The 115,343-nt window shown below is 35.3% G+C and carries 106 protein-coding genes, 4 tRNA genes, 1 rRNA gene, 1 pseudogene and 1 riboswitch (1 of these 113 running past the window's edge); of the genes and pseudogenes, 75 read left to right on the plus strand and 37 right to left on the minus strand.

Translation table 11 applies throughout. The annotated features are described in order from the left end of the window. The 7 genes from AC3WTI_RS18795 to dnaA form a co-directional block, all read right to left on the minus strand. A 16S ribosomal RNA gene (locus AC3WTI_RS18795) occupies positions 1–269 on the minus strand; the annotation flags it as partial. Positions 270–512: 243 nt separating this feature from the next. After that, entirely contained in the window at positions 513–2,984 is a 2,472-nt protein-coding gene (gene gyrA / locus AC3WTI_RS18800; protein ID WP_087959063.1) for a DNA gyrase subunit A, read from the minus strand. An 88-nt stretch (positions 2,985–3,072) separates the two neighbouring features. Further along, positions 3,073–4,995 (minus strand): DNA topoisomerase (ATP-hydrolyzing) subunit B, encoded by a 1,923-nt coding sequence (gene gyrB / locus AC3WTI_RS18805; RefSeq protein ID WP_087959064.1) that lies wholly within the window; start codon positions 4,993–4,995, stop codon positions 3,073–3,075. 38 nt (positions 4,996–5,033) lie between these two features. Continuing rightward, positions 5,034–6,161: a DNA replication/repair protein RecF gene (gene recF, locus AC3WTI_RS18810; protein WP_048527915.1), complete on the minus strand. Its 1,128-nt coding sequence runs from the start codon at positions 6,159–6,161 to the stop codon at positions 5,034–5,036. Positions 6,162–6,173: 12 nt separating this feature from the next. Beyond that, a complete protein-coding gene (gene yaaA / locus AC3WTI_RS18815) occupies positions 6,174–6,386 on the minus strand; it encodes a S4 domain-containing protein YaaA (RefSeq protein ID WP_000821366.1) in 213 nt (70 codons plus the stop codon). A 127-nt stretch (positions 6,387–6,513) separates the two neighbouring features. Continuing rightward, positions 6,514–7,653 carry a DNA polymerase III subunit beta gene (gene dnaN, locus AC3WTI_RS18820; RefSeq protein WP_087959065.1) on the minus strand — a complete coding sequence of 380 codons (1,140 nt, stop codon included), beginning with the start codon at positions 7,651–7,653 and terminating at the stop codon, positions 6,514–6,516. A gap of 179 nt (positions 7,654–7,832) precedes the next feature. Next, on the minus strand, positions 7,833–9,173 hold the full coding sequence (dnaA, locus tag AC3WTI_RS18825) for a chromosomal replication initiator protein DnaA (protein ID WP_087959066.1): 1,341 nt from the start codon (positions 9,171–9,173) through the stop codon (positions 7,833–7,835). A 565-nt stretch (positions 9,174–9,738) separates the two neighbouring features. On the opposite strand from dnaA, the gene rpmH reads away from it, so the two are divergent. The 10 genes from rpmH to spo0J all read left to right on the plus strand — a co-directional run bounded on the left by rpmH (position 9,739) and on the right by spo0J (position 18,784). Continuing rightward, a complete protein-coding gene (gene rpmH, locus AC3WTI_RS18830; protein ID WP_000831901.1) occupies positions 9,739–9,873 on the plus strand; it encodes a 50S ribosomal protein L34 in 135 nt (44 codons plus the stop codon). A 76-nt stretch (positions 9,874–9,949) separates the two neighbouring features. Next, complete coding sequence (rnpA, locus tag AC3WTI_RS18835) at positions 9,950–10,297, plus strand: ribonuclease P protein component (RefSeq protein WP_048527918.1); 348 nt, start codon at positions 9,950–9,952, stop codon at positions 10,295–10,297. A 52-nt stretch (positions 10,298–10,349) separates the two neighbouring features. After that, positions 10,350–11,117: a YidC family membrane integrase SpoIIIJ gene (gene spoIIIJ, locus AC3WTI_RS18840; protein WP_087959067.1), complete on the plus strand. Its 768-nt coding sequence runs from the start codon at positions 10,350–10,352 to the stop codon at positions 11,115–11,117. Beyond that, complete coding sequence (gene jag, locus AC3WTI_RS18845; RefSeq protein WP_087959068.1) at positions 11,114–11,731, plus strand: RNA-binding cell elongation regulator Jag/EloR; 618 nt, start codon at positions 11,114–11,116, stop codon at positions 11,729–11,731. Before spoIIIJ ends, jag begins: the two co-directional genes overlap by 4 nt. 226 nt (positions 11,732–11,957) lie before the next feature. Continuing rightward, entirely contained in the window at positions 11,958–13,334 is a 1,377-nt protein-coding gene (mnmE, locus tag AC3WTI_RS18850) for a tRNA uridine-5-carboxymethylaminomethyl(34) synthesis GTPase MnmE (protein ID WP_087959069.1), read from the plus strand. Positions 13,335–13,380: 46 nt separating this feature from the next. After that, on the plus strand, positions 13,381–15,270 hold the full coding sequence (gene mnmG / locus AC3WTI_RS18855; protein ID WP_097841581.1) for a tRNA uridine-5-carboxymethylaminomethyl(34) synthesis enzyme MnmG: 1,890 nt from the start codon (positions 13,381–13,383) through the stop codon (positions 15,268–15,270). A 21-nt stretch (positions 15,271–15,291) separates the two neighbouring features. After that, entirely contained in the window at positions 15,292–16,011 is a 720-nt protein-coding gene (gene rsmG / locus AC3WTI_RS18860) for a 16S rRNA (guanine(527)-N(7))-methyltransferase RsmG (protein WP_001019622.1), read from the plus strand. A 105-nt stretch (positions 16,012–16,116) separates the two neighbouring features. Beyond that, positions 16,117–16,989 (plus strand): nucleoid occlusion protein, encoded by an 873-nt coding sequence (gene noc, locus AC3WTI_RS18865; protein WP_071758540.1) that lies wholly within the window; start codon positions 16,117–16,119, stop codon positions 16,987–16,989. 189 nt (positions 16,990–17,178) lie between these two features. Continuing rightward, the gene (gene soj, locus AC3WTI_RS18870) at positions 17,179–17,940 is read left to right on the plus strand and encodes a sporulation initiation inhibitor protein Soj (protein WP_097841582.1); all 762 of its coding nucleotides are present in this window, start codon (positions 17,179–17,181) and stop codon (positions 17,938–17,940) included. Beyond that, positions 17,933–18,784: a stage 0 sporulation protein Spo0J gene (gene spo0J, locus AC3WTI_RS18875; protein WP_087959071.1), complete on the plus strand. Its 852-nt coding sequence runs from the start codon at positions 17,933–17,935 to the stop codon at positions 18,782–18,784. The genes soj and spo0J overlap by 8 nt, the downstream gene beginning before the upstream one ends. 20 nt (positions 18,785–18,804) lie before the next feature. Here spo0J and yyaC read toward each other — a convergent pair whose 3' ends face one another. Continuing rightward, positions 18,805–19,401: a spore protease YyaC gene (yyaC, locus tag AC3WTI_RS18880; protein ID WP_001020731.1), complete on the minus strand. Its 597-nt coding sequence runs from the start codon at positions 19,399–19,401 to the stop codon at positions 18,805–18,807. A 259-nt stretch (positions 19,402–19,660) separates the two neighbouring features. Between yyaC and AC3WTI_RS18885 the strand changes: the two genes are divergently transcribed. The 24 genes from AC3WTI_RS18885 to AC3WTI_RS19000 all read left to right on the plus strand — a co-directional run bounded on the left by AC3WTI_RS18885 (position 19,661) and on the right by AC3WTI_RS19000 (position 39,134). Then, complete coding sequence (locus AC3WTI_RS18885) at positions 19,661–20,542, plus strand: mechanosensitive ion channel family protein (RefSeq protein ID WP_087959072.1); 882 nt, start codon at positions 19,661–19,663, stop codon at positions 20,540–20,542. A gap of 20 nt (positions 20,543–20,562) precedes the next feature. Then, positions 20,563–20,760 carry a DUF951 domain-containing protein gene (locus tag AC3WTI_RS18890; protein WP_000436051.1) on the plus strand — a complete coding sequence of 66 codons (198 nt, stop codon included), beginning with the start codon at positions 20,563–20,565 and terminating at the stop codon, positions 20,758–20,760. Positions 20,761–20,875: 115 nt separating this feature from the next. Further along, positions 20,876–21,976, plus strand: coding sequence for a redox-regulated ATPase YchF (ychF, locus tag AC3WTI_RS18895; RefSeq protein ID WP_087959073.1), 1,101 nt, complete (start codon positions 20,876–20,878; stop codon positions 21,974–21,976). Positions 21,977–22,167: 191 nt separating this feature from the next. Beyond that, positions 22,168–22,458, plus strand: a complete 291-nt coding sequence (gene rpsF, locus AC3WTI_RS18900; RefSeq protein ID WP_001233781.1) for a 30S ribosomal protein S6 — start codon at positions 22,168–22,170, stop codon at positions 22,456–22,458. Positions 22,459–22,484: 26 nt separating this feature from the next. Next, a complete protein-coding gene (gene ssb, locus AC3WTI_RS18905; protein ID WP_000981963.1) occupies positions 22,485–23,006 on the plus strand; it encodes a single-stranded DNA-binding protein in 522 nt (173 codons plus the stop codon). Positions 23,007–23,051: 45 nt separating this feature from the next. After that, positions 23,052–23,285: a 30S ribosomal protein S18 gene (rpsR, locus tag AC3WTI_RS18910; RefSeq protein ID WP_000918873.1), complete on the plus strand. Its 234-nt coding sequence runs from the start codon at positions 23,052–23,054 to the stop codon at positions 23,283–23,285. 80 nt (positions 23,286–23,365) lie between these two features. Then, on the plus strand, positions 23,366–24,301 hold the full coding sequence (locus AC3WTI_RS18915) for a YybS family protein (protein WP_142286708.1): 936 nt from the start codon (positions 23,366–23,368) through the stop codon (positions 24,299–24,301). Positions 24,302–24,379: 78 nt separating this feature from the next. Further along, a complete protein-coding gene (locus AC3WTI_RS18920; protein ID WP_087959075.1) occupies positions 24,380–26,353 on the plus strand; it encodes a DHH family phosphoesterase in 1,974 nt (657 codons plus the stop codon). After that, positions 26,350–26,796: a 50S ribosomal protein L9 gene (gene rplI / locus AC3WTI_RS18925; protein ID WP_000864235.1), complete on the plus strand. Its 447-nt coding sequence runs from the start codon at positions 26,350–26,352 to the stop codon at positions 26,794–26,796. The genes AC3WTI_RS18920 and rplI overlap by 4 nt, the downstream gene beginning before the upstream one ends. 27 nt (positions 26,797–26,823) lie before the next feature. Then, positions 26,824–28,185 carry a replicative DNA helicase gene (dnaB, locus tag AC3WTI_RS18930; RefSeq protein WP_001286244.1) on the plus strand — a complete coding sequence of 454 codons (1,362 nt, stop codon included), beginning with the start codon at positions 26,824–26,826 and terminating at the stop codon, positions 28,183–28,185. A 216-nt stretch (positions 28,186–28,401) separates the two neighbouring features. Then, complete coding sequence (locus AC3WTI_RS18935; RefSeq protein ID WP_001977509.1) at positions 28,402–29,691, plus strand: adenylosuccinate synthase; 1,290 nt, start codon at positions 28,402–28,404, stop codon at positions 29,689–29,691. 141 nt (positions 29,692–29,832) lie between these two features. Beyond that, positions 29,833–29,908: transfer RNA gene (locus AC3WTI_RS18940), tRNA-Lys, on the plus strand. Positions 29,909–29,921: 13 nt separating this feature from the next. Then, a tRNA-Glu gene (locus AC3WTI_RS18945) sits at positions 29,922–29,993 on the plus strand. A gap of 24 nt (positions 29,994–30,017) precedes the next feature. Beyond that, positions 30,018–30,093, plus strand: a tRNA-Asp gene (locus AC3WTI_RS18950). A gap of 41 nt (positions 30,094–30,134) precedes the next feature. Next, positions 30,135–30,207 (plus strand) — tRNA-Phe (locus tag AC3WTI_RS18955). A 433-nt stretch (positions 30,208–30,640) separates the two neighbouring features. Next, complete coding sequence (walR, locus tag AC3WTI_RS18960) at positions 30,641–31,348, plus strand: cell wall metabolism DNA-binding response regulator WalR (RefSeq protein ID WP_000971865.1); 708 nt, start codon at positions 30,641–30,643, stop codon at positions 31,346–31,348. Positions 31,349–31,351: 3 nt separating this feature from the next. Next, a complete protein-coding gene (gene walK, locus AC3WTI_RS18965) occupies positions 31,352–33,193 on the plus strand; it encodes a cell wall metabolism sensor histidine kinase WalK (RefSeq protein WP_087959076.1) in 1,842 nt (613 codons plus the stop codon). Then, positions 33,190–34,506 carry a YycH family regulatory protein gene (locus AC3WTI_RS18970; RefSeq protein WP_097841583.1) on the plus strand — a complete coding sequence of 439 codons (1,317 nt, stop codon included), beginning with the start codon at positions 33,190–33,192 and terminating at the stop codon, positions 34,504–34,506. Before walK ends, AC3WTI_RS18970 begins: the two co-directional genes overlap by 4 nt. After that, positions 34,487–35,329, plus strand: coding sequence for a two-component system regulatory protein YycI (locus AC3WTI_RS18975; RefSeq protein ID WP_087959078.1), 843 nt, complete (start codon positions 34,487–34,489; stop codon positions 35,327–35,329). The genes AC3WTI_RS18970 and AC3WTI_RS18975 overlap by 20 nt, the downstream gene beginning before the upstream one ends. Next, positions 35,313–36,107 carry an MBL fold metallo-hydrolase gene (locus AC3WTI_RS18980; protein ID WP_000522836.1) on the plus strand — a complete coding sequence of 265 codons (795 nt, stop codon included), beginning with the start codon at positions 35,313–35,315 and terminating at the stop codon, positions 36,105–36,107. The genes AC3WTI_RS18975 and AC3WTI_RS18980 overlap by 17 nt, the downstream gene beginning before the upstream one ends. A 63-nt stretch (positions 36,108–36,170) precedes the next feature. Then, positions 36,171–37,346 carry a S1C family serine protease gene (locus tag AC3WTI_RS18985; RefSeq protein WP_087959079.1) on the plus strand — a complete coding sequence of 392 codons (1,176 nt, stop codon included), beginning with the start codon at positions 36,171–36,173 and terminating at the stop codon, positions 37,344–37,346. 53 nt (positions 37,347–37,399) lie between these two features. Continuing rightward, on the plus strand, positions 37,400–37,585 hold the full coding sequence (locus AC3WTI_RS18990; RefSeq protein WP_001052827.1) for a CxxH/CxxC protein: 186 nt from the start codon (positions 37,400–37,402) through the stop codon (positions 37,583–37,585). Between the two features lie 59 nt (positions 37,586–37,644). Continuing rightward, positions 37,645–38,124, plus strand: a complete 480-nt coding sequence (gene rlmH / locus AC3WTI_RS18995; RefSeq protein ID WP_001027003.1) for a 23S rRNA (pseudouridine(1915)-N(3))-methyltransferase RlmH — start codon at positions 37,645–37,647, stop codon at positions 38,122–38,124. Positions 38,125–38,255: 131 nt separating this feature from the next. Continuing rightward, a complete protein-coding gene (locus tag AC3WTI_RS19000) occupies positions 38,256–39,134 on the plus strand; it encodes a radical SAM/SPASM domain-containing protein (RefSeq protein WP_087959080.1) in 879 nt (292 codons plus the stop codon). Positions 39,135–39,323: 189 nt separating this feature from the next. Here the strand turns inward: AC3WTI_RS19000 and pepF are convergent, their stop codons facing one another. Both pepF and guaC read right to left on the minus strand, forming a co-directional pair. Beyond that, on the minus strand, positions 39,324–41,141 hold the full coding sequence (pepF, locus tag AC3WTI_RS19005) for an oligoendopeptidase F (RefSeq protein WP_097841584.1): 1,818 nt from the start codon (positions 41,139–41,141) through the stop codon (positions 39,324–39,326). A 137-nt stretch (positions 41,142–41,278) separates the two neighbouring features. Continuing rightward, positions 41,279–42,262 carry a GMP reductase gene (guaC, locus tag AC3WTI_RS19010; RefSeq protein WP_097841585.1) on the minus strand — a complete coding sequence of 328 codons (984 nt, stop codon included), beginning with the start codon at positions 42,260–42,262 and terminating at the stop codon, positions 41,279–41,281. Positions 42,263–42,503: 241 nt separating this feature from the next. On the opposite strand from guaC, the gene AC3WTI_RS19015 reads away from it, so the two are divergent. Beyond that, complete coding sequence (locus AC3WTI_RS19015) at positions 42,504–43,535, plus strand: acyltransferase (protein WP_087959082.1); 1,032 nt, start codon at positions 42,504–42,506, stop codon at positions 43,533–43,535. Between the two features lie 186 nt (positions 43,536–43,721). Further along, on the plus strand, positions 43,722–45,167 hold the full coding sequence (dbpA, locus tag AC3WTI_RS19020) for an ATP-dependent RNA helicase DbpA (RefSeq protein ID WP_097841586.1): 1,446 nt from the start codon (positions 43,722–43,724) through the stop codon (positions 45,165–45,167). Between the two features lie 37 nt (positions 45,168–45,204). Here dbpA and AC3WTI_RS19025 read toward each other — a convergent pair whose 3' ends face one another. Beyond that, complete coding sequence (locus AC3WTI_RS19025; protein WP_087959084.1) at positions 45,205–45,765, minus strand: DUF1836 domain-containing protein; 561 nt, start codon at positions 45,763–45,765, stop codon at positions 45,205–45,207. A gap of 164 nt (positions 45,766–45,929) precedes the next feature. On the opposite strand from AC3WTI_RS19025, the gene trhA reads away from it, so the two are divergent. Beyond that, the gene (gene trhA, locus AC3WTI_RS19030) at positions 45,930–46,577 is read left to right on the plus strand and encodes a PAQR family membrane homeostasis protein TrhA (protein ID WP_097841587.1); all 648 of its coding nucleotides are present in this window, start codon (positions 45,930–45,932) and stop codon (positions 46,575–46,577) included. Between the two features lie 224 nt (positions 46,578–46,801). Continuing rightward, a complete protein-coding gene (galE, locus tag AC3WTI_RS19035; RefSeq protein WP_087959086.1) occupies positions 46,802–47,818 on the plus strand; it encodes a UDP-glucose 4-epimerase GalE in 1,017 nt (338 codons plus the stop codon). Between the two features lie 120 nt (positions 47,819–47,938). Here galE and AC3WTI_RS19040 read toward each other — a convergent pair whose 3' ends face one another. Continuing rightward, positions 47,939–48,340, minus strand: a complete 402-nt coding sequence (locus AC3WTI_RS19040; protein WP_087959087.1) for a hypothetical protein — start codon at positions 48,338–48,340, stop codon at positions 47,939–47,941. Positions 48,341–48,766: 426 nt separating this feature from the next. Between AC3WTI_RS19040 and AC3WTI_RS19045 the strand changes: the two genes are divergently transcribed. Both AC3WTI_RS19045 and AC3WTI_RS19050 read left to right on the plus strand, forming a co-directional pair. Then, positions 48,767–49,357 carry an AmiS/UreI family transporter gene (locus AC3WTI_RS19045; RefSeq protein ID WP_087959088.1) on the plus strand — a complete coding sequence of 197 codons (591 nt, stop codon included), beginning with the start codon at positions 48,767–48,769 and terminating at the stop codon, positions 49,355–49,357. Positions 49,358–49,461: 104 nt separating this feature from the next. Next, positions 49,462–50,343: an NAD-dependent epimerase/dehydratase family protein gene (locus AC3WTI_RS19050; RefSeq protein WP_087959460.1), complete on the plus strand. Its 882-nt coding sequence runs from the start codon at positions 49,462–49,464 to the stop codon at positions 50,341–50,343. An 88-nt stretch (positions 50,344–50,431) separates the two neighbouring features. Here AC3WTI_RS19050 and sodA read toward each other — a convergent pair whose 3' ends face one another. After that, positions 50,432–51,058 (minus strand): superoxide dismutase [Mn], encoded by a 627-nt coding sequence (gene sodA / locus AC3WTI_RS19055; protein WP_087959089.1) that lies wholly within the window; start codon positions 51,056–51,058, stop codon positions 50,432–50,434. 216 nt (positions 51,059–51,274) lie between these two features. On the opposite strand from sodA, the gene AC3WTI_RS19060 reads away from it, so the two are divergent. Then, a complete protein-coding gene (locus AC3WTI_RS19060) occupies positions 51,275–52,345 on the plus strand; it encodes a nitric oxide synthase oxygenase (RefSeq protein WP_253621699.1) in 1,071 nt (356 codons plus the stop codon). A 363-nt stretch (positions 52,346–52,708) separates the two neighbouring features. Then, positions 52,709–54,277, plus strand: coding sequence for a BCCT family transporter (locus tag AC3WTI_RS19065; RefSeq protein WP_097841588.1), 1,569 nt, complete (start codon positions 52,709–52,711; stop codon positions 54,275–54,277). A 216-nt stretch (positions 54,278–54,493) separates the two neighbouring features. Here the strand turns inward: AC3WTI_RS19065 and AC3WTI_RS19070 are convergent, their stop codons facing one another. Beyond that, the gene (locus AC3WTI_RS19070; protein WP_097841589.1) at positions 54,494–55,792 is read right to left on the minus strand and encodes an MFS transporter; all 1,299 of its coding nucleotides are present in this window, start codon (positions 55,790–55,792) and stop codon (positions 54,494–54,496) included. Between the two features lie 328 nt (positions 55,793–56,120). Here AC3WTI_RS19070 and lytS point away from each other — a divergent pair, with 328 nt between their 5' ends. The 6 genes from lytS to msrB all read left to right on the plus strand — a co-directional run bounded on the left by lytS (position 56,121) and on the right by msrB (position 62,332). Beyond that, entirely contained in the window at positions 56,121–57,890 is a 1,770-nt protein-coding gene (lytS, locus tag AC3WTI_RS19075) for a two-component system sensor histidine kinase LytS (protein WP_087959093.1), read from the plus strand. Then, positions 57,868–58,608: a LytR/AlgR family response regulator transcription factor gene (locus AC3WTI_RS19080; protein WP_087959094.1), complete on the plus strand. Its 741-nt coding sequence runs from the start codon at positions 57,868–57,870 to the stop codon at positions 58,606–58,608. Before lytS ends, AC3WTI_RS19080 begins: the two co-directional genes overlap by 23 nt. A gap of 134 nt (positions 58,609–58,742) precedes the next feature. Then, on the plus strand, positions 58,743–59,174 hold the full coding sequence (gene lrgA, locus AC3WTI_RS19085) for an antiholin-like murein hydrolase modulator LrgA (protein ID WP_087959095.1): 432 nt from the start codon (positions 58,743–58,745) through the stop codon (positions 59,172–59,174). A 36-nt stretch (positions 59,175–59,210) separates the two neighbouring features. Next, complete coding sequence (lrgB, locus tag AC3WTI_RS19090) at positions 59,211–59,903, plus strand: antiholin-like protein LrgB (RefSeq protein WP_000168869.1); 693 nt, start codon at positions 59,211–59,213, stop codon at positions 59,901–59,903. 327 nt (positions 59,904–60,230) lie between these two features. After that, positions 60,231–61,265 carry an AI-2E family transporter gene (locus AC3WTI_RS19095; RefSeq protein ID WP_087959096.1) on the plus strand — a complete coding sequence of 345 codons (1,035 nt, stop codon included), beginning with the start codon at positions 60,231–60,233 and terminating at the stop codon, positions 61,263–61,265. Positions 61,266–61,366: 101 nt separating this feature from the next. Continuing rightward, entirely contained in the window at positions 61,367–62,332 is a 966-nt protein-coding gene (msrB, locus tag AC3WTI_RS19100) for a peptide-methionine (R)-S-oxide reductase MsrB (RefSeq protein ID WP_097841590.1), read from the plus strand. Positions 62,333–62,359: 27 nt separating this feature from the next. On the opposite strand, the gene AC3WTI_RS19105 is transcribed toward msrB, so the two are convergent. Beyond that, positions 62,360–65,476 carry an efflux RND transporter permease subunit gene (locus AC3WTI_RS19105; RefSeq protein ID WP_097841591.1) on the minus strand — a complete coding sequence of 1,039 codons (3,117 nt, stop codon included), beginning with the start codon at positions 65,474–65,476 and terminating at the stop codon, positions 62,360–62,362. Positions 65,477–65,667: 191 nt separating this feature from the next. Here AC3WTI_RS19105 and AC3WTI_RS19110 point away from each other — a divergent pair, with 191 nt between their 5' ends. Beyond that, positions 65,668–66,540 (plus strand): TetR/AcrR family transcriptional regulator, encoded by an 873-nt coding sequence (locus AC3WTI_RS19110; RefSeq protein WP_087959099.1) that lies wholly within the window; start codon positions 65,668–65,670, stop codon positions 66,538–66,540. Positions 66,541–66,570: 30 nt separating this feature from the next. Here the strand turns inward: AC3WTI_RS19110 and AC3WTI_RS19115 are convergent, their stop codons facing one another. Then, positions 66,571–67,542, minus strand: coding sequence for a glycosyltransferase family 2 protein (locus tag AC3WTI_RS19115; protein ID WP_087959100.1), 972 nt, complete (start codon positions 67,540–67,542; stop codon positions 66,571–66,573). 27 nt (positions 67,543–67,569) lie between these two features. Continuing rightward, entirely contained in the window at positions 67,570–67,953 is a 384-nt protein-coding gene (locus AC3WTI_RS19120; RefSeq protein ID WP_087959101.1) for a GtrA family protein, read from the minus strand. 302 nt (positions 67,954–68,255) lie between these two features. On the opposite strand from AC3WTI_RS19120, the gene AC3WTI_RS19125 reads away from it, so the two are divergent. Next, entirely contained in the window at positions 68,256–69,695 is a 1,440-nt protein-coding gene (locus AC3WTI_RS19125) for a glycosyltransferase family protein (RefSeq protein ID WP_087959102.1), read from the plus strand. Between the two features lie 59 nt (positions 69,696–69,754). On the opposite strand, the gene AC3WTI_RS19130 is transcribed toward AC3WTI_RS19125, so the two are convergent. The 5 genes from AC3WTI_RS19130 to AC3WTI_RS19150 all read right to left on the minus strand — a co-directional run bounded on the left by AC3WTI_RS19130 (position 69,755) and on the right by AC3WTI_RS19150 (position 76,256). Then, positions 69,755–71,212 carry an ArnT family glycosyltransferase gene (locus AC3WTI_RS19130; protein ID WP_142305894.1) on the minus strand — a complete coding sequence of 486 codons (1,458 nt, stop codon included), beginning with the start codon at positions 71,210–71,212 and terminating at the stop codon, positions 69,755–69,757. A 91-nt stretch (positions 71,213–71,303) separates the two neighbouring features. Beyond that, a complete protein-coding gene (locus AC3WTI_RS19135; protein ID WP_087959103.1) occupies positions 71,304–72,857 on the minus strand; it encodes an ABC-F family ATP-binding cassette domain-containing protein in 1,554 nt (517 codons plus the stop codon). Between the two features lie 196 nt (positions 72,858–73,053). Continuing rightward, the gene (locus tag AC3WTI_RS19140; protein ID WP_097841592.1) at positions 73,054–73,875 is read right to left on the minus strand and encodes a glycosyltransferase family 2 protein; all 822 of its coding nucleotides are present in this window, start codon (positions 73,873–73,875) and stop codon (positions 73,054–73,056) included. Positions 73,876–73,903: 28 nt separating this feature from the next. Then, positions 73,904–75,358 carry an oligosaccharide flippase family protein gene (locus tag AC3WTI_RS19145; protein WP_097841593.1) on the minus strand — a complete coding sequence of 485 codons (1,455 nt, stop codon included), beginning with the start codon at positions 75,356–75,358 and terminating at the stop codon, positions 73,904–73,906. A gap of 385 nt (positions 75,359–75,743) precedes the next feature. Next, positions 75,744–76,256 carry an acyl-CoA thioesterase gene (locus AC3WTI_RS19150; protein ID WP_000412132.1) on the minus strand — a complete coding sequence of 171 codons (513 nt, stop codon included), beginning with the start codon at positions 76,254–76,256 and terminating at the stop codon, positions 75,744–75,746. A gap of 313 nt (positions 76,257–76,569) precedes the next feature. Between AC3WTI_RS19150 and AC3WTI_RS19155 the strand changes: the two genes are divergently transcribed. Next, entirely contained in the window at positions 76,570–77,883 is a 1,314-nt protein-coding gene (locus AC3WTI_RS19155) for an ArnT family glycosyltransferase (RefSeq protein WP_097841594.1), read from the plus strand. 89 nt (positions 77,884–77,972) lie between these two features. Here AC3WTI_RS19155 and AC3WTI_RS19160 read toward each other — a convergent pair whose 3' ends face one another. The 3 genes and pseudogenes from AC3WTI_RS19160 to AC3WTI_RS19170 form a co-directional block, all read right to left on the minus strand. Continuing rightward, entirely contained in the window at positions 77,973–78,713 is a 741-nt protein-coding gene (locus AC3WTI_RS19160; protein ID WP_373408319.1) for a methyl-accepting chemotaxis protein, read from the minus strand. A gap of 63 nt (positions 78,714–78,776) precedes the next feature. Further along, a pseudogene (locus AC3WTI_RS19165) lies at positions 78,777–79,274 on the minus strand (protoglobin family protein); the annotation flags it as partial. Between the two features lie 130 nt (positions 79,275–79,404). Continuing rightward, positions 79,405–80,037: a trimeric intracellular cation channel family protein gene (locus tag AC3WTI_RS19170; protein ID WP_087959107.1), complete on the minus strand. Its 633-nt coding sequence runs from the start codon at positions 80,035–80,037 to the stop codon at positions 79,405–79,407. A 271-nt stretch (positions 80,038–80,308) separates the two neighbouring features. Here AC3WTI_RS19170 and AC3WTI_RS19175 point away from each other — a divergent pair, with 271 nt between their 5' ends. From AC3WTI_RS19175 to AC3WTI_RS19210, 8 genes are all read left to right on the plus strand, one after another. After that, positions 80,309–81,709, plus strand: a complete 1,401-nt coding sequence (locus AC3WTI_RS19175) for an O-antigen ligase family protein (RefSeq protein ID WP_087959108.1) — start codon at positions 80,309–80,311, stop codon at positions 81,707–81,709. 78 nt (positions 81,710–81,787) lie between these two features. Continuing rightward, positions 81,788–82,888 carry a glycosyltransferase family 4 protein gene (locus tag AC3WTI_RS19180; RefSeq protein ID WP_087959109.1) on the plus strand — a complete coding sequence of 367 codons (1,101 nt, stop codon included), beginning with the start codon at positions 81,788–81,790 and terminating at the stop codon, positions 82,886–82,888. A gap of 15 nt (positions 82,889–82,903) precedes the next feature. Beyond that, positions 82,904–83,644, plus strand: a complete 741-nt coding sequence (locus tag AC3WTI_RS19185) for a WecB/TagA/CpsF family glycosyltransferase (RefSeq protein ID WP_087959110.1) — start codon at positions 82,904–82,906, stop codon at positions 83,642–83,644. 281 nt (positions 83,645–83,925) lie between these two features. After that, positions 83,926–85,125, plus strand: a complete 1,200-nt coding sequence (locus AC3WTI_RS19190; RefSeq protein WP_087959111.1) for an MFS transporter — start codon at positions 83,926–83,928, stop codon at positions 85,123–85,125. A 202-nt stretch (positions 85,126–85,327) separates the two neighbouring features. Beyond that, positions 85,328–86,044, plus strand: a complete 717-nt coding sequence (locus tag AC3WTI_RS19195) for a LytR/AlgR family response regulator transcription factor (protein ID WP_087959112.1) — start codon at positions 85,328–85,330, stop codon at positions 86,042–86,044. A gap of 121 nt (positions 86,045–86,165) precedes the next feature. Next, on the plus strand, positions 86,166–88,241 hold the full coding sequence (gene cstA / locus AC3WTI_RS19200) for a carbon starvation protein CstA (protein ID WP_087959113.1): 2,076 nt from the start codon (positions 86,166–86,168) through the stop codon (positions 88,239–88,241). Beyond that, positions 88,234–88,437 (plus strand): YbdD/YjiX family protein, encoded by a 204-nt coding sequence (locus AC3WTI_RS19205; RefSeq protein ID WP_016085393.1) that lies wholly within the window; start codon positions 88,234–88,236, stop codon positions 88,435–88,437. The genes cstA and AC3WTI_RS19205 overlap by 8 nt, the downstream gene beginning before the upstream one ends. A gap of 150 nt (positions 88,438–88,587) precedes the next feature. Beyond that, entirely contained in the window at positions 88,588–89,643 is a 1,056-nt protein-coding gene (locus tag AC3WTI_RS19210; RefSeq protein ID WP_098904133.1) for a GGDEF domain-containing protein, read from the plus strand. Between the two features lie 80 nt (positions 89,644–89,723). Here the strand turns inward: AC3WTI_RS19210 and pdxK are convergent, their stop codons facing one another. Beyond that, on the minus strand, positions 89,724–90,548 hold the full coding sequence (gene pdxK / locus AC3WTI_RS19215; protein ID WP_087959116.1) for a pyridoxine/pyridoxal/pyridoxamine kinase: 825 nt from the start codon (positions 90,546–90,548) through the stop codon (positions 89,724–89,726). A 133-nt stretch (positions 90,549–90,681) separates the two neighbouring features. Here pdxK and AC3WTI_RS19220 point away from each other — a divergent pair, with 133 nt between their 5' ends. From AC3WTI_RS19220 to AC3WTI_RS19230, 3 genes are all read left to right on the plus strand, one after another. Beyond that, positions 90,682–92,253, plus strand: a complete 1,572-nt coding sequence (locus tag AC3WTI_RS19220) for a GAF domain-containing sensor histidine kinase (RefSeq protein ID WP_087959117.1) — start codon at positions 90,682–90,684, stop codon at positions 92,251–92,253. A gap of 20 nt (positions 92,254–92,273) precedes the next feature. Then, positions 92,274–92,921 (plus strand): response regulator, encoded by a 648-nt coding sequence (locus tag AC3WTI_RS19225; protein ID WP_087959118.1) that lies wholly within the window; start codon positions 92,274–92,276, stop codon positions 92,919–92,921. A 192-nt stretch (positions 92,922–93,113) separates the two neighbouring features. Then, on the plus strand, positions 93,114–93,740 hold the full coding sequence (locus tag AC3WTI_RS19230) for an FMN-dependent NADH-azoreductase (RefSeq protein WP_087959119.1): 627 nt from the start codon (positions 93,114–93,116) through the stop codon (positions 93,738–93,740). Between the two features lie 62 nt (positions 93,741–93,802). Here the strand turns inward: AC3WTI_RS19230 and AC3WTI_RS19235 are convergent, their stop codons facing one another. Beyond that, a complete protein-coding gene (locus AC3WTI_RS19235; protein WP_087959120.1) occupies positions 93,803–94,474 on the minus strand; it encodes a transcriptional regulator YeiL in 672 nt (223 codons plus the stop codon). A gap of 106 nt (positions 94,475–94,580) precedes the next feature. On the opposite strand from AC3WTI_RS19235, the gene AC3WTI_RS19240 reads away from it, so the two are divergent. Beyond that, entirely contained in the window at positions 94,581–95,276 is a 696-nt protein-coding gene (locus tag AC3WTI_RS19240; protein ID WP_144488453.1) for a YjjG family noncanonical pyrimidine nucleotidase, read from the plus strand. 41 nt (positions 95,277–95,317) lie between these two features. On the opposite strand, the gene AC3WTI_RS19245 is transcribed toward AC3WTI_RS19240, so the two are convergent. Beyond that, the gene (locus AC3WTI_RS19245) at positions 95,318–96,550 is read right to left on the minus strand and encodes a chloride channel protein (protein ID WP_087959122.1); all 1,233 of its coding nucleotides are present in this window, start codon (positions 96,548–96,550) and stop codon (positions 95,318–95,320) included. 313 nt (positions 96,551–96,863) lie between these two features. After that, positions 96,864–96,969: riboswitch (SAM riboswitch) on the plus strand. A 93-nt stretch (positions 96,970–97,062) separates the two neighbouring features. On the opposite strand from AC3WTI_RS19245, the gene AC3WTI_RS19250 reads away from it, so the two are divergent. The 3 genes from AC3WTI_RS19250 (at position 97,063) to AC3WTI_RS19260 (ending at position 100,687) form a co-directional block, all read left to right on the plus strand. Continuing rightward, positions 97,063–98,361 (plus strand): bifunctional O-acetylhomoserine aminocarboxypropyltransferase/cysteine synthase, encoded by a 1,299-nt coding sequence (locus AC3WTI_RS19250; protein ID WP_144488452.1) that lies wholly within the window; start codon positions 97,063–97,065, stop codon positions 98,359–98,361. Next, positions 98,345–99,250 (plus strand): homoserine O-acetyltransferase MetA, encoded by a 906-nt coding sequence (gene metA / locus AC3WTI_RS19255; protein WP_144488451.1) that lies wholly within the window; start codon positions 98,345–98,347, stop codon positions 99,248–99,250. Before AC3WTI_RS19250 ends, metA begins: the two co-directional genes overlap by 17 nt. Before the next feature lie 141 nt (positions 99,251–99,391). Then, a complete protein-coding gene (locus tag AC3WTI_RS19260; RefSeq protein ID WP_087959125.1) occupies positions 99,392–100,687 on the plus strand; it encodes a homoserine dehydrogenase in 1,296 nt (431 codons plus the stop codon). Between the two features lie 30 nt (positions 100,688–100,717). On the opposite strand, the gene AC3WTI_RS19265 is transcribed toward AC3WTI_RS19260, so the two are convergent. Then, positions 100,718–101,344 (minus strand): YczE/YyaS/YitT family protein, encoded by a 627-nt coding sequence (locus AC3WTI_RS19265; protein WP_087959126.1) that lies wholly within the window; start codon positions 101,342–101,344, stop codon positions 100,718–100,720. Positions 101,345–101,442: 98 nt separating this feature from the next. Here AC3WTI_RS19265 and AC3WTI_RS19270 point away from each other — a divergent pair, with 98 nt between their 5' ends. From AC3WTI_RS19270 to AC3WTI_RS19290, 5 genes are read left to right on the plus strand one after another with little or no spacing between them, the layout of a single operon-like run. After that, positions 101,443–102,420: a LacI family DNA-binding transcriptional regulator gene (locus tag AC3WTI_RS19270; RefSeq protein WP_144488449.1), complete on the plus strand. Its 978-nt coding sequence runs from the start codon at positions 101,443–101,445 to the stop codon at positions 102,418–102,420. Positions 102,421–102,430: 10 nt separating this feature from the next. Then, entirely contained in the window at positions 102,431–103,312 is an 882-nt protein-coding gene (locus AC3WTI_RS19275) for an SGNH/GDSL hydrolase family protein (protein WP_142286711.1), read from the plus strand. Beyond that, on the plus strand, positions 103,309–104,226 hold the full coding sequence (locus AC3WTI_RS19280) for an ABC transporter ATP-binding protein (RefSeq protein ID WP_098904129.1): 918 nt from the start codon (positions 103,309–103,311) through the stop codon (positions 104,224–104,226). The genes AC3WTI_RS19275 and AC3WTI_RS19280 overlap by 4 nt, the downstream gene beginning before the upstream one ends. Continuing rightward, positions 104,219–105,211: a DUF2705 family protein gene (locus AC3WTI_RS19285; protein WP_087959130.1), complete on the plus strand. Its 993-nt coding sequence runs from the start codon at positions 104,219–104,221 to the stop codon at positions 105,209–105,211. The genes AC3WTI_RS19280 and AC3WTI_RS19285 overlap by 8 nt, the downstream gene beginning before the upstream one ends. A 19-nt stretch (positions 105,212–105,230) precedes the next feature. After that, the gene (locus AC3WTI_RS19290; RefSeq protein ID WP_098904128.1) at positions 105,231–105,908 is read left to right on the plus strand and encodes a uracil-DNA glycosylase; all 678 of its coding nucleotides are present in this window, start codon (positions 105,231–105,233) and stop codon (positions 105,906–105,908) included. Positions 105,909–105,946: 38 nt separating this feature from the next. On the opposite strand, the gene AC3WTI_RS19295 is transcribed toward AC3WTI_RS19290, so the two are convergent. The 3 genes from AC3WTI_RS19295 to AC3WTI_RS19305 all read right to left on the minus strand — a co-directional run bounded on the left by AC3WTI_RS19295 (position 105,947) and on the right by AC3WTI_RS19305 (position 108,791). After that, a complete protein-coding gene (locus AC3WTI_RS19295) occupies positions 105,947–106,240 on the minus strand; it encodes a DUF3817 domain-containing protein (RefSeq protein WP_000953389.1) in 294 nt (97 codons plus the stop codon). A 209-nt stretch (positions 106,241–106,449) separates the two neighbouring features. Next, the gene (locus tag AC3WTI_RS19300) at positions 106,450–107,271 is read right to left on the minus strand and encodes a Cof-type HAD-IIB family hydrolase (protein WP_144488448.1); all 822 of its coding nucleotides are present in this window, start codon (positions 107,269–107,271) and stop codon (positions 106,450–106,452) included. Between the two features lie 236 nt (positions 107,272–107,507). Then, positions 107,508–108,791: a purine/pyrimidine permease gene (locus AC3WTI_RS19305; protein ID WP_144488447.1), complete on the minus strand. Its 1,284-nt coding sequence runs from the start codon at positions 108,789–108,791 to the stop codon at positions 107,508–107,510. A gap of 95 nt (positions 108,792–108,886) precedes the next feature. On the opposite strand from AC3WTI_RS19305, the gene AC3WTI_RS19310 reads away from it, so the two are divergent. The 3 genes from AC3WTI_RS19310 (at position 108,887) to AC3WTI_RS19320 (ending at position 110,603) form a co-directional block, all read left to right on the plus strand. Next, positions 108,887–109,879, plus strand: a complete 993-nt coding sequence (locus AC3WTI_RS19310) for a potassium channel family protein (RefSeq protein ID WP_142286713.1) — start codon at positions 108,887–108,889, stop codon at positions 109,877–109,879. 6 nt (positions 109,880–109,885) lie between these two features. Further along, positions 109,886–110,170 carry a YwdI family protein gene (locus tag AC3WTI_RS19315; protein ID WP_087959135.1) on the plus strand — a complete coding sequence of 95 codons (285 nt, stop codon included), beginning with the start codon at positions 109,886–109,888 and terminating at the stop codon, positions 110,168–110,170. 64 nt (positions 110,171–110,234) lie between these two features. Further along, positions 110,235–110,603: a DUF423 domain-containing protein gene (locus AC3WTI_RS19320; RefSeq protein WP_087959136.1), complete on the plus strand. Its 369-nt coding sequence runs from the start codon at positions 110,235–110,237 to the stop codon at positions 110,601–110,603. Between the two features lie 30 nt (positions 110,604–110,633). On the opposite strand, the gene gerQ is transcribed toward AC3WTI_RS19320, so the two are convergent. From gerQ to hemQ, 4 genes are all read right to left on the minus strand, one after another. Continuing rightward, positions 110,634–111,077 carry a spore coat protein GerQ gene (gerQ, locus tag AC3WTI_RS19325; protein ID WP_087959137.1) on the minus strand — a complete coding sequence of 148 codons (444 nt, stop codon included), beginning with the start codon at positions 111,075–111,077 and terminating at the stop codon, positions 110,634–110,636. Positions 111,078–111,104: 27 nt separating this feature from the next. After that, the gene (cwlJ, locus tag AC3WTI_RS19330) at positions 111,105–111,527 is read right to left on the minus strand and encodes a cell wall hydrolase CwlJ (RefSeq protein WP_000538160.1); all 423 of its coding nucleotides are present in this window, start codon (positions 111,525–111,527) and stop codon (positions 111,105–111,107) included. Positions 111,528–111,699: 172 nt separating this feature from the next. Then, on the minus strand, positions 111,700–112,971 hold the full coding sequence (locus tag AC3WTI_RS19335) for a serine hydrolase (protein WP_087959138.1): 1,272 nt from the start codon (positions 112,969–112,971) through the stop codon (positions 111,700–111,702). Between the two features lie 203 nt (positions 112,972–113,174). Then, positions 113,175–113,918 carry a hydrogen peroxide-dependent heme synthase gene (gene hemQ / locus AC3WTI_RS19340; RefSeq protein WP_001287595.1) on the minus strand — a complete coding sequence of 248 codons (744 nt, stop codon included), beginning with the start codon at positions 113,916–113,918 and terminating at the stop codon, positions 113,175–113,177. A gap of 280 nt (positions 113,919–114,198) precedes the next feature. Here hemQ and pta point away from each other — a divergent pair, with 280 nt between their 5' ends. After that, positions 114,199–115,170 carry a phosphate acetyltransferase gene (pta, locus tag AC3WTI_RS19345; protein WP_000067215.1) on the plus strand — a complete coding sequence of 324 codons (972 nt, stop codon included), beginning with the start codon at positions 114,199–114,201 and terminating at the stop codon, positions 115,168–115,170. A gap of 48 nt (positions 115,171–115,218) precedes the next feature. Here pta and lipL read toward each other — a convergent pair whose 3' ends face one another. Then, on the minus strand, positions 115,219–115,343 hold the 3' portion of the coding sequence (lipL, locus tag AC3WTI_RS19350) for an octanoyl-[GcvH]:protein N-octanoyltransferase (RefSeq protein WP_087959139.1). 721 nt of this gene lie beyond the right edge of the window; only the last 125 of its 846 coding nucleotides appear in the window; the start codon falls outside the window, past its right edge; its stop codon occupies positions 115,219–115,221.

The raw sequence follows: 115,343 nt of genomic DNA on the forward strand, positions 1-115,343 counted from the left end.
ACCTCACCAACTAGCTAATGCGACGCGGGTCCATCCATAAGTGACAGCCGAAGCCGCCTTTCAATTTCGAACCATGCAGTTCAAAATGTTATCCGGTATTAGCCCCGGTTTCCCGGAGTTATCCCAGTCTTATGGGCAGGTTACCCACGTGTTACTCACCCGTCCGCCGCTAACTTCATAAGAGCAAGCTCTTAATCCATTCGCTCGACTTGCATGTATTAGGCACGCCGCCAGCGTTCATCCTGAGCCAGGATCAAACTCTCCAATAAAGTTAGTTTGTCTAGCATCTAAAAATAAAAATTGACGTTTCACGTTGTTTGTTTCGTTCAGTTTTCAAAGTTCAACATCGCGTTTCAGCGACTTTTATAATATATCATAGTATATTATTTTCGTCAACAAGTTTTTTTCGATAACTTGTATCTCTCATTTGCTGACTCTGCCTATTATATAGACTTTCTCTTCCCTATGCAAGTATTATTATAAAAAAATAAAGAGGGGAAATATCCCCCCTCTTATTCTTCTGAAGAAACCTCTTCGTTCGTTTCTTCCTCATCATCTTTTTGTGCTTTTGCTACTGTCGCTACCTCTTGCTCATCCTCTAATCGAATTAGACGAACACCTTGTGTATTACGTCCCATTTGAGAGATTTGATCAACTGGCATACGAATAATAACACCTGCTGCTGTAATTAACATGATATCTTCTTCACCTGTTACAGATTTAACAGCTACTAATTTACCGTTTTTATCTGTAATATTACAAGTCTTCAGACCTTTACCACCACGGCTTTGTAAGCGATATTCATCAATCGGTGTACGTTTTCCGTAACCATTCTTCGTTACAATTAAAACATTTACATCCTCTTCGACAATTTCCATACCTACAACTTGATCTTCGTCGCCTAATGTAATTGCTTTTACACCAGCCGCATTACGTCCCATAGAACGCACATCTTGCTCGTTAAAGCGAATTAGCATACCGTTGCTTGTTCCTACAATAATATCTTTATCACCAGATGTTAAACGTACAGATATTACTTCATCCTCTTCACGAAGAGAGATTGCAATTAAACCGTTTGTACGTATATTTGCAAATGATGAAAGTGGCGTTCTCTTAGAGATACCTTGTTTTGTTGTGAAGAATAAGAATTCATCGTCACCAAATTCACGAATTGGAATAATGGCGTTAATCCATTCACCCTTATCTACGCCTAATAGGTTAATAATAGGTATACCTTTTGCTGTACGACTATACTCTGGGATTTCATATCCTTTCGTACGGTATACTTTACCCTTATTAGTGAAGAATAGAATGTGATCATGTGTAGAAGTAGTTAATAAATGCTCTACGAAATCATCATCATTTGTGCCCATTCCTTGTACACCACGTCCACCACGGTTCTGTGTTTTGTACGTAGAAGCTGGTAACCTCTTAATATAACCATTATGAGTTAACGTAATAGCGATGTTTTGTTCTGGAATCAAGTCTTCATCTTCAATAGACTCCATTCCACCAATTGTAATTTCTGTGCGTCTCTTATCATTGAAGCGCTCTTTTACTTCAGTTAATTCTTCACGAATAATCTCAAGAACCTTTTCTTCATCCGCTAAGATTGCTTTTAATTCAGCAATTAACTTCATTAATTCTTGATATTCTTGTTCAATTTTTTCGCGTTCTAGTCCTGTTAAGCGTTGCAGACGCATATCTAAAATAGCTTGCGCTTGTTTTTCACTTAAGCCGAAACGTTCCATTAAACCTTGCTTGGCAATTTCCGCTGTTTTCGAACTACGAATTAGCGTAATAACTTCATCAAGATGGTCTAAAGCAATTCGTAACCCTTCTAAAATATGAGCACGTGCTTCTGCTTTTTCTAGTTCATACGCAGTACGTCTACGAATTACTACCTTTTGATGTTCCAAGTAATGATATAAATTTTGTTTTAAGTTCAGTACTTGCGGCTCTCCGTTTACAAGAGACAGCATATTAATACCGAAACTTGTTTGAAGTGCTGTATGTTTATATAAATTATTTAATAGTACATTAGCATTGGCATCACGACGTACTTCCATAACAATACGCATACCATTTCGATCTGATTCATCACGTAAATCTGTAATACCTTCAATTTTCTTATCACGAACTAATTCTGCGATCTTTTCAATTAATCGCGCCTTATTCACTTGATAAGGTAGTTCCGTTACGATAATAGATTGTTTGCCATTTGACTTCTCTTCAATTTCAACTTTAGCGCGAAGTATAATAGAACCGCGTCCTGTTTCATACGCCCTACGAATACCACTTCTTCCTAAAATTAAACCTGCTGTTGGGAAATCTGGTCCTGGAATGCACTCCATTAATTCTGCAATAGTAATATCAGGATTATGACTTAATGCCAATACACCATCAATTACTTCGCCAAGTTGATGCGGCGGAATATTCGTTGCCATACCAACCGCAATTCCTGTCGTACCGTTTACTAGTAAGTTAGGGAAACGCGCTGGCAATACAATCGGCTCTCTTTCAGAACCATCATAGTTATCTTGATAATCAATTGTATTTTTTGAAATATCACGTATTAATTCCATAGAAATCTTAGACATTCTTGCTTCTGTATAACGCATTGCTGCCGCAGAATCTCCATCAACAGATCCAAAGTTACCATGCCCATCAACAAGCATATAACGCTGACTGAAATCTTGGGCCATACGTACCATCGTTTCATAAACAGCTGAATCACCATGCGGGTGATACTTACCAATTACTTCACCGACAATACGTGCTGATTTTTTATACGCTTTATCAGCCGTAATTCCTAAATCATTCATCGCATATAGAACCCTACGATGCACGGGTTTTAATCCATCACGAACATCTGGTAATGCACGAGACACGATAACACTCATTGCGTAATCTAAAAATGAGGTACGCATTTCATGGCTAATATTAATTTCTCGAATTCGTGCTTGTTGTTGATTGTCTGACATCAACGAGCACCTCCTCTTACATTTCCGTTACACATACATTGATTTATATGTAGAAGACAGGAATACTCAGATTCCTGTCATTACTCATTTAAATATCAAGGTTTTTCACGTATTTTGCATTTTCTTGGATAAAGTTACGACGTGGCTCTACTTTATCCCCCATTAAAATTTCAAATGTTTCATCTGCTTCAATTGCATCTTGAAGAGAAACTTGAAGTAATGAACGTACTTCTGGGTCCATTGTTGTCTCCCAAAGCTGAGTTGGATTCATTTCTCCTAGACCTTTATAACGCTGGATTCCAGGTTTAGGTTGTGCTGGTAATTCGGCTAAGATTTTTTCAAGTTCTTTCTCGTTGTAAGCATATTGGATTTTTTTACCTTGTTGTACTTTAAACAGCGGTGGCTGTGCAATATAGATATAACCATGCTCGATAATTTGGCGCATATAACGATAGAAGAACGTTAATAATAGGGTACGAATATGCGCACCATCTACGTCGGCATCCGTCATAATAATAACTTTATGATAACGAGCTTTCTCAATATCAAAATCTCCGCCAATGTTTGTACCAATTGCAGTAATAATTGTACGCACTTCATCGTTAGATAAGATTTTATCTAATCTTGCTTTTTCAACGTTAATAATTTTACCTTTTAGCGGTAAAATGGCCTGGAAATGACGGTCACGCCCTTGCTTTGCTGATCCGCCGGCAGAGTCACCCTCTACAATATAAATTTCGCTAATTGCTGGATCTTTTGAAGAGCAATCTGCTAATTTACCAGGTAAACTTGAAACTTCTAACGCGCTCTTTCGGCGTGTTAATTCACGCGCTTTTTTCGCTGCAACACGTGCACGTGCTGCCATCGTACCTTTTTCCACAATTTTTCGTGCAACGTTTGGATTTTCTAGTAAGAACTTTTCAAATGCCTCTGAAAATACAGACTCTGTAATCGTTCTCGCTTCACTATTCCCAAGTTTCGTCTTCGTTTGTCCTTCAAATTGTGGATTTGGATGTTTAATTGATACAATTGCAGTTAAACCTTCACGAACATCCTCACCAGTTAAATTACTGTCTGCATCTTTTAAAATACTATTTTTACGACCATAATCGTTAATCACACGAGTTAAAGCTGTTTTAAACCCTACTTCATGTGTTCCACCTTCATACGTATGAATGTTATTCGTAAATGAGTAAATGTTATTTGTATATCCTTCGTTATACTGTAAGGAAACCTCAACTTGAATACCATCTTTTGACCCTTCTACATATACAGGTTCTTCATGGATCGGTTGTTTTGAGCGGTTTAAATGCTCAACATATGATTTAATTCCACCTTCGTAATGGAATTCTTTCTTTTGCTTATGTTCACGTTTATCTTCAATTGTTAATTTAATATTACGATTTAAAAATGCTAATTCACGCATACGAGTTGCTAGCGTATCAAATTCGTATACTGTTGTTTCCTGAAAAATTTCTGGATCTGGTTTAAATCGAGTTATTGTTCCTGTTTGATCTGTGTCACCAATGACTTTTAAATCCTCAACCGGAATACCTCTTTCGTATTTCTGGTAATGAATTTTACCTTCACGATGTACAAATACCTCTAGTTCTGTTGATAGAGCATTTACTACAGATGCCCCAACACCGTGCAAACCACCAGAAACTTTATAACCGCCGCCGCCAAATTTACCACCAGCATGAAGAACGGTCATAATAACTTCTACAGCAGGACGTCCCATTTTTTCTTGTATACCAACTGGAATACCACGTCCGTTATCTGTTACACGAATACTATTATCTTCTTCGATACTAACATTAATCTCATCACAATACCCCGCAAGTGCTTCATCAATACTATTATCGACGATTTCCCATACAAGATGGTGAAGTCCTTTTCCACTTGTAGATCCAATATACATACCAGGGCGTTTTCGAACTGCTTCAAGTCCTTCAAGTACCTGTATCTGACTTTCATCATATGAATTTTCTTCCATTTGCTTTTGTTCCATTGACACAAAGATCACCTACTTTTCCATTTAAACAGGGATTACGCCCTATCTATTTCACAATCTACCGTGCCGTTCGTTACATGAATTGTTTTCGCTTCTTTTAATGTTTCGTGTTCAATTCCGTCGACACTCGTCGTTGTCACAAATGTTTGCACTTTTCCTTGAATTGTATTTAACAGATGCGATTGACGATAATCATCTAATTCTGATAATACATCATCTAATAAAAGAATCGGATATTCCTTAACTTCTGAGTAAATCAATTCAATTTCAGCTAATTTTAGGGACAGTGCGGTCGTTCGTTGTTGTCCTTGGGAACCAAAGACTTGAACATTTTTACTATTAACGAAGAATTGTAAATCATCACGATGAGGACCAATTAAAGTCGTACCACGGAAAATTTCACGTTGTTTCACAGATTGAAAACTTTCATAGTATACTTCTTTTATTTTCGACAAATCCATTGATTCTGATACATCTACACTTGGTTTATAGACAATTTCTAATTCTTCTAATCCACGGCTTATACCGCGATGAATTGGAGCTGCCCATTCCTGTAGTAAATGCAAAAACTCAAATCGTTTTTGCAATATTTTTGCACCATGCTCAATAAGTTGAAGTGTAAATACATCCAACATCGTTTCCTCATTCTTACTATTCCCTTGCATCTTTTTCAGCAAGTGATTTCGTTGCGTGAGCACTTTTTGATATTGACTCAATTCATACAAATAGACCGGAGCTATTTGGCCTAATTCCATATCTAAAAAGCGTCTTCTTACTTGAGGGCTTCCTTTTACAAGATTTAAATCTTCTGGGGCAAACATGACAACATTCATCACGCCAATATATTGACTCAATTTTTGTTGTTCAAGTTGATTTAATTTTGCCTTTTTACCTTTTTTCGAAATATTTAATTCCAAAGACAAAGAACTATTTCTCTTTTGTAATTTACCTTTAATTTGACCGAAATCTTCATCCCAACGGATAAGCTCGCGATCATTAGAGGTTCTATGAGATTTCGCCATCGCTAAAACATAAATAGCTTCCATCAAATTCGTTTTCCCTTGCGCATTTTCACCGATAATGACATTTACTTTATCTTCAAAGGAAAGCTCTAACTTTTCATAATTGCGATAGTTTTTTAATTGTATTTCTGAAATAAACAAAGGGCTCCCCCTTTATGCCTGAACTTGGAAACTTCCGCTTCCCGGAATTTCAATAATATCGTTCGCATATAATTTGCGACCTCTTCTATTTTCAAGTTCTTGATTCACGTACACTTCATATTCTTGTAAAAACCATTTTACAGCGCCACCTGTATCAATTACATCGGCTAACTTTAAAAATTGTCCTAGTGTAATATACTCTGTTGAAATTTTAATACGTTTCATAAAATCGCTCACTTTCTGAAAGTGTTCATTCTTTCATTGTACTAAATAAACTAGCATTAGGAAAGTAATACCCAAAAATCAAATAAGGGCTACTAGCATCTGAAAACTAGCAACCCTTATTTCTTACTTAGTAAGTACGAACCGGTAAAATTAATTGAATAATGGACTCATCATTTACTGTACGAATTAAGAATGGTCTCATTGCTCCAGTAAAGCTAATTTTGATTTCAGTACTATCTAAGGCTTTTAGTGCATCCATCATATATTTTGCACTAAAAGATATTTTTAACTCTTCCCCATCTACTTTTTCACATTGAACTTCTTCTACTACTTTCCCGATTTCTGGTGAATTCGAAGAAATTTCTAGCATTTCCTGTTCTAAAGTTGATAATTTTACAACATTATTACGGCCATCTCTTGCTAATAGAGATGCTCGATCAATTGCTTGTAAAAATTCTTTTGTATTTACAAAAATATCTGTTTTACTTTCAGCTGGAATTAAACGAGTTGTATCAGGATAATTCCCTTCTAGTAATCTTGAGAAGAATAATAAATGCTTTGTACGGAATAATACTTGATACTCCGTAATAACGATATCTACCATTTCTTCAGACTCATCTAGAATTTTGCTTAATTCATTTAAGCTTTTGCCTGGAATAACAACATTCGCTTGGAATTCATCTGCAATACCTTCAATTTTTGCTTTTCGAAGAGCTAGCCTGTGACTATCTGTAGCAATACAAGTTAGTTCGCTGTTATATACTTTCCAGTTTACACCTGTCAAGATTGGTCTTGTTTCAGAAGTGGAAACCGCAAATACAGTTTGTCTAATCATATGTTTCAATAAATCTGTTGGAACTTTAAAAACATGATGTTCTTCAATTTGTGGTAACAACGGATATTCAGCAGAATCTAAACCATTTAAATTAAACTCTGATTTTCCAGAAGTTATTTTTGTCATAAAATGATTTTCCACAGAAATTTCGACAGTCTCTTTAGGTAATTTTTTTACAATCTCACTGAAATATTTTGCTTGTAAAACAATACTTCCTGATTGTGCTACTTCTACGATTTCTTTTCCATTCTCTTCAACTGGGATAAATGATTCGATAGAAATATCAGCATCGCTTCCTGTTAATGTAACTCCTTCTTCCGTAGCAACAACTTTAATTCCTGTAAGGATCGGAATTGTTGTACGAGAAGAAACAGCCTTCATTACATCTTGCACACTTCTTACAAGATAGTCTTTTTGTATTGTAAAACGCATAAAGAAAAACCTCCGGTAAGTATAAGATTTTATTTAATTAATAAAGATAAAAAAATAGTAGTAATAGTAATAGGGCTTGTGGATATGTGGATAACCCTGCTGAGAGATGTAAAAACAGTCTATCTACATGTGGATAGACTGTGCGTAAAACAAGGAAAGTTATTCACACTATTCAGCTACTACTTTAAAATATCGTTAATTTCTTCAACTTGCTTTTGTAATTGCGTATCCGTTTTAAGCAGCTTAGAAATTTTTTCATGGGCATGGATAACTGTTGTATGATCACGTCCACCAAACTCTTCACCTATTTTAGGTAAGGAGGAGTCTGTAAGTTCGCGTGATAAATACATTGCAATTTGGCGAGGGAAGGCAACTGATTTTGTTCGCTTTTTCGCCTTGAAATCTTCCAATTTTATTTGGTAAACATCCCCGACAGCTTTTTGGATATCATAAATAGAGATAATTTTTGGTTTAGAATTTGGAATAATATCTTTAAGTGCTTCAGCTGCTAAATCAGCATTAATATCTTTGTTAATTAAAGATGAATAAGCTACAACTCGGATGAGTGCACCTTCTAGTTCACGAATGTTTGAATCAATTTGATTTGCGATATAAAGCATGACCTCATTTGGTATATCAAGTCCTTCAGCCTTTGCTTTTTTACGTAAAATTGCAATTCGTGTTTCTAAATCTGGTGGCGTAATATCCGTAATAAGTCCCCATTCAAAGCGAGAACGAAGACGATCTTCTAAAGTTGGAATTTCTTTTGGTGGCCGATCACTGGAAATTACAATTTGTTTACTTTCTTCGTGTAATGCATTGAATGTATGGAAAAACTCTTCTTGAGTTTGTTCTTTTCCTGCTAAAAATTGAATATCATCTATCAATAAAACATCTACATTACGGTATTTATTACGGAAATCGACCGCTTTATTATCGCGAATAGAATTAATGAATTCATTCGTGAATTTTTCTGATGATAAATATACAACCTTCGCGTTTGGATTATGTTCGATTACATAATGACCAATTGCATGCATTAAATGGGTCTTTCCAAGTCCAACTCCCCCGTAAATAAAGAGGGGATTATATGCTTTAGCTGGCGCTTCGGCTACGGCCAATGAAGCAGCGTGAGCAAAACGGTTACCAGAGCCAATAACAAATGTATCAAACGTATATTTTGGATTTAGCATGCTCTGTGGTAAATGATTAGAATCATCTTGTCCTGAATTTGGTTTAGCAGGAGGAAGATCAATCTCCTCTTCAGCTTGACTTTGGGGAATAATAAAGCGAATAGCTAATTTTGCCCCTGTTAAATCATAAAGTGTTTCCGAAATTAGCTCTGAATAATGAGATTCTAACCAATCACGAGCAAATTCATTTGGAGCTGTAATTGTTAATACGTCTTTCTTTAAGTTATGTGCGGTTGTTGATTTTAACCATGTTTCATAACTGGGTTTACTGACCTTTTTTTCTAGTTCTTTTAAGGCACTGTTCCATAAATCAGAGATGTTTTCCAAAGGTGTCCCTCCTTTACTAAGATGGTAAAAGAATAAGGTTGCGCAACAAATGTACAACCTAAATAAATATAAAATGTATATTTATACGAAACGTATTTTAAAACCTAAAAACGTCGTTTGTATATGAGATATAGTTTTCGACAAAAAAAGTAAATGTGGATAATCATTTACCCACATGTGATTAAAACTGTCCACATGTTATACACAAATTGTGGATAAGATAAAGATGTGGAAAACTTATTCAAAGTGAAAACACAACTATAATATCAAAAAAAAGTAGCTATAGCAATGAAATTAAGAAAGTTATCCACAAAATCAATACCTTGTGGAATAAACTTGTCCACAACACGATATACTGTGTAAAAGTGTGAAAAGAGTTTGTGGATATAAAAAACAAGAAAAAACATTTATCCACAAGGAAATATAGGGTCTGTGAAAAAGTATGTGAATAGGTTCAAAATGAATATTTAATGAAAATTTCTAGAACCATTGACATTTTCCTAGTTGATTAACTATAATTTATAAGACTGTCTTTAACAGATATTCCTCAGGGAGGTGTCATATAATGAAAAGAACTTACCAACCAAATAAACGTAAGCGCAGCAAAGTACATGGTTTCCGCAGCCGTATGAGCACAGCGAACGGACGTAAAGTGCTAGCAGCTCGTCGTCGTAAAGGAAGAAAAGTATTATCTGCGTAGACCACTGATCGTTCAGTGGTCTTTTTTTCTAATAATAGTGAATTTCCGCTGATGAACTACAGGAGTGTCAATTGATATGAAGAAAAAACACCGTATAAAAAAGAATGATGAATTCCAGACGGTTTTTCAAAAAGGAAAATCGAATGCAAATCGTCAGTTTGTTGTCTATCAACTAGATAAAGAAGAACAGCCAAACTTTCGTATTGGCCTTTCTGTCAGCAAGAAAATAGGAAATGCAGTAATGCGTAACCGAATTAAACGTATGATTCGCCAGTCGATCACAGAATTAAAAGATGAGATAGATTCTGGAAAAGATTTTGTTATAATAGCAAGGAAGCCTTGTGCAGAGATGACATATGAAGAAGTAAAGAAAAGCTTAATTCATGTCTTTAAACGCTCTGGTATGAAAAGAATAAAAAAGTAGCGTAAGGAAATGAATTACACTATATACATACCGAAACAAGGAGGAGCAGGCTTTGAAAAAGAAAATAGGTTTACTAGCCATGGTTATTGCATTAATGGCAATTGCTACGGGCTGTAGTGAAGTGAATCAGCCGATTACACCGAAAAGTACTGGAATTTGGAATGAATATTTCGTATACCCGCTTTCTCAGTTAATTACGTATTTTGCCAACTTATTTGGTAGTAATTACGGTTTAGCAATCGTTGTTACAACTCTTATCATTCGTTTTGCATTATTACCATTAATGATTAAACAAACGAAGAGTACGAAAGCAATGCAGGCGTTACAACCAGAAATGGTGAAGTTAAAAGAGAAATATAGTTCGAAAGATCAAGCAACACAGCAAAAATTACAACAAGAAATGATGCAGTTATATCAAAAGAATGGTGTAAATCCATTAGCAGGATGTTTACCAATCTTTGTTCAGATGCCTATTTTATTCGCGTTTTACCATGCGATTATGAGAACATCAGAAATTAGTAAGCATACTTTCCTATGGTTCGACTTAGGACAGGCAGATCCGTTCTATATCTTACCGGTCGTTGCGGCAATCACGACATTTATTCAGCAAAAGCTTGCAATGGCAGGAACAGCTGGTCAAAATCCGCAAATGGCAATGATGATTTGGTTAATGCCAATTATGATTCTAATCTTTGCAATTAACTTCCCAGCTGCATTATCACTTTACTGGGTTGTTGGTAATATCTTTGGTATCGCTCAAATGTACTTGATCAAGGGGCCAGAAATTAAGGCTAGTAAGGCAGGAGGATCAAGCAAGTGAGTGTAATTACTGCTAAAGGACAAACAGTCGAGCTGGCAGTACAAGATGCTTTAAGACAACTAAATGTTTCAAAAGACCGAGTAGATATAAATATTATCGATGAGGGTAAAAGAGGATTCCTAGGTTTATTTTGGAATCGTCCTGCAGTAGTAGAAGTTTTATTGAAGAAAGATCCGATTCAAGAATGTGAAGAATATTTAAAAAATGTTATTCACGATATGGGTGTGGAAGCTGAGATTAGTAAAATTGTAAAAGGGCGCGAAGTAGAATTTACAATTTCTGGCGAAAATATAGGTGTTTTAATTGGGAAAAGAGGAAACACCTTGAATTCTTTACAGTATTTAACAAAACTTGTGGCAAATCGTAATACGAAACAGTATATTGGTATCACACTAGATGCTGAAAATTATCGTAGTAAAAGAAAAGGTACGTTAGAAGCACTTTCTTATCGATTAGCAAAACAAGTAGTAAGTACGAAAAAAAGAGTTGTATTGGAGCCTATGCCATCTTTTGAACGAAAGATTATCCACCAAGCATTATCTAATCATCAAAATATCATTACAACTTCTGAAGGAAAAGAACCACATCGACATGTTGTAATATCTTCCAAGTGACCGGTTACTCAATTGAGTGCCGGTTTTTTTGAGGGGAAAATAGGTGTGGATAACTGAAAAACACTAAACTTATCCACTGTGAATAAGTTTAGTGTTTTTCACATGAGGACATAATAAAATGAGTTATTATTCTTTTGTAGATAGGTTCGTTATGGTATTCTAATAATTTAGTGAAGAAAATAATCATGTTGAAATAGAGATAAATAAGCAAGTGAGGTGAAAGGACATGGAATTTGATACAATTGCCGCGATTTCCACAGCGCTTGGAGAGGGTGCAATTGCCATTGTTCGAGTAAGTGGGGATGATGCGGTTGAAAAAGTTAATCGTATTTTTAAAGGGAAGGATTTAACAGAGGTTCCTTCTCACACAATTCATTATGGTCATATCGTTGATTTAGATACAAATCAGGTTATTGAAGAAGTGATGGTTTCTATTATGCGTGCACCAAGGACTTTTACACGTGAAAATATAGTAGAAATTAACTGTCACGGCGGACTTGTTTCGGTAAATAAAGTGTTACAGCTTATTTTAGCGCAAGGAGTACGATTAGCGGAGCCTGGTGAATTTACGAAACGTGCTTTTTTAAATGGACGTATTGATTTATCACAAGCGGAAGCAGTTATGGATTTAATCCGCGCCAAAACAGACCGTGCAATGAACGTAGCGATTAATCAAATGGAAGGGCGATTATCTAAATTAATTGGCCGTCTGCGTCAGGACATATTAGAAACATTAGCTCATGTTGAGGTAAATATAGATTACCCGGAATATGATGATGTGGAAGAAATGACACATAATATTTTAATTGAGAAAGCTACACATGTTCGTGCTGAAATTGCAAAAATATTAGAAACATCGAAGCAAGGGAAGATTTTACGTGAAGGTATTGCTACTGCAATCATTGGTAGACCTAACGTTGGGAAATCATCGCTATTAAATAGTCTCGTTCAGGAGAAAAAGGCAATTGTAACTGATATTGCAGGAACAACTCGTGATGTTATTGAAGAGTACGTTAATGTGCGTGGTGTACCACTTAAACTTATAGATACAGCCGGAATTCGTGAAACAGAGGATGTTGTGGAACGAATTGGCGTAGAGCGTTCAAAAGAAATGATGAGTCAAGCTGATTTAGTGCTAGTTGTCGTTAATTATAGCGAAGCTTTAACGAATGAGGATGAAGATCTATTCCGTGCCGTACAAGGAAAAGATTTCATTGTTATTGTAAATAAGACAGATTTATCGCAAGTAATTGATATGGAACGTGTTACAGAATTGGCAGCGGGAAATCGTGTTATTACAACGTCGTTAATTGAGGAACAAGGAATAGATGAACTTGAAAAAGCAATTGCTGATTTATTCTTTGAAGGAACAATTGATTCGGCAGATGTAACATATGTTTCTAACGCAAGACATATTGGATTATTAACACAAGCAGGAAAAACAATTGGAGATGCAATTGAGGCGATAGAAAATGGTGTTCCAATTGATATGGTGCAAATTGATTTAACAAGAACGTGGGAAATACTTGGTGAAATTACTGGTGATACAGTTCATGAAAGCCTAATTGACCAGTTGTTCTCTCAATTTTGTTTAGGAAAATAATATAGTGATGTTTCAGAAAGATAGAGATTATTAGGAGGAATAAACAATGGGATACAATGCCGGTTCTTACGATGTCATAGTAATCGGTGCAGGTCATGCAGGATGTGAAGCTGGTCTTGCGGCAGCACGAATGGGCTCCAAAACATTAATGTTAACAATTAATTTAGATATGGTAGCGTTTATGCCATGTAACCCTTCTGTTGGTGGACCAGCAAAAGGGATTGTTGTTCGTGAAATTGATGCCTTAGGCGGAGAAATGGGACGCAACATCGATAAAACACATATTCAAATGCGTATGTTAAATACGGGTAAAGGGCCAGCTGTACGCGCACTTCGAGCACAAGCAGATAAGTTCGCTTACCAGCATGAATTAAAGAAAACAATTGAAGAAACACCAAACTTAACGTTGTTCCAAGGAATGGTAGAGCGTTTAATCATTGAAGATGGCGAATGTAAAGGAGTAATTACGCAAGCTGGGGCTGAATATACAGCAAAAACAGTTGTAATTACGACTGGTACGTTTTTACGCGGCGAGATTATTATGGGAGAGTTAAAATATTCGAGCGGTCCGAATAATCAACAACCATCTATTACTTTATCGGAACATTTAGAGGAGCTTGGATTTGATCTTGTTAGATTCAAAACAGGTACACCTCCGCGTGTAAATAGTAATACGATTGATTATAGTAAAACAGAAATTCAGCCAGGTGATGATAAACCAAGATCTTTCTCTTTTGAAACGACAAAATTTATTATGGATCAAATTCCATGTTGGTTAACGTATACAAGTACGGAAACACATCGTTTAATAGATGAAAACTTACATCGCTCAGCTATGTATTCTGGTATGATTAAGGGAACCGGGCCTAGATATTGTCCGTCAATTGAGGACAAAGTAGTAAGGTTTAATGATAAACCACGTCATCAAATTTTCTTAGAGCCAGAAGGACGTAACACACAAGAAGTGTACGTACAAGGTTTATCTACAAGCTTACCAGAAGACGTACAGCGTGATATGCTTAGAACAATACCTGGTCTAGAAAATGTTGAAATGATGCGTACAGGTTATGCAATTGAATATGATGCAATTGTGCCAACGCAACTATGGCCAACACTTGAAACAAAAAAAATTAAAAATTTATATACAGCAGGACAAATTAACGGAACTTCTGGTTACGAAGAGGCAGCAGGACAAGGGCTTATGGCTGGAATTAATGCAGCATGTCGTTCTTTAGGTAAAAAAGAAGTTATTTTAGGTCGTGAGGATGCTTATATCGGTGTTCTAATTGATGATCTTGTAACGAAAGGGACGAATGAACCATATCGTTTATTAACGTCTCGTGCAGAATATCGTCTATTATTACGCCACGATAATGCAGATCTTCGTTTAACTGAAGTTGGTCGTGAAATTGGATTAATTAAAGAAGATCGCTATGAGCGATTTACAAATAAAAAATTACAAATTGAACAGGAAAAGGAACGTTTAAGCAGCATTATTATTAAACCACGTCCTGAAGTTCAAGAATTAATTCGCAGTATTGGTGGAAGTGAATTAAAAGATGGAATACGTGCAAGTGACTTATTACGTCGTCCGGAGATGACATATGAGCATATTCATCTTTTAGTACCAAGTGAAGTAGAATTAAGTGATGAAGTTACAGAACAAGTTGAAATTCAGATTAAGTACGAAGGCTATATCGAAAAATCTTTACAGCAAGTAGAGCGTATGAAGAAAATGGAAAACAAAAAAATCCCTGAGGATATTGATTATGACGCAATTTCTAGTCTTGCCTCTGAAGCTAGACAGAAATTGAAAGATGTTCGTCCGCTATCAATGGGGCAGGCTTCACGTATTTCTGGTGTAAATCCAGCGGATATTTCCATTTTACTTGTGTATATCGAACAAGGAAAAGTTGCGCGAGTATCGAACCAATAAATAGTAAGGAGATATTGTTAGATGAACATAGAACAATTTCAATCTATGCTAGAAGAGAAGGGTATCACCCTCTCTTCTAGACAGTTAGAGCAGTTCGAAATCTACTTCGAAACATTAGTAGAGTGGAATGAAAAAATGAACTTAACGGCTATTACGGAGAAAGAGGAAGTATATTTAAAACACTTTTTTGATTCCATTACAGCTGCTTTTTACTATGATTTTTCAAAGCCATTCTCAATTTGTGATGTTGGCGCAGGAGCTGGATTCCCAAGTATTCCTTTAAAAATCTGTTTCCCGCACTTAAAGGTGACAATTGTAGACTCACTACAAAAACGTATCAATTTCTTAAATCATTTAGCACAAAAGTTAGAATTAAGTGACGTTGCATTTTGTCACGATCGTGCTGAAACATTTGGCAAAAAAGAAGGTGTACGTGAATCGTACGATATTGTAATGGCACGTGCAGTTGCGCGTCTTTCAGTATTAAGCGAGCTATGTTTACCACTTGTAAAAGTTGGGGGAACATTTATTGCAATGAAAGGTGCCGCAGCAAACGAAGAAATTGAAAATGGCAAGTATGCTTTAGAGGTGCTAGGCGGAGATTTAAAAGAAATGTCTACGTTCCAATTACCGTTTGAAGAAAGTGAACGTAATATTTTATTAATCGAGAAAAAACGCAAGACACCAAAGAAATATCCACGCAAACCAGGAACACCCAATAAATTACCTATTGAAAAATAAATCTTATTAGACGTAAGATTAAATTATATAAATGAAAACGTAAATGTTTCATAGGAAACATTTTATGGAGAATAGTCAATAGGCCTAAAAGGTGGTGGAATATGTATGAAAAATACGTTTTCTCGTTTATTTGGCTTTGGAGATAAAGAGAGCGAATTCGAATTACAAGACGAAAGCCATGAAGAAATAGATAAAAAGGTATATGAAGAAATACAAGAAATTCCGATAGTAAATATTACCCCTAACCGTTATCAACCACGAACAGTTTTTGATGATGCGCGTATCGAGGAACTAGCATTAACGATTCGTACACATGGACTTATTCAGCCAATTGTTGTGAGGCAATATGAGGATGATAAGTACGAGATTATTGCTGGAGAAAGGCGTTTCCGTGCTGCAACAAAGTTAGGGTGGGAAAAGGTTCCTGCAATTATAAAGAACTTAAATGATACAGAAACAGCTTCTGTAGCTTTAATTGAAAACTTGCAACGTGAGGAACTAACAGCAATCGAGGAAGCTGTGGCATATCAAAAGCTAATTGAGTTACATAATTTAACACAAGAAGCATTGGCACAACGACTTGGAAAAGGACAATCCACAATCGCAAATAAGTTGCGATTGTTAAAGTTGCCTGAAGAAATAAAAAATGCGCTATTAGAAAAAAGCATTACAGAACGCCATGCCCGCGCGCTTATTCCTTTAAAGAATGAGGAATTACAACTGAAGGTTTTACAGGAAATTGTGGAGAAACAACTGAATGTAAAGCAAACAGAGGAACGAATTTCGAAATTACTAGAGGAAGCAAAACCGAAGCGTAAGGCAAAGCAAAAAGCAGTAAGTCGAGATACAAGAATTGCCATGAATACAATTAGGCAGTCATTACAAATGGTTGCTGACAGTGGTTTAAATGTGAATTCTGAGGAAGAGGAATTTGATGAGTACTATCAAATTACAATCCAAATTCCGAAGAAGAAATAATAATGGCGTGTTAGAGACCTGATCCTATTGGATAGGTCTCTTTTACTATATTTTCTTATTAGAGGAAGAAGGAGTTTACAAATAAATTTTGAAGTTTAATAAGGACGTAAAAGAAAAACTTTTATTTCATGTTACAATAAACGTAATTGTTACTAGAATAAGATAGAAAGGTTGAAAGTAGGTGACATCATGGGAAAAATCATTGCTATTGCCAATCAAAAAGGTGGCGTTGGAAAAACAACAACATCTGTTAATTTAGGGGCTGGATTGGCGCAAGTAGGTAAAAAAGTCCTTCTTGTAGATATTGACGCTCAAGGAAATGCAACGACTGGTGTGGGAATTGAAAAATCTGAATTAGATCAATGTATTTACAATGTTCTTGTGGAAGATGCAGATGTTCAAGGGGTTATACGTAAAACCGCAACTGAAAACTTAGATGTTCTACCCGCTACAATTCAATTGGCAGGTGCTGAAATTGAATTGGTACCGACTATTTCCCGGGAAGTACGTTTGCAAAGGGCATTACAGCCAATTTGTGATGAATACGATTATATTATTATCGACTGTCCCCCATCTTTAGGGTTATTAACAATTAATGCATTAACAGCAGCAGACTCTGTTATTATTCCTGTTCAATGCGAATATTACGCACTAGAAGGGTTAAGTCAGCTATTAAATACAGTTCGACTTGTGCAAAAGCACTTAAATAAAAATCTAGCAATCCAAGGTGTATTGCTAACAATGTTAGATGCCCGTACAAATTTAGGGATTCAGGTTATAGATGAAGTGAAAAAATACTTTAGAGATAAAGTATACCGTTCGATTATTCCTCGTAATGTTCGTTTAAGTGAGGCACCAAGTCACGGGAAACCAATTATGCAGTATGACGCTAAATCAAGAGGGGCAGAAGTATATATAGATTTAGCAGAGGAAGTGATTGCAGGTGGCTAAAGGATTAGGAAGAGGAATCAATGTGTTTTTTCCTGATTTAGATGTGAAAGAAGAAGAGACAATTCAGGAGATTGCGATAACTGAATTAAGACCGAATCCATATCAACCACGTAAACACTTTAATAAAGAGGCGATTCAAGAATTATCGGCTTCTATTAAAGAGCACGGCATATTACAACCGTTAATTGCTAGAAAGAGTATTAAAGGATATGAAATTGTTGCAGGTGAAAGAAGGTATCGTGCTGCTAAAGAGGCTGGACTAGAAAAGGTACCTGCTGTTGTAAGACAATTAAGTGAACAGCAAATGATGGAATTTGCACTGCTTGAAAACTTACAACGAGAAGATTTAAATCCAATGGAAGAAGCAATGGCATATCAAATGTTAATGAATGAGCTAAATGTAACGCAAGAACAATTAGCAAAACGTCTTGGTAAGAGCAGACCTTACATTGCAAACTATACGCGGTTATTAAGCCTCCCTTCTTTTGTGCAAGATATGATTGCAAATGGTCAACTTTCAATGGCTCATGGGCGAACTTTACTTACGATAAAAGATGAAGAACAATTGAAATCTTTACTGAAACGAATTGAAAAAGAAGGATTAAATGTTCGTCAATTAGAGAAAATTGTTCAGGAGATTAATCAACACGTTTCACGTGAAACAAAACAAGTGAAAAAAGAGAGAAATATATTTTTTGTAGAACGCGAAACGTTTTTAAGAGAAAAGTTTGGCACAGATGTGAAAATTAAAGAAACGAAAAAAGAAAAAGGTAAAATCGAAATTGAATTTTTCAATAAAGAGGATTTAAATCGTATTTTAGAATTATTAGCGCAGAAAAACTAAAAAGCAAACCATCTTATTATTTATAGATGGTTTGCTTTTTTTAATACAGATAATTTTTGATCTGTTTCTTTTATACTTTGTGCAATTACATCAGCCATTTTCATGACTAAACTTAATCTTGTATTTTGCAGGACGAAAAACTCCATAAAACCGTTTAGATTTACAATGCCATGAATATGTAAATCACCAACTGCAGGTAATTTCTTATTCATTGCAGCTCCAGGTTTACTAGGCCCCATTCCGGTAGTGATAGAACCGATACTTTGAGATTTTCCTAAACAGGCATCAACCGCAATTATAAATGAGGTAGGATTATCTTTCTGTATATTCTGAATTCTCTCTTCTAAATTTAGTGCATGGACTGGCTCATCTAGTGTGCCGAACACTTGGAAGTTTGTAATTCCTACTTGTTCTAGTTTCGTACCGACTAACGGACCAAGCGCATCACCTGTAGAACGATCTGTTCCGATACAAACGAGAATAATTGGTATATGGGTTTTAATAGGGATGTGGGAAAGTAAGAAGTTACTAATTGTCTCGGAGGCTTCTAAATCTTGGTGCATAACATTTTGAGTTTCTTTTTCGAAAAAAGGTAAGCGAAAACTTCCAATATTCATGAAGCACCCATCCTTTTAATAAATTTTCAAAATATGTTATATGGTGAGTAAAATGGAAAGCTATAAGTGCGTACTTGCTGTAAAATTTAAGTGAAAACGGAAATAATAGTACTAGTATATATATATTCGTTCCATTTTATACCTGCATGGGAGTTAACAAATGCAATTAAAGTCATAAAAATTTTTCAGCAATTAGGAGACTTCTGATACAATAAGAAGGATAACTAAAAAGAAATTTTGGCTGGAGAGGTAGAGGTACATGGATTTATTAACGAAGTGGTTTAATTCTACGAAACAGTATTTATTAGATGCTGATCGTTGGGCAGATATTGGAATTGCGACATTAAAAATATGTATCATTTTAATAATTGGCGCAGTTGTAGTGAGAATTGCAAGAGCGGTTGTACGAAATGCGTTTCGCATGGGAAGTCGTTCTCCAATTCAAATTTCAGAACGTCGTACAGTTACAGTAGCAAAGTTACTTGAGAATATCGTGGCATACGTTGTTATGTTCATTATGTTAATTGCAATTTTAGGTGTGTTTGATATTAATGCATCTGGTTTATTAGCGGGTGCCGGGGTAATTGGTTTGGCAGTCGGGTTTGGTGCACAAAGTTTAGTGAAAGATGTTATTACAGGGTTATTTATCTTGCTAGAAGATCAATTTTCAGTAGGTGACTATGTAAAAATTGCTCAGTTTGAAGGAGTCGTTTTAGAAATTGGACTTCGTACAACGAAAGTAAAGAGTTGGACAGGCGAAATTCATACTTTACCAAATGGAAGTATCATTCAAGTTACGAACTACTCAGTTAGTAATAGTGTAGCATTTGTTGATGTATCTATTTCGTATGAGGCTGACATAGCGAAAGCAGAGCAAGTCATTGAAGAGTTATTAGAAGAATTACCTGCACAGTATGCACAAATGGTAACAACGCCTCAGTTATTAGGTGTGCAAACATTGGCTGCATCAGAAGTTATATTACGCGTTATCGCGGAAGTAGAGCCAATGCAACACGCAGTTATTGCAAGAGCGCTTCGTAAGGAAATTAAAAATCGTCTAGATTTACATGGTATTGAAATTCCATATCCACGTATGGTTTTATATAATCGTGAAGAATTGGTGAGTGGAAAAGCAATTTAGTATAGAGAGGGGTTTGGAGAATGGAGCAAAAGCAATATAACTTGTACGATGTTGTGGAAATGAAGAAAGCCCACCCATGTGGTGAGAACCGTTGGAAGATTATTCGTATGGGAATGGATATCCGCATTAAGTGCGAGGGGTGTGACCATTCAGTAATGATTCCTCGAAGAGAATTTGATCGTAAGGTGAAAAAAATACTTGTGAAGCACGAAGAATAGAGAGAAAGTAACAGTTGCAATGGGTAGCTGTTACTTTTTTTCGTTTGGAGGAAACTTGTCATTTTTTTCGTTACTATCTATAATGATGAAAGATTGAGACATAGGAGTGAAAAATATGGGATTAACGGCTGGGATTGTTGGATTACCTAACGTAGGGAAGTCAACTTTATTTAATGCGATTACACAAGCAGGAGCAGAATCTGCAAACTATCCATTCTGTACAATTGATCCAAACGTAGGGATTGTAGAAGTACCAGATGAGCGTTTAAATAAATTAACGGAATTAGTAGAACCGAAAAAAACTGTTCCGACTGTATTTGAGTTTACTGATATTGCGGGTATTGTAAAAGGTGCTAGTAAAGGTGAAGGATTAGGAAATAAATTCTTATCTCACATTCGCCAAGTAGATGCAATTTGCCAAGTTGTTCGTTGTTTTGAAGACGAAAATATTACGCACGTTTCAGGGAAAGTAGATCCGATTGATGATATTGAAACAATCAACTTAGAGCTAATCTTAGCGGATTTAGAATCTGTTGATAAACGTATCGAACGTGTTGCGAAATTAGCAAGACAAAAAGATAAAGAAGCAGTATACGAGCATGAAATTTTAGTTCGTTTAAAAGAAGCTTTTGAAGAGGGAAAACCGGCTCGTACTGTTGAATTTACAGAAGAGCAAATGAAAATTGTTAAAGGCCTTCATTTACTTACAACGAAAGAAATGCTATACGTAGCAAATGTAAGTGAAGATGATATTATGGATCCTTCTGAAAACAAATACGTACAAATGGTAAAAGAATTTGCTGCAAATGAAAATTCTCAAGTAATCGTTGTATGTGCAAAAATCGAAGAAGAAATTGCTGAACTAGATGAGGAAGAGAAAAAAGTATTCCTTGAAGAACTAGGCATTGAAGAATCTGGTTTAGATCAATTAATTCGTGCTGCATACAATTTATTAGGACTTGCTACTTACTTCACAGCTGGTGTGCAAGAAGTGCGCGCATGGACGTTCAAACAAGGTATGAAAGCACCGCAATGTGCTGGCGTAATTCATACAGACTTCGAGCGTGGATTTATTCGTGCGGAAACAGTTTCTTATGAAGACTTAATGACAAACGGTTCTATGACAGCTGCAAAAGAAGCTGGTAAAGTTCGTTTAGAAGGAAAAGAGTATATCGTAAAAGACGGAGACGTTATGCACTTCCGCTTCAACGTTTAATTTAATATTTCCTAGGAAAAATTAAGATATAAGCTTGGCAAATATATTATGTGTTTGCCAAGTTTTTTATGTATGGGTGAGTTGATTCATCTAACTTACTATGATATAATCTAAACTCGTGAGTAATTACTATAAATTAATTGCTCCTTGCCCATTACGGGCCGTTTAGACCAAAAGGAGGTGAAAGTGTAATGAGAAAGTACGAAATTATGTACATCATTCGTCCTGGCGTTGAAGAAGAAGCTCAAAAAGCTTTAGTTGAACGTTTTGCAGGTGTTTTAACAAACAATGGTGCAGAAATCATTAACACGAAAGAGTGGGGTAAGCGTCGTTTAGCTTACGAAATCAACGACTTACGTGAAGGTTTCTACATGATCTTAAACGTGAACTCTAACGCAGAAGCGATTAACGAATTCGACCGTTTAGCTAAGATCAACGAAGACATCCTTCGTCATATCGTTGTTAAAGAAGAAGAAAAATAATTGATATATAAGGGAGAGTGGTTCGATTGATGAATCGTGTTATCCTCGTTGGTCGTTTAACTAAGGACCCTGACTTACGTTACACGCCCAATGGTGTTGCAGTAGCTACTTTTACGTTAGCTGTGAATCGCGCATTTGCGAATCAACAAGGTGAGCGTGAAGCTGACTTTATTAATTGTGTAATATGGCGTAAACAAGCAGAAAACGTAGCAAATTATTTGAAAAAAGGTAGCTTAGCAGGCGTAGATGGACGTCTTCAAACTCGTAATTACGATGGACAAGATGGTAAACGTGTATATGTAACAGAAGTTCTTGCGGAAAGCGTACAATTTTTAGAGCCGCGTAATGGCGGTGGGGAGCAACGTGGTTCATTTAATCAGCAACCATCAGGAGCTGGTTTCGGTAACCAAAGCTCTAACCCATTTGGTCAATCTAGTAATTCAGGCAACCAAGGTAACCAAGGAAACTCTGGATTTACGAAGAATGACGATCCATTTTCAAATGTCGGTCAACCGATCGACATTTCCGACGACGATTTACCGTTCTAATACAGTAAATTTGTTAGTTTTAACAAAGAATGGAGGGAAATAGACATGGCAGGACGCAAAGGTGGACGTGCGAAACGTCGTAAGGTGTGTTTCTTCACAGCTAACGGCATCACTCGCATTGATTATAAAGATGTTGATTTATTAAAACGTTTCGTTTCTGAGCGTGGTAAAATTTTACCTCGTCGTGTAACAGGAACAAGCGCAAAATACCAACGCAAACTTACAGTTGCAATTAAACGTGCTCGTCAAATGGCACTTTTACCATATGTTGGTGAATAATAGCGTATGAAATGCACAGTAGAGTCGGACTCTACTGTGCATTTTGCTATGCTTTTCTTTTTTGAAAGAGAGGTTATATGATGAAAAATACGAAATTTATTACTGAGGGTGCAGCGTTATTAGCCATATATGCAATGTTATTGCTTATATCTATGTATGTGCCGATTTTAGGTGCAGTTGTAACGTTTGCGTTGCCATTGCCATTTATATTGCTAACGATAAGATATAAATTATCTAATGCCTTTGTGATTTTTGCGGCAGCGCTTTTTATTACTGTTATTGTCAGCCAACCGATGAACCTAGTAAAGACAACTATGTTTGGATTGATAGGTATCGTTTTAGGATATATGTATAAAAAACGAAAAAAACCAGTAGAACTTTTGATGGCCGGGACGCTTGCGTACTTAATTAGTATTATGCTCATTTATGTTGCGAGTATAAAGTTTTTTAACATAGATTTAATGAAGCAAATGCAAAATATGTTTAATGAAAGTATGGCGCAAAGTGAAAAGATAGTTAATGCTGCGGGTATGCCTATTAGTAAAGAACAAAAAGAATTATTTGCACAATTTAATGATGTGTTACAAACGTTATCCCCAAGTTTACTTGTAATGGTCTCGGTATGTTTTTCTTGGATTACAGTTATGATATCAGGTAGTGTTTTGAGAAAGCTAAAACATGACGTTATACATTGGCCTAAATTTAAAGATATACAATTACCAAAGAGTATTGTTTGGTATTACGTTATATTCATTTTGCTATCAACTTTTATAAAAGTAGAACCGACATCATATTTACATATGGTATTTTCTAATCTATATGTCATATTTGCTTTACTACTAGTACTGCAAGGTCTGACGTTTATCACTTTTCTGGCGCATAGTAAAGGTTTTACAAAAGGAGTTCCTATCATTAGTTTTATTGCCTGCATGTTTATTCCGATGCTGTTTCCTCTTGTGACAATCTTAGGTATAATTGATTTAGGGATTTCATTGCGTTCTAAAATAGGAGGATAAAGTAATATTCCTTATACTATTTTAATCTGTTTAACTAACTGGAAGGTGAGTTAGTTTTACTTTATAGGAGTTGTATACATGCCTGAATTTTATAAGAAACAGTGGTTTTTATATCCTGTTTACGTATTGGCATTTTTTGTGTTTGTGCTCATTTCAATCCTCTGTTATTTTCATTTAATGATGGGGATAGCCGCCTTTTTTATTTTTTGTATTGTACTTTTTGTTGTTGTGCGATTTGAACTTACCTTTCAAAAGAACTTTGAAAAACATACGACAGAGATGATTACAAGGGTAAAGAAAGTGAGTAATGAGGCATTTAACCAAATGCCGATTGGTATTTTGTTATACAATAAGGATTATGGGATTGATTGGGCGAATCCTTATTTATCTTCATGCCTAGGACAGCATGCATTAGCTGGATGGCACCTTTATGATGTATCAGAAACGTTACTTCTTTTTATTAAGGGAGAAACTTCCGACGATATAGTCTCTTTAAATAATCGAAAGTTTCGTGTCTTTGTAAGGAAAGAAGAAAAGTTAATTTATTTCTTTGATGTAACAGAACAAACGGAGATTGAAAAGATGTACGAAGATCAACGCACTGTTTTAGCTGTCATTTATTTAGACAATTATGATGAAGTTACACAAGGGCTAGATGATCAATTACGTACGAACATAACAAGTCTTGTAACATCAAGACTAAATGAATGGGCTGTTAAGTATGGGGCATATTTAAAGCGTGCATCTTCAGAAAGATTCTTCGTTGTACTAAATGAAAGTATTTTAGCGCAGATGGAGAAAGGGAAATTTAGCATTTTAGATCAGGTGCGTGAAGAAACATCCAAAAGGAATATACCACTTACCTTAAGTGTAGGTGTTGGATCAGGTGATTTACCTTTATCAGAGCTTGGAGCAATGGCTCAGTCAGGTTTAGACCTTGCGCTTGGCCGTGGCGGAGATCAAGTAGCTATTAAACAAGCAACAGGTAAAGTTAAGTTTTATGGTGGTAAGACAAATCCAGTTGAAAAACGTACTCGTGTACGTGCTAGAGTTATTTCGCATGCGTTAAAGGATTTAGTATTAGAAAGTAGTAACGTCATTATAATGGGACATAGAGCTCCTGATATGGACGCAATTGGTGCTGCGATTGGTATTTTAAAGGTAGCGCAATTAAATGAGCGCAAAGGATATATTGTGCTAGATGAAAATGATTCTGATAAGGGAATTAAGCGTTTGATGGATAAAGTGAAACAAAACGAAGAGTTATGGTCTCACTTTATTACACCAGGACAAGCGATGGAATTTGCTAATGATGATTCTTTACTTGTTGTTGTTGATACGCATAAACCTTCAATGGTGATGGAAGAAAAGCTGTTACACAAAATTGAAAATGTAGTTGTTATTGACCATCATCGTCGAGGAGAAGATTTTATTGAAGATCCATTGCTTGTTTACATGGAGCCATATGCTTCTTCCACGGCAGAACTTGTTACAGAATTACTTGAATACCAACCGAAAAATTTAAAAATGACAATGTTAGAAGCAACAGCGTTGTTAGCAGGTATTATTGTTGATACGAAAAGCTTTACATTCCGGACAGGTGCCCGTACGTTTGATGCCGCTTCTTATTTACGCTCACATGGTGCAGATACTGTACTTGTACAAGAGTTGTTAAAAGAAGATATGGATCAGTATTTACGGGTTGCAAAAGCTATTAAAAATGCGTACATTTATACAAATGGAATTGCGATTGCAAAAGTTGATAGTGATGATTACTACGATCAAGTGCTTATTGCACAATCAGCGGACACATTATTAACAATGACAGGAATTATTGCGTCATTTGTTATCGCAAAACGTGGTGAGAATTTCATTGGAATTAGCGGCAGATCTTTAGGTGAAGTGAATGTGCAGCTAATTATGGAAAATTTAGGCGGTGGTGGGCATTTAACGAATGCAGCCACACAAATGAAAAATGTTACAGTAGATGAAGCTGAGGAGAAGCTTCGAGTTGTTATTGATGACTATTTACAGGGAGGCACACAATCATGAAAGTAATTTTTCTAAAAGACGTAAAAGGTAAAGGGAAAAAAGGAGAAGTAAAAAACGTACCAGATGGCTATGCAAATAACTTCTTACTAAAACAAGGATTAGCTGCTGAAGCGACAAATAGCAGTATGAAAACTTTAGAAGCTCAAAAGCGTAAAGAAGAAAAAGATGCAGCAGCAGAGCTTGAAAGTGCAAAACAATTAAAAGAAACGTTAGAGAAACTAACTGTAGAATTAAAGGCTAAATCTGGAGAAGGTGGCCGTCTATTCGGTTCAATCACAAGTAAACAAATCGTAGATGCAATGCAAAAATCACACAAGATTAAACTTGATAAGCGTAAATTTGAAATGGATGATGCGATTCGGGCATTAGGCTATACAAATGTTACTGTGAAATTGCATCCGCAAGTAACAGCAACAGTAAAAGTTCATGTTAGTGAACAATAAAAATAATTTAAGCAAGGAGGATTGCGTATGAGTGATGTAATGGCTGATCGTACCCCTCCGCATAATATAGAAGCTGAGCAGGCAGTCTTAGGTGCTATATTGATTGATCAGGATGCGTTAACGTCAGCATCGGAACTATTGGTACCTGACTCATTTTATCGAACGAAACATCAAAAGATTTTTGAAGTTATGCTTGGATTGTCTGATAAGGGGGAGCCAATCGACTTAGTAATGATGACGTCAGCGATGGCTGACCAAGGATTATTAGAAGAAGTTGGTGGGGTTTCTTACTTAGCAGAATTAGCAGAAGTTGTTCCGACTGCTGCTAACGTAGAGTATTATGCACGAATCATCGCTGAAAAAGCGTTGTTACGTCGTTTAATTCGAACAGCGACTCATATTGTGTCTGATGGATATGAGAGAGAAGACGATGTGGATGGCCTATTAAATGAGGCTGAGAAAAAAATATTAGAAGTATCACATCAAACGAATGCGAAGGCATTCCAAAATATTAAAGACGTTCTTGTAGATGCTTACGATAAAATCGAACTTTTGCATAATCAAAAAGGTGAAGTTACTGGGATACCAACTGGGTTTACTGAATTAGATAAGATGACGGCAGGGTTCCAGCGAAATGATTTAATCATCGTGGCGGCACGTCCATCGGTAGGAAAAACGGCATTTTCATTAAATATCGCACAAAACGTAGCGACGAAAACGGATGAAAATGTCGCGATTTTTAGTCTAGAGATGGGTGCTGATCAGCTAGTTATGCGTATGCTTTGTGCAGAAGGGAATATCGATGCGCAAAGACTTCGTACCGGATCATTAACTTCTGATGATTGGGCGAAATTAACGATGGCAATGGGTAGCCTTTCTAATGCTGGTATTTATATTGATGATACACCAGGGATTAAAGTAAATGAGATTCGAGCGAAATGTCGTAGATTAAAACAAGAACAGGGTCTTGGTATGATCTTGATTGACTACTTACAGCTTATTCAAGGAAGCGGGAAATCAGGAGAGAACCGTCAGCAGGAAGTATCTGAGATTTCTCGTACACTAAAAGGGATTGCACGTGAATTGCAAGTACCTGTTATTGCCTTGTCACAGTTATCTCGTGGTGTAGAATCTCGTCAAGATAAACGTCCGATGATGTCTGATATTCGTGAGTCGGGAAGTATCGAGCAGGATGCTGATATCGTAGCCTTCTTATATCGTGAAGATTACTATGACCGAGAAACGGAAAATAAAAATACGATTGAAATTATTATTGCAAAGCAGCGTAACGGTCCTGTAGGTTCCGTAGAACTCGCATTCGTTAAAGAGTTCAATAAGTTCGTTAACTTAGAACGTCGCTTCGAGGATGGACATGCGCCGCCTGCATAAGGCTAGTATAAAAAAGAAACACATTTCTTATAATAAGATGTGTTTCTTTTTTTTTATGGGAAAGATAAGGCTTTCATAATGTGAAAAATATAATTCTTACGAACGAAAATGTTTTTTTATAAAAAAATGTTCGCTTTTTGGTTGACTTCTTTTTCGGTTTTGGTACAATTATATTGTTTGAATAGATCGTTTGAAAATTGCGGAGGTGCTTTAATAATGTCTTCAGTAGTAGTTGTAGGAACACAATGGGGCGACGAAGGAAAAGGTAAAATCACTGATTTTCTTTCTGAGCATGCGGAAGTAGTTGCAAGATATCAAGGTGGAAATAACGCAGGACATACAATTGTTTTCGGCGGAGTTAAATATAAATTACACTTAATTCCATCTGGTATTTTCTATAAAGAGAAAATTTGTGTAATCGGAAACGGCTTAGTAGTAGATCCGAAAGCATTACTTGAAGAATTAAAATACTTACACGATCGTGGTGTAAGTACTGATAATTTACGTGTAAGTAACCGTGCGCACGTTATTTTACCTTATCACTTAAAACAAGATGAGTTAGAAGAAGCGAGTAAAGGTGATGACAAAATCGGTACAACGAAAAAGGGTATCGGTCCTGCATATATGGATAAAGCTGCTCGTATTGGTATTCGTATGGCTGATCTTTTAGACCGTGAAGCATTTAAAGAGAAGCTTGAGCGCAATTTAGCACAAAAAAATCGCTTATTTGAAAAAATGTACGATACAGAAGGTTTCAGTGTAGAAGAAATCTTCGAAGAGTACTTCGAGTACGGACAACAAATCGCGCAATATGTATGTGATACATCTGTTGTATTAAATGATGCATTAGATAACAATCACCGTGTATTATTTGAAGGTGCACAAGGTGTTATGCTTGATATCGACCACGGTACGTACCCGTTCGTTACATCTTCTAACCCGATTGCTGGTGGTGTAACAGTTGGAACTGGAGTTGGTCCTGCGAAAGTTACTCGCGTTGTAGGTGTATGTAAAGCATATACAAGCCGCGTTGGTGATGGTCCATTCCCTACTGAGCTTCATGATGAAATTGGTCATCAAATTCGTGAAGTTGGTCGTGAGTATGGAACGACAACTGGTCGTCCACGACGCGTAGGTTGGTTCGATAGCGTTGTTGTAAGACATGCACGTCGTGTTAGTGGTTTAACAGATCTATCATTAAACTCTATCGACGTTCTAACTGGTATTCCAACTCTTAAAATTTGTGTTGCTTACAAATGCGATGGCGAAGTTATCGATGAAGTTCCAGCAAACTTAAACATTTTAGCGAAATGTGAGCCTGTATACGAAGAGCTTCCAGGTTGGACAGAAGATATTACTGGTGTAAGATCATTAGACGAGCTTCCTGAAAATGCACGAAAATACGTAGAACGTGTTTCTGAATTAACAGGAATTCAATTATCTATGTTCTCAGTTGGACCAGATCGTAACCAAACAAATATCGTTCGTAACGTATACGAAGCTTAATTGATATTTTTGAGAAAAAACTCATGTCCGCATGAGTTTTTTCTTATCTTTTATAAAAAAAATAAAAAAGGTATTGCAAAATATAAAGGAAACATGTTATGATACATCTTGTCGTCACGAAAATATGACGTTGGTGAGTATGAGCCATTAGCTCAGTTGGTAGAGCATCTGACTTTTAATCAGAGGGTCGAAGGTTCGAGTCCTTCATGGCTCACCATTTTATTTTTCGTGGCCCGTTGGTCAAGTGGTTAAGACACCGCCCTTTCACGGCGGTAACACGGGTTCGAATCCCGTACGGGTCATGTCTTTTTTTTATGTTCATTTTTGGTCCCGTGGTGTAGTGGTTAACATGCCTGCCTGTCACGCAGGAGATCGCCGGTTCGACCCCGGTCGGGACCGCCACTTTTGTTTATACCACCATTAGTGGTTTTATATATAGTTTTGGCTCGGTAGCTCAGTCGGTAGAGCAGAGGACTGAAAATCCTCGTGTCGGCGGTTCGATTCCGTCCCGAGCCACTCTCAGGATATTAAGTGGGCCCACTTAATATCCTTTTTATTTGTGTAATTTTACAAAATTGAGTAGTTATTTTAAAATAGAATGAGGAGCCTCTAGCAGTTGAAGCTAGAGGTTTTTCTATAGATCGTATAGGATTCCGTGTAAAAGTGGATCATACATGAGTCTGTGAGAATAGAGGAGAAAGTACTTAAGCAAAAGATGAGGTCATATAAGGACATACTATGTAGACATCAATGTGTTTAGGGATATTGACCATATTTTTACCCCACTATTTAACGGGCAGTAAGATCCTACCTCAAAATTCAGCGAAGATAAAAGAAGTCAGGTGCGGGATCAACTGCTCGAAAATGCCCAATTGGTGAGGGCTAATAATCGTTGGGGGATGAAACTCCCCAACGATTAAAGTTTCACTTTATAAGGAGGAAATAGACGATGATGGGAAAGAAAATTTTAGTAGTTGATGATGAAAAGCCGATTGCGGATATTTTGAAGTTCAACCTAGAAAAAGAAGGTTTTGAAATTGTAATGGCGCATGATGGTGATGAAGCAATTGAAAAAGCAAATGAAGAACAGCCAGATATGGTTTTATTAGATATTATGCTACCAGGTAAGGATGGTTTAGAGGTTTGCCGTGAAATACGTAAAAGCTCAGAAATGCCGATTATTATGCTTACAGCGAAGGACTCTGAAATTGATAAAGTATTAGGACTTGAGCTTGGTGCAGATGATTATGTAACGAAGCCATTTAGTACGAGAGAATTACTTGCTCGTGTGAAGGCGAATTTACGTCGCCATCAACAAGGTGGTGCTGCAGAAAAAGAAGAGAATACGGAAATGGTTATTGGACCAATTGTTATTAATCCAAATGCGTATAGTGTAACGAAACGTGAGGAAAATATTGAACTTACACATCGTGAATTTGAGCTACTACATTATTTAGCGAAGCATTTAGGACAAGTTATGACACGCGAACATTTATTGCAAACAGTTTGGGGTTATGACTACTTTGGAGATGTACGTACAGTCGATGTAACAGTGCGTCGTTTACGTGAAAAAATTGAAGATAATCCAAGTCATCCTACATTAATTGTCACTAGACGTGGAGTAGGATATTACTTGCGTGACCCAGAGCAGGAATAGTATATGAAGAAAGTCGGTTTTTTTCAATCTATTCATTTAAAATTTGTACTCATATATATGCTATTAATATTGATAGCAATGCAGGTTATTGGTGTATATTTCGTAAGAGAGTTAGAAAAGAGTCTTGTGCAAGGCTTTAGGGATTCTTTAACGCAGCAAACGAACTTATTAGCATATAACTTGAAACAAGAGTTTAAAAAAAGTTATACAAAATCAGAAACAGAGTCAACAGATGAAACGATTAAAACTTCAATTCGAAAATTTGCCTCTGATCGAAAGAAAGATATTCAAGAGGTAAGTGTGTTTGATGCGCATAGAAAGTTACTCGCTATTTCAGATGAGTCAAAGCAAAATAAGGTAAATAGAACATCAACTGATATAGCTGTTCAGCGGGTATTGGTACAGAAAAAGCCAGAAGTAAAAATTGAGAAGGATGGTCGTACAGGCCATCGCGTACAAGTTATGATTACTCCTATTATGGATGATAACGGTAAAGATGCACTTGGTGCTATTTATGTTGTTGCATCTATGGAAGATGTTTATAAGCAGATGAAGGATATTAATCAAATTTTTGCGACCGGAACCGTTATTGCATTACTCGTAACAGCTGTACTTGGAATTTTGTTAGCTCAAACGATTACGAGACCAATCTCTGATATGCGAAGACAAGCGATTGAAATGGCGAAAGGAAACTATTCAAGAAAAGTAAAAGTGCATAGCCATGATGAAATTGGACAATTAGCATTATCTTTCAATAATTTATCAAAAAAATTACAACAAGCTCGTTCTTCAACGGAAAGTGAAAGACGTAAATTATCATCTGTTTTATCACATATGACAGATGGGGTAATTGCTACCGACCGGAAAGGGGACATTATTTTATTAAATGATCCTGCGGAAAAGATGTTAAATGTTTCGCGTGAAACGGCACTCGATCGATCTGTTTTAGAAGTATTAGGGATACAAGAAGAATTTACACTCGATCATTTATATGAAGAACCTGATTCTGTATTATTAGATTTTAGTACGAGAAATGAACCATATATTTTACGTGCTAGCTTCTCTGTTATTCAAAAAGAGACAGGGAAAGCAAATGGTTTAATCGCCGTATTATATGATGTAACTGAACAGGAGCGTATAGAAAGGGAACGCCGTGAGTTTGTGGCAAACGTTTCCCATGAATTAAGAACACCATTAACAACGATGCGCAGTTACTTAGAGGCACTTACAGACGGTGCGTGGCAAGATCCGAATATTGCACCGCAATTTTTAACAGTTACACAAGAAGAAACAGAAAGAATGATTAGACTTGTAAATGCGTTATTACAACTATCTAAACTTGATAGTACAGAACATCGTTTAATGAAAGAATGGGTCGACTTTACTGACTTCTTTAATAACGTTATTGATCGTTTTGAAATGTCTAAAGAGCAAAACGTAAGCTTCAAACGATCTTTCTCTAAAAAATCTCGATTTATTGATATGGATACGGATAAAATTACGCAAGTATTGTATAACATTATTTCGAATGCATTAAAGTATTCACCAGAAGGTGGAACAGTAACATATCGTTTGCGTGATCGCGGAGAATTGTTAGAGATTAGTGTAAGCGATCAAGGAATGGGTATTCCGAAAGAAAACGTCGATAAAATCTTTGAACGTTTTTATCGCGTAGATAAAGCACGTTCAAGACAAATGGGTGGTACAGGACTTGGATTAGCAATTGCGAAAGAAATGATTGAGGCACATGGTGGCTCAATTTGGGCGAAGAGTGAGGAAGGAAAAGGGACAACGATTTATTTCACATTGCCAATGGCAGCGGATGAAGAGGACGAATGGGAATGAGTATGGAAAATGTTAAAACAATAGTTTTAATTAACTTAGTTGTAATTAGCCTATTTCTTACTTTTAACTTATGGACGTATGTGCCAGATTCCACGTCTATGCAAAACGCAAAGTTTGTGCAGGGGAATGAAGGAACTACTCAAACTAAAATTGCTGATGTTGTCCGCCCTACTTCTATCATCGTGCATAAAGATAAAAATCATTATGGGAGCAAGAGAGAGGGAGATATAGAATCCATCTATAAACCTTTGGAAGCAGGGGAATTACATGAGTTCAAGGAAATATCGATTGCTAAGGCTGATTTCCTTTCTTATGTGCATGGTGAAGGAAAGATTGAGCTTATTTTTCCTACCAATATCCCGTTTGATGCAGTTAAATCTATGTTTAGTATGAAAGAAAAAAGTATAGATAAACCTAAACATTTTAATCGAATTATTCTTGATCCCTCTAGAAGTAGGGATCAAGAAATTAAAATTAATTTTGTTTCCGATGGTGATAACTCTAGAATATATGAAGCAAAATTAAGTGGTGTGTATTTAAAAGATATTGTAAATGCACAAAATCAATTTATAGTATCAGCAAAACCATATTTTGATTATCAAATTAATGATATGAAAAAGATATTTTTACCAGATGGAACGACGGAATTAAATAATATAACGTATATTTCATCTAATTTAGCGGTTGATACATTTAAGAATGCTCTGTTTAGTGATCCTCGTTATTTAAGTCCGATTACCGAGAAATCGAAAGAAACATTTACAGATGGTATTAGGTCCATGGAGATTGAAAATGATCGTCATATGCTAAAGTATAAAAATTCTTCTGTTTCAAGTGAGAAAACGACAGATAATTTAATGCTTTTACAAAAAAGCTTTGATTTTGTAAATGGTCACAGTGGGAGCCTGGATTCATATCGTTTGGACTATATGAATAAAGGACAGACAGTATTCCGTTTACATGAAGATGGTTATTCCGTATTCAATACAGATGGATTAGCTGAGTTGAGACAAATATGGGGATCCGAAGAAGTAATGGAATATGAAAGACCATTGTTATCTTTAAACACGAAAGGGATAGAACAGAAGGTTACCCTTCCGTCAGGTCATGTTGTGATAGCATCTTTAGAAAATAATGCTGCTGTAGATAAAAGACTCATTAAAGACATTGGTATTGGATACAAATTATCACTAGATGGGCAAGTAGCGCGACTACAGCCAATTTGGTATGTAAAGTTTGTTGAAGATGAAGCTGGCAAACAAAAAATATATGAGTGGAGTGAGGGAGGACTAAATGGATTGGGATCGGATTAAAACCATATTTATTGTGACCTTTTTTGTTTTGGACCTCTTTCTCATTTTTCAATTCATTCAAAAGCAAGATAGTAATCAATTGGAGCTTATTGCAGAAACAAAGATAGATCAAGAATTAAAAGCAAACAAAATTACTATGGGTAATTTTCCTAAAGAACCGAAAAAAGAGGCATTTATTAGGGCAGAAAACAAGGCATTTAAAGAAGAAGATATACAATCTTTAAAAAATCAAACGGCGCATATACAAAATATGTACAAGATAGAAAGTAAGCTAAAAGAGCCCTTTTTAAATACAAAATCATTATCTAAAGATAAGTATAGTGATTTTTTGAAGAACTATGTATTGGATGGACAAAAGTATGAATTTGGCGCGATGAAAGACTCCAAAATTTACTTTTTCCAAAAATATAAAGACAAGCCTATTTTCTATAATGATCAGGCAATGATTGTTGTGGAATTAAATGAAAAAAATGAACTTGTGTCATACACGCAGACGATGCTAACGGATTTAAAGGAAATGGGCGAAAGTGAAAAAACGAAACAGCAAGAAATTATTACTGCCCAAACGGCTTTAGAAAACCTATATTTAAAAAATAAAATTCATGGGAATACACATGTAAAAGAAGCACAAATTGGTTATGCCAACCTTACCGCATCTACTTCTAATAACCAAGTACTCGCTCCAACATGGAATTTAAAAACGGAGCAGAAGCAGGACTTCTTTGTAAATGCAATTGAAGGACAAGTTATGGAATTAGGTGAAAAGGAAAATCAAGTGGTTGATGAACATACTGGAGTGAGAAAGAATGGGGTTGCATTTTAGCGTACTTGCAAGTGGAAGTACAGGGAATATGCTATATGTAGGAACAGATGAAAAGAAATTACTCGTCGATGCAGGTTTAAGTGGTAAAGCAACAGAGGCTTTATTTAAACAGGCAGAACTAAATATAAATGATGTATCAGGTATTCTTGTAACACATGAACATAGTGATCATATTAAAGGATTAGGTGTATTGGCACGCAAATATGATTTGCCTGTGTATGCAAATGAGAAAACATGGAACGCAATGGAACACTTAATAGGAAATATCCCAACTGAGCAAAAGTTTATTTTCTCAGTTGGGGATGTGAAAACATTTGGTGATATTGAGGTCGAGTCATTTGGGGTGTCTCATGATGCGGCAGAGCCGATGTTCTATGCTTTTCATAACAATAATAGAAAGTTAGCCCTTATTACAGATACGGGATACGTGAGTGACCGTATGAAAGGTGTTATTAAGGGAGCTAATGCTTTCGTATTTGAAAGTAATCATGACGTAGAAATGCTTCGTATGGGACGTTATCCATGGAGTATTAAGCGACGTATTTTAAGTGATGTGGGTCACGTTTGTAATGAGGACGCTGCATTAGCGATGGCAGATGTAATTACAGATGAGACAAAACATATTTATTTAGCCCATTTAAGTTTAGATAATAACATGAAAGAACTAGCACGTATGTCAGTGTCACAAGTATTAGAGGAAAAAGGATTTGGAGTGGGAGAAGCCTTTGAAATTCACGATACAGATCCAAAAATGCCGACAAAAATTCAATACGTATAATTCTTCATTTTAGTAAACAATAAAGGTGAATATAGTTGTTTTCAGGAAGATAGGTGAACAAATATGTCCTTTATTGATGAAGAAAATTATCGTATGAAACGTGCAAGGAAAAAGAAGCATAAAGGTATTGTTATCTCTAGCATAGCAGGAACAATTGTAGGGGCTTCGTTATTTGCATTTGGAGCTCCTTTATTTGCAAATGATGCAGGCACGCTTCCGCAAGCTGAAGCAAGTGGCAGTAATATGGCCCAAGCGCAAGGAATTAAACAAATTAGCTTTGTGGATGCTGTTGATCGTGCGTCTGAAGCTGTTGTTGGCGTTATTAATATTCAACGAGATAATTTTTCAGAGGCAGATTCAGAAGCTGGTACAGGATCGGGTGTAATTTATAAAAAGGCAGATGGCCAAGCTTATATTGTAACGAATAATCATGTTGTTGCTGGGGCGAATCGTATTGAAGTAAGTTTAAGTGACGGTAAGAAAGTTCAGGGAAAAGTATTAGGAACTGATGTAGTCACAGATTTGGCCGTACTACAAATAGATGCAAAGCATGTGAAAAAGGTAATTGAAATTGGTGACTCTAATACTGTTCGTAGAGGAGAACCGGTCATTGCGATTGGAAACCCGCTTGGGCTACAATTTTCTGGAACTGTCACACAAGGCATTATTTCAGCTAATGAACGTATTGTCCCTGTAGATTTAGATCAAGATGGACATTATGATTGGCAAGTTGAAGTATTGCAAACAGACGCAGCAATTAACCCAGGTAATAGTGGTGGTGCGCTTGTAAATGCGGCAGGTCAATTAATTGGCATTAACTCAATGAAAATTGCAGCAAAAGAAGTAGAAGGAATTGGACTAGCTATTCCTGTTACTAGAGCTGTTCCTATTATGAATGAATTAGAGAAGTACGGAAAAGTAAGAAGACCGTATGTTGGAATTGAACTTAGATCGTTAAATGAGATTCCAAATTATCATTGGTCAAAAACATTACATTTACCAGCTAATGTAACAGAAGGGGTTTGCATTTTAGATGTGAAAAGTCCTTCGCCAGGTGTAGATGCTGGTTTACGAGAACACGATGTGATTGTAGCAGTTGATGGAAAACCGGTTCGCGATATTATCGGGTTCCGTACGGTCTTATATGATAAAAAAATTAATGATAAAATGACTCTTACATTTTATCGTGGTACAAAACGAGCAACAACAACGGTTAAGCTAGGCATTCAAAAGTATTAAAAACAGGAGGTCCTACCTCCTGTTTTCTATTGTAGAAAAGTGAGGTGAAGAATATGAATTTACCTTGTTGTTTAGAACATGTTGAATTAGCTTTAGATATCATTGTGGATGAGTGTGAAGTTGCACCGGTTATCAACAATGTGGATAACTCAGAAAAAGAGAAAAAAACATGTGAATTTTGTCAAAATGAGGCGACATATGTTGTATCGAACACAGATTCTCACACAATATGTGGGTAACATTTGTGGATATGTGGATAAGTTATGTGGATAACATGTTTGTAAGGTGGGGAATACGTGTGAATATCTCGATTATTTCAATTGGGAAATTAAAAGAAAAATATTTAAAACAAGGTATAGCAGAATACTTAAAACGATTATCTGCATACGCAAAAGTAGAAGTAATTGAATTACCAGATGAAAAGGCACCAGAAAATTTAAGTGAAGCAGAAATGTTAATTGTAAAAGAAAAAGAAGGTATACGTATACTGGATAAAATTTCTGACGATACGCACGTTATTGCGCTAGCGATAGAAGGAAAACAAAAATCATCAGAAGAATTTGCAGTAAGCTTAGATCGTCTTGCTACATATGGAAAGAGTAAAGTTGCCTTTGTAATTGGTGGATCACTTGGACTAAGTTCAGAAGTAATGAAGCGTTCAAACGAATCACTTTCTTTTTCAAAGATGACATTACCACACCAATTAATGCGATTAGTATTGCTTGAGCAAGTGTATAGAGCGTTTCGTATTAATCGTGGGGAACCGTATCATAAATAGTACATTCAAACGGCTACAGATGTGGCCGTTTTCTATATTTCCTAAAATAAGTATGTTTCTATTTCTAAAAAAGTGTGATGTAATATGAAGAGGAAAAAAGTACAAGTAGTCATAGAAGTGAGGAATTAAAGGTGAAGAAGTTTAAAAAGTTTTACTTGGAGATTACGAGTGTATGTAATCTTGCGTGCAGCTTTTGTCCGCCGACGGAAAGGCAGAAGCAGTTCATTTCTGTGGAGGATTTTGCGAAAAGATTAGACCAAATTAAACCTCACACAGACTACATTTATTTGCACGTGAAGGGTGAGCCGTTGCTTCATCCAAAAATAGATCAACTGTTAGATTTAAGCCATGAAAAAGGGTTTAAAGTTAATATTACAACGAACGGAACGTTAATTAATAAGAGAAGGCATAGACTGTTAAATAAGCCTGCTCTAAGACAAATGAATTTTTCATTGCACAGTTTTGATGGACACCCAGGTTCTCAAGATAAAGAGGGTTATGTAAGAAGTATACTCTCCTTTATTAGAGAGGCGACGAGTCAATCGGATTTAATTGTTTCACTGAGATTATGGAATTTAACGCAGGATAATAAAACAAATGCTGAAATCCAGAAAAATAGAGAGTTATTATCCATTATTGAAAATGAGTTTGGTCTATCTTATCAAATCGAAGAGAAGCTTACACCAGGAAAAGGTATAAAAATTGCAGAACGTGTCTTTATTAATCAAGACTATGAATTCCAGTGGCCAGCATTACATGAAGAAGAGGATGATGGAAAAGGATTCTGTCATGGTCTTCGAAATCAGGCAGGAATTTTAGCAAACGGAACAGTTATTCCTTGCTGTTTAGATGGTGAAGGGATTATTAACCTTGGAAATATTAATACTGACTCATTTTCTAACATTATAGAAGGTGAAAGAGCGACAAACATTGTCGATGGATTTTCGAAAAGGATTGCAGTCGAAGAGCTATGCAGAAAATGTGGATACCGTAAAAGATTTGGAAAGTAAATATGAAATAAGCCCTCATAAAGTGAGGGCTTATTTTTTATCCCGCTATTTGCCGGGCAGTAAGACCCCCACCTCAAAATTCAGCGGAAGCAAAGAAGTTAGGTGGGGAGCGGGCTGCCCGTAAAAGCCCGATTGGTGAGGACTAATAATCAGTGGGGGATGGACACCCCCACTGATTAAAGTTTCACTTTATTCTTGATAAGAGCGTTCTAATTCATCAATTAAGGAACCGACGTAAGAAACGGCCCTGCGTATTGCATCTGGTTTTGACATATCTACTCCTGCATGTTTCATTAATTCAAGTGGTTTCATCGTACCACCAGCGCGAAGTACATCTAACCAGCGGTCAACAGCAGGTTGTCCTTCCTCTTTAATCATTTGAGCTACCGCAGTAGATGCAGTAAGACCAGCGGAATAGGTGTAAGAATATAAGCCCATATAATAATGAGGTTGACGCATCCAAGTTAAGCCAGCACCTTCGTCAATTTCTACAGAATTTCCCCAGAATGTAGAAAGTACATTTGTTTTTATTTCAGTTAAAGTTGTAGCTGTAAGGGCTCCGCCTTCTTCTGCTAGCGTGTATACTCTTCTTTGATATTCTCCCTCAAGTAAATGGGTAACAAAGTTATGATAATATGTGCCGAGTAGTTGCAGAATCACCCATCTGCGCATTCTCTTATCGTCATTCGTCGCTAATAAATGTTGGGCTAATAGTAATTCATTCATTGTAGACGGGGCTTCAACAAAGTACATAGATGGACGTACGTTCATAATACGCTGGTTTTTATTTGCTAAATAAAAATGACCGGCATGTCCAAATTCATGAGCTAATGTGAAGCAGCCACGCATCGTATTTTGCCATGTAATTAAAATGTATGGATGAGAACCATACGGGCTTGAACAAAATGCCCCAGTTGATTTCCCTACATTATCTGCAAGATCAACCCATCTTTCTTTGAATCCTTTTTCGATAATGGAACTATATTCATCCCCTAGTACTTGTAAAGAGTCTTGAATGAGTTTTCCAGCTTCTTCATAAGTAATTGCCGGATTAAATTCGGGATCTAACGGTGCATGTAAGTCGCAGAACAGCATTTGATCGAGTCCTAATACTTTCTTTTTTAAATCTGCAAAGCGGCGCATATGAGGCGCCAATTCTTTATAAATAATATCAAGTTGATTGTTATACATTTCAAGTGGAACTTTTTGAGGTTCTAGAAGCATATGAGTAACAGATTCAAACTTGCGTAAGCGAGAAAGTGTCACTTGTTTTTTTACTTCAGTCGCATATGTTGTTGCCACTGTATTTTTATATCGTTTCAACGTGGAAACAAATGATGAGTATGCTTTCCTACGTATGTCTACGTTTGGGGAAAACTCATATTTACTTTCAAATAATGCAAATGATACAGGGAGTTCGTTTCCTTGTTCATCTTGTATGGAAGTAAAATCCATATCGGCTAATTTAGTCATACCGTAAATTTTGTATGGAGAACTATGTACTTCGCCAAGTGCAGCAAGAGCTTCTTCTGTTTCAGGAGAGAGCGTGTGTTGCCTTTTTTGTAGTATGTCTAGTAATGATTTACGGAAAGGTTCGAGTTTTGTTTCTTCAGTTAAATATTTTTCAATTGTTCCTTCGTCAAATGAGAGGATTTCATTATGGATAAAGGATAGTGCAGTATGTACTTTCGTCCATAAAGCAGCAATTTTGGAAGAGTTCGCTTGAACAACTGGGTTTGTACGGTCAGTAGATTCTTTTAAATTTGCGTAAGAGTATAATTTTGTTAACTTCATTAAAAGCTCTTCTTCTAAAAGTAGGCAATGTAATAAAGTAGTGGGGCTAGTGTGTAATTGGCCTTTAAACATATCAAGTTTTTTTATATCGTCTGTTAATACACGTAATGCAGTTTCCCACTCTTTATCACATTCGTATAAATCAGAGAGGTCCCATGTTAGTTCAGTAGGGACTTCCGCGCGAATATGGCGTTTCTCAATTGTATTTTTCATTTGTTATATCCCCCTTATTATAAGTATATAAAAGTATGATACTAGAAAATTCAGTAAAATAAAAATATTTTACATTTCTATATATATAAAAGAAGGACAAGCATACAAATGCTTGTCCTTGGAGTTAATTTTAAAAATTAATATACTTTATCACCGTTGAAAATAGAGTTTTTCACGACTACATAATCTACAGTACGAATTGAATCTAATTTTGTTCCACCCGCGTAAGAGATAGAAGATTGAAGATCTTGTTCCATTTCAACTAAAGTGTCTTCTAAAGAACCTTTATGCTCAACGAACATTTTCTTACCTTCAACGTTTTTCTTCTCGCCTTTTTGGAATTCAGAAGCTGAACCGAAGTACTCTTTATAAAGTTTGCCATCTTTTTTGATTGTTTCCCCTGGAGACTCTTCATGACCAGCGAATAGAGAACCGATCATAACCATAGTCGCCCCAAATCGAATAGATTTAGCTACGTCGCCATGTGTACGAATACCACCGTCAGCGATAATTGGCTTACTTGCAGCTTTTGCACACCAGCGAAGTGCAGCTAGCTGCCAACCACCAGTTCCAAAGCCTGTTTTAATTTTAGTAATACAAACTTTACCAGGTCCAATACCAACTTTTGTTGCGTCAGCACCAGCATTTTCTAATTCTCTTACCGCTTCTGGAGTTCCAACGTTTCCAGCGATAACGAAGCTTTCGGGTAAATGCTTTTTAATATGTTGAATCATGTTGATTACAGCATTAGAATGTCCGTGCGCGATATCAATCGTAATGTATTCAGGCGTAAGGTGCTCAGCAGCTAATTGCTGTACGAATTCATATTCGTCCTCTTTTACACCAACGCTAATAGAAGCGATTAATCCACGTGATTGCATATCTCTAATGAATGAGATTCGTTTCTCTGGTTGGAAACGATGCATGATATAGAAGTAATTATTTTCAGCTAAATAAGTTGCAATTCTTTCATCAATAATCGTTTGCATATTTGCAGGTACGACAGGTAATTTAAATTTATGTTTACCTAAAGTGACAGTTGTATCACATTCAGAGCGGCTATTTACAATACATTTTGCAGGAATTAATTGAATATCTTCATAGTCGAATACGTTTTCCATCATTTACACCCCTAAAATACGAATATTTTATTCAGTTTGTTTAAAAATGTTCGTCCAAAGGATAATTTACATTATTTTCACTCATAAGTCAAAGGTTTTCCTGTTTATATTTAAAAATTGAGTCTATTTAAGTTAATTATAGGTTTATATTGCCAAAAAAAAGTTTTAATATAGAATCTTCTGATATAAAATTATGTGTAGCACAGAAAAAATTAAATATACAAATTTGGGAGAGATTTTAATGAAGCGATTAATGTATATGGATTGGTTGCGAGTATTAGCAACAATCGCAGTAGTTACAATTCACGTTGCTGCTGGTTATGTTTCAGTATTAGATGCAAATAACGCTTCACGGTGGATGGCTGGTAATTTATTCGAATCGATTTCACGTGCGAGTGTTCCAATTTTTGTGATGATTAGTGGTGCTTTATTGTTAAAGGGGACAAAAGAGATTTCAGTCGGGGAATTTTTAAAGAAGCGCGCGAGTAAAGTAATTATCCCTTTTATAGCTTGGAGTGCTATATTTTATGCATATGGAGCATATGCAGGCTATTTCCCGGCCTCTTTAAAGCAAGGGATTAAGCATTTTTTAACGGATACTATTGGGGGACATTTATGGTTCTTATACATGATTGTAGGGATATATTTAATTACACCTCTACTGAGAATCTTTGTGAAGAATGCTAAAAAAAGAGAGATAGAATACTTTTTAATTTTATGGTTATATGCGTCTGTTATAGTCAATTTAGTGAAATATTATTATCCTATCAATTTTAATATTGAATTATTTTACGTTACGAATTATGTAGGGTATTTCCTACTGGGTTATTACTTATCCAATTACGATATTTCGAAAAAATGGAGAAATATTTCTTACGTTGGAGGACTTGTAGGATTTATTATTACATTCTTTATTACGTATTACTATACAGTAAAAGCAAATGGACAGTTAGACCAGTTTTGGTATGGGTATTTTGCGCCAGGAGTTGTACTGATGGCAATTGCATTATTTATATTTTTTAAATATGCATTCCAAAAATCTGAAAAAGAATTACCGTTGTTATTCCGTTTTATAAATCAAGCAAGCCTTGGAATCTATATTCTTCACTTCTTCTTATTAAATAACTTGTTGTACATGGTTTTCCCTAAAGTAAATGAGCGTGTACATGCAATATTGGCAATACCCATTAATGTAACGATTACAATTGTTCTTAGTATGGTAATTACGTTAATATTGCAAAGAATACCAGTTGTGAAAAAACTAGTTCCGTAAAAATGAATATGGTATAGATAGGGCAGACTTATAATTAAGGCTGCCCTTTACTATTTTAAAATTATATGTAGATAAATTTAGGCTGAAATGAATTAAAAACAGTGGATTAATATAGTATCTTACTATAGTCTAAAGTGAGGTATGAGAACAGAATAGGTTAAATATAAAATCAAATGAGGTTAATATATGAGTAAAAAAAGCTTTAGTAATTATGCATTAAGTAAAGAAGTAAGGCGAGCGCTTACTGGTTTAGGATATGAGCATCCAACAGAAGTGCAAGGAGAGGTTATTCCAGTTGCATTGCAAAAGAAGGACCTTGTTGTAAAATCACAAACGGGTAGTGGGAAAACGGCTTCGTTCGGTATACCACTTTGTGAAATGGTAGAGTGGGAAGAAAATAAACCACAAGCGTTAGTTTTAACACCGACGAGGGAACTTGCTGTTCAAGTGAAAGAAGATATTACGAATATAGGCCGATTCAAAAGAATTAAAGCCGCTGCAATTTATGGTAAATCTCCATTTGCACGTCAAAAATTAGAGCTAAAACAAAAGACGCATATTGTAGTAGGGACTCCAGGACGTGTGTTGGATCATATTGAAAAGGGAACTCTTTCTTTAGAGCGATTAAAATATTTAGTGATTGATGAAGCAGATGAAATGTTAAATATGGGATTTATCGATCAAGTAGAGGCAATTATTGATGAATTACCTACAAAAAGAATGACAATGCTATTTTCAGCAACATTACCAGAAGATGTTGAAAAGTTATCACGTACATATATGAATACACCAACTCATATTGAAATTAAAGCGGCTGGGATTACAACGGATAAAATTAAACATACTCTGTTTGAAGTAAGGGAAGAGGAGAAGCTTTCACTCCTTAAAGACGTAACGATGATTGAAAATCCAGACAGTTGCATTGTTTTTTGTCGTACACAAGAAAATGTAGACCATGTATATAGACAGTTAAAACGAGTTAATTATCCTTGTGACAAAATACACGGTGGTATGGTACAGGAAGATCGTTTTGAAGTTATGGATGATTTTAGAAAAGGAAAGTTCCGTTATTTAGTAGCAACTGATGTAGCTGCAAGAGGAATTGATATTGATAATATTACACATGTTATTAATTACGATATTCCATTAGAAAAAGAAAGCTATGTACACCGTACAGGAAGAACGGGACGAGCTGGTAATAGCGGAAAGGCCATTACATTTATAACGCCTTATGAAAATAGATTTTTAGAAGAAATTGAAGAATATATCGGATTTGAAATTCCAAAAGTATTGGCACCTTCAAAAGAAGAAGTTATAAAAGGGAAAGCTGTATTTGAAGAAAAAATACATGCTAAACCAATTATAAAGAAAGATAAAAATGCGGATATAAATAAAGGAATTATGAAACTGTACTTTAATGGCGGGAAGAAAAAGAAGATTAGGGCGGTGGATTTCGTCGGTACCATTGCTAAAATCCAAGGTGTTTCGGCTGAAGATATAGGCATTATTACAATACAAGATAATGTTTCTTATGTTGAAATATTAAACGGAAAAGGACCGCTCGTTTTAAAGGTTATGAGAAATACAACGATAAAAGGTAAACAGTTGAAAGTTCATGAGGCAAATAAGTAAAAAAACTATCCACTTTAATAAGTGGATAGTTTTTTATTTAAGATTCTTTTAAATCATCGACTAATTTCTCTGCTAAACGTCTATACATATTACTCATATTCACTAAGGAGTTTAGTAATAGAAACTTTTCTAGCTTTGGATCTTCTAAGGAAGAAAGCTCACTTACTTCTGAAACACGGTTATTTACGTCTTGTTTAAAGCTTTCGACGTTATTTTCGGTAAGAGAAAGATACTCTTTATATAGCGTATTTAATTCAAACGAATCGTCGTGTAATAAAGATTCGTTTATATTGTCTAAGGAGCTTTTTATGTCATTAATGGAAAGAGCCCCTTTTAATTGATAAATTAGGCTGATTAAAATCATATGCTCTTTTGAGTATTTTTTATTTTTGATTGGAATAAACAATTTCCCTTTTGCATAATTGTTAATCATTGTTTTTGTTAATACTTTTTCGTCATCCGTTCTCGTTGTATCTGCATAAGTATTTTCAAATAGTTGGACAACCTGGTCTACATACAAGTCGACATTTGGAATATCTTCAAGCGTAATGTTCTTTTCTAAATGTAATGTTTCAAGTAATTTATTTATATTTTCCACGTAGAACCCCTCACTTTTATAACGTAGTGGAGCATAATGTTTAGTTTATCTCTAAATATGGTATTACGAAACAGATGAATTGTAAATGTTGACCTATAGTAATAATGTGTATATAATTACATGTAGTTATTAAAACTACATGTAATTATACGAGGGGTGTTTATATGAATGCTTATATAAGAGAACCGGTTAATGCTTTTACCCATTTAGGAGGAGCTGTATTATCATTTATTGCATTATTAGCTATGCTTGTAAAAGTTTCTATTAATATGCCGTCTTTTGCGGCAATTACAGCTGTTATTTTATTTGGTATCGGAATGATGGTTTTGTATACAGCATCAGCTGTATATCATAGTGTTGTAGCCAGTGAACATGTTATTTATTTCTTTAGGAAGCTTGATCATTCTATGATTTTTATATTGATTGCAGGTACATATGCACCATTTTGTTTAATTACATTACATTCTGCAAACGGTCTACTATTATTTTGTTTAGTGTATGCAACGGCCATTTGTGGTATTGTTTTTAAAATGTTTTGGTTTAGTTGTCCGAGATGGTTATCAACAGCCATTTATATTACGATGGGCTGGTTAATTGTTCTGTTCTTTGCACCGTTAGCTGCTAACTTAAGTGCAGGAGGTATTGTATTTCTAGTGCTTGGGGGCATTCTTTATACGATTGGTGGATTTATTTATGGAACAAAGCCAAAATGGTTAGAGTTTAAACATATGGGGCATCATGAAATTTTTCACATTTTCGTATTATTAGGAAGCCTTGCCCACTTTTTAAGTGTTTATTGTTACGTAATTTAACGATATAAAATTTCTGAGTGAGTTTTATTTTTCTTGATTAATAAAAAAAGATATAGACACATATGTATGTTGAAGAGTTGCATAACGTAAAGGTTATGTGGCTCTTTTTTGTATAAATCATAATAAAAATAAATTATTAGAATTATCAGTATTTTTTGTGGTAGGATAGATGTGTATTGAGGTTATAAAATTTTATAATTAATAATTAGTGGGGGACTATATATATGGCGATACTTATAACGGGTGGAGCAGGATATATTGGTAGTCATACGTGTATAGAATTATTAAATAATAATTATAAAATTATAGTCGTAGATAATCTTTCAAATAGTTCAATCGAGTCTTTAAATCGAGTAAAAGAAATAACAGGAAAACAATTTGAATTTTATAAAGAAAGTGTTCTAAATCGTGAAAAAATGAATGAGATTTTTTTACAAAATAACATTGAAGCGGTTATACATTTTGCTGGATTTAAAGCAGTCGGGGAATCCACTACAATTCCCCTTACATATTATTATAATAATATAATAAGTACAATCATATTATGTGATGTGATGCAGAAACATAATGTTAAAAAATTTATTTTTAGTTCATCTGCAACTGTATATGGAATTCCAAAAACATCACCAATTACAGAAGAATTTCCGCTGAGTGTGACAAATCCATATGGACAAACAAAACTAATGATTGAGCAGATGATGCGTGATGTAGCAAAAGCTGATGATGAATGGAGTATTGCATTACTTCGTTATTTCAATCCATTTGGAGCGCATAAAAGTGGTCGTATTGGAGAAGATCCAAATGGGATTCCAAATAATTTAATGCCATATGTAACACAGGTAGCGGTAGGTAAGTTAAAGGAGCTAAATATATTCGGAAACGACTATCCAACAAAAGATGGGACCGGTGTTCGGGACTATATTCACGTTGTTGACCTTGCAAAAGGACATGTAAAAGCACTTGAGAAAGTACTTGGGACGAAAGGAATCGAGGCATATAATCTTGGCACAGGTAAAGGGTATAGTGTTTTGGAGATGGTAAAGGCTTTTGAGAAGGTTTCGGGTAAAAAGATCCCTTATAAAGTGATTGGGCGTCGTCCTGGTGATGTAGCAATATGTTTTGCTGATGTATCTAAAGCGAAACGAGAATTAGGATGGGAAGCGGAATATGGGTTAGAAGATATGTGCATAGATTCTTGGAGATGGCAGGTAAATAATAAAAACGGCTATCAAATGATTTAAGTTAGTAACGCGTTTTCTTATTTCGTTGCTTGAGATCAGTAATATGTTCAATGGAGGAAAGAGAACATATTACTGACCATAGCGTTTGAATAGAAACTAGCTCTATAGAAGAAAGAACTCTTAATGAATGCGAACGAGTTGTTTATGATAAACAGTATTACCTTCTTGGCTTGTATAAGGCGGTAGGCTTCGTCCGAAACAATTTGCAATAATGTTGGAGTGAGGAGGATAAGAAATACGAATTTCATACAAATTAATAGCTTCATCTAAATTAGCATAAAATACTGCTAGGTTGTTACCTTCTAAAAGGTATGGGAATTCTACCAATGTATCTTCACCAATGAGTACAGGTAATTTTACAGGATTAGAATAATTAGACCAATCCCATACTTCTATATTTACATAGTGTGCGTAATATGCATCTAAATTTACAATGTTTATTACTGCTGAAACTGTTGCAGGTTCTCTTGTTAATACACCTGTTGAATGAATAACAGATTGATGTGGATAATGAGGAGGCATAAATATCAGACCTTTCTAATTTAATATGATTTTACAATATTCTATGCAAATCATTGATAGAAGGAGATAGGTAAAATGCATTATTCTATCAATTTTTTATAGAAATCAAAAATGGAATATTGAATAATATTCCAATACTTGTATCATTGTTAAAGTGCGTTTATAATCAAATAATCCTATTAGCATTTTAATTGAATTACGTATTATTGAAAGCGTTTTTATGTCGTGATACATTTTGATTGAAATCATTACTGTATGACATGCATGAAGGGGATCTTTTTATTGGTTTTTAAGGTAGGAAGTCTGACTTATTTTTGAAAAAACTGTGTATGTAGTTATAAGTAAGAAGGAAAATAAGGAATAATATAATTTTTACAAGATAGGGAGGGTATGGTGTGAAAATATAAGGTTTTCACATGAGGATATATGGGTTATGTAGGATTATTACTTTCGGGTGCAGCTTTATTTTTAAATAGTCTTGTTATATTAGGAAAAGCAGAGATGAAAAGTGCAGGTGTTTTTAATTTATTTGTGGGTGCACTACAAATTATTATTCCGTTCTATTTGATCATGATTTCTGACCAAAGCAATTGGACGGTATATTCATATGCAGCTACTTTCTTATTTGGATTAACCTATTTATATGTAGGTGTTACTTTTATAAAAGGAATGGATAGTAGCGGTCTAGGGTGGTTTTGTATTTGGGTAGCAATTATTGCTTTATTCTATATGGTTGTTTCATTTGTGCAATTCCACGATGTTGTGAATGCATTAACATGGTTTATGTGGGCATTACTTTGGTACTTATTCTTTGTATTAAATACACAAAAAAAGAATATCAATCAATCTCTTGGAAGAATTGCCTTCGTACAATCATGGGTAACTTTGACGTTGCCTTCGCTCTTTTATTTTATGGGAGTATGGGGAGAGGGATTCGTATATGAGCTATGGGTTTATGTATCTGTAATTTCTATTTTATACTTCTGTTATTGTATTTATAAATATCGAGTACGTTAATATATTTTCTGTAGAAAAGCATGGAATCGTTAAACGAATTTCATGCTTTTTTATATTAGCATTTATAATAGAGAGGGAGTGTTTTACAATTTATCAAAATGAGGATGATGAAATTGAAAAAAGCATTGGTACTAGGGGGAACAAGATTTTTTGGTAAACATTTAGTAGAAGAACTTTTGCAAAATGGACACGATGTAACGATTGCGACAAGAGGAATTACGGAGGATTCATTTGGCAGTAGAGTAAAAAGACTTATTGTAGATAGAGAAGATGGAAAACAACTAGCAGAGTGTATAGAAGATAAAAGTTATGATATCGTATACGATAATTTATGCTATAGCTCGAATGCGGCGAAGGTAATATGTGAAGTATTACAAGGAAAAACGAAGAAATACGTTATGACATCTTCAATGGCTGTTTATGAGCCAGCGATAGGCTTGTTAGAAGAGGACTTTAATCCTTATGAGTATGTTATTACATATGGGGATAGGAAGGATTTTAATTATGGTGAAGGCAAGCGATTAGCTGAAGCTGTTGTATTTCAACAAGCAACATTCCCAGTTGTTGCAGTGCGTTTTCCAGTTGTTATTGGAGAAAATGATTATACGAAAAGGTTACAATTTTACGTTGAGCATATTGTAAGGCAAGAACCTATCGCTGTGAATCATTTAGATGGAGAGTTGTCATTTATACATGAAAAAGAAGCAGGAGCATTTTTAGCTTGGTGCGGGATAGAAAGTATAGAAGGGCCAATGAATGCTAGTAGCAACGGGGTAGTTTCTACTAGCGAAGTTATTCACTTCATAGAAGAAACTACGGGATTAAACGCACTCGTTCAAGAAGTAGGAGATCATGTAGCGCCTTATAACGAAGTGATTAATTGTACATTACATAATGGAAAAGCTAGTGAATTAGGATTCCCGTTCCGAGAGTTGAAAGTAGAGATAGAACAAGTATTACGTTATTACATACGTGCAATGGAATAATCATAAATCCCCCGGTGGCAATCCGGGGGATTCTGGAGGATTTCGACAATACTAATTTTACATTACCAAATTTACCTTATACGCACGACTAATGTGTTTGTGAGTGAATTGCTTGTAAATACTTTTCATTTACCCGGTCCCAGTTCACCGTATGCCACCAGTTGGTAACAAATTCTGGACGCCGATTTTGATACTTTAAATAATAGGCATGCTCCCATACATCGATGACGAGTAATGGAATCTTACCTTCTTGCAGAGGTGTATCTTGATTAGGTGTACTCATAACAGTAAGTTCTTCACCATCAAGGACAAGCCACCCATAGCCACTTCCAAAACGGCTAATTGCTGCTTTGGACAGTTGATCTTTTAAGTTGTCAAAGGTATTGAAATAATAATCAATTACTTTTGCAACGTCTCCATTAGGCTCGCCGCCACCTCGTGGGCTCATTACTTCCCAAAAAAGACTATGACAATAATGTCCACCACCGTTATTTCTGACAGCTGTAACAATTTCCTTTGGTAAAGTTTCTAAATTACATAGTAACTCTTCTAAAGATTTATTATGTAATTCCGTATAGTTTTCTAAAGCGGCATTCAAATTATTTACGTATGTCGCATGATGCTTTCCGTGATGAATAGAAAGTGTATTGCTATCAATATATGGCTCTAGTTCATCATAGTCATATGAAAGTTGTGGCAATTGAAATGAAGACATGACATTCCCTCCTTTCGTATTAAAAGTTGGTCTAGGTAAAAATAATTTACCTGAGTCAAAAATACACCTATTTTTTACATAAGTCAATAGTAATCTCTTTAATTTTCTGAAAAATATTACAATAAAAGTAACACTTCGACTTTCATTTGTGACTCTTATTCTTTTTGCTTATACTGTAAAGTAGTAACGTTTTGTTGAAATAGAAGGAGATCGTTTATGAGTAAAACGAAACAATTAATAGAGGAAGCGAGTCAGTTTATTACGATTTGCTATAAAGAGCTTAATAAAGAACAATTCATAGAAGAACGCATGAAAGAAATTCAAGTTGAGATAGAGAAGACCGGGACGTATGAGCATACATTTGAAGAAATTGTTCATGGATCGCGCATGGCATGGCGCAATAGTAATCGATGTATTGGAAGACTATTTTGGAGTAAGATGCACATATTAGATGCACGTGAAGTAAATGATGAAGAAGGGGTATATAATGCATTAATTCATCATATTAAATATGCGACGAATGACGGAAAAGTAAAACCGACCATTACAATTTTCAAGCAATATCAAGGCGAAGAAAATAATATAAGAATTTATAATCACCAATTGATTCGATATGCAGGATATAAAACCGAAATGGGAGTGATTGGTGACTCTCATTCCGCTGCGTTTACGGATTTTTGTCAGGAGCTTGGATGGAAAGGAGAAGGTACGAATTATGATGTATTGCCACTTGTGTTTTCTGTCGATGGAAAAGAACCTGTATATAAAGAAATTCCTAAAAAAGAAGTGAAAGAGGTACCGATTGAACATCCAGAGTATCCAATCTCATCTTTAGGAGTAAAGTGGTATGGAGTACCGATGATTTCAGATATGCGCCTAGAGATTGGTGGTATTTCTTATACTGCTGCTCCGTTCAATGGATGGTATATGGGTACGGAAATTGGAGCCCGTAATTTAGCGGATCATGATCGTTATAATTTACTGCCAGCCGTTGCAGAGATGATGAATCTCGATACATCTAGAAACGGTACGTTATGGAAAGATAAGGCGTTAATTGAGTTGAATATTGCCGTACTACACTCTTTTAAAAAACAAGGAGTTAGTATTGTGGACCATCATACTGCTGCACAACAATTTCAGCAATTTGAGAAACAAGAAGCTGCTTGTGGACGGGTTGTAACAGGGAATTGGGTGTGGCTCATTCCACCGTTATCTCCAGCTACCACTCATATTTATCATAAACCGTATCCGAATGAAATGTTGAAGCCGAATTTCTTTCATAAATAGTTTGTAGTATAGGGCATTTTCTGTGAAAATATAATTTTTTTAATTACTGTTATGTAGCAAATGGAAGCCTTTACGCTCGGTTATTTTTGGAAGGTGCTTTTTGAACCAAGCAGTTCCTTATGTTATAATCAAATTTCTGTTTCGAAGACCTTATAGAAATATAAGGTCTTTTATTTTGCTTTTTTATGTAATAGGAATAGAAATTTTCTTTTAAATAAGGGATTTAGCATATTTTTAGGGACAACATAAGTGTGTGGAAAAATTGATGAATTATTATGCTTATATAATCATTGTGTTTTGGGTGTAAACGATAAAACATAATAAAGTTGTTTTTTTAGATTGCTGAGGAAGGAGGAAGTGTAAATGAGGATGAAGAGCCGAAAAACGGATTGGCCTGTATTTCTTATTAGTGGAGGCTCACTTTTATTATTTGTAATTGCGGTTTTCTTAAATAAAAGTTACGTAGAGGAAGTTATTAATAGCAGTTTTGCAGCTTCAATTAAATATTTCGGTGCCTTTTGGCAAGTTTTACTGGTTGGTACATTTGTTGTAGCAATGTGTATGGCGTTCTCGAAATATGGGAGAGTTAAACTTGGGGGATTAGAAAAACCTGAGATTAGTACGACAAAATGGCTCGCTATTATTATGTCTACATTACTTGCCGGAGGTGGCGTTTTTTGGGCAGCCGCAGAGCCGATGTACCATTTGATGACGGTGCCACCGATACATGAAGGTATAACTGCTGGAACGAAAGAAGCGGTAATGCCTGCTTTAGCACAAAGTTATATGCACTGGGGTTTCCTCGCTTGGACGATTTTAGGTACAATTAGTGCGGTAGTTATGATGTACGGACATTATCATAAAGGTATGCCGTTAAAACCTCGAACGCTTTTATACCCTATTTTCGGGGAGAAATTGCGAAAGAGTTGGCTTGGAACAATGATCGATGTATTTGCCATTATTGCGGTAGCTGCAGGGACGATTGGCCCGATCGGATTTTTAGGACTACAAGCAAGTTATGGATTACAAGCATTGTTTAATATTCCTGATGTGTTTACTACTCAATTAGCTATTATTGTTTGTGTAGTAGCTGTTTCTACTATATCTGCGGTAACTGGTATTGATAAAGGGATTCAAATTATAAGTAATTTAAATGTTAGATTAGCAGTTTTATTAATGGTATTCGTATTACTGTTTGGACCAGGTGGATTTATTATTGATTCATTTGTTTCTTCATTTGGATTTTATATAAATGAATTTATTCCAATGAGCACATATCGTGGTGATACAGGTTGGTTAGGATCGTGGACAATCTTTTTCTGGGGATGGTTTATTGGATATGGGCCGATGATGGCAATTTTAGTGAGTCGTATTTCAAGAGGAAGAACAATCCGAGAAATTATCGTGGCAATTGGAATTATTGCCCCTATTATTACAACGTTTTGGTTTACAATATTAGGGGGATCAGGTGTGTTTTATGAGTTAATGAAGCCTGGTTCTATATCGACAGCATTAAGTGAATCTGGTATGCCAGCAGCTATGATTGCAATTACAGAGCAACTGCCATTATCTAATATTATTGGACCCGCGTTTCTTTTATTAACAATTTTATTTGTAGTAACAACAGGAGATTCAATGGCGTATTCGATTTCAATGGCAGTGACTGGAGATGGAGATCCTAGAATTAGCTTGCGAGTGTTTTGGTCGCTTATTATGGGAACAGTTGCAGCGATTCTTTTATACATGGGTGAGGGAAGTATTAATGCATTGCAATCATTCATCGTAGTAACAGCTGTCCCGGTATCTATTCTATTATTCCCAATGCTATGGTTAGCGCCAAAAGTTGCAGGGGAATTAGCTTTAAAGCAAGGTATTGTAAAAGAAGAAGAGAAAACCTCCTTCTTGTTCCAAAAAGCTAGTAAATCAAAATAAATAATTGTATTTATATAAAAAGAGGAAGCATCTCATTGGAGATACTTCCTCTTTCCTATTTATCCCGCTTTAATGGGCAGTAAGACCCCCACCTCAAAATGCAGCAAAAGCAAAGAATTTAGGTGGGGGTCGGGCTGCCCATTAAAGTCCGATTGGTGAGGGCTGATTAAAGTTTCACTTTATCCAACTCTGTTTCTTGAAGGATATAGTTTCAATCTATTCTAATACTTTATCTTTCGTCTCTGGAACACATAATAGCATCGTAACTAAACCGATTGGATAGATAATGAAGATGAGAGATAATGCTCCCATTAAATTACCACCTGCAGCAAGCAATCCGATAATAACTGGTCCAAATCCAGCTAAACCACGCCCTGTACCGAAAATAAAGTTTTCTGCTGTAGAGCGAGCTTCAGCAGGGTAGTTTTCAGCTAAAATTGCTCCGAATCCTCCCATCATGCCATTTGCAAAGAATCCAAGCAATGCGCTTCCCCATAATAATAGTGTTGAGTCTGTGAATAAGAAGAAGTAAATGAGACAGTATATAGTACCACCGACATAATAGATTGTAAAAGTTTTACGGCGACCAATTTTATCGGCTAGAATACCGAAAGTTGCAATCCCAATTAGCATGCCGATTGTAGAGATGAACATCCAACCGCTCGCCTTTGCTAATGTGTAGTTATATTTATTCGCTAAAATAGTTGGCATCCATGTAAAGATGCCATAATATCCGAAGTTCTGGATGAATGACATAATAATAAGACCAATTGTTGTTATCGTTACTTTTTTATTTGCGAACAGCTTTCGAAGTGGGAACTTTTTCATTTGTTTTAGTTGTTCTGCTTCAGTAGTTGTTAAATTACCTTCAGCCTCTTTTTGTAACAACTCTTTCTTATATCGTTGTTTCTGTTCCCATATTTTCGGCTCACTTAAACTTTTGCGTACATAAACAGCTAATAAAGCGGGAATGAGTCCGAATAAGAAAACAGCTCTCCATCCAAAGTGCGGGACGATAAATGCCGGAAGGAGTGAAGCGACTAGTACGCCAAATTGCCATCCAAGTGCAACAACTGATGTTGCCTTAGCACGCATTTCTTTCGACCATGTTTCAGTTACGATAGCCATCCCAATCCCGAATTCACCACCAACTCCCATTCCAACTAAAAAGCGAAGAATTAATAATTGCCAATAATCTGTTGCGAAATAAATAAGTGCTGTTGCTAGTGAGAATAGTAAGATTGTGAAGGCCATCGTACGGATACGCCCAAATAAATCAGCAATAAATCCAAATAAATAAGACCCAATCAGCATTCCTATTGTGGTAGCTAATGTTAAATTTCCACCTTCAGCAGGGCTTAAATGAAATTCTTTTAAAATGTAGACGAGTACGAAAGATAAGAGCAACATATCTAAACCTTCTGCTGCATATCCTAGCGCAGAACCAAATAATGTTTTATATCTTTTCTCTTTTGTCTCCTCTGTTGTTGATTGTACATCAGTAGTGACGTTCATCATTACTCCTCCTTATTTTCTTCTACAGTCGCTATGGAAGAATAACAAAAGGCCTTCTCACCTGATATGATGAGAAGGCCAAAAAGTCATACGTATCCCTAAAAAAGGACATACGTATAGTATATTCCGACTTCCTTCTCAACCTCACGGGGTTGGGTTAAAGGACTGTATTATATTACTTTATTTTTAGCACTCTTCTATTACATTGTCAAATAAAGAGGGAATTGTTATGTGTACAATATTTCAAAAGGTATGTCATTCTTCTTGACGTCCACTTCATTATTTTCCCATAATAAAACTAACTCATATAAAAAGGAATGAATCACAGATGCTAAATTTAGTACTTATGATGATTGAACGTGTCGGACTTATTGTTATTTTAGGATTTTTACTTTCTCATATTAAAACGTTCAGGCGCCTTCTTCATAAGCAAGATGGATATGTAGATAAGCTTAAGCTTATTTGTATTTTTTCAGTGTTTACAATTGTAAGCAATTACACAGGAATTGAAATTGCCGGGAATACAATTATGAAAGAAAATTGGCTACAAGGTGTTTCGTCATCGAGTACCATTGCGAATACACGTATTATGGGTGTTGGAATTAGTGGGTTGCTTGGTGGTCCAATCGTCGGCATTGGAGTAGGGTCGATTGCGGGTATTCACCGTTATATGCTTGGCGGGACGACAGCGCTAAGCTGTGCAATTTCGTCAATTTTAGCAGGTATTATAACAGGCTATATTGGATACATTTTTAAAAAATATAATCGTACAATTACACCTAAATTTTCAGCAGTTTTAAGTGTGTTTATCGTTTCATTAGAAATGATTATGATTTTATTAATTGTAGAGGATGGAATTAGCATCGTGAAAACAATTGCGATACCGATGATTCTTGTAAATAGTTTCGGAAGCTTTATTTTACTTTCTATGATACAAGCTATTTTGCGCCAAGAAGAAAATGCGAAAGCTTTGCAAACGCATAAAGTATTACGAATTGCTGACAAAACATTACCATATTTCCGCCGCGGATTAACAGAAGATTCTTGTAAACATGTGGCACAAATTATTCACCGCTTTACGGGAACAGATGCGGTATCCTTAACAGATACAGAGAAAATATTAGCTCACGTTGGGTTAGCATCAGATCACCATATTCCTTCACATAGCTTAATAACTGGTTTATCGAAAGAAGTGTTGAACACAGGAAAAATAATGAAGGCGAAATCACGTGAAGTTATTAATTGCCAGCATGAAAGGTGTCCATTACAAGCGGCGGTTGTTATTCCACTTACTTCACATGGAAATACGATAGGAACATTAAAGCTTTACTTTAAGAACTCAAATCAATTAAGTCGTGTAGAAGAAGAGTTAGCGGAGGGGCTGGCAAAAATATTCTCTACACAGCTGGAGTTAGGTGAAGCAGAGTTACAAAGTAAGTTATTGCAAGATGCAGAAATAAAAGCGTTACAAGCACAAATTAATCCACACTTTTTATTTAATGCAATTAATACCGTATCGGCTTTATGTCGAACAGATGTAGAGAAAGCGAGAAAATTATTATTACAGCTTAGCGTGTATTTTCGTTGTAATTTGCAAGGGGCACGCCAATTGCTTATTCCATTAGAACAAGAGCTAAATCATGTACATGCATATTTATCGTTAGAACAAGCGAGGTTTCCGAATAAGTATGAAGTGAAGATGTACATTGAGGAAGAGCTAAAGACGACCTTAGTTCCACCATTCGTACTGCAGTTATTAGTTGAAAATGCATTGCGCCATGCTTTTCCGAAAAAGCAGCCAGTGTGCCAAGTTGAGGTACATGTGTTTGAAGAAGAGGAGATGGTTCATTTTGAAGTGCAAGATAATGGACAAGGGATTGAGAGTGAACGTCTAGGGCAATTAGGAAAAATGGTAGTTCCATCAAAGAAAGGGACTGGAACAGCTTTATATAACATTAATGAACGACTTATCGGGTTATTTGGGAAAGAGACAATGCTTCAAATTGAAAGTGAATTAGAGCAAGGTACAAAAATCTCCTTCGTAATCCCGAAAAAAGTAGGGGAGGAAAAACGGAGTGTTAAAAGTATTAGTAGTTGACGATGAAATGTTAGCACGTGATGAGTTGAAATATTTATTAGAACAAACGAAAGAAGTAGAAATAATTGGTGAGGCTGATTGTGTAGAAGACGCATTAGAAGAGCTAATGAAAAACAAACCAGATATTGTTTTCTTAGATATTCAGTTATCTGATGATAATGGATTTGAAATTGCGAATATATTAAAGAAGATGAAAAATCCACCTGCAATTGTGTTTGCAACTGCCTACGATCAATACGCATTGCAAGCATTTGAAGTAGATGCGTTAGACTACATTTTAAAGCCATTTGATGAAGAACGTATCGTACAGACATTAAAGAAATATAAAAAGCAAAAACAAATAAAATTAGAAACAAAACAAGAAGCAAAGAGTGTAGACGTAACGACCGAGATGCATAAATTAGCATTACCAATTGAGGAATCGATCGTACTTGTGAATATTGAAGATATAATATATGTAGGACTTGTGGACGGAAAAGTGACAGTAAAAACGATGAAGGAAACATATGTAACACATGATACACTTGTCATTTTGGAAAAGAAGTTGCCGCAAGCAAGTTTTATGCGTGTACATCGCAGTTTTATTGCAAATATTAATCATATTACAGAAATACAACCGTGGTTCAATTCTACTTATAATTTAATTATGAAAGAAGGGTCAAAAGTACCCGTTAGCCGTACATATGCAAAAGAACTCAAAAAGCTACTTCGTATTTAAGAAGTAGCTTTTTTGTATTTCATCTACCTATTTTTGTAACTAATTTTGTATATTTGACGTTCCGTTGTGAAAACGCTTACAGCTTTGGTTATATCTTATACAATAAAGGTACCAAATCGAAAGAGGTGGCCAAAATGAGTACGAAAAAAGTATATAGTTTCTTATCACAAGCATTCATATTTTCAGCTATTATGTTAGTTTCTAATATTATTGCAACACATTTACCAATTCCAATGCCTTCATCGGTGATCGGATTAGTCATTTTATTTAGCTTATTATGTTTAAAGGTTATTAAATTGGAGCAAGTTGAATCACTTGGAACAGCTTTAACAGGTATTATTGGATTCCTTTTCGTCCCATCAGGTATTTCAGTTATTAATTCTCTTGGTGTAATGGGACAATATTTTGTACAAATTCTAACTGTAATTGTTGTCGCAACAATTATTTTACTCGCTGTAACAGGGCTATTTGCACAATTCATTTTAGGAAAAGAAGACAAACAAACAGAAGATACAAAAGAATTGAAAGTAGTAAATAAAGGAAACAAGCACGGAAAAGTTGCGTAACGAATTTACCGTATATATTGTTAGGAGGGAATGAACATGGCAAGCACAATGACTCCATATTTCGGAATTGTAGTTTCATTGATCGCATACGGAATCGGAACATTATTATTTAAGCATTCAAAAGGATTCTTCTTATTCACACCATTATTCGTAGCGATGGTATTAGGAATTGTCTTTCTAAAAGTAGGTAATTTTACTTTCGAAGAATATAATACTGGTGGAAAAATGATTAGTTTCTTCTTAGAGCCAGCAACAATCGCGTTTGCAATTCCATTATATAAACAAGTGGATAAGTTAAAAAAATATTGGTGGCAAATTTTATCGGCTATCGTAGTTGGATCTATTTGTTCAGTAATTGTCGTATTCATTGTTGCAAAAGCAATTGGTTTAGATACAGCAGTAATGAATTCAATGTTACCACAAGCAGCAACAACAGCAATTGCATTACCGATCTCTGAAAGTATTGGTGGTATACCAGCAATTACATCGTTTGCAGTTATTTTTAACGCAGTTATTGTATACGCATTAGGAGCATTATTCTTAAAAACATTTAGAGTAAAACATCCAATTGCAAAAGGTTTAGCACTTGGAACAGCAGGTCACGCATTAGGAGTGGCAGTAGGAATTGAAATGGGTGAAGTAGAGGCAGCTATGGCAAGTATTGCTGTAACAGTAGTTGGGGTTGTAACAGTAGTTGTCATACCGATGTTTATGCCATTCATTGGCTAGTAAAACTTACTTAAAAAATGAGAAAAGCAAGCTATTTGTAGGACAGATTTCTACTGATAGCTTGCTTTTTATGTTACAGTAGTGGTAAGACCTATTTTAACAAAATGTAAGTTTCCTTAAATCTTCATTAATACTGTGTAGAATACGTTTTGAATTAGGTCATTGTATTGTAAAATAAGAAGTAAGCTACTATAAGGTCTGCTAAGGGAGACATATAATAAGTTTATAAAAATCTTTATATGAATGAATAATTAAAGGTAGAGAAGAGAGAAAAAATCTACTTATTAACGTTTTACTTTATAGGACAGGAGAGAGTACTCGTCGATTATGCAAATAAAAAACCTGTTTCAAAGCAAAGGATTTCAGAGGTTACTCGTATTAGTAATACTTGCTCTCGTGTTATACGGGCTGCAAAGTATGTTGAATTTAATTTTAATTACGTTTATTCTCACGTATTTAATGGATCGATTCCAAAAGTTTATTTCTCGTAAATTAGATCATTTCATGCCCATTAATAGGAAAATTATTATAGCATTTCTATATGTAATGTTAATTGGTGGAATTGCTATTACGCTATTTAAATATTTACCAGTATTAACGATACAAATTTCACAATTAATTTATCAATTTAATGTATTTTTAAGAAACCCACCAGATAGTGAATTAATTAAGTATGCAGTGAATGCTGTCAATCATATGGAACTTTCGAAGTATGTAGGACAAGGCGTTGACATTTTGTATAAATCGATTACGAATGTTGGGAAATTTGGCCTTCAAGTGTTACTTTCTTTAATTTTAAGCCTATTTTTCTTATTGGAGAAAGCTCGTATCGTTGCTTTTACTTCAAAATTTAAAGAAAGCCGACTTGCAATTTTTTATACTGAAATTGAGTACTTCGGTAAGAAATTCGCACGTTCATTCGGAAAAGTAATCGAAGCACAATTTTTAATTGCAGTTGTTAACTGTGTTCTATCCGTTATTGCACTATGGATATTAGGATTCCCGCAATTATTAGGTTTAGCGTTAATGATCTTCTTACTCGGCTTAATTCCAGTAGCTGGGGTTATCATTTCGTTATTCCCACTTTGTATGATTGCTTACAATATCGGCGGTATTATGTACGTTGTCTATATTTTAGTTATCGTAACAGTCATTCATGCGCTTGAAAGTTACGTGTTAAATCCAAAGTTCATGTCGCAAAAAACAAACTTACCGATTTTCTATACATTTATGGTATTAATCTTCTCAGAACACTTCTTAGGTGTATGGGGATTAATTATCGGTATTCCAATCTTCATTTTCTTATTAGATGTATTAGATGTGACAAGTGATGAAATGGAGAAGGATGTTGGAACAAAATAAAGTGAAGAAAAGAAAAAGCATCGATTTTCGATGCTTTTTCTTTTATAACATGATGTTCCTTATGACATACTGTAAGAAGAACATAGAATAGGGGTGAAAGAATGGCTGTAAATGAAAAGGTTGAGTTAGCTACATTTGCTGGAGGGTGCTTCTGGTGTATGGTTTCACCATTTGAAGAGATGGAAGGAATTATAGAGGTCGTTTCTGGCTATACAGGTGGTCATAAAGAGAGTCCAACATATAAAGAAGTATGTTCAGAAACGACGGGACATTATGAGGCAGTACAAATTACATTTGATGCAAATAAAATGCCGTATGAAGAGTTATTAAGTATATATTGGAGACAAATTGATCCGACTGATGTAGGTGGGCAATTCCATGACCGCGGACAGTCTTACGAAACAGTGATTTTTTATCATAATGAAGAACAACATAAAAAAGCAATTGTTTCAAAAGAAGAGCTTGCAAAGAGTGGACGCTTTTCAAAGCCAATTGCGACAAAAATATTGCCAGCAGCTACGTTTTATCCAGCTGAAGACTATCACCAAGGATATCATAAGAAAAATACATTCCGTTACGAGCTATACCGTAAAGGCTCGGGACGAGATGCTTTTATTAAGCAACATTGGCCAAAAGATAATGCTCATTTAAAAGAAAAACTAAATGAGATGCAGTTTTATGTAACGCAGGAAAATGGTACAGAACCACCATTTCGAAATGAGTATTGGAATCATAAAGAAGAAGGCCTTTATGTAGACATCGTTTCAGGAGAACCGTTATTTACTTCTTTAGATAAGTTTGATAGCGGGTGTGGATGGCCTAGTTTTACGAAGCCAGTTATGTCAGCTAGTGTGAAAGAAAAAATGGATGTAAGTCATAATATGACGCGTACAGAAGTGAGAAGTAAGGAAGGAGATTCACATCTTGGACACGTATTTCCAGACGGTCCAGGACCAGAGGGGCTTCGCTACTGTATTAATTCCGCAGCCCTTCGATTTATTCCAAAAGAGGAATTAGAGAAAGAAGGCTATGGTGATTTCTTAATCTTATTCGGAAATAAAAAATAACCTCGCAGTTAGCGAGGTTATTTTTTATTATTTTGCTTTTTTCTTTTTGAACTTGCTTAATACTTCATAAACGATTGGGACAATAAGAAGTGTTAATAACGTTGAACTTGTTAATCCACCAATTACTGTTACACCAAGCCCTTTAGAAATTAAGCCGCTACCTTCAAATCCTAATGCAAGCGGGATAAGAGCCCCGATTGTTGCAATTGCAGTCATTAAAATCGGGCGAAGGCGTGTTGCACCAGCTTCTAATAAAGCTTCACGTGTTGATAGCCCTTCATTTTCTTTATGAATAACGCGGTCGATAAGCACGATTGCGTTTGTTACAACGATACCGATTAACATAAGCGCACCGATCATTGCAGATACACTTAATGTTTCACCAGAGATTAATAAGGCAACAAGTGCTCCGATAATTGTAAATGGTAGCGAGAATAAAATTGCGAATGGTGCAAGGGCACCGCCAAATGTAACGACAAGAACGAAGTATACAATGGCAATCGCAGCTAACATTGCTAAGCCAAGTTGCTTGAATGATTCTTCAATATCTTTTGTAACGCCGCCCATAGAAACATCTACGCCAGAAGGAAGATCCATTTTATCTACTTCTTTTTGAACGGCGGCAGATGCTTTTGAAACGTCATCAGATGTTAGTTTTGCGCTTACTTCTGCATAAACACGACCATCGCGGTGTTTCACTGTATTTGAAGTTTCCCCTTCTTTTACAGTCATCACATCTTTCACAGCCACTTCATTACCGAGTGGTGTTGTAAGCTTTCGATTTGTTAAGTCATCGATTGTTTCATATTGTTGTTTTTCAGCTTCTACATATACATTGACGTCTTTACCGTCTTTTTTAATTGTTGTGAGAACAGGGCGATCATGTTGATTAGAAAGTCCCATTCCAATTTGCGCAGCTGTTAGACCCATTTTACTTAGTTTTTCCTGATCTGCGACTAAAGTGTACTCGGCATACGTTTTTGCGATACTAGAGTCTATATCTTTTAAGTCTTTATTTTTCTTCATGATATTTTGAATATCTTTTACGACAGGCTTAATGTCTTCCGAGCTATCCCCGTAAACGTATAGTTTAATTTCGTTACTACCGCCACTTGCTCCGAAATCTTGGTTTTTCCATTCGCCTTTTCCAGACATTTTTTGTAGATCTTTAACGACTTGCTCTTTCTCTTTTTCGAAGTTTTTCGTGTCGTTATCATATTGTACGAAGAACATTGCCTGATTTGATTGACCAGGACTCATTGGGTTTTCGCCACCTAATGAGAATTGAATTGTTTTGACGTCTTTATTATCTTGGAAATGCTTCTCAGCTTTCGTTGCAATTTTTTCAACGTCTTCTAACGTTTGACCTGGTTCAGGGTTGTACGTTGCAATGATCATTTTTTCTTCTTCAGATGGTAAGAAGCTTACACCGATAATTGGCACAAGTGCAAGACTACCAACTAATAGAAGGACAGCGATACTTGATGTAATGATTTTATGATTTAAAGCCCATGCAAGTATACGTTTATAACCGTTTGCTAATTTACTTGGCTTTTCTTCATGATGTACTTCTTTTTCCCTCAAGCTCTCTTTCTTAAATAAAGAGTGAGCTAGCATTGGTACGATTGTAACTGCTACTAGTAACGATGCTAATAAAGCGAAGACAATAGTTAAAGCGAATGGTAAGAACATTTCACCAATCATACCTTTTACTAGCCCAAGCGGTAAAAATACAGCAATTGTTACAATGGTAGAAGACATAATTGGGATAAACATTTCCTTCGTAGCTTCACGAATTAAATCTTTCCCGCGCAACTTTTCTTCTGATAATGACATACGTCGGTAAATATTTTCAATAACAACAATGGAGTCATCCACAACACGCCCGATAGCCACTGTCATTGCTCCGAGTGTCATAATGTTAAGTGTAATATCCATTTGTTTTATGACTAATACAGCAATTAATAAAGAAAGTGGTATGGAAACGACTGAGATTAATGTTGTTCGGATATTTCGTAGGAACAGCATAATAATAACAATCGCGAAGATAGCACCGAAAATAGCTTTGCTTAGCATTGTTTCTACTGATTTCTCGATAGGTGCACCTTGGTCAAATGTTGAAATAATCTCTAAGCCTTTATACTTTTTCTCAAGTTCTTTTACTTTATCTTTCACTGCATTTACAACATCAACTGTATTTGCATCAGCAGCTTTTACAATTTGAATTCCAATTGCTTCTTTTCCATTTGTACGGGAAATAGATTCTGCTTTTCCGACTTCTTTAATGTCAGCAATTTCATCTAATGTAACTGTCGGAATCCCGTTCATAGTGGCTGGATTCATTTGAGGCATTTGTGCATTAGCACCAGCATTTTGGCTACCTTGACCGCTCGGTGATGAAGGTATAGCCGGGATCTTTAATTCTTTTAATGCTTTCATTGTTGTAATATTTCCATCTACAACAACTGATTTTTCCGTGTCTTTAAATGTATATAAGCCAAGTGGTAAAGATACGTCCGATCCTTTAATTACATTCTTTACAGTATCTTCACTTAGGCCTAATTCTTTCATCTTATCTTTCTTGAAGACAAGTTGTACTTCATCTACTTGTTGACCTGAAATTTGAACAGATGCAACCCCATCAAGTCCTTTTAACCCTGGAACAACATTTTTTTCTACATTTTCAGTTAAGGTAGCTAAAGATTCATTTTTACTTGCTACGCTTAGCGAAATAACAGGAAAGGCATTGAAGTTTACACGTGAAACTTTCGGATCCTTTACGCCTTCTGGCATTTTCACATTTGCGAGAGCTTCTTTAATTTCTGTTTCAGCCTTTTCCATATTTTTATCAAAATCATATTCTACCTGAATAGAAGATGCATTTTGAAAAGATGATGAACTAACAACGTTTACACCACTTAAATTTTGCAGTTGCTCTTCCATCGGTTTTGAAACTTTATCAGCTACTTCTTCCGGCGTAGCACCAGGATAAACCGTAGTTACTGTTACAATTGGTGTTGTAATATCAGGAATTGTTTCCAGCTTCATGTTCAGCCCAGAATAAATACCTGCAATGGTAACGATAATGGTTAGTAGCCAAACCGCGAACTTATTTTTTAACGAGAAATTAATGATTTTGTTCATGTTTGCGCTCCCTTTGTATTGTATTGACCAACTGGTCAGTCTAATACATAATATAACTGACTGATTGGTCAGTAGTCAATGAAAAGAGATGGTATAATAAAAGTGAAACTTTAATCAGTGAATAATTTATTATCTGTAAATAGCGAGATATATTTATGGTAAGATGCGAGATTACATTTAGGAGAGACAATATGAAAGAAAAAGAGCGCTTAATTATAGAGTTGGCTATGAAGTTATTTGCGACTAAGGGTGTAAATGCGACATCAGTGCAGGAAATTGTGACAGCTTGCGGTATATCTAAGGGAGCTTTCTATTTATATTTTAAATCGAAAGACGAGCTTTTATTAGCGACACTTCGATATTATTATGACAAGATTCAAAATAAAATGATAGATATTGAAAAAGAATCGTTATTGCCGCGTGAAAAATTCACAAAGCAATTGCATTGTCAGTTTAACGATATACAAAAGCATAAAGAATTTATTATTATGCATGCACGTGAAAATGCTATTCCTTTTAATAAAGATGTGGAAGAGTTTATGATGCGGATGAAATTGGAGTCCCATGCATTTTATCGGAATAGTTTATTGTCCATTTATGGTGAAAAGGTTATGCCATATTTATTAGATTTAGTAATTATGGTAGAAGGGATCTACCGCGGATATTTAGAATTAATTATTCTACAAGCTCCAGAAATTGATTTATCTTATGTCTCTGCTTTTATTTTGAAAAGGGTGGATGATTTAGTAGATGGATTGGTAGAATCCTCAGAAGAACCTGTGTTACATGAAGAAAAGCTTGGGGAATTCCTTTGTAAATCAGAGCTTATTAAAGAGCAGGTGAAGGAACATTTTTTAAAGGAAATTATTGTTTTTAAACGCACATTAGCTGATCAACTTGAAGATGAGGAATTGCTTGTTACATTAGATGTCTTGGAGGCAGAAATGAGAATGCAAAACCCAAGAATTCCAGTTATCCAAGGGATGTTGTTTAATTTAGAGGCATATCCAACTTTAAAAGAATTTCGTTTGAGGCTCATGGGCTATTACAATATAAAAAGGTAACAATGATAGTTTTCATTGTTACCTTTTTTATTATGCATTCACTTTTTCTTTTGTTTGTGTAGTCTCTTCTTGCTCAATATTGATTGTCTCTTTTACGATATAAATCGGACGGTTCTTACTTTCGTCATAAATACGAGCAATATATTGGCCAACGATTCCAAGACCAAGCAACTGAATACCGCTAAAGAATGTAATAGCGACCATAATAGATGCCCAACCTGTTTGCGTGCCAGTGCCAATAATTTTCACAGTGATTGTATATAGTAAAACAATTATTGAAATAAGAACAGATAATAAGCCTAAAGTCATAACGATACGTAACGGTTTTGTTGAAAATGCAATAATGCCATCAGATGCAAATTTAATCATTTTCTTTAATGGGTATTTTGTTTCGCCAGCAAAGCGCTCATCGCGTTCATATTCAACATACGTTTGACGGAAGCCAACCCAAGACATCATCCCGCGGATGAAGCGATTGCGCTCAGTCATTTGATTGAAAACATCAGCTATTTTACGATCGATGATTCGGAAATCACCAGTATCTTTTGGGATATCGATATCAGACATGTAGTTTAAGAATTTATAGAAATATTTAGCTGTTAAAAGTTTAAACCAAGTTTCACCTTTACGTTGTTTACGTTTTGCATAAACAACTTCATATCCTTCTTCCCATTTTGCAATAAGTTCAGGAATAACTTCCGGTGGATCTTGTAAGTCTGCATCTATAATTACAATAGCGTCACCTTTTGCAGCAGCAATACCAGCTGTAACGGCTACTTGGTGTCCAAAGTTACGTGCGAAATTAACGATTTTTGTACGGTAATCATTTGCTGCAATCTCAGATAAGATTTCCATTGTACGGTCTGTGCTACCGTCGTTTACAAAGACAAACTCGTAATTAATGTTGTTTTGAAGCATAACGGACTTTAAACGGTTATAACATTCCTGAGCTACTTCTTCCTCGAAGTACATAGGAACTACAACCGAAATTAATTTTTGCATGTTGTATCCTCCGTAGTTTTAATAAGTTTAATTAGTAGCTTTTTCAGTTTGGTTGAATGTCCAAATTTTATTAAGGACAAAATTTATAACCATTCCGACACCAATTGCGAAGATTTGTGCAATTAATGTATTAAAGGTAAGTTTATCTACTAATATAAATAAACATAATGTATTAAAAGCTAATACAATTAAATTTACAGTTAGAAATTTAAAGAACATTGACGTGCTTTTATTATTAGGTTTAAACACCCAATTCTTGTTCCAATAGTAGCTATTGGCAACACCAATTAAATAGGCAATGGTATTCGCAATCAGGTAGTTCATCCCGAATTTTAATAATATCCAAAAACTAATAATTGTAATGAGCGTATTAAAGATTCCTACTAAACCAAACTTTAAGAGTTTCTCCATAATAGTATCCTCAACTTTATAAAATATATAAATAAAACAGGAAATATAGAAAGGTTCTCCTACATAACAACTATCAATTATATCATAGTTTATAATAAGATGTTATATATTTTGAGTGGATATCATTTCAAGTGATCAAATAAATTTCTCCATAATAAAAATGTTCATTTTAAATTGGTATACTTGGAAATATAAAAGCAAACATGGAAATCATGGTAATATTAATGTATAGTAGCTGGTAGTGTAATTTTTTTAGGAAATATAATGTTTTCCCGTATAAATATGTTAAGGAGTGAGTTTTTTTGGAACGTTTTTCTGGATTGTTTTCAACTTTTTCTACACGTGCCATATTCGGCATTTATAGCTTTTTCGTTGCAATATTAATTTTTGATTATTTTTCCGATACTCAAAAATATAATTATGTAATGATATTAGTTGGAGTTTTATTATTATGTACAATTGGAAACTTTATACTTAGCAGTGGATCGCTATATCTTGAAAGAATAAATGAAAAAATATGTATTTTTGTACTGCTAATTATTTGTTTAGCAGTGAAAACTGCATGGATTGTTACATATAAGATTGATCCGATTGGTGATTATGAAGCCTTTTTTAATACTGCCAAAGCATTAGGTGATAACTTTGTTATTCATGATAGATATGTTGCACTATTTCCACATATTTTTGGTTATGCTTCATTCTTAAGTATCTTCCTAAAAATATTTGGGGCAAACTTTATGATTCCACCAATTATTAATGTTGTTTTAACTACGATTTCGATGGGATTAATATATTTTATAGCTAGAAGAATTGGTGGAGTGAGAACAGCGATAACAGCAAGTGTTTTATGGATTCTCTTGCCATCACAAACGATGTATAACATGTTTGCACTTTCAGAACCGTTGTATTGTACAATACTATTATTAGCTTGGGCAATTATGATAATTGTTTATGATAAAATTGAAAATATAACGATTGCAAAGGTCCTTATGTATTCAATTCTACTAGCTGCATTACTTGTATTAATAAATATGGCAAGACCAATTGCAGCAGTGCCAATTATAGCCTTAGCGATATGGATGTTTATTATAGATACAAAGCATATCGGGAATAAAAAGCTACTTATTAATAAGGTGGCATATGTAGGGGTTATCATTATTGGATACTTAATGATGTCTTCGGCGGCAAATCATTATGTAACATTACGTTTAGGTGAAGAGATAGCAACAGTACCAGGATACAATATCCATGTAGGATTTAATAAGGGAGCCTCAGGAACATGGAATCCAGGAGATTCCGCATTACTATATCATTATAGTGGTCAACCAGGATGGAGTGCTCAGGACGTTCAAAAGCAAATGCTTGAAGAAGCGAAAAAGAGAATTAAAAACGATGATATAGATTTCGGGAAACTAATGTATGATAAATTTATTATCTTCTTAGGAAATGACGATCAAGCTGTTAAATATGCAGATCCAATTATGGACCATAAAGTACGCTATACTATAATTTCTAATGTTTTCTATTACTTTTTACTAGTTACTTCACTGTTCGGAGCGTTAGTAGCTATAAAAAATAAAAATAAATCTTCACTTTTAATTATTTGTTTATATGTGATTGGGCTAACAATGGCACAAATGATAGTAGAAGTAGCACCGAGATATCATTATTCGGCTACAATACCTATGATCTTTTTAGCTGCCTTTGGTATTAAACATATTTACAATAAAAAAAGAATATAAATAAAAAGGCGTAAGCTCGGTATTGCACCGAGCTTACGCCTTTTTTATTTAGCCTTATTTTATATTTTTGTGGCCTTTCTTTTAGGAAGGAGACGATAAACTACATATAGTCCAGAACTTTGAATGATTGTAAAGCTAGGGATGATAAAGTATCGATATCTTGTTTGATATTCAATTAAGAAGTGAATCGTTATATAACCAATTATTAATAATAAAAATAGTGTGTAATGTGTGTTATTTTGCTTAGTTAATACGAGATAAAAAGTTGCTAACGTACCAAATAACATAGTTGTAATATATATATATTTATCGTATGTCTTAAGGTCTTCTTGTAAGGTAATCATATCATTGTCTGTGTTACTTAGTGTTGCCAGACTCCATACTGGAGCGGAATCATAATCTGCCCACATAGTTGTGAATTTATCACCAAATAAAGATAAAACCTTTTGTGGATCAGCTAGTCGTTCTTGAATTAATTCCTTCTCAACGGCTTCTCGTTCTTTTCCAAGTTTAAAGGACATAACATAGTCTACATCTGCTGAAGAATATCCACCTCTTGTTTCGTGATTAAGTCCTACTGTGAATTTCCAGAGAGGATCCCTGTTAGATAGTGGATATTGGGTAATGCCGGCAGATATAAATGAAGAACTTATAATGTAATGAACAAGGTAAAAAATGATGAAAATCCCAGACAATTTTTTTATAGAAGTTAAAATATCCTGTTTTGATTTTCCTAATATACCTTGTAAAAAGACATAAAGAGCTACTGCAATCAAAACTAAAGCGCCAAGTGGACGCATAATATCTCCTAAGGCTAGGCAGATCCCTATAAAAATCCACATATATTTATGCGTTAGGCCTTTTGTAATTAATAAGTAAAATCCAAGATAAAATAGAAATGTGGCAATATGTTGATTCGTTAGTAATGAGCTCAATACAATGCTAGGGATATATAATGCATATAGCAATCCTGCCATTCTTCCAGCCCATTCATTAAAAACATATGAAGTTATTTTGTAAACTAGCCATGTTGTTCCTGTGCAATACATTATATTTAAAAGTTTTAGAAGGAAAGGTCCTTCACCGAATAACTTAATAATGAGTGCTTGATACATTGTAAAGCCAAGTTGATAAACCCATGAAGTATAATAGTCATCTTGTGCAAAACTAAAATCGCCTTTAGTAGCTTGAATAGCACTATTGTACATCACTGAAAAATCTGATTCGATAGGAGTTGGAACGTTGAGAACCCAAATTAATCGAACAGAAAAAGCTAAAATAACAAGTGAAACGGTAAATATAAATGTAGACATATACTTATTAGAAATATAGCCAATAAGCAAAAATAGAAGGCCTATTAGAATAATAATCGAGATAATAATAAAGGAATGTGTGTCGGTTTTTTCTTGAATTATGCCTATTGATTGCCACGTTATAGCAGCAGAAATAATTAGACAAAGTACTAATAAGCACTTTACAAAAAACGTATTAAGTTTTAGGGGGAATGTGCGTTGCATTACTAAAAACTCCTTATCAAATTGCATGGTTATTTTAAAACGAAATCCCTTTACACGTTAAATATTAGTGTAAAGGGATGTTGTTAGGGAATTAAGAATTTTCTTGGGCCCATTTCTCTACATCCCAAGTTTTTGTTACCCAATCTTCATAAAACTCAGGTTCGTGGCATACAAGAAGAATTGTTCCTTTATATGCTTTCATCGCCTTTTTCAGCTCTTCTTTTGCTGTAACATCAAGGTGATTTGTTGGCTCATCAAAGAGTAACCAGTTACTTTCTTCACCCATTAGTTTACATAAACGAACTTTTGCTTGTTCGCCACCACTTAATTGGTTTAGTGGACGAGAGATATGTTCATTTTTTAAACCGCATTTTGCTAACATTGCACGGATTTGATGTTGGTCTAAGCTAGGGAATGTATTCCAAACATCATCAATTGGTGTTATATTATCAGCTTTTACTTCCTGCTCGAAGTATGATGGGTTTAAGAAGTCGCCAAGACTTGTTTTTCCGCTTAATGGTTTAATCTTACCTAAAATTGTTTTCAACAGTGTTGATTTACCGACACCGTTACATCCAACAATTGCAATTTTTTCACCACGTTCAATTGTCATTGTTAATTTTGGTAATAACGGATGTGTATATCCGATCTCTACATTTTCCCCTTCGAAGACAAAGCGACTACTTGCACGACTTTCTTTAAAGGAGAACTCTGGCTTAATAGCTGTTTCAGGGCGATCGATACGCTCCATGCGATCAAGTTGTTTTTGACGACTCTTTGCACGGCCTGTTGTTGAGTAACGAGCTTTATTTTTTGCGATAAAGTCTTCTTGTTTTTTAATAAATTCTCTTTGCTTTTCATAGGCGTTGATATGTTGATTTTTATTGATTTCTGCTAGCTCTAAGAATTTTTCATATGTCGCTGTATAACGCGTCATTTTTGTGAATTCTAGATGGAAAATAACATCGACACATTTATTCATAAATTCCGTATCATGGGAAATTAATAGGAATGCATGTGGATATTCTTTTAAATAATTTGTTAACCAATGAATATGTTCAACGTCTAAGTAGTTGGTAGGCTCATCTAATAGTAGTACTTCTGGCTGTTCAAGTAGTAACTTTGCAAGTAATACTTTTGTACGTTGTCCACCACTTAATGCAGCAACATCACGATCTAGCCCGATTGCGTCAATCCCAAGACCACGCGCTGCTTCTTCAATTTTAATATCTAATAAATAGAAGCCACCTGCTTCAAGAGCATCTTGAATTTCTGCCATTTGCTCAAGAAGTTCCTCTAATTCTTCCGGTGTAGCAGTTCCCATTTTTTCTGTAACTTCATTTAAAGCTTTTTCTTTTTCAAATAAAGGTAAAAACGCATCTGCTAATACATCACGAATCGTGCGGCCAGGTGTTAAAATAGTATGCTGGTCTAAGTAACCGTAATTTGTACCAGGTGTCCATTCAACGCGACCTTCGTCATGGATAAGCTGACCCGTAATTATATTCATAAATGTTGATTTACCAACACCGTTTGCTCCGACTAATCCAACGTGTTCTCCTGCAAGTAAGCGCATGGATACATCTTTAAATAATGTGCGATCACCAAATGTATGGCCTAATTTTTCAACAGTTAATAAGCTCATAATGTCCTCCGTTCATTTCTAAATAGTGTCTTGAATCATGATACTAAATTCTTGGATAGAATGCTATCATTTCCAAAATATATAATGTAATTGAATAGTAGGGTATGTGATTACAACAGGATGACGGGTTGCTGTGATGCGAGAGAAATAAAAAATAAGGTGTAACCATTTCATATAAGTGGTTACACCTTATTTTTTATTTTAAATACCCACGAACAATTCCGCGTAAGCGATTTGCGTGGAATTTGCGCTTATCATTAGAAATATTTTGTGTCATACGGAATGTTGCAGCAGCAACAGCACGCAAGAAATAAGGGAATCCATAGTGTAAGCGAATAACCCGACCAAAACCACCAGCATAAGAAATCGCACGTTTTAATGATTGTTCATTAATAATTTCCTCTTTTACAGGATGGTATACGAACAAATCTTTTCTAAATAAACCAGTATAGTTTTGTTTCATACCGCGTAGTACAAAGTCCGTTTCTTCACCAGCTCCATAAATCGTTCCAGAACCAACACCTAAGTCTTCATCAAATGTACCTACATCTTGCACAAATTGCTTTGTGAAGAATAGTGTGAAAGAAGGTCCCATGAATCCATACTTATTATTTAAAATAATGTCTGTATCCGGTGCGTGTATTAAAGAACCAGTTCCTTCAACATTTGTCGTATTTGTTGAGATGAAATGAACATCTTTATTAGAGTTGAAAGTTTCTAATATACTCTCTAAAACATTTGTTTCATAAATACAATCATCATCTGGAAAAGCGATAAAATCGCCATCTGCTACTTTTAAGCCCGCATTGCGAGCTCTTGATAGTCCTTTAATAGGTGTATAAATGTAATTAATAGAAAATTTATCTTTATATTCATCAAATAAATCAGAGATTGGCGTATCATTTTGGTCTACTACGATAAGTTCAAAGTTTTTGTAAGTTTGTTGTTCAAGTGATTTTAGTAATTCAAGAATATCATCACGTCTGCCACAAGTAGCCATGATTAAAGAAAATTTCAAGTTTAACAGCTCCTTTTAGAGATTGCGTTTAAGCCTTTTTGAATCGTGCTAGTATCTTTTCAAGTAGTGAAAAGAGAATTTCATCCTTTGTTATAAAGAGGATAAGGGCATACGTTAATCCACACGTTATTATTACTAGGATAACTTGTAGTATTTGTCCAGATACGATCATATCAATAACGAATGCTATCGGTATAAATGTTAATGAATAAAATAGATATTTAAGTTTTTGTATATCGAATAACGTATAATTTACTTTTAGTTTCTTTTTCACATAAATATATTCAAATGTGATTAAGAAACAATTCGCAATTGTTGTTGTGAAAATTGCGGTTGTTGGTGTAAGTACATGGAAGAATATGAGTGCAATATTAGATGCCAAGTTGATAAATCCGCAAATGAATAAAAATCGCACTAAAATGTTTTCTTTCTTTTTCACATAAATAATTTGATTCGATAAAATGGATTCAATACCAACTGTAATCATATAGAAGGCGAAAACAATTAATGTATTACCAGCCGCAGCAAAATCTTGTCCACCGTAAATGACAACAGCTCCATGAGCAATGAGCATTAAACCGATTGCAGCAGGGAATAGGGTAATGAAATATACTTTTGAAATTTTGTTTAATAATGATTCGTATTCCATTTCAGATGCGTTCCCTGATAAGTAAGACAGTCTTGGAACGGTTACTTGTACAACACTTAACATAAGTGTATTAATAATCATCATAATTTGAAAAGCCATTACGTAATATGCAACTTCTTCTTTTCCAACATATACTCCTAAAACAAGACGATCTAATTGAGTATATAAAATATTAGCATTTGAAAAAATCAATACTAATAGTAACGGTTTTAAATGAGGAATAATCGTTAAGTCGGAAAAATCAAATTTCACTTGGCGTTTCACATATATAAAGCTAATAGAGTGGTTTAAAAATGTTGATAATACCAATAAACCAGCATATGTTTTGTAATCATCGACCCCATGAATCAAAGAGAAAAGAAGTACGACATAGATTAATCGAACGATAACTGTTTTTTTAGTGATGAAGTCATAATTTTCATATGCTTCATTGAACCATTCCACATAAAACATATTAGATATAAAGTTAAAACCGAAAATAAGAAGAACAGGAAATAGACTTTCATGTCCGAATCCAATATAACTAAAGAGCACAAAGGCTGATAAAGCTAAAATACTAGTTGTGAAGTTAATTACATAGAGACTTGTAAATAACTTAGAAACTTTCTTTTTATCGTTTTTAATTAAGCTAATTTCACGTAAACCATATTGATATACACCAAATACGGCGAACACGAAGAAGTAATTGAAAAAAGTTTCAGCAAGGTTAACGGTTCCGATTGAAGTTGCTCCTAACGTTCGATATGCGTAAGGACCAACTAAAATTGGAAGTATAATATTAAACGTGTTGAGCAGTATTTTATAAAAAATATTTGAAGCAATTGATTTCTGCATAATTTCACCTTTCCATTAAAATAATCCATTTTCATTAAAAATATTTGCTATGTCATAGTAAGGTTTTTAACCACAGTTAATTCTTTCAATATTATGAAGTGTAAGGTGTTTTCTACACGATTTACAAATCCTTAAATTGTTTTGTTAACCACCCGTATAAGTGTACCCTACATAAACTTTGTAAAGCAACTATTGATGGGATAGAACCGTATTATAAATGAGATTTTATGAATTAGAAAAAGTTAATAGCAAACGGGTATGTATAAAAATATTACATAGTGTGTGTGAAAAGGAGTAATGGTTGTATGAAGGTGGGAAGTTGTATATAAAAAAAGAGCGAATACATGATAGTTATTCGCTCAGAAGATGTCTTAGTGGTGAAGGTCTACAAACTCCAAGGTTTACTTAAAGTTAGAACTTCAGCCATTTCTTTGCTTTTTACACGCCCTTTTTTTCTACTTTCTGCACGTTCAGCACCGGTTGTGTGTAGCCAATGTTCTTCTTCCGTTTCGGGTAGTACTTGTGGAACAGAAGAAGGTTTTCCATCTTTTAATGCAACGAATGTGATGAAACATGTTGCAGCTATTCTACGTTCCCCTGCTAATAAATTCTCTGCAATTACTTTTACGAACACTTCCATTGAAGATTTTCCTGTATAACATACGAATGCTTCGTAACAAACAGAATCTGCTTGGTGAATTGGAGTTAAAAAGTCAACAGAATCGATAGACGCCGTTACGCAATGTTTACGGCTATGTCTTGCAGCTGCAATAGAAGCGATACTATCAATTTCTGCTAATAATTTCCCTCCGAAAAGTGTTTGATGATTATTTAAATCATTTGGAAAAACACGTGTTGTTTTAATTGCTTTGGATTCTCGCATGAATTTCTTTTCCATATGGTCAGCCCCTATTTTCTGTTTTCAATCAGAATGACATGTATTGTAAGTGGAGTACAAAAAAATTAAAAATCTATAGATATTTAATGAAGTAAAGAATTCCAGAAGAGGGTTAGCAAAACTTCTGTATTTGTATTCATGTAACTGAAAGAAAATTTATCACTATATAAAATGTAGTGTAAAAGAGGATTCGCTTACATTGCAAGTGAAAAAATTAAGACCCTGTATTTGTCATAGAAATTCCCTATCAGCTGTGTGCCTATTCATGATAGAATCGTTTTGTTATGAATGAAAATAGAGGTGCAATGGACATATGAATCATATACAAACAAATTTTTCGTCTTTTTTCAGTAAAATAATGATTGGTGCGATGCTCGCATTTTTTGTTTATAGTTGTTGGTCTGCGTTTGAAACAAGCAAACAATTTTTTGGAGGCAGTACAACAAGTGTAACAATCGTATTAGTTATTTTTGTTATTCTCATGCTGTTAGTGGCATCGATTTTACAGTATCGTTTTACAGATAAACAATTTCTTATTTTTCTTATTAGTGCATCTATTGTTGTGAGACTTAGTATGGTTTTATTTGTAGATGTCCCGATAATCGGTGATATGGAAGCGATGTTTGAGTCTGCAAAGCAGATTGCGATTGGTAATAGCGTAGAGAATGTAGCGCAATTACCTTTTATTATTTATGAATCAATTATTATTCGTGTATTTGGCGATACAGTATTTGCATTGCAGTTGTTTAATATTTTATTTTGCACAGGAACTGCATTTTTCATTTATCGTATTGCAGCAATGATTTTTGGTGAAGAATGCGGCCGTATTGCGTCTGTGTTTTACGCTTTATATATACCAAATATATTTATGAGCTCCTTATTAACAGCAGAATCTCTTGCAATATTTTCATTTTATTTGGCTTGTTACATACTTTTATATAAAGGTTTAGATCATCCTTACATGTGGGTGCTTTCAGCAATTTTATTTGCATGTAGTAATATGATCCTCCCAATGGGGTTATTTCTTCCTATTTTTATTGCTATATATGTGTTGTTAATTGAACTCTTTCAATCAACAATGAAGCAAAAAGTATTATTAAAGATGATAGGGATACTTATTCTATTTTATAGTGCTCATTTTGGTGTGAGTTATGGAATTCAGACAATGGGAATGGCACAATATACAATTTCAAATGAGACGTATGTTCAATCTGTTTTAATTGGAAAAGGTAAAAATGAGGAAAAAATAATTAAGAATCAAAGCGTAACAGAGCACATTGATCAAAAGCTAAAAGAAATTGAAGAAGAAAGATTTACACTTTTAAAGCCAGTAATAAATCAATTCTCAGGCGAGGGAATACATTCCGTTCTATTTAAATGTGAAAAACTTATATACATAGCGGTAACATTGTTTATGGCGATAGCTTTATTACATTTTCTTATTAAGAAACAACAAAACGAAGGGTATATGTTGCTCTTGTTGTTAATTAGCGGATATGTATTGTTAAGACTCTTCCAAGTAAATATGGCATACTACAATCTTATCGTGCCAGCCTTGTTTATTTTGCAAAGCTTTGGTGTTTATATGAGTTATGTGTACTGTCAAAAAATATTCTTCAGAAAATAAAAAGAATCCAGTTTGGATTCTTTTTTTCATGGAAGATGAGGACTGAGAGTCAGCAGAGATGAAGAATCTCTACTGACATAAGCTTCACTCTATCGGTTTAATTCTAGTTGTAAACTATCAGCTGTTAGAGCCATTTGTGAGGAATCTTCCTGAATTCCTTTCATTACTTGTGAAATAGTTTCTAACGCATTTTCAATTTTTTTATTCTGTTCTTTCGAGTTAGACATATCCTTTACAATTTCTTGGAAGTATTGATCTGTTGCAGACATGCTATCCGTTCCTTCAGATACGAGGGAGCTAATTTGTTTCACTGAAGAAGAGACACGAATAATTTGTTCATTTGTTTTTTCGACGAGCTTTGTAACGTTGAATATAGATTCTTTCGTTTGCTCTGACAACTTTCGAATTTCTCCAGCTACAACGGAAAAGCCTTTGCCAAATTCCCCAGCTCGTGCAGATTCAATGGCAGCATTTAGTGCGAGTAAATTTGTTTGCTCTGCAATGGATTTTACAATATCTATAATTTCGTTAATTTTGTTAGAAATATCAAGAAGTTCATGAGTATCTGTAATAATCGTTTCCATGTTCGCTTGAATGTATTCCATTCGTTTATTTTGCTCATTTAATTGCTCTTTACCTTTATTCGCTTTTTCTTCTGATGTTGTAGCTAATGATGTACCTGTTTTGGCAATTCCTACAATCGTTTCAGATTTAGCGGTTAACTGTTGAATAGAAGCGCTCGTTTTCTCAGATACAGATGCTAGTTCTGTTGCAATATGTGTAATTGTCATAGCTGTTATTTCTTTTTCTTTTTCATGTTCCTTTTGCATTCTTTCGTATTCAGATTCATAAGCCGCAAGAACAAGCTCTTGTTCAAGGGCGAATAATTTATTTATTACGTTTATAGAATAAGAAAAATCGTCAATTGTTTTAATTTTTGTTTGTAAAATCTTCATGATAGAGCGGAATAATTCTTGATAAGCGGCAGTATACCATTTTCTATGTAACCCAATTTGTACATGTCTTTTGGCAATTCGAACACGTTGTTCAATAAAGTCTTCATGCATATCTCCGCTAAATAATTCTTTTATATGTGTTTTTAAAGTTTGCTTTAATTTGGGAATAGAGCTGTAACGCTCAATAACCGTAATTAAATTAGGCTGTTTTGTAATATTGGCATAGAATTTTTCTGTAATCCAATCAATTTCTTCATAAATAAAGGGCTGTAGTACCTTTACAATTTGTAAATCTTCTTTTGAAATATGTAGCATATCCATTTGAATTTTCAGTTCAGAATTAGTAGGCACGTTAAAAGTAATTTTTTGATCCTTACTTAATTCCATTATACTAGTATTTGTTTTATTGGTATGTTTTTTAAAAACCCCAAGCATCGTTCTTCCCCCTGTTTGTAAAGCGTTTTCATTTTTTAGTTCTAATATAATTATATATATTTATATATAATTACTCTATATTAGTGTGTAGAATAGTATATAAATTAAGAGAATTCCAGGTAGAATTCTCTTAATGACCCTTATTGATTTTAGCATGTGTTTTAAAGAAAACAGGGAAATGTACATTATATATGACAGTGACAACACGAATAATGAATGTTACTAGTAAACAAACATAGAAAGCTAATACGTGTGCCCCCATTGAATATGTGACTAGGAAACTAATTGCCCCTAAAATAGAAGCGATTGCGTAAATTTCTTTTCGGAATACGTAGGGGATATCTTGAGCGCAAATGTCACGCAAAATACCGCCTCCAATACCTGTAATGACTCCCATTGAAACAACTAAAAATGAGGCGTCAACATGATGTGACATTGCCGCATTTGCACCAATAGCTGTAAAAACACCTAAGCCAACAGCATCAGAAAGCATAATAACGACTTGCAGTTTATTGATACGTTCAAAAAACATACAAGTAAATAATGCTGATAATACGCTTACGAAAAAGTAAATGGGTTTAACAAATGCGACGGGAGGCAGGTTACCGATCATAATATCACGAATAATACCGCCGCCGAGCGCAGTAGCTACAGCTAAACAAAGGACACCGAATAAATCTAAATCTTTTTTTAAACCAACTAATGTACCGGAAATAGCAGCGGCGATAATGCCAAGAAACGTAAATATGTCGATTAATAACATTGCTGTAATCCCTTCCTCCTAAAGATGTTCCAGAGAAAAAATATACACTAAAGTTATGTAAATAACAATGCATTTTCGTTACATGTAGAAAAAAAGAAAAAATGAGGAAAGAAAGCGCTTGAAAATGCAAATATGCTTTTTCTATAAGGGTAAGGTTAGAGAGAAATGTGAGACGTTTAATTAAAAAATATATGTTATAATAAATATTTGAGATAAGAAAAAAATATTAACTGTATAGATTGAAATTAGGTAATAGTTATGGAGGTCCTAGATGTTAAGCGAAAATAGTAAAAGTAATAAATTTGAAAATTTTCTACTAATCTTTATTTTGTTGCAACCGATTTTAGATTTGCTTACAGCGTTCTGTATCATGGTTTTAAAAATTGATACGACCATTGGAGTTATTACACGCTTATTCGTTATGTTCTTAGGCGGGATATATATTTTAATTCAAACGAAGAAACAAGGAAATATAAAATATATATTGTATATAATCTTAGTAGGAATAGTCTTCACTATCGGATTGGTAAATAACAAATTTACAAAAAACCCTATGGTACTTACAGAAGAAATTAAGTTTATAGCAAAAGCTTTATATCCGTTTGTTATGCTTACTTGTTATGTGTTTGTATTTAAGTCTTTAAAAGAAAAAAGCCATTCGAAAATGCGTAACTATATTACGTATGCATCGCTAATTATAGGCGTAGTAATGGTAGCTTCGATTACTACTGGCACAGATTATAATAGTTATGAATGGGTAAAGTTAGGATCACGCGGTTGGTTTTATGCAGGTAACGAGCTAGGATCTATTTTAGCTATCATGTGTCCAATTGTTATTTTGTACTCAATTGAAAAAACAAAAAGTATAGGTAAAGCGTACTATTGGATTCCTTCAATTTTAGTTGTTTATTCACTATTTGCAATTGGGACAAAGGTTGGCGTAGGAGCAATCTTTGGATCAATGGCTATCGCAGTTGTTATGTGCTTTATTCAGGCATTTACACAACGTAAAGATGGAAAGAAACATGCCTATTTATTAAATGGTTTTCTTGCAATGACTGTATTTGTAGGCATATTGGCATATACACCTTTTTCACCATTTATGAAAAATATGGGATTCCATTTCCAATTAATTGAACAAGAACAGAGTGCGAAAAAGGAAGAGAAAAAGAAGGAGGAAGCTAAAGAACATAAACCTCCTGTGACAGAGCAAGAAAAAGAGAAAGAAAAGGCAAAAGAAAAAGTAGCGGAGAAGAAAGAAGAAACGCAAGCTCTTATTTTTAGTGGGCGTCAATTATTTGAGCAAATGTATAAAGATTTCTATAATGAAGCCCCAATGTCTCAAAAATTATTAGGAATGGGTTATGCTGGTAACTATAAAGAACAGCCGAAATTAATTGAACGTGACTTCCACGATTGGTTCTATTCTTTCGGAATCATAGGGTTCATTTTACTTGTAATTCCATTCTTATACTTCGGTATTAAATTTATTGTATGTGTATTTACTAAATTTAAAGAAATATTCACCGTGAAATATGCAATGGTGATTGCAGCGTTATTTCTCGGATTAGGTATTTCATTCATGGCTGGTCATATATTAATTGCCCCTGGTGTGAGTTTCTACTTAGTGGTAATTATGGCATATTTAATAGTTGACTTGGAAATTGAATGATAGAAAAATAAAAGCTAGCATATGTTAGCTTTTATTTTGTTATAGTAAATAAAAAGAAAAAAATGGGGGATGTAAGAAATGAAAGTGTTGCATATGAATGCTGGTGCAGAAGAAGGTGGGGGGAAAACACATATTATTTCACTTTTATCTCAGTTTTCAAAGGAAGAAGTGGAATTAATGGTATTTGAAGAAGGTGCGATTGCTAGAGAGGCGAGAAACCTTGGTATTCAAGTGCATGTTTTTACTCAATCATCTCGGTACGACCTATCAATTCTTTCAAAAATAAAAGCATTTATTAATGAAAATCAATTTGACATTGTGCATACACATGGCGCACGAGCAAATTTCTATCTCTCCCTCTTGAAAAAAGGTATAAAAGCGAAATGGATAATGACTGTCCACAGTGATCCAACTTTGGATTTTATGAAGAGGGGATTAAAAGGATGGGTATTTACGAAGTTAAATTTACGTTCTTTCAGGAAGGTAGATTTGTTCTTTGCAATTACGGAGAACTTTAAGAGAAATATAATAAAACTAGGTGTACCAGAAGAGAAGATTTGTACGGTTTATAATGGGATTGAGTATGATAATACGCCAGTAAAACCTTATGATAAGAGTGAATTTGACATCGGTGAAGGAGTATTTACAGCCATTCAAGTAGCGCGTCTTCATCCTGTTAAAGGTCATGATATTTTATTTGAAGCGTTGCAAAAAATTAAAATTCCAAAAATAAAAGTGCTCTTACTTGGTGACGGGCCTATAGAAGCAGAATTAAAAGAGATGGCGAAACAAAAGGGCGTAGAGGATAAAGTGATGTTTCTAGGTTTTCGTACAGATTCAAAAGAATTATATGCATCTGCACACATTAATTTGCTAACCTCTTATAGCGAAAGTTTCCCTCTCGTTTTATTAGAAGCAGCTAATCAACGTTTAACATCTATTGCAACAAATGTAGGCGATATGAAAAAGTTAATAGTTGATGATACGTATGGATGGATTGTACCGATTGGTGATGCAGATTCGTTAGCAAAAGCGTTAGAAAATGCTTACGAAAAATGGTTGAATGGTGAATTAGAGGCGATGGGAAATCGTTTATATACTCACGCATCTACTCATTTCTCGCTAAAGAATTTGTATGAAGATACTTATAATGCATATAAAAAACTTTTACTGAAATAGAGAGGATAGTTAATCATGGAAGTAAAAACGGTTGATATTCTAGGTGTTCCTTTTTCTACAATGACAATGGATGAAACAATCCAATATTTGAAGGGTCAACTAGAATTGGAGCGAACGCATACTTTTCAGGTAGTAACAGCAAATCCTGAAATTGTTATGTGTGCAAAAAAGGATGAAGCATTCCATAAAACATTATTAAATACAGATTTAATTACACCTGATGGTATTGGAGTTGTAAAAGCAAGTGGTATGTTAGGTACACCTATAAAGGAACGTGTAGCAGGTTTTGATTTAATGTGTAATTTATTTGCGAAGCTATCAGAAGAGAATAAACCAGTATCTGTTTTCTTACTTGGTGCAAAACCACATGTTGTACAAGCTGCAGCAGATCATTTAACGAAGACTTATTCAGCTGTATCTATTGTTGGTACACAAGATGGGTACTTTAAACAAGAAGAAGAAGAGAGTATCGTTTCTCGTATTCAAGAAGCAAAACCAGATCTATTACTTGTCGCGCTTGGTTTCCCAAGACAAGAGAACTTTATCCAAACTAATAAGCATCGTTTAGAAACGAAGATGGCTGTTGGAGTGGGCGGAAGTTTAGACGTATGGGCTGGAGAGGTGAAACGTGCACCGAAATGGATTCAAGCGATTAACTTAGAGTGGTTTTATAGATTGTGTAGTAATCCAACGCGTTGGCGTCGTCAGTTAGTATTGGCGGAATTTTTAAAAGAAGTCATGCGTTCGAAAAAGTAGCGTCCTATCGCTACTTTTTTTTATTTAGCCATTTTTTATAAAGTGAGGCTTTGTTCATTCACCATTAATTGTTACCCCTCGTTAATTGGAGTTGATTTTCAACCTAACTTCTTTGCTCTAGCTGAATTTTGAGGTAGGAATCTTACTACCCTAAGGTAGTGGGATAAGTATTTTACTTTTCGGGCATGATGAAGGAGAATTTTTTACACGAAAGTATTTTACTTATACAATTCACACATGTAAAATTATGTGTAAAGACAGCTGTGTAAGGAGGACTTCATGTGGGTAAGGTGAAAGAAATTTCGAAGCGAAAGCTACTTGGTATAGCCGGGCTTGGATGGCTATTTGATGCAATGGATGTTGGAATGCTTTCATTCGTAATGGTAGCATTGCAAAAAGATTGGGGATTAAGTACGCAAGAAATGGGCTGGATAGGCAGTATTAATTCAATTGGTATGGCAGTCGGAGCGCTCGTTTTTGGAATACTATCAGATAAAATAGGACGGAAATCAGTCTTTATTATTACATTATTACTATTTTCTATCGGTAGTGGTTTGACTGCTTTAACGACAACACTTGCGATGTTCCTTGTGTTACGATTTTTAATTGGTATGGGGCTTGGCGGAGAGCTTCCGGTTGCTTCTACATTAGTATCAGAGAGCGTTGAAGCGCATGAACGTGGAAAAATAGTTGTGCTATTAGAAAGTTTTTGGGCAGGTGGATGGCTAATTGCAGCTCTTATCTCGTATTTTGTTATTCCGAAATATGGTTGGGAAGTTGCGATGATATTGAGTGCAGTTCCGGCACTATATGCTTTATATTTAAGATGGAATTTACCGGATTCTCCGAGATTCCAAAAGGTTGAAAAAAGACCGTCCGTTATCGAAAATATAAAATCAGTTTGGTCTGGGGAATACCGTAAGGCAACAATTATGTTATGGATTCTATGGTTTTCTGTTGTCTTTTCCTATTATGGAATGTTCCTATGGTTACCTAGTGTAATGGTATTAAAAGGATTTAGTTTAATAAAAAGTTTCCAATACGTACTTATTATGACATTAGCTCAATTACCAGGGTATTTCACAGCTGCTTGGTTTATTGAACGTCTTGGCCGTAAGTTTGTTTTAGTTACGTATTTAATTGGTACAGCGTGTAGTGCTTACTTGTTTGGAGTGGCAGAGTCATTAACGGTATTAATCGTAGCAGGCATGTTACTATCCTTCTTTAATTTAGGTGCTTGGGGTGCATTGTATGCTTATACACCTGAACAGTATCCGACAGTTATTCGTGGTACAGGTGCAGGGATGGCAGCAGCATTTGGCCGTATTGGAGGTATTCTTGGGCCATTATTAGTAGGATATTTGGTTGCTTCACAGGCTTCACTATCACTAATATTTACGATTTTCTGTGGATCAATTTTAATTGGCGTATTTGCTGTAATTCTACTTGGACAAGAAACGAAACAAAGAGAATTAGTATAAGATGAGACTTTAATGAGTGAAGGATTTATTCCGCTATCGGTTCTTACCAATAGCGGAATAAAAGGGCAGGGGGAACCGTGAAGGTTTCCTTTTTTCTGTTTTTTTAGATAAATAATGGTATAGTAAGAAAAAGGGAATGTTCCTTATAAAAGCGAATGTATACAACAGGACATACGGACAAAAGAATTAGGTGGTTGAAGAAATGAAAATTTTACTAATCATGGAAGAAGCAGAAGAGCGAAGAAATTTAGCTGAAAAATTCACTGAAAATATAAGGAATGTAGAATGTTTTGAAGCAAATACGGGGACAGAATCATTACTTATCATGAAAAAGCATACGCCGGATTTTGTTTTTTTAAATTCGAAACTGCTAGATGGAACAGGTTTTGAATATGCAGGTTTATTACGTGAAGTAAATTGTTATACGAAATTTATTTTTATGGGTGAAGATATCGAAGAGTCCATTACGGCATTTCGTTTTCAAGCATTTTATTACTTACTACGCCCTTTTCGCGAAGAAGATTTGCAATTCCTTTTATATAGAATGGGAAAAGAACAAAGCGAGAAAGCAAAGAGTCATTTACGAAAACTACCGATAGAAGGTCAAGAGGGAATTCGGTATATTTTCCCTGAAGATATTGTATATGTAAGCAAAAATAAGGAAAACAAAACGGTTTCAATTTATACAACAAATAATCAGTATATTTCAACATATACACTTCAGGAACTGGAAAATAAGCTAAATGCATATGATTTTTTACGCGTGCATAAAAGCTATTTAATTAATATGTCATATGTACAAGAACTAAAACCTTATTATAATGGAACATATAATTTGTATTTAGATAAATATGATGAGCAACCAATTCCAGTTAGTCGTAATTATGTGAAAAAACTCCGAAATAAAATTGAATTGTAGCAGATAATGCGAAATTTTTAACATGATAAACTAAAAATCCTTCATGATAGGGAGGATTCAAATTAAATATTCAGAAAATTTAGTACAATCCCACTAAGAAATAGTATTGGGGGGATTGTATGTGAAAACATTGAAGTCGATTTTACTTTGGGGAGTTATTGCGGCAGTGGGAGCAGGTGCTTTTGGTGTAATAGCTTTATCACAAGGTGAAACTATTAATGCCGTGTGGCTCTTAGTAGCTGCGGTATGTGTGTATGCAGTTGCTTATCGCTTTTATAGTAGATTTATAGCGAGAAAGGTATTCGGTTTAGATAATAATCGGCAAACGCCAGCCCATACATTAAACGATGGAAAAGATTATGTTCCGACAAATAAGTGGGTATTATTTGGCCACCATTTTGCAGCAATTGCTGGAGCAGGCCCTTTAGTAGGACCGATTTTGGCGGCACAAATGGGATATTTACCAGGGACAATATGGATTATTGTTGGTGTAGTTGTCGCTGGAGCTGTGCAAGATTTTGTAATTTTATTTGCTTCGATGAGACGAAATGGTAAATCTTTAGGAGAAATGATTAAAGATGAAATCGGTCCTGTTACAGGGCTTATTGCAATGATAGGTATTTTAGGTATTATGATTATTTTATTAGCGGTATTAGCATTAGTAGTAGTAAAGGCGCTTGTCGGAAGCCCTTGGGGAATGTTTACAATAGCAGCAACAATTCCTATCGCTATTTTAATGGGAGTGTATATGCGCTACATTAGGCCTGGACGGGTTGGTGAAGGATCAGCAATTGGAATTATTCTACTTATATTGTCTCTTATCGGAGGACAGTATGTAGCAGAACATCCAACGCTTGCAAGTATGTTTACGTTTAGTGGCGAAACGATTGCTATTATGCTTATTGTATATGGATTTATCGCATCAGCATTGCCGGTTTGGATGCTTTTAGCACCGCGTGACTACTTAAGCACATTTTTAAAAGTCGGAACAATTGTAGGGTTAGCGATCGGTATTTTAATTGTAGCGCCAGATTTACAAATGCCAGCAGTTTCGAAATTTATTGATGGAACTGGTCCAGTATTCTCCGGAAACTTATTCCCGTTCTTATTTATTACAATTGCTTGTGGTGCGGTGTCTGGATTCCATGCTCTCGTTTCATCAGGTACGACGCCAAAAATGATTGAACAAGAGGGGCACGCACAGCCAATTGGTTATGGAGCAATGTTAATGGAATCATTTGTAGCGGCAATGGCGATGATTGCAGCTTGTGTATTAACACCAGGCACCTATTTTGCAATTAATAGTCCCGCAGCACTTATCGGTACGGATGTCTCTCAAGCAGCTCAAGTTATTTCTTCATGGGGATTTGCTATTACACCAAATGAATTAAAAGATCTTGCTGTGAATGTTGGAGAGCAAACGATTTTATCACGTACAGGTGGTGCGCCAACGTTAGCTATAGGTATGGCATATATTTTCTCACAAGTAATAGGTGGAACGGCTATGATGGCCTTTTGGTATCATTTTGCAATCCTCTTTGAAGCACTATTCATTTTAACAACAATTGATGCTGGAACGCGTGTAGGCCGATTTATGATTCAAGATATTTTAGGGCATGTATATAAGCCATTTGGAAAAACGGATTCTACATTAGCGAATGTAATAGCTACAACGTTATGCGTATTAGGATGGGGCTATTTCTTATACCAAGGGGTAGTTGATCCGCTTGGTGGAATTAATACATTATGGCCACTTTTCGGTATTGCAAACCAAATGTTAGCAGGTATTGCCTTGTTACTTGGAACGACAATTTTGTTCAAAATGGGGAAAAAGGCATATGTTTGGGTGACGCTTATTCCGACTGTCGGATTGCTTATTGTAACGATGACGGCGGGTTATCAAAAGCTATTTCATGAAAATCCTAAAATAGGATTTCTATCTCATGCAAAGGTATTTCAAGGGGCATTAGATGAAGGAAAAGTGTTAGCACCAGCTAAAAATGTCGCTCAAATGAAACAAATTATTTTTAATGATTATATTGATGCAGCGCTTTGCGGGATTTTTATGATTGTTGTAATTGCTGTATTAATTTCTGCAATTCGAATTTGGATTCAAGTGTTAAGAAATAAGCCAATGCCGCTAAAAGAGGCACCATATATACCTAGAGATGAAAGTGAGTCGAGGAACTATGCTTAAAAAATTGCGGCAAGTATGGGGGCAAAGAAAACACTTTATTAGTTTACTTGTTGGGGTACCAAGCTATGAAACATATGTAGAGCATATGAAAAAGCATCATCCAGAAGAAGAAGTTGTATGTCAAAAACAGTTTTTTGCAGAAGCGCAAGAAGCTAGATTTAATGCAAAGGGTGGAAAGATATCACGTTGTTGTTAATAAAAAGGGCGAATTTTCGCCCTTTTTTATTTATTTTTTGCTGTTTCACGTGGAACAGCAAAAAATAAATAAAAAACTTTGGGAATTATAGGTATCTCGTATACAATAAAATAAGGAAAGGGATAGATAGAAAAGTAGGGAGATTATTTTATGTTAAGGGACTTATTTGTAAATACAACAATTATTCTTTCCTTTATTTTTGTTGGAGGTCAAATTTTAAGAGATAAACCGTTAAAAGAAGGATTCTCTTTTTGGCAGAAATGTGTAGTAGGTATTCTTACTGGAATATTAAGTGTACTGTTGATGTATTTTGGTGTACATATTGAAAATATTATGTTGGATCTACGTTATTTAGCGGTTATTTTGGCAATTATAATCGGAGGTCCGATAGCTAGTAGTATAACAGTTATTATTATTTTGATTACACGGTTATTTTTAACCGAGTATTCTTTAGCCTCTGAATTGGCTTGTTATACTATTATATTGATAGGTGTTGGGATTACTTTCATTTGGCGGATGAAAGCTTCTATATTTACAAAGTGGATCTGGTTTAATGTATATAGTTTATTTATTTTAGCGGTACCACTTTCTATTTTATTTAAGGATATGTCTATAGTAGCACTATATTTAGTTTGTAGTAGTGTTGCAGCATATATCACATTTATAAGTGCAAATTATGTATTGCAATCCAATGAGTTGTTTCAAACGATGAAGCAATATGCAACGATAGATGCATTGACAGGTTTAGGAAACGTAAGACAGTTTGATTTAGAGATGAATCGTCATATTGGTAATAAGCGTATGAAAAATGATTCACTTTGTTTACTACTTATAGATATTGATCACTTTAAATCTGTAAATGATACGTATGGTCATCCTGCAGGAGACAAAGTGTTAAAACAAATAGGTTGTATTTTAAGAGAAATTTCAACGTTTCCAGATTTGGCATTTCGAAAGGGCGGAGAGGAGTTCGCGCTCTTGATACCGAAAAAGGGATTAGCTTATGGAATGCATATGGGAGAACAAGTACGTACAGCTGTTGAAAACCATTCATTCCAATTGTTGAATGGAACAAACATAAAAATTACAGTTTCAGTAGGTATTTCAGTTTATGAAGAATCACCAGAGCAATTTATTCAAGCTGCTGATGATGCATTATATTACTCCAAAAGAAATGGTAGAAATCAGGTTAGTTCTGCATCTTAAAGATAGGATGACCAGAAGAGTTTGTAAAAAAACACCCACAGAGAGAAAATACACACTCTGTGGGTGTTTTCATTTATATATTAAACAAGTTCTTTTGATGAAACGAATTTACGATATGCGCCGTGATGTGTTGGGCCTACGTATTCGTTGATCTTGAATGAATAACGGATAGCAGCTGTGATAAATTCTTTAGCAGTTTTTACTGCTTCTTTCACAGGTTTTCCTTTTGCAAGTTCTGCTGTAATTGCAGCAGAATATGTACAACCTGCGCCGTGTGTATTTGTTGTATCGATTTTTTCTGATTCTAGAAGATCAAAAGTTTCTCCGTCATATAGGACGTCGATAGCAGTTTCTGTACCAAGCTTGCTACCGCCTTTAATTAGGACGTATTTCGCACCTAAAGCGTGGATTTTTTTTGCTGCTTCTTTCATGTCTTCAAGAGAATTAATTTTTACACCACTTAATTGGTAAGCTTCAAATAAGTTTGGTGTTACAACTAATGCCTTTGGAACAAGGACGTCACGTAAGCAATCATTTGTTTCAGGATGTAATGCTTCATCAGCACCTTTACATACCATAACAGGATCAACTACTACATTTTTGAAATTATGTTTTTCGATTGTTTCTGCAACCATTTCAATAATTTCTACTGAGCCAAGCATACCTGTTTTTAAAGCATCTACGCCAACACCTTCAATTGTCGTTTCCAATTGTGGTTTTAATGTAGAAGCCGGGATTGGGAATACGTTATGTGCCCAACCGTTATGTGGATCCATCGTTACGATTGTCGTAAGAGATGTCATTCCGTATACACCAAGTTCTTGGAATGTTTTTAAATCTGCTTGTATACCAGCACCGCCACTTGTGTCAGAACCAGCGATAGTAAGTGCTTTATTCAATGTCATTATGAAAGCCCCCTCAAGTGATATAATGAAAACTATGTTTTCACCATTATATCAATGTTACGAATAAGTACAAAGTGAAAAGTAGATGATTTATTTTAAGGACTATTTAAATCTTGTATGTAGGAGTCGAATTATGTTTCAAGGGAATCGTACAAATGAATTAGTTATATTAAAAGAGATTGCAGAGACGTTGAACACATCAAATGATACATATCACGTGCTGCAAGCTGTGTTGGAAAAACTATTGAATGTAACAGGTTTAACGACAGGATGGATATTTCTTGCGGATGAAAATGGTAGATATACGAAATTAATCGATTACCGGTTACCAGAAGGATTGAGATTTGAAAATAAACGACCGATGTGCGAGGGGAATTGTTGGTGTTTACACCGTTTTGTGGAAGGGAAACTAGAGAGAGCAGTTAATATTATTGAATGTAAGAGAATTAATAACGCGATTGAATATAACTGGGGAGATACAGAAGGGATTGTACATCATGCCACAGTACCGTTAAAAGCAGGGGAAGATGAATTTGGCGTATTAAATGTGGCTAGCCCAGGTAAAACGCATTTTTCTGAAGAAGAGCTAGTGCTATTACAATCAGTTGCTTTCCAAATTGGAACAGCATTAAAACGTACAAAATTGTATGAAAATGAAAAGAGAAGGGCTCATTATTATGTAAAGTTAGAACGTTTTATTCAAGCTTTAAGGACGATTCATAAATTTAATGCATTGCCTGAGGAGATTGTAAAGCAAATAGGGGAATTATTTCTATGGGAGCAAGTTGTATTCTTTATTAAAGAAGAAAATGAACTGGCTGTAAGGGCTTCGTATAAGGTAGATGAGTTGCAAGAGGGTTTGAAATTAGCAGCACAGGAAGCGCTGAAAAAAGAAGAACCTGTTTTATTAAAGAGTCAGGTTGGGAACATAGTACATTCTAATCGTGCAGTTATTTCCATTCCTATACATATTCAAAATCATATATTTGGCGTATTAAGTGTAAGTTCGAATAATGGAGAATTTGATATAAATACGATAGATGTAGTACAAGCGTTAGCGAATCATATATCGTTAATGATAGAGAACTTAAGGTTAAATGAAAAACGCCGAGAACTTGTACGAATGGAAGAACGCAATCGCTTAGCTAGAGATTTGCATGATTCAGTTTCACAAAAGTTGTTTTCATTAACTTTTATGACGAAAGGCGCTGAAGCTGTCTTAAAAGGAAAAAATGAAAAAGTAGATCAGTCTTTGCATGAGATACGTGAGTTATCGCAAGGTGCGTTAAAAGAAATGAGGACTTTAATTTGGCAATTGCGTCCGGCGGGATTAGAGAAAGGATTATTACCTGCTTTAAAGCACTATGGTGAAAGTTTGGGATTGAAAATCCGGGAACAAGTTACAGGTGTTCGTGATTTGCCGCGCGTAGTAGAGGAAGCACTATGGAGAATTGGACAAGAAGCTTTAAATAACGTAAGTAAACATGCGAATGTTAGAGAAGCGACGATTTATTTCAAAGTGACGGAGAAGAATGTATCATTAGAAATAGTCGATCAAGGAAACGGCTTTGTAGAAAAGGATATAAAAGAGAAGAAATCACTTGGCATGACTACGATGCGTGAAAGAGTAGAATTAGTTGGTGGAACAATTAAAATTGTAAGTGATAAGAAAAGAACAAGTGTAAAAATAAACGTACCATTATGATGTGAAAATGAGGGAAGTTCGTGAAAATAAAAGTATTGTTAGTTGATGATCATACAGTTGTTTTAAAAGGATTAGCATTTTTCTTAAGTACACAGGAAGATTTAGAGTTAGTTGGAGAAGCAAGTAATGGGAAAGAGGGATTAGAGAAAGTAGGGGAGACACATCCTGATGTTGTACTAATGGATTTATATATGCCCGAAATGGATGGTGTTGAGGCGACAGGATGTATTAAAAAAGAATACCCGGATGTGAAAGTAATTGTATTAACTAGCTTTTCTGATCAGGCACATGTTTTACCAGCATTAAGGGCAGGAGCAAGCGGATATATTTTAAAAGATGTAGAACCGGATCAACTTGTTGAAGCGATTCGGAGCGCATATAAAGGTAATATTCAATTACATCCTGATATAGCAAATGCTCTTCTCTCTCAAACATTACCTGTAGAAGAAAAGGAGGAAGAACCTTCTATTCAAGTGGATGTGTTAACAGCGAGAGAAAATGAAGTGTTGCAGCTATTAGCAAAAGGGATGAGTAATAAAGAAATTGCTTCTGTTTTAGTTATTACAGAAAAAACGGTAAAAGCTCATGTAAGTAGTATTTTGAGTAAGTTGAATTTATCTGATCGGACGCAAGCTGCATTATATGCAGTGAAAAATGGAATTGTATAAGACAAAAGTCGTAAGACCTAGTTCGCCTTTAGAAGGTGGACTTTTTTTATGGAAAAATACGTCTATGTGAGGAAGAAATTGTCTTGATATAAAGATAAAATATGTTTGTAAGCAACAAAACAACAATTACAAGGGATACCTTTTTTTGACAGCATATAACAACATAAGAGTGAGTAGTAGGAGGAAAAGACAATGGCAACAGTTTTATTTGTAAAAGCAAACAATCGCCCAGCGGAACAAGCAGTTAGTGTGAAATTATACGAGGAATTTTTAGCAAACTATAAAGAAGCACATCCAAATGATACAGTAGTAGAACTTGATTTATATAAAGAAGAATTACCATATGTAGGCGTAGATATGATTAATGGTACATTCAAAGCAGGTAAAGGATTTGATTTAACGGAAGAGGAAGCAAAAGCAGTAGCGGTTGCTGATAAGTATTTAAATCAATTTTTAGAAGCTGATAAAGTAGTTTTCGGTTTCCCATTATGGAACTTAACGATTCCAGCAGTATTGCACACATATATTGATTATTTAAACCGAGCTGGTAAAACGTTTAAATATACGCCAGAAGGTCCAGTTGGTTTAATTGGAGATAAGAAGATTGCATTATTAAATGCGCGCGGCGGCGTATATTCTGAAGGGCCAGCAGCAGAAGTGGAAATGGCTGTTAAATATGTAGCAAGCATGATGGGCTTCTTCGGCGCAACGAATATGGAAACAGTAGTTATTGAAGGACATAACCAGTTCCCAGATAAAGCAGAAGAAATCATTACAGCTGGCCTTGAAGAAGCAGCTAAAGTAGCAAGTAAATTTTAATTGAAAATAGAATCGTCACTCGAAAAAAGTAGCATTAACAGATAAACGTTAATGCTACTTTTTTATACTTTAAGTTCGTCGGCCAGTTTTTCTAGCTGAATTCTGTCTTGTATGTAATAGGTTCTGCCGTCTTTTTTTAAATAATTTTGTTGGCAAAACTGGTTTATTACATATAAAAGATGCCGGTAGCTAACATTTAAGTATTCCGAAGCCTCGGTATGTTTTTCTGTATAGCTGTTATTTTGTTCTGTTAATAGAATAAATGCCGCTAACCGGTTTTCGAACGGATAACTATTATTTTTTGCGTAACTTTCTGTTCGGGTAATTGTTTTTTCGCCGATAAATTTGCATAGTTTCTGTAGAAAGGTAGCATCTTGCAACAAAAGATGCTGGCAATCTTTAAGAGGAAGCGCTAGGCATATACAATCTTCAATTACTTCTACCGTTTTTGTAACGGATTCCACACCAATTAACCCTAATTCTCCAATGAACGAAGGTGCTTGAATAAAGTTAATTAAGGAGACCTTCCCGTTCTTATGACTCATATAGATTTTCGCCTTCCCGGAAATTAAATAATAAAGATAAGGAACGTCAACGCCTTCCCTACATATCCTTTCTTTCTTTTGAAAGGAATGTAGTTCAGCATACGGTAAGACATTAAAAGAAAAAAGAGTATGGAAGTTGGAAGTTTGCATGTAATGAGAGATTTCTTCGCTATTTTTGCTAACTTTCATGTTTTCACCTCATGTTTAGTATGAGATATCTCCTATTATGTTTACAAGAAGGAATGATACGATTTACGTAAATTTATTTTTGTAGAAAAGAGAGTGTGAAGGGCTTATGAAAAAATATAAAACATTGTTATTCGATGTAGATGATACATTGTTAGATTTTCAAAAGGCTGAGAAAGTGGCGTTACGTATGCTGTTTGAAGAGAGAGGGATTCCTTTAACTAGAGAGGTTGAAGCGCAATATAAAAAAATTAATAAAAGTCTTTGGGAAGCTTTTGAAGAAGGAGAACTAAATCGTGATGAAGTCGTAAATACACGTTTTTCGATTTTGTTGAAAGAATACGGGGAAGAGGTAGATGGAATATTATTCGAAAATAATTATCGTAGCTACTTAGAAGAAGGAAATCAGCTCATGCAAGGCGCATTTGAATTGATAAGTCAAATTCAAAGTGAGTATGATTTATATATAGTGACAAACGGTATTTCTAACACGCAAGATAAACGTTTACGTAATGCAGGATTACATCCCTTGTTTCAAGATATTTTTGTTTCTGAAGATACAGGATTCCAAAAGCCGATGAAAGAGTATTTTGAGTATGTTTTTGAACGAATTCCTAATTTTGTTCCTGAAGAGGGGCTCATTATTGGAGATTCGTTAAGTGCTGATATTAAAGGTGGATATGTAGCGGGAATTGATACTTGTTGGTTTAATCCAGAAAAGAAATTAAATGATAGCGAGATTGTGCCGACATATGAAGTGCAAAATTTTGAAGAGTTATATGCATTATTGAAGCAACGTGTGTAATACAAAATAGGCAGTGGAACTTCTGTCCCTACTGCCTATTTTTATTCGTTTATAGCTTTGTTGTTTTTAGGAAGAGGAAATGCATTACCAATCGCTGCCGCTCCAAGCATCGGTAATAATAAATTGAGTGGGAAAAACATGAGTAATAGTAATGTTATAGCAATTGGTTTTCTTAATGCATAGCTTGAAATTGCTGTCGTGACGATGGCTACCGAAGCGATTGGATCTATCGGGATAATGGAAGCTATAGCATATCCGATACTAGATCCAGCAAATATGATGGGGAAAATATGTCCGCCGCGCCAACCTGTATTTAAGCAAACGGCAGTAATACATAATTTTAAAATCCCTGAAAGAAGTAGTACCCAGAAGGATAAATGGCTCCATTCTAAGACTAAATCTTTTAATTGATGTTCTCCTGAGAATAACGTGTACGGGAGAAAGGTTCCTGTAATTCCTAATAAAATACCACCGATAATACCAAGTGCTAGTTTATATTCTTTTAAGGGATGGATTAATTTCTCTAATGTGAATTCTAATTTGAAATAAAAGAATCCAACTATAGCGCCAATACTAGCAAGTGGGAGAAAGGCAATCCATTCGTTAAGAGAAAGAGAACCTTCTCCGAAATCAACGATAAAGGACCCGCGATTATCGAATTTACTAAGTAATAAATAAATGGAAAAACCAGCAAAAGTAGTAGCTAAATATACAATTGCTTTTTTTCCTTTAGAAAATTCGTTAATTTGGTCACCCTCATTTTCATTTGGAGCTAAATAACCAAATAGCGGCGCGTTAAAAATTACACTTAAAGTAGCGCCAATTCCAACCTCTGTTAGTTCATTCATTCCCTTTAAGGCGAATGTAAAACGATCCCCTACCCATGTACAAAGTCCACCAATAATGCCAACAAGTGCCGCTTCGGGGCCTAAGCTAGCTCCAAAGATTAAAACGATAATCGCAGTTAAAGTAGCTTTATGTACAAAGCGGTATTCAATTCTACCTGTTTTTTTATATTCACTCATCACTTCTGGCATAAGACGTGGGTATGTGCCGAAATACTTTTGAGTTAAACCAACGAGAATACCACCGATAGTTGTGACGCAAATAGTGTAGTAAGGGGGAGAAGCGAAAATAGTAGGTAAGTACTCCCAAATAAAGTGAATGCCGATATTTATTGTAACTAAAAATAACCAGACTGTTGCTCCTACTATAGAGCCTAAAAGAATGCCGTATAGGACGAGTATATAGTGCATGTCCTTTGTGCTTGTCATGTTATACCTCCGTTATGTAAGTTGTAATGTTAAAAGGATTAAATATGCTACTTTGGAATGAATATGTATAGTATCTTTTTGAGGGGTTGGCTTATTCAATATATTGAGGCCTCGTGAGAATTTAAAATGTATACGTTAAACTACTTATTTAATTCTATATAGGAATCAGGGGTTTTGAAAGGTCTTTTTCACATGGATATGGAATATATTTCTTTTGTTATGCATGTTAAATTCCCCATAATTAATTTAGAACATTCAGAAAAACCGATTGACATTAGGAAATTATTGCTATAAAATCAACGGTAATTGCATAGTCTTATCAAGAAAAGGTGGAGGGACAGGCCCGATGAAACCTTGGCAACAGCCGTATAACGGAATTGTGCCAAATCCTGCAGGTAATAAATCCTGAAAGATAAGAAAGAGCCTTTAGAGCGTGTTTTCAAACTGCTCCTTTCTTGTTTTCAGGAAAGGAGCAGTTTTTTATTTTGTATAAAAAGAAAGGAGAATGAGAGATGGGAGAATCATGGGGAAAAGGAACAATTTGTGTGCAAGGTGGCTATACACCAAAGAATGGTGAACCGCGTGTTTTACCGCTTTATCAAAGTACAACGTATAAATATGATACTTCGGATGATTTAGCGGCCTTATTTAACTTAGAGGCGGAAGGATATATATATACGCGCATTGGAAACCCTACTTTAGCTGCATTTGAGCAAAAGCTAGCGGATTTAGAGGGCGGTGTAGGAGCTGTTGCAACGGCTTCTGGGCAGGCTGCTATTATGCTTGCCGTTTTAAACATTTGTAGTAGCGGAGACCACTTGCTTTGTTCTTCCACAGTTTATGGCGGGACGTTTAATTTATTTGGAGTAAGTTTGCGTAAGCTTGGTATTGATGTTACATTCTTTAATCCAAATTTAACTGCTGATGAAATTGTGGCCCTTGCTAATGATAAGACGAAACTCGTTTATGCAGAATCGCTAGGAAATCCGGCGATGAACGTTTTAAATTTCAAAGAATTCTCAGATGCAGCGAAAGAGTTGGAAGTGCCTTTTATCGTGGATAATACATTAGCAACTCCTTATTTATGCCAAGCGTTTGAACATGGAGCAAATATTATCGTTCATTCTACGACGAAATATATTGATGGTCATGCGAGTTCCTTAGGCGGCATTGTCATTGACGGAGGGAACTTCGATTGGACAAACGGGAAATATCCTGAACTAGTTGAACCGGATCCAAGTTATCACGGCGTAAGTTACGTTCAAAATTTTGGTGCAGCAGCTTATATTGTGAAGGCACGTGTTCAATTATTAAGAGACTACGGAAACTGTATGAGCCCATTTAATGCGTATATTAGCAATATCGGTTTAGAAACACTGCATTTACGAATGGAGCGTCATAGTGAAAATGCTCTTGCAGTTGCTAAGTGGCTTGCTAACCATGAACGTATTGAATGGGTGAATTATCCGGGATTAGATAGTAATGAAAATTATTCGTTATCACAAAAGTATTTGAAGAAAGGTGCTAGTGGTGTTTTAACATTCGGCATTAAGGGAGGATTAGAAGCAGCGAAAGAATTTATCGCAAATGTAAAACTAGCAACTCTCGTAACGCATGTGGCGGATGCACGAACTTGTGTTATACATCCTGCTAGTACAACGCATAGACAATTAAGTGCTGAAGATCAGCATTTAGCTGGGGTTACATCAGATTTAATTCGTTTATCAGTTGGTATAGAAGATGTTTCTGATATTATTGCAGATTTAGAAGCAGCGCTAGTCGGAGGCAAAGAACATGCCGATCATAATTGATAAAGATTTACCAGCTCGCAAAGTGTTGCAGGAGGAAAATATTTTTGTAATGACGAAGGAGCGAGCAGAAACACAAGATATACGGGCATTGAAAATTGCTATATTAAATTTAATGCCTACAAAGCAAGAAACAGAAGCGCAATTACTTCGTTTAATTGGCAACACACCGTTGCAATTAGATGTTCATTTACTTCATATGGAATCACATTTGTCTCGCAATGTAGCACAGGAACATTTAACGAGCTTCTATAAAACATTCCGTGATATTGAGAATGAGAAATTTGATGGACTTATTATTACAGGAGCACCAGTTGAAACTCTTTCTTTTGAAGAGGTAGATTATTGGGAAGAGCTTAAACGCATTATGGATTATTCAAAAACGAATGTAACATCTACGCTGCATATTTGCTGGGGAGCACAGGCTGGTTTGTATCATCATTATGGCGTTCCAAAGTATCCTCTTAAGGAGAAAATGTTCGGTGTATTTGAACATGAAGTCCGTGAGCAACATGTGAAATTGTTACAAGGATTTGATGAATTGTTTTTCGCCCCGCATTCTCGTCATACAGAAGTACGAGAGAGTGATATTAAAGAGGTGACAGAGTTAACATTATTAGCAAACTCTGAGGAAGCCGGTGTCCACCTTGTTATTGGGCAAGAAGGAAGACAAGTGTTTGCGCTCGGTCATAGTGAATATAGTTGTGATACGTTAAAGCAAGAATACGAACGAGATCGTGACAGAGGGTTAAATATTGATGTGCCAAAAAATTACTTTAAGCTTAATAATCCAAATGAGAAACCGCTTGTAAGGTGGAGGAGCCATGGGAATCTATTATTCTCTAATTGGCTGAATTATTACGTGTATCAAGAAACCCCTTATGTATTATAAAAAAAGATTGTGTAACACGTGGCAACGTTTTCTTTGTAATGATTAATCTTTATTTTTCCGAATGTTCAAAAAACATTGTTTTTCAGATTTTTTACTCATATAATTTCATCTAAACACAATTTTTGAGGGGTGGACAGTAATATGAAAGAAATTCAAGTTGGTTTATTAGGTCTTGGGACAGTTGGTAGCGGTGTAGTTCGTATCATTACAGATCATCAAGAGCGACTTATACATCAAGTAGGTTGTCCTGTGAAAGTAACGAAAGTACTAGTACAAAATATTGAAAAAGAGAGAGAAGTAGAGGTACCTTCTACTTTATTAACACAAAATGCAAATGAAATTTTAGATAATCCGAATATTGACGTTGTCATCGAAGTAATGGGTGGCATTGATGATGCGAAAGCATATATTTTACAAGCCTTACAAAGCGGGAAGCATGTTGTGACTGCTAATAAAGATTTAATGGCGTTACATGGAGCGGAACTCTTAGCGGTAGCAAAAGATAATAAAGCCGATTTGTTTTATGAAGCAAGTGTAGCCGGAGGGATTCCGATTTTACGAAGTATCGTAGAAGGACTTTCTTCAGATCTTATTACGAAAGTAATGGGAATTGTAAATGGGACGACAAATTTTATTTTGACGAAAATGTCAGATGAAGGGAGAGCATATAACGACGTGTTAAAAGAAGCCCAACAACTTGGATTTGCAGAAGCAGATCCAACATCAGATGTAGAAGGTTTAGATGCAGCAAGAAAAATGACGATTTTGGCTACTCTTGGATTCTCTACAAATGTAGAGCTTGGAGATGTGAAGGTAAAAGGTATTACTTCTATTACAGAAGAAGATATTGAATACAGTAAGAGTTTAGGATACACGATTAAATTAATCGGTCTTGCGAAGCGAGATGGTGAAAAATTAGAGGTTACAGTCGAACCGACACTACTTCCAAATACACATCCTCTTGCGGCCGTACAAAATGAATATAACGCTGTATATGTGTATGGGGAAGCAGTTGGAGAAACGATGTTTTATGGACCGGGTGCAGGAAGTTTACCGACAGCAACAGCTGTTGTTTCAGATTTAGTAGCTGTCATGCAAAATATTAGATTAGGTGTAAACGGAAATAGTGCAGTATCACCGCAGTATAAAAAGGTATTAAAAGAGCCAGACGAAATTGTTGTGAAGAAATTTTTAAGACTTCATGTAAAAGATGAAATTGGTGTATTTGCAAAAATCACTTCGTTATTCTCTGAGCGTGGTGTTAGCTTTGAAAAGATTATTCAAATGCCGCTTGAAGAGAAAGGGAAGGCTGAAATTGTAATTGTAACGCATCGTGCGTCTCTTGCTGATTATGATTATATTCTACATACATTGCAATCGTATGAAGAAATAGATTGTTTGAAAGCAAATTATCGAATTGAAGGGGATGCTAAGTAGCATCTCGTATCATAAAACAGAAAGAGCCTATTAAGCAGCTTGCTTAATAGGCTCTTTTCTATTTAAAATCTTCGTACCAACTTGAATAAATGCTTGGATAATCCAGCCTGTTGTAAAGGATAAAATGATTGTTCCAAAATAGATAGGTCCATCTAATAAGAAGCTTAATGTTAAAAATAAGAATGCTAACGAAATTTCTGTCCTTCTAAATGTCCATTTCTTTTTCTCAGCAACTGTTAAAACGAAAGCTTCTTGAGGTGCTGCGCAAAGATTTGTAGAGACGTAAAGACCAATACCGGCTCCAATGAATAGATTTCCAAAAACAAGTGTTATATATTTTGGAAGAGAACGGATAGCGTCCATAATAGTTGTAAGGGAACCAATCCAATCAACAAAAAGAGAAATAAGAACCATTGTTACAATTGTACCAATTGTAATTTGTTTTTTATTCCAAAAGAGTACGATAAGGGTAAAAGCAAAGTTAATCATGAAAATCCAAAAACCGATACTTATCCCGAAATTTTGATATAGTGCAATAAAGAAGGAATCATAAGGGCTAAGTCCAAAGGAGGTAATTGTCGTCATCATATTAATGCCGATGGCGAGAGTGAGTAGACCACCAATGAAAAATATATATTCTAATTTGAACCGAAGCATAGTTGTATATCCTTTCAAAATGTATTTGCTAGGAAAGGATATATTGTGGAAAGCTTACCAGGTCAAGGGAGAATTTTTGCAGGGAAGGGGAAAATGGGATGACGAATATAAGAAAGATTGCTGAACTTGCTGGGGTATCTGTTTCAACTGTTTCACGTGTACTGAATAATCATCCATATGTGAATGAACAGAAACGAAAAGAAATTTTAGCAATTATAGAAGAATTAAATTATACGCAAAATGTGAATGCAATTCATTTAGTGAAAGGAAAAACGAATGTCATTGGCGTGTTATTACCACACGTAAATGATCAATATTATAGCGCTATTATCGAAGGAATATCAAAGGAAACAGCAAAGAATAATTATAATATGATGCTTTGTCAGACGAATTATAGTGAGGAAAGAGAATTAGAAATTTTGAATATGTTAAAAATGAAAAAACTTGATGGGGTTATTATATGTTCACGGGCAAATAGTAAGGAAAAGCTTGAAGAATATACGAAATTCGGCCCTATTGTTATGTGCGAAGAAATCGACTCGAATTTCATTTCGAGTGTGCATATTGATTACTATAAAGTGTTTTCGCGTGGAATGAAAAGCTTAATAGATGCGGGACATACAAGTATTGGGTATTGCATTGGAAGAAGTAATAGCATTAATAGTCAGAGAAGAAAACAAGCATATGAAGATTCACTTCAACAGATTGCTGTAACACCGATAGAGGACTGGAAGTTTAAAGGCTGTTTTACAGTGGAAGATGGGCGTAATGTAATTAGGGAATGGGCCCATATGTCAGTAAAACCAACAGCGTTTCTTGTATCTTGCAACCATATTGCGGCGGGAATGGTAACGGAAGCAAAAAAACAAGGAATTCGTATGCCAGAAGATATTACAATTATCGGTTGTGATGATCAAGATGTGGCAGATATTTTAGGGATTACGACGATTTCATATTGTAGTAAAAATGTTGGTGCAACGGCATTTGAATTATTATATGAAAAGATTAATGATGAGCAAATCGATATAAAGCACGTAGAGTTATTACCAGAACTAGTACGTAGAGAAACAACATAATGGATAAGGTGTGAAAATCGCTTTTCAAAATGGCGTTTGGTATAATTATGGACAATCTATGAGGGCTAAAAGGGGTTTTGATATGAGATCAAAAGTAGTAAAAATAATTCTACTCATTACAATTGCATCTTTCTGTTTATTTGCATATGGCTTTGTTTCAGGTGTAAATGATGTATTAAATCCAAAAGCTTCAAATTTAGTTAAAAAGACCGATGTAGTGGCAAAAGAGAAAAAGAAAACGGGAACGTTACAAATCGTTAGTTTAGGTGATTCATTAACACGAGGTGTTGGTGATAAAGAAGGAATTGGCTATATTGGACGGATGAAAGAAGATTTACAAAAAGATTATAAGCAAAAGGTTGCTTTAACGAACTTAGCTGTTAGTGGAGCAAAAATGCCGGACTTATTAAAACAAATGGAGAGTAGTGGGGCTCAATATTCAATTAAGCAAGCGGATGTAATCGTTTTAACGATTGGAGGAAATGATTTATTTCCAGGGTGGGAATCGCTTGGAAAGATAGATTTAGAAACATATCGTCCTGATACGGAAACATTCCAGAATGAAGCGAAGAAAATTATAGAAGAAATTCGTAAGTTAAATACAGATAGCCCTATTTTTTGGCTAGGTTTATATAATCCTTTTGAAGATGTAGAAGATTTAAAAGGGTCTTCAAATATTGTTGTAGACTGGAACGCATCTTTAGAAAAATTAGCGGTAAATGATAAAAATGTGTATATTACACCGACATTTGATTTATTCCAAAACCGCGGGAAAGATTTATTATACTCTGATCATTTCCATCCAAATGAAGTAGGGTATACATATATGGCAGACCGATTAGTTCAAAATGTTGTAAGTAAATTAAAGCTAGAACAAGGAGGGGTAAAATGACGACGATACTTTCCGTACGAGACGTGAAGAAGGTAATTGGAAAGAAGACGATTGTAGAGAATATTTCCTTCGATGTAAAACAAGGAGAAGTGTTTGGCTTCCTAGGACCGAATGGCGCTGGAAAAACGACTACCATTCGAATGTTAGTTGGATTGATTAAAGAAACAGAAGGTACGATTTCTATCGGCGGTTATTCTATTAAGGAAAATTTCAGAGAAGCGATGCGTCAAATTGGGAGTATCGTTGAAAACCCAGAACTGTATACATATTTAACGGGATGGGAAAATTTAAAACAATTTGCCCGTATGTTAGGCGGTATATCAGATGAACGTATTATTGAAATTGCTCAAATGGTTCATTTGGATGAAAGAATTCACGATAAGGTAAAAACATACTCACTCGGTATGAAACAGCGTCTTGGTATTGCGCAAGCACTTCTTGGAAACCCTAAATTGCTCATATTAGATGAGCCGACAAACGGTTTAGACCCAGCTGGAATTAGAGAACTTAGGGAATTTATACATAAGCTTGTGAAAGAGGAAAATATGAGTGTTTTTATTTCAAGTCATTTGCTAAGCGAAGTACAAATGATATGCGATCGTGTGGCGATTATTCATAAAGGTAAAATGATAACAGTTGCTAAGGTTGAAGAGTTAATTAAAACAGCAAGTGACCGCGTAGAATGGATTGTTACACCGATTCTTAGGGCAAAGGATATGCTAGAAGATGCTGAAGAAGTAAGAGAAGTGAGTATAGAAGGTGATCGATTACTATGCCGCATGAATATCGCATCTATAAGTAGTTGGAATAAACATTTTGTAGAAAACGAGATAGATGTACATAGTGTTAAGGAGCTTGTATTTACGCTAGAAGATCTATTTATTGAACTCACAAGGGGTGAGCAGCATGCGTGAATTTGCGAATTTAGTTTTAAATGAATCGGAGAAAATTTATCGTAAGAAGCGCATTTTTGTTGTCATGCTTATTTTAGCAATCTTAATCCCGCTTTTCGTGTATGCGCAGTATCGTGAAATAGAAACGACACAAAAAAGACTCGGTACAACGGATTGGAAGGTTTCGCTGCAACAACAAATTGTTGATTCTCAAAACCGCTTGAACAACTCTAGATTACCAGAAGAATGGCGCGATTGGTTAAAGGTAAGAGTGGAGCAACAACAATATTATTTAGATCATGATATTAACCCAATGGCACCCGGTGCGCCAACCTTTGTAAGGGCGTTTATTGAGCAAGGAATTACATTGTTTATTCCGCTTCTCGTAATGATTGTCGCTATTGATATTGTTTCAGGAGAACGAAGTGATGGAACGATGAAGATGCTACTTACGCGGCCGATCAGGCGCTGGAAAATACTACTTAGTAAGTACGTAACGATGTTATTTTTCATTTCACTCATACTGCTCCTTGTAGGTGTATTTGCTTACATATTATCCGGGCTTGTGTTTGGGTACTCAGGATGGAATCTACCTGTGTTAACAGGGTTCGTTATTGATAAGGAAACGTTAAATACAAATTTTGTACATCTTATTCCGCAGTGGCAATACGTATTAATGGCGTATGGACTAGCTTGGTTTGTTGCTATTGTTGTCGGAACGATATCCTTTATGGTTTCTGTTTTAATTCGAAACACACCAGCTGGTATGGGCGTTATGTTAGCCGCACTAATTGCAGGTGGTATTTTAAGCTCATTCGCAACATCTTGGGAAGGCGCGAAATATATTTTCAGTGTGAATTTATCATTAACAGATTATCTATCAGGAAAATTACCTGCATTACAAGGGTTATCGATGGGATTTTCTTTAATGAATTTAACTGTATGGGCCGTTGTGTCCCTAATTATTTCGTTTGTAGTATTTACAAAGCAGGATATGGTGAATTAATTGGACGGGAAGTGAAAGCATGAAAAATGTTTTGAAAAATGATTGGGGCCCATTATTGGCACCGGAATTTGAGAAAGAATACTATCTTACTTTAGCTAATTTTTTGAGAGAAGAGTACAGCACACATGTTGTTTATCCGAAAGCAGAAGATATTTTTAACGCTCTAGAATATACAAGTTATGAAAATACAAAGGTCGTTATTTTAGGACAAGATCCATATCACGGGCCGGATCAAGCACATGGTTTAAGCTTTTCAGTACAACCTGGTATTAAAACACCACCGTCCTTGCTAAATATGTATAAAGAACTTCGAGATGAATATGGTTATGAAATCCCGAATAACGGTTATTTAGTAAAGTGGGCAGAGCAAGGAGTTTTATTATTAAATACTGTACTAACAGTTCGACAAGGTGAAGCGAATTCTCATAAAGGGAAAGGATGGGAGCATTTCACAGATCGCGTAATTGAGCTATTAAATGAACGTGAAAAGCCAGTTATTTTCATATTGTGGGGACGTCATGCACAGACGAAGAAAAAGCTAATTACGACTACGAAGCACCATATTATTGAATCTGTACACCCAAGCCCACTATCAGCAAGACGTGGTTTCTTTGGGAGTAAACCATATTCTAAAGTAAATACGATTTTAGCTAATATGGGTGAGAGAGAAATTAATTGGGAAATTCCAAACCTATAAATAGAAAAGGTAGTTAACAGTCGTTAACTACCTTTTTATTATTGTTGCTCGTTCTTTAATTTAGCATCTAGTACAAAAGTACCAAATGGGATAACTGATGAAACAAATGCCCCAAGTGCCCATGCAATTGATTTGCGGTGTACGATTGTTACTTGAATTACCGCAAAGATGAATAGGATAAATAAAACACCATGAGCCATACCTGTAATTTTAACAGCTGTCGCAAATCCAGCAAAATATTTTAATGGCATTGCTACAAATAATAGTAATAGGAAAGAAATCCCCTCAATTAAGCCGATTGCTCTTAATCGTCCGATTGGTGTAGATAACATGAAGCAGCCTCCTTTAACGTATGCTTGTATATAGTAAATTTGTATTCTTTTTCAAAATAAAATAGTCTATTTTGTTTCATTATATACAAAAAGAAAGTTTACACTACGAGAATAGTGCAAAGTTCAAAATATAGTCACAAAAGCTTGGTAATTTAAATAAAAACCTATTTGAAGTATTTGACTTCAAATAGGTTTTATGAATGAAAATATTAAACAAGTACTTCGTTTTTTAGTACGAACTTTTCTACAACTTTTGCAACGCCATCGTTCATATTTGTATCTGTTACGTAGTTTGCAATTTCTTTAATATCATCAGGTGCATTGCCCATTGCAACACCAAGACCAGCAAATTCGATCATCGCTTGGTCATTATAGCTATCGCCCATTGCGATAACTTCTTCGCGCTTAATGCCAAGTTTTTGAATCAGTTTGTTTAAGCTCGTTCCTTTTGTAACACCAGCTTCAGTAAATTCTAAGAAGAATGGTTTAGAACGCATAACGCTTAATTGACCTTCTAGTTGTTGTTGTAGTTTCTTTTCTACTACAACAAGACGTTCAGCTTCTTTGTTCATTAATACTTTTACTACAGGCTCTTTAACAGCAGCTTTAAAGTCATCTACTACAACAATTGGCATACCAGTAATATCGCTCTCAATTTCAGTATAAGGATTATTTTCTTCTGTTACGATATCATCGCCCATATAAGTATGAATCCATATATCTTCAGTTTTACTAATTTCAAATAGGTTGTGAACGATTTCAGGAGATAGCGTACTACTAAAGATTTCTTCGTTTGTTTTACAGTTAATAATTTTTGCACCATTAAAAGATAGAATGAAACTGCCGTATTCTTCTAAACGAAGTTCTTTCGCTACATTGCGCATACCAAACGTTGGGCGCCCAGAAGCAAGTACAACTTTTACACCTTGCTCTTGTGCAGTCATTAGTGCCTCTTTCGTACGAGGTGAAATAGTATGGTCATCACGTAATAAAGTATCATCTAAATCTAAAACAATCATTTTATAAGTCATATTGAAAATTCCTCTCTTTGTTGAAATAGAAATAAAGTTTTATGAAGATATTGGGGAATATATAGTAAGACATCGAACTTCTTTATGTGAAAGTAGGAGAAGTTCTATATTGATAGTATAAATTACCATGAGCAACTTGCCCATGATAATTTATACCGCTAATGCCTAATTAGTTTTCACTTTACCATTATCGTAACAACTCTAAAGATAGAGTGCAATAATGGAAGTTTTCCAATTTACGATGGTTGTTTTTCTGTTGAACGAGAAAATAGTATTTCGAGCAGAATTGCCATTACAGATCCAAGAACGAGACCGTTACTTAAAAACGATGCTAGAAATGGAGGGAGCGTAGAAAATGCTCCCGCTGGAACAAACATAACGCCGACCCCTGTAAAGATTGAAAGGCCCGCTACCTTAAATAATCGTTCTTTATCTTGTACGGTTTCATATTCACGAAAAGCAAGACCAATCATACTTGCAAATACAGGGTAAATGGCAGCATATCCAACTGCGACAGGTATCGCCGCAAAGAATGAAGTAATCTTCGGGAATATACTAACGAGAATAATAAAACTTGACCCTAACATAAATGGGAGTCGTTTATAAATATTAGTCGTTGCAATAAAGCCTGCTGATCCAGAAATAGCGACAGGTCCAATAGCTGAAAAAAGACCTCCTAGCAATTGATTGATTCCTGTTATAATACCGGCTTGTTTGAAACGATCTGGTGCAGCATTCTCTTCATATTTAGAAACAACTTTTTGCACAACACGAATACTCGCTAACATATTCGTTAGAAGTAATAGTGTAACGAAAACGACCGTAATGGCCATGTTCCATTCAATACGAGGCATTCCGAAAACAAATAGAGACGGAAAACGGATTATATCTGTCACAGGCGTTACTGGATTAGATAATCCGAAGCATGCGAATAGTATCCAGCCGCAGACGATACTGAAAAGAACTGAATATTGTCCAATAATAGGTAGCTTCATGATGAAAAAGGATAGTAAAATAACAATCAGTGATAGAATAAATACGTCAGCTTGTACTTCCGTATGTTTTCCGTCAAGACCGAACATTCCTTTTAAGAAGGACCCACTAAGTTGTGCGACAAGAAGAAATAAATAAGTTCCAATGACTGTCGGTGTAAAATAGCGAACTAGTTTATCGATAAGTCCAAAAACACTAAGAATAATACAAATGATTCCGCTTAATAGGAAGGCATATTGAAGGACTTTAAGCGTTTCATTGCTTGATCCAAATAATACGACGCCTAAACTTGCATAAAGGGAGAAAATCCCCCACCAAAGTCCCGCAGGACCTTCTTGAATAGGGAGTTTATGCCCAAATAGAGCTTGCAGTAGGCCAGCAAAACCAAGAACAAATAATGTTCTTTGTACGAATGCAATAGCTTCAGCGCCATCGAGACCGTAACTGGTTGCGACGCTAATTGGTACGATAAGGCTCCCAGCTAAAATAAATAGCGCCCATTGTAAGGCGGAAAGAAATGTTTTCATTATATCAACCTCTTTCATAGATTCCGTATCTAGTATATATGTATTTCATTTCCACTGGCAAAGATTGTAGATAGAGAAAAGAGTTGAAACACAATATGAATGCACGTAAGCAATTATGGATAGCAGTTATATGTATGACCTTTGTTGTAATTCTAGGAACGTTAGGATTTATGACGATTGAAGAGATTAGTTTGTTTCAAGCATTTTGGATGACGATGATTACGGTATTAACTGTTGGATACGGAGATGCTGTTCCTGTAACGCAAGCGGGGAAAGTATTTGCACTTCTTATTATACCTGTTGGTGTCGGTATCGTTACGTATGCAATTGGTGTAGTGGCAGCAATGATTATTGAAGGGAATTTATTTCACGCAGTGCGGAGGAAGAAGATGGATAAACAAATAGCGCAGTTACAAAATCATATTATCGTATGTGGTTGTGGTAGAGTCGGGCTTCAAGTTGTACATGAATTGAAAGAAAAGAACATTCCATTTGTTGTCGTGGATAAAGATGAAAGTATATTGGAGAAGGAAAAACTTTTGTATGTACACGGAGATGCAACAGAAGACCAAGTGTTACATCAGGCCGGTATTTCAAAGGCAGCAGGTTTAGTTGCTATCGTAGCAAATGATGCTGAAAATGTATTTATTACATTAACAGCTAGAGGATTAAATGATGCAATTAAAATTGTAGCGAGGGCAGAAAAGCCAGAAACCGAAGACAAATTAAAGAGGGCTGGGGCAAATAAGGTCATTAATCCATCTAGTATGGCAGGAATTCATATTGCAAAAGGTATTGCGAATCCGCTAACAGTTCATTATATTGATACAGTACTGTATGGGGTGGAGCAGTCATTTGTAATTGAAGAAATTGCAGTCGGCGAGGGCTCTATTTTAGCTAGTAAATCGTTACTCGAGAGTGATGTGAGAAATCAATTTGATGTAACAATTTTAGCGATTTTGAGAAATGGGAATGTTATACATAATCCAACGGGGCAGGAAAAACTACAAGAACATGATATGATAATAGTATTTGGTTCAGTAGAGAAGCTGGGACAATTTGAGAAAGAACTACAAAGTAAGAGGTGAAAAGGAATGCAAATATCAAGTGATAAAATTTTAAATAAAATGGCGAATGAAATTGCAAAGGCAAAAAGCAGTGAAGGGCAAAAATCAAAAGAGCATGTATTAGTTGTGCGTGCTTTATGCGATTTACTATTAGATGAACAGGTTGAATCTTCTACGTATAGAGAGCCACAAATTCAATCACAAATCATCGGATCACAGCCAATAACGATGCAACCAATCGCACCGATTTCTGATGAGCCAGTATATATAAAAGAAAGTGATGCAAACGGTAATTCTTTATTTGATTTTTAGAAGATAAATCGTTTGGCTTATATGAAAAAATTGCTTATGATAAAGGTAAAAAAGGGGAATTAAGATGAAAATTTTCTTTTTACTAGGTTGTATTGCGGCAGGGCTATCTGTTGCTTTAGGGGCTTTTGGAGCACACGGTTTAGAAAATAAAGTTTCTGCAAAAATGTTAGAAGTTTGGAAAACAGGCGTTACATATCAAATGTTTCATGCAGGTGGACTATTCATAGTTGCTTTATTGATGGATAAAATTCAATCATCACTTTTAACTACTGCTGGCTGGCTTATGGTAGCTGGAATTATTATGTTCTCAGGCAGTTTGTATGCATTAAGTACGACAGGTATTAAGTTCTTTGGCCCAATTACACCTCTTGGTGGCGTAGCGTTTATTGTGGCATGGATTTTAGTTGGAACTGCAGTTGTAAAAGGATTATAAAAAACAAAAGCTGGCATATGCCAGCTTTTTTTATGGTCTTGGAGCATAAGTTGCTTGTTGACTAGGTAAATACGTAATTTCTTCTGGGAATTCCACATAATCTAAGTAAATCATAAGTAGTAAATAACGTTTCCCTGATTGTGGCTCACTAATTACAATATGATCACGACCAGCGGCTTCGATAATACCTGTATAAGATTGTGTACCGAGCGAACTGCCACGCTCATAAGTCATTACAACCGTAGCTTGCTTTCCCTTGTTTAGGCGAAGAATATTTTCAATATACGACTGTTCTAAAGGTAACATGCCTTGAGAAACAGCATATTGAGCTTGCGCAGCTTGAACCGCTTGTTGTTGCATCGCTTGCTGTTGTTGTTGTTGTTGTTGTTGCTGCGTCATTTGTTGCGGTTGCACATAAGTTCCAGATGGTTGATAGAAACCTGTTCCGTAATACGGATTTTGTTGCTGTGTCATTCAAAAATCCCTCCTCAGTATCAATCCTTAATATACGCTAGGACAATCCTCACCAGATGGCTGGAAGAAGCAGTGCTTTTTGAAGCGACCAGAGTTTTGTTGATTATACCAAGTTGGAGGACAAGGGCCTTCCGGTCTAAAAAACCATAAGGCAAAATTGGCAGGCCAAAAGCGTTGTCCTTGAATTGTTCGCCTTGCTAATGCGATATCTTGCTCCCTTGCTCGTTGATAAAAATATCCTTTTTGAGTTGCCTCAAAACCACCAGGGTTTTGATACACCATTTGACGTAAATTACGTATTTTTTTAAAATCTAAACAATTTCCGCGGACACGATTTACCCCAACATTTCCGACCATTAACATCCCCTGTTGTCCTTCTCCTTCAGCTTCAGCACGCATCAATCTAGCTAATAATTTAACATCTTCTTCGTTATAAGCAATAACACCCATTATGTGTCACCTCTCTTTTTGGAATACCTTGTGGAAAGAGGTTTATCTCTAGATGAAGTGTGTAACAATTACTAGTTCATACGTATGAGGAAAAGGACGCAGATATGACAACCAAACGAAGTTTTACATGGAGAGAAGAAAATAAAAAAGCTGGCGTGAGCCAGCTTTTTTATTAAAACACTTTAGACCATAAGTTTGAGAAGAAATCTCCAATAGAGCGCATTGATAATACAAACCAATTTGCTTTTTCAACTTCCTCTGTCGTTTTTGCAGTAACTTTCATACTTTTACTACCGTCTAAGAAACCGTATTTATCAGTTGATTCTAAAGTAATTGAGCCTACTTTGGCATCTTTCTTAATAGGAGCAACTAAATGTCCATCCTCAGCAAGGGATTTATCTACTTCAGTCCCAATTTTATAAGAATCTTTGCTACCCTTTTTCGCAATTACTGTTATTTCTTTTTCCGGTGTAACAGTGACTTGATCTTCTTTCCCTTTTACTACAGAGATTGTATTGTTTTTATCAACTTTTAGTTTTTGTTTTTCGAAATTATTAAATCCGTATTCAATTAATTCCCGAGATTCAGTGAAACGCTCGTCCATTGATTTTGTTTTTATAATTACTGAAATAAGGCGCAAGTCACCACGTTTTGCTGTAATAGTGAATCCGTATCCAGCAGTATCAGAACTACCAGTTTTTAAACCATCTGTTCCTTCATAAGAGAAAGCCGCACCTGGCAACATCCAGTTCCAGTTTTCCATACGAATTGGTTTCGGATGATTATCTGGGAAGTTTCTAAATCTTTGTTTTGTATCCTCTAGCATTTCTGGATACTTTGTAATCATTGCTTTTGAAAGCATACCCATATCGCGAGCTGACATGGAATTTTCTCCATTCGGATCCGTTCCTTCAGGATGTTTCCCTTTTAAGTCAGCGTTATTTAAACCAGTAGCGTTTACAAATTTATATTTCTTTAATCCTAGTTTTTTTGCATGTTCATTTGCAAGATTTAAGAAGTTTTTCTCACTTCCTGCAAGCAGTTCTGCTAAGGCAATACTAGATCCGTTTGCAGAGAAGATAACGATAGAATGATAGAGTTCTCTTACAGTATATTGACGTCCCTTTTCAAATGGCACGTTAGAGAATTCATTATTACGTGAAACTTCATAAGCGTAATCGGAAATGTTTACCTTTGTATCCCAGGTGATTTTTCCTTCTTTAATTGCTTCTAACACAGCATAAACAACAATTAATTTTGACATACTAGCGATAGCTAGTAATTCATCTGGATTTTGTTCATGCAGTATTTTTCCTGTATCTGCATCAAATAGAAGTGCAGCAGCTGCCTCAATGTGTATCTTTTCTTCGGCATGGGATGTTGTTACTCCTAAGGAAGAAATTGACAATAGAAGCATTAGTAAAATAGATAAGATTTTCTTCATATAGATTATCACCTTCGCATCGTTATTAGCATATAGCTCGTACCATTTTAGCATAAATTTGGATATAGAAAGGTTACAATTTTGTAAGGAATTTGAAAGGTATTTGTCGATTTTTGTTCAAATTTGTGGAGAAAAGAAGTTTTTTGAAGAGAAATATAGAGGGTAATAAAAAAAGGAACGAATTTCGTTCCTTTTTTACGATTTTATATGTGTAAAAATTTCTCTACTTTTTCGTCTGGTAAAATGTTTCCAACAAAAAATGTTCCAAATTCACCATAACGAGCGCTTACTTCATCGAAGCGCATTTCATATATAAGTTTTTTAAATTGAAGAACATCGTCAGCGAATAACGTTACGCCCCACTCAAAATCATCGAATCCAACAGATCCTGAAATAACTTGGCGTACCTTACCTGCGTACTGGCGACCGATTTTACTATGACTGTACATCATTTTTTTACGTTCTTCCATAGGAAGCATGTACCAGTTGTCATCACCTTGGCGACGCTTGTCCATTGGATAGAAGCAAATGTGATTTGCTTTTGGTAACTCAGGATATAAGCGAGCTAAGATTTGTGGGTTTTGGTATGGATCTTCATCAGCTGGAAGGTAGTTGCTTAGTTCAACAACAGATACGTAAGAGTATGCAGGAACCATATATTCAGCTAATGTTGTTTTGTTTAATTCTGTCTCAATTTCATTTAACTCTTCCATTGTTGGACGTAAAATCATAAGCATAATATCAGCTTTTTGGCCAACAACTGTATACATTGCATGACTGCCTTTTTTTGCAGTAGCTACTTCGTTCCATTTTTCAACGACATTTAAAAATTCAGACACAGCTTGTCCGCGTTCGTCGCTAGATAATGTTTTCCATGCAGCCCAATCAATAGAACGTAAATCATGTAAACAATACCAGCCATCTAACGTTGTTGTTGCTTCACTCATTCTATTCACCTCAGTTAATGATAGTTTTACACGTTAACTATAGCATATATAGTTTTAAAATCATCTATATAAAGCCTTGGCGCATAAAATTGTCACATTTGAATTTACTTAAAAATAGGAAGAGATAAGGCTTAAAGAGGATTTATTTCTATGCTGAATTTTATGAAAATATAATCATTTTCATTTTATCTATTTTTTGGGAGCTATAAGTTTAAAATAGAGAGGAAAAGCAGTATTCTTAAAGATAGAGTTTTTTTAACATATGTAGGAGGGTTTATTCGTGAGCAACTTATTTACAACAGTAAAAGAAAAAGTTCAAGGAAAAGGCATTTCTATCGTACTTCCTGAAGGAACTGATGAAAGAATTTTAGGCGCTGCAGAGCGTTTAGCAAAAGAAGAGTTAGTAAAACCAATCTTAGTTGGTAATAAAGAAGAGATTAGCGCAAAAGCTGCTAGCATGAATTTAACATTAGCAGGCGTTGATATTTACGACCCAGCTACATACGAAGAAATGGATGCAATGGTAGCATCTTTCGTTGAACGCCGTAAAGGTAAAGCAACTGAAGAAGACGCTCGCAAAATCCTTAAAGACGAAAATTACTTCGGTACAATGCTTGTATACATGGGCAAAGCACACGGTTTAGTAAGTGGTGCAGCTCACTCTACAGCTGATACAGTTCGTCCAGCACTTCAAATCATCAAAACAAAACCAGGCGTTACAAAAACTTCTGGCGTATTCATCATGGTGCGTGAAGAAGAGAAATATGTATTCGCTGATTGCGCAATTAACATTGCACCAAATAGCCAAGATTTAGCTGAAATTGGTATCGAGAGTGCGAAAACTGCTGAACTATTCGGCATTGATCCACGCGTTGCTATGTTAAGCTTCTCTACAAAAGGTTCTGCGAAATCTCCAGAAACAGAAAAAGTTGTAGAAGCAACTCGCATTGCAAAAGAAATGGCTCCAGAATTAACTTTAGATGGAGAATTCCAATTCGATGCTGCATTCGTACCATCTGTAGCTGAGAAAAAAGCTCCAGGTTCTACAATTAAAGGTGATGCTAACGTATTCGTATTCCCAAGCTTAGAAGCTGGTAATATCGGCTACAAAATCGCTCAACGCTTAGGTAACTTCGAAGCAGTAGGACCAATCTTACAAGGTTTAAATATGCCTGTAAATGACCTATCTCGTGGATGTAACGAAGAAGAAGTGTACAAGTTAGCTTTAATTACAGCAGCTCAAGCACTTTAATTCTATAATGAATTGAAATAAAGACCGTCGCTATTATAGCGACGGTCTTTATTTTTCTAAGCCAAGTGCTTTATTGTTACGATCAATAATACGCTGTAAATTCGTCTCATATAAAGGTATTTCATCTATTGTTAATTGAGATGGTGTTAACTTTGGAGCGAATTGCTGCAATG

Source organism: Bacillus sp. EB106-02-03-XG38 (assembly GCF_058792175.1).

Excerpts from the sequence above, each read along its gene's own strand:
- gyrA (WP_087959063.1), bottom strand. The coding sequence starts at position 2,984 with ATGTCAGACAATCAACAACAAGCACGAATTCGAGAAATTAATATTAGC.
- gyrB (WP_087959064.1), bottom strand. The coding sequence starts at position 4,995 with ATGGAACAAAAGCAAATGGAAGAAAATTCATATGATGAAAGTCAGATA.
- yaaA (WP_000821366.1), bottom strand. The coding sequence starts at position 6,386 with ATGAAACGTATTAAAATTTCAACAGAGTATATTACACTAGGACAATTT.
- dnaN (WP_087959065.1), bottom strand. The coding sequence starts at position 7,653 with ATGCGTTTTACAATACAAAAAGACTATCTTGTAAGAAGTGTGCAAGAT.
- rpmH (WP_000831901.1), top strand. The coding sequence starts at position 9,739 with ATGAAAAGAACTTACCAACCAAATAAACGTAAGCGCAGCAAAGTACAT.
- rnpA (WP_048527918.1), top strand. The coding sequence starts at position 9,950 with ATGAAGAAAAAACACCGTATAAAAAAGAATGATGAATTCCAGACGGTT.
- mnmE (WP_087959069.1), top strand. The coding sequence starts at position 11,958 with ATGGAATTTGATACAATTGCCGCGATTTCCACAGCGCTTGGAGAGGGT.
- mnmG (WP_097841581.1), top strand. The coding sequence starts at position 13,381 with ATGGGATACAATGCCGGTTCTTACGATGTCATAGTAATCGGTGCAGGT.
- rsmG (WP_001019622.1), top strand. The coding sequence starts at position 15,292 with ATGAACATAGAACAATTTCAATCTATGCTAGAAGAGAAGGGTATCACC.
- noc (WP_071758540.1), top strand. The coding sequence starts at position 16,117 with ATGAAAAATACGTTTTCTCGTTTATTTGGCTTTGGAGATAAAGAGAGC.
- soj (WP_097841582.1), top strand. The coding sequence starts at position 17,179 with ATGGGAAAAATCATTGCTATTGCCAATCAAAAAGGTGGCGTTGGAAAA.
- yyaC (WP_001020731.1), bottom strand. The coding sequence starts at position 19,401 with ATGAATATTGGAAGTTTTCGCTTACCTTTTTTCGAAAAAGAAACTCAA.
- AC3WTI_RS18885 (WP_087959072.1), top strand. The coding sequence starts at position 19,661 with ATGGATTTATTAACGAAGTGGTTTAATTCTACGAAACAGTATTTATTA.
- AC3WTI_RS18890 (WP_000436051.1), top strand. The coding sequence starts at position 20,563 with ATGGAGCAAAAGCAATATAACTTGTACGATGTTGTGGAAATGAAGAAA.
- ychF (WP_087959073.1), top strand. The coding sequence starts at position 20,876 with ATGGGATTAACGGCTGGGATTGTTGGATTACCTAACGTAGGGAAGTCA.
- rpsF (WP_001233781.1), top strand. The coding sequence starts at position 22,168 with ATGAGAAAGTACGAAATTATGTACATCATTCGTCCTGGCGTTGAAGAA.
- rpsR (WP_000918873.1), top strand. The coding sequence starts at position 23,052 with ATGGCAGGACGCAAAGGTGGACGTGCGAAACGTCGTAAGGTGTGTTTC.
- AC3WTI_RS18915 (WP_142286708.1), top strand. The coding sequence starts at position 23,366 with ATGAAAAATACGAAATTTATTACTGAGGGTGCAGCGTTATTAGCCATA.
- AC3WTI_RS18920 (WP_087959075.1), top strand. The coding sequence starts at position 24,380 with ATGCCTGAATTTTATAAGAAACAGTGGTTTTTATATCCTGTTTACGTA.
- rplI (WP_000864235.1), top strand. The coding sequence starts at position 26,350 with ATGAAAGTAATTTTTCTAAAAGACGTAAAAGGTAAAGGGAAAAAAGGA.
- dnaB (WP_001286244.1), top strand. The coding sequence starts at position 26,824 with ATGAGTGATGTAATGGCTGATCGTACCCCTCCGCATAATATAGAAGCT.
- AC3WTI_RS18935 (WP_001977509.1), top strand. The coding sequence starts at position 28,402 with ATGTCTTCAGTAGTAGTTGTAGGAACACAATGGGGCGACGAAGGAAAA.
- walR (WP_000971865.1), top strand. The coding sequence starts at position 30,641 with ATGATGGGAAAGAAAATTTTAGTAGTTGATGATGAAAAGCCGATTGCG.
- walK (WP_087959076.1), top strand. The coding sequence starts at position 31,352 with ATGAAGAAAGTCGGTTTTTTTCAATCTATTCATTTAAAATTTGTACTC.
- AC3WTI_RS18970 (WP_097841583.1), top strand. The coding sequence starts at position 33,190 with ATGAGTATGGAAAATGTTAAAACAATAGTTTTAATTAACTTAGTTGTA.
- AC3WTI_RS18975 (WP_087959078.1), top strand. The coding sequence starts at position 34,487 with ATGGATTGGGATCGGATTAAAACCATATTTATTGTGACCTTTTTTGTT.
- AC3WTI_RS18980 (WP_000522836.1), top strand. The coding sequence starts at position 35,313 with ATGGGGTTGCATTTTAGCGTACTTGCAAGTGGAAGTACAGGGAATATG.
- AC3WTI_RS18985 (WP_087959079.1), top strand. The coding sequence starts at position 36,171 with ATGTCCTTTATTGATGAAGAAAATTATCGTATGAAACGTGCAAGGAAA.
- AC3WTI_RS18990 (WP_001052827.1), top strand. The coding sequence starts at position 37,400 with ATGAATTTACCTTGTTGTTTAGAACATGTTGAATTAGCTTTAGATATC.
- pepF (WP_097841584.1), bottom strand. The coding sequence starts at position 41,141 with ATGAAAAATACAATTGAGAAACGCCATATTCGCGCGGAAGTCCCTACT.
- guaC (WP_097841585.1), bottom strand. The coding sequence starts at position 42,262 with ATGGAAAACGTATTCGACTATGAAGATATTCAATTAATTCCTGCAAAA.
- AC3WTI_RS19015 (WP_087959082.1), top strand. The coding sequence starts at position 42,504 with ATGAAGCGATTAATGTATATGGATTGGTTGCGAGTATTAGCAACAATC.
- dbpA (WP_097841586.1), top strand. The coding sequence starts at position 43,722 with ATGAGTAAAAAAAGCTTTAGTAATTATGCATTAAGTAAAGAAGTAAGG.
- trhA (WP_097841587.1), top strand. The coding sequence starts at position 45,930 with ATGAATGCTTATATAAGAGAACCGGTTAATGCTTTTACCCATTTAGGA.
- galE (WP_087959086.1), top strand. The coding sequence starts at position 46,802 with ATGGCGATACTTATAACGGGTGGAGCAGGATATATTGGTAGTCATACG.
- AC3WTI_RS19040 (WP_087959087.1), bottom strand. The coding sequence starts at position 48,340 with ATGCCTCCTCATTATCCACATCAATCTGTTATTCATTCAACAGGTGTA.
- AC3WTI_RS19045 (WP_087959088.1), top strand. The coding sequence starts at position 48,767 with ATGGGTTATGTAGGATTATTACTTTCGGGTGCAGCTTTATTTTTAAAT.
- AC3WTI_RS19050 (WP_087959460.1), top strand. The coding sequence starts at position 49,462 with ATGATGAAATTGAAAAAAGCATTGGTACTAGGGGGAACAAGATTTTTT.
- sodA (WP_087959089.1), bottom strand. The coding sequence starts at position 51,058 with ATGTCTTCATTTCAATTGCCACAACTTTCATATGACTATGATGAACTA.
- AC3WTI_RS19060 (WP_253621699.1), top strand. The coding sequence starts at position 51,275 with ATGAGTAAAACGAAACAATTAATAGAGGAAGCGAGTCAGTTTATTACG.
- AC3WTI_RS19065 (WP_097841588.1), top strand. The coding sequence starts at position 52,709 with ATGAGGATGAAGAGCCGAAAAACGGATTGGCCTGTATTTCTTATTAGT.
- AC3WTI_RS19070 (WP_097841589.1), bottom strand. The coding sequence starts at position 55,792 with ATGAACGTCACTACTGATGTACAATCAACAACAGAGGAGACAAAAGAG.
- lytS (WP_087959093.1), top strand. The coding sequence starts at position 56,121 with ATGCTAAATTTAGTACTTATGATGATTGAACGTGTCGGACTTATTGTT.
- lrgA (WP_087959095.1), top strand. The coding sequence starts at position 58,743 with ATGAGTACGAAAAAAGTATATAGTTTCTTATCACAAGCATTCATATTT.
- lrgB (WP_000168869.1), top strand. The coding sequence starts at position 59,211 with ATGGCAAGCACAATGACTCCATATTTCGGAATTGTAGTTTCATTGATC.
- AC3WTI_RS19095 (WP_087959096.1), top strand. The coding sequence starts at position 60,231 with ATGCAAATAAAAAACCTGTTTCAAAGCAAAGGATTTCAGAGGTTACTC.
- msrB (WP_097841590.1), top strand. The coding sequence starts at position 61,367 with ATGGCTGTAAATGAAAAGGTTGAGTTAGCTACATTTGCTGGAGGGTGC.
- AC3WTI_RS19105 (WP_097841591.1), bottom strand. The coding sequence starts at position 65,476 with ATGAACAAAATCATTAATTTCTCGTTAAAAAATAAGTTCGCGGTTTGG.
- AC3WTI_RS19110 (WP_087959099.1), top strand. The coding sequence starts at position 65,668 with ATGAAAGAAAAAGAGCGCTTAATTATAGAGTTGGCTATGAAGTTATTT.
- AC3WTI_RS19115 (WP_087959100.1), bottom strand. The coding sequence starts at position 67,542 with ATGCAAAAATTAATTTCGGTTGTAGTTCCTATGTACTTCGAGGAAGAA.
- AC3WTI_RS19120 (WP_087959101.1), bottom strand. The coding sequence starts at position 67,953 with ATGGAGAAACTCTTAAAGTTTGGTTTAGTAGGAATCTTTAATACGCTC.
- AC3WTI_RS19130 (WP_142305894.1), bottom strand. The coding sequence starts at position 71,212 with ATGCAACGCACATTCCCCCTAAAACTTAATACGTTTTTTGTAAAGTGC.
- AC3WTI_RS19135 (WP_087959103.1), bottom strand. The coding sequence starts at position 72,857 with ATGAGCTTATTAACTGTTGAAAAATTAGGCCATACATTTGGTGATCGC.
- AC3WTI_RS19145 (WP_097841593.1), bottom strand. The coding sequence starts at position 75,358 with ATGCAGAAATCAATTGCTTCAAATATTTTTTATAAAATACTGCTCAAC.
- AC3WTI_RS19150 (WP_000412132.1), bottom strand. The coding sequence starts at position 76,256 with ATGGAAAAGAAATTCATGCGAGAATCCAAAGCAATTAAAACAACACGT.
- AC3WTI_RS19155 (WP_097841594.1), top strand. The coding sequence starts at position 76,570 with ATGAATCATATACAAACAAATTTTTCGTCTTTTTTCAGTAAAATAATG.
- AC3WTI_RS19160 (WP_373408319.1), bottom strand. The coding sequence starts at position 78,713 with ATGCAAAAGGAACATGAAAAAGAAAAAGAAATAACAGCTATGACAATT.
- AC3WTI_RS19170 (WP_087959107.1), bottom strand. The coding sequence starts at position 80,037 with ATGTTATTAATCGACATATTTACGTTTCTTGGCATTATCGCCGCTGCT.
- AC3WTI_RS19175 (WP_087959108.1), top strand. The coding sequence starts at position 80,309 with ATGTTAAGCGAAAATAGTAAAAGTAATAAATTTGAAAATTTTCTACTA.
- AC3WTI_RS19180 (WP_087959109.1), top strand. The coding sequence starts at position 81,788 with ATGAAAGTGTTGCATATGAATGCTGGTGCAGAAGAAGGTGGGGGGAAA.
- AC3WTI_RS19185 (WP_087959110.1), top strand. The coding sequence starts at position 82,904 with ATGGAAGTAAAAACGGTTGATATTCTAGGTGTTCCTTTTTCTACAATG.
- AC3WTI_RS19195 (WP_087959112.1), top strand. The coding sequence starts at position 85,328 with ATGAAAATTTTACTAATCATGGAAGAAGCAGAAGAGCGAAGAAATTTA.
- AC3WTI_RS19205 (WP_016085393.1), top strand. The coding sequence starts at position 88,234 with ATGCTTAAAAAATTGCGGCAAGTATGGGGGCAAAGAAAACACTTTATT.
- AC3WTI_RS19210 (WP_098904133.1), top strand. The coding sequence starts at position 88,588 with ATGTTAAGGGACTTATTTGTAAATACAACAATTATTCTTTCCTTTATT.
- pdxK (WP_087959116.1), bottom strand. The coding sequence starts at position 90,548 with ATGACATTGAATAAAGCACTTACTATCGCTGGTTCTGACACAAGTGGC.
- AC3WTI_RS19220 (WP_087959117.1), top strand. The coding sequence starts at position 90,682 with ATGTTTCAAGGGAATCGTACAAATGAATTAGTTATATTAAAAGAGATT.
- AC3WTI_RS19230 (WP_087959119.1), top strand. The coding sequence starts at position 93,114 with ATGGCAACAGTTTTATTTGTAAAAGCAAACAATCGCCCAGCGGAACAA.
- AC3WTI_RS19235 (WP_087959120.1), bottom strand. The coding sequence starts at position 94,474 with ATGAAAGTTAGCAAAAATAGCGAAGAAATCTCTCATTACATGCAAACT.
- AC3WTI_RS19240 (WP_144488453.1), top strand. The coding sequence starts at position 94,581 with ATGAAAAAATATAAAACATTGTTATTCGATGTAGATGATACATTGTTA.
- AC3WTI_RS19245 (WP_087959122.1), bottom strand. The coding sequence starts at position 96,550 with ATGACAAGCACAAAGGACATGCACTATATACTCGTCCTATACGGCATT.
- AC3WTI_RS19250 (WP_144488452.1), top strand. The coding sequence starts at position 97,063 with ATGGGAGAATCATGGGGAAAAGGAACAATTTGTGTGCAAGGTGGCTAT.
- metA (WP_144488451.1), top strand. The coding sequence starts at position 98,345 with ATGCCGATCATAATTGATAAAGATTTACCAGCTCGCAAAGTGTTGCAG.
- AC3WTI_RS19260 (WP_087959125.1), top strand. The coding sequence starts at position 99,392 with ATGAAAGAAATTCAAGTTGGTTTATTAGGTCTTGGGACAGTTGGTAGC.
- AC3WTI_RS19265 (WP_087959126.1), bottom strand. The coding sequence starts at position 101,344 with ATGCTTCGGTTCAAATTAGAATATATATTTTTCATTGGTGGTCTACTC.
- AC3WTI_RS19270 (WP_144488449.1), top strand. The coding sequence starts at position 101,443 with ATGACGAATATAAGAAAGATTGCTGAACTTGCTGGGGTATCTGTTTCA.
- AC3WTI_RS19280 (WP_098904129.1), top strand. The coding sequence starts at position 103,309 with ATGACGACGATACTTTCCGTACGAGACGTGAAGAAGGTAATTGGAAAG.
- AC3WTI_RS19285 (WP_087959130.1), top strand. The coding sequence starts at position 104,219 with ATGCGTGAATTTGCGAATTTAGTTTTAAATGAATCGGAGAAAATTTAT.
- AC3WTI_RS19290 (WP_098904128.1), top strand. The coding sequence starts at position 105,231 with ATGAAAAATGTTTTGAAAAATGATTGGGGCCCATTATTGGCACCGGAA.
- AC3WTI_RS19295 (WP_000953389.1), bottom strand. The coding sequence starts at position 106,240 with ATGTTATCTACACCAATCGGACGATTAAGAGCAATCGGCTTAATTGAG.
- AC3WTI_RS19300 (WP_144488448.1), bottom strand. The coding sequence starts at position 107,271 with ATGACTTATAAAATGATTGTTTTAGATTTAGATGATACTTTATTACGT.
- AC3WTI_RS19305 (WP_144488447.1), bottom strand. The coding sequence starts at position 108,791 with ATGAAAACATTTCTTTCCGCCTTACAATGGGCGCTATTTATTTTAGCT.
- AC3WTI_RS19310 (WP_142286713.1), top strand. The coding sequence starts at position 108,887 with ATGAATGCACGTAAGCAATTATGGATAGCAGTTATATGTATGACCTTT.
- AC3WTI_RS19315 (WP_087959135.1), top strand. The coding sequence starts at position 109,886 with ATGCAAATATCAAGTGATAAAATTTTAAATAAAATGGCGAATGAAATT.
- AC3WTI_RS19320 (WP_087959136.1), top strand. The coding sequence starts at position 110,235 with ATGAAAATTTTCTTTTTACTAGGTTGTATTGCGGCAGGGCTATCTGTT.
- gerQ (WP_087959137.1), bottom strand. The coding sequence starts at position 111,077 with ATGACACAGCAACAAAATCCGTATTACGGAACAGGTTTCTATCAACCA.
- cwlJ (WP_000538160.1), bottom strand. The coding sequence starts at position 111,527 with ATGGGTGTTATTGCTTATAACGAAGAAGATGTTAAATTATTAGCTAGA.
- AC3WTI_RS19335 (WP_087959138.1), bottom strand. The coding sequence starts at position 112,971 with ATGAAGAAAATCTTATCTATTTTACTAATGCTTCTATTGTCAATTTCT.
- hemQ (WP_001287595.1), bottom strand. The coding sequence starts at position 113,918 with ATGAGTGAAGCAACAACAACGTTAGATGGCTGGTATTGTTTACATGAT.